Genomic DNA, 114,625 nt, shown 5'->3' with positions numbered 1-114,625 from the left:
CATGACAACGATTGGGGCCTGGTGGTGCCGGGGGTCGAGGTGCACGAGGTGCCGGGCGACCACGACAGCATGGTGCTGGAACCCAACGTGAGGGCGCTGGCCGGGCTGATGCGCGAGGCGATCGAAAGCGCCGAGGCCAAAAGCTTTGGCCACGGCGAAGTTGTGGCCTTTCCCGGCCACGCGGCGGAGTGAGCGGCATGGCGCGGATCCTGGTGGTATCGCTGAACTATCGTACGGCAGAGATGACCCTGCGGTCCGTCCGCGCGGCCCTGCAGGCGATGCAGGGGATGGATGCGGAACTGGTCATCGTGGACAATGATTCCGGTGACGGGTCGTTCGAGCGTATCGCGCAGGCGCTGGCGACAGAGGACTGGGCGCGCGGCGCGCCTGTCCGGCTGCTGCAATCGGGAAAGAACGGCGGTTTCGGTGCGGGCAACAACGTCGGCATCCGTGCCGGGATGAGCGATGGCGGCATACCGGATTACGTCTACCTGCTGAACTCCGATGCCTTTCCGGCGCGGGGCGCGATCCGGCGCCTGCACGACCACCTTGAGACGCATCCAATGGCCGGTTTCGCGGGCAGCTATATCCACGGCGAGGATGGCGAACCGCATGTGACCGCCTTCCGCTTTCCCTCGATCTGGTCGGAACTGGAAGGCGCGATGCGGTTCGGCCCGGTGTCACGAGCCTTGCGGCAGAAAGCCGTGCCCATCGGCGTGCCGAAGACAACGCAACGCGTGGATTGGCTGGCCGGGGCGTCGATCATGATGCGGCAGGGCGTGCTGGACGAAATCGGGCTCTTTGACGAGACGTTCTTTCTTTATTTCGAGGAAACCGACCTGTGCCTGCGCGCCGCGCGCGCGGGACATGAAACGCATTACGTCCGGGACAGCGAGGTGGCGCATATCGGCTCTGTCTCGACCGGCATGAAGACATGGCAGCGCATCCCGGGGTTCTGGCTGGACAGCCGTTGGCACTATTTTTCCAAGAACCACGGGCGCGGCTACGCGGCACTGGCGACGCTGATGCACGCGCTTGGCGGTGGAGTCTGGCGGCTGCGCATGTTGCTGCAACGCAAGCCGCCCGCTGATCCTGCGCATTTCCTGCGCGATCTGATCCTGCATGACACCAAGGCACTGGTCCGGCCCTTGCCGGAACGGCGCGAGGCTGCGCGCGCCACGGCCCGGGTTGCAGCCAAGGCACAGGCGGAGTGACCGAGATGGCGATGACCTGCGTGCTTTGGGGGAATGAGTCACTGCTGGTGCAATGTGGCGAGATGGCGCTCGACCGAGGCAACACCATCTCTGCGGTCGTGACCGATAACCTGGACGTGCGGCGCTGGGCAGATGGCCGTGGCCTGCGGGTGGAAACGCCGGGCAAGGATCTTGCGGCGCGTCTGGGGGACGGGTTTGACTGGCTTCTGTCCATCGCCAACCTCTCGATCATTCCCGAGGACGTGCTGGCCTTGCCCACCAGGGGCGCGGTCAATTTCCACGATGGACCCCTGCCGCGTCATGCCGGGCTGAACGCGCCGGTCTGGGCGCTGATCGAGGGCGAGACACGCCACGGCGTCACCTGGCACCTGATCGAGGGCGGGGTGGATGAGGGCGACATCCTCGTGCAGGCCGGGTTCGACATCCGGCCGGGGGATACGGCGCTGACCCTGAACACCAAGGCCTACGAAGCGGCGATGGAGTCTTTCCCGGCGCTGCTGGACCAGCTGGAAAGCGGCGCGTTGGTCCGTGTGGCGCAGGACCTGACCCAATGCAGTTATCACGCGCGGGCAGATCGGCCCGGGGGCTACGGCGTGCTGGATTTCACGCGGCCGGCGGTAGAGCTGGAACGGTTGGTGCGGGCGCTTGATCACGGGCCCTATTGGAACCCGCTTTGCGTGGCCAAGATCCGGGCGCGGGGGGCGCTCTTCGGGGTTGGTCATGCGCGCCTGACAGAGGGGTACGGGACACCGGGCACGGTGCTGGACGTCTCGGAAGACCGGCTGACCGTGGCCTGCCGGGAACACGCGCTGGTGCTGTCCGGGCTGACGCGCATCTGCGGCGCGCCAGTCGAAGCGGGCCAGATCGCATGCGTTGGCGAGATACTGGGCCCGGCGCCAGAGGTCGATATGGCGCCTGTCGCACGGGGCGACGGGCAGATGCGCCGGGTGCTGGCCGAGCGGCGGCCCGCTGCACTGGGCGGATTGACCGAAGGCGAATGCGCCTTGGAAACCCGTGCCCTGACGTTGCCTTCTGGCGAGGCCTTGGCGCGGGTCATGCGCTGGGCGCAGGCGCTCTGCCGGCGCGAGGCGGTAGACCTTGCCTGGGCCGACGGCGCGCTGGAGGCATTGGCGGAAAGCGGTCTGGTCGCGCCCTGGGCGCCGCTGCGTACCGGTTCGACGGCCAGGCCACAGCCCTGGGCCACGGACCTGCCTGCCCGCGCGCCAGAGCTGACCTGGCCCGAGGTGCCGCAGATTGGCGTTGCTGTCGATGGCGCGGGCCATGTGCCGGGAACGGTGATGACCGTGATCCTGGATGACGCGCCGGTGCTCTCCTACGATGCCGGGTGCCTGCCGCCTGCGCAGGCGGAACTGTTCGCCGCGCGTCTGGAATTCACCGGCACGGGCCTGCCCGAGGAAGAGCGCGACCTGGTCCTGAACCAGTGGAACGCCACCACGACCAGCCATGACCGCGGCCTGACGATGCACCGCGCCTTCGAGGCGCAGGTGGCCGCAACGCCCGAAGCGGTGGCGCTGATCTTCGAGGATCAGAAACTCACCTATGCGGATCTGAATGCCCGCGCCAATCGCGCCGCGCATCTGTTGCGCGAGATGGGCGTGGCGCCGGGAAAGGTGGTCGGCCTCTGCTGCCGGCGGTCGATCGACCTGATGGTTGGCGCGCTGGCGATCCTCAAGGCCGGGGGCGCTTACCTGCCAGTGGATCCGGCCTACCCATCGGACCGTCTGCAGCATTTTGTTCAGGACAGCGGCGCGCAGGTGATCGTCACGCAGGCCTCGGTGGAACCCGGCCTGCCGCGCCATGACGCGCAGTTGCTGGTGCTGGACGCCGAACCACGTCTTGCCGCGCAGCCCGTCGAAAACCTGCCCGACACCAGCGGACCAGCGGATCTTGCCTACCTGATCTATACCAGCGGATCGACGGGCAGACCCAAGGGCGTGATGGTCGAGCATCGCAATGTATGCAACTTTTATACAGGGATGGACGCGCACATCCCGCACGACGGTGGCACTTGGCTGGCCGTCACCTCGCTGTCCTTCGACATCTCGGTGCTGGAACTCTTCTGGACCACTGCGCGCGGACTGACCGTCGTTCTGACCGGGGACGAGGACCGGGCGCTGATCTCAAAGGGGCCGATGCCGCGCGGAGAGGGCATGGAGTTCTCGCTGTACTACTGGGGCAACGACGATGGGGCCGGGCGGGACAAGTACGCCCTGCTGCTGGAAGGGGCGAAATTCGCCGACCGGAACGGCTTTGTCGCCGTCTGGACGCCGGAACGTCATTTCCATGCCTTTGGTGGCCCCTATCCGAATCCCAGCGTGACCGGGGCCGCCGTTGCCGGTGCGACCAGGAACATCGGCGTGCGCGCCGGATCGGTCGTGGCGCCCCTGCACCATCCCGCGCGGATCGCCGAGGAATGGGCGGTGATCGACAACCTGACAAACGGACGTGCGGGCATGGCGATTGCCTCTGGCTGGCAGCCGGACGATTTCGTGCTGCGCCCCGAGAACACCCCGCCCGAGAACAAGCCTGCCATGCTGCGCGACCTTGAGACCTTGCGAAAGCTGTGGCGTGGCGAGGCAGTAGGGTTCCCGCGCAAGGACGGTTCGATCCACGAGATCGTGACCCAGCCGCGCCCGGTGTCGAAGGATCTGCCGGTCTGGGTGACGACCGCCGGCAATCCCAAGACCTGGCAAGAGGCCGGGGCGGCGGGGTGCCATGTGCTGACGCATCTTCTGGGCCAGTCGGTCGAAGAGGTCGGCGACAAGATCAAGCTGTACCATGCGGCCCTGCGCGAGGCCGGGCACGATCCGGCGGACTTCAAGGTCACGCTGATGCTGCACACGTTCCTCAGCGACAGCCGCGACCACGCCCGCGAGATCGCGCGCGCGCCGATGAAGGACTACCTGCGCTCTGCCGCCGGGCTGATCAAGCAATACGCCTGGGCCTTTCCGGCGTTCAAGCGGCCTGAAGGGGTGTCCAACGCCTTTGACCTGCAGCTTGACGGGTTGGAGGCCGAGGAACTGGAGGCGATTCTGGACTTTGCCTTCGAGCGCTATTTCAACGAAAGCGGCTTGTTCGGCACGGTCGATGACGCGCTGAAGCGCACCGAGGAGGTGCAGGCTATCGGCGTCACGGAAATCGCCTGTCTCATCGACTATGGCATCGACCGCGAGACCGTGCTGGACGGGCTGAAACCTCTGGCCGAGGTTGTCGCCAGCGCGGGCGGAGAAACGGAGCTTGCACCGGACGATTTCTCGATCGCGGCGCAGATCGTGCGACATGGTGTGACGCATCTGCAATGCACGCCTTCGATGGCCCGGATGATCGTGATGAACGACGAGGCGCGCTTTGCCCTCAAGGGTGTACAACATGTATACCTTGGTGGAGAGCCCTTGCCCGGCGCGCTGGTCAAGGAGTTTGCCCAGATTACCCAGGCCACGGTCACCAACATGTACGGGCCCACGGAAACGACGATCTGGTCTTCCTGCACGCGCGCCGATCCGGATGAGCCGGTGGTCAATATCGGCCTGCCACTGGCCAATCAGCAGCTTTATGTCCTCGACGAGAACCGCGCCCCGGTGGGCGTGGGGCAGGAGGGCGAACTTTGGATCGGCGGCGAAGGTGTGACGCGCGGCTATTGGAACCGCCCCGACCTGACGGCGGAACGGTTCGTCGCCAACCCGTTTCACGCTGGGCGCATGTATCGTACCGGCGATCTGGTGCGGAGGCGCGCTGACGGTCGGATCGATTTTGTCGGTCGGGTGGATCACCAGGTGAAACTCCGCGGACACCGGATCGAACTGGGCGAGATCGAGGCCTGCCTGGAGGCAATCGCCGGGGTCACGCAGGCCGTCGTCATGGCGCGTGAGGATGTGCCTGGTGATGTGCGACTGGTGGGTTATTACACGGGTGCGGCCAAGGATGAGGCTGCGGTCAAGGCCGCAATGGCCCGTGATCTGCCCGGCATCATGGTGCCCGGACGCTTCGTGCACCTAGACTCCTTTCCGCTGACCCCCAACAAGAAGGTCGACCGCAAGGCGCTACCCGCACCGCAGGCAGTGGCAGCGAAATCGGCATCGCCGCCGATTGCCCCGGCGATTTCGGCCGCGGAAGGGGATGCCGCGCAGGTCGAGGCCGCGGTTGCCGCGATCTGGCAGCGTACGCTGGGCGTCGCGCCTTCCTCCCGGGACAATTTCTTTGACCTCGGCGGGCATTCCCTGCTGGCGGTTCAGGCGCATCGGGCGATCCGCGAGGAACTGGGCGCCGCGACCCTGTCGATCACCGACATCTTCCGTTTCCCGGTCCTTGCGGATCTTGCCGCGCGCGTGGCCGGATTGGCGGAGGGGCCGGTGCGCGCGCCCGCAGCGCCCGTTGCGCCGAAACCCGGGCCTATGCCCGTTGACGCGACATCGGACAGGGCGTGGTCTCGCAGCGAGGCGATGGCGCGACGGCGTGAAATGCGCGCCCGGCGCCGGGTCTGAACATCGTGTCGGCAGTCGAACTGGAACGCCTTGTTCGCCAGATCGGGCTCTCGCGCGGTGTGGGCTGGGGCCTGGCCGTCCCCGGTGAGGGAGACCTGTATCCGGAAGAGGAGGCGGCCATCGCCCGCGCCCGACCGGAGCGGCGCGCAGAGTTCGCCGCCGGTCGCCTAGCGGCCCGCCGCGCGATGGCGCAGCTGGATTTGGCGGATGCCGCAATCCCGATGGGCCCCGACCGCGCGCCCGTTTGGCCCAAGGGGCTGGTTGGCAGTATCAGCCATGCCGCGGGCATCTGCCTGGGCGTCGTAGCGCGGGTTGATAACTTTCGCAGCCTGGGCATCGACATCGAAAGTGATGCCCCCCTGGCTAAGGACCTGATCCCCGAGATCTGCCTGCCAGAAGAGTTGGCCCTTGTGCCCGCAGACCTTCGGGCGGCCCGGGCCAAGCGCCTGTTCTCGGCGAAGGAGGCCGCCTACAAGGCGCATTATCCATTGGCCGCACAGGCCTTTGGCTTTCACGGATTGCAGGTGGATCTTGCGCAGGGCCTTGCCCGGTTCACTGACCATCCCGAAGTTGCCTCAATTCCGCCCGAATCCCGGGCGGACCTGCCTCTGCGCCAGGTATTCGGGGCCGGGCTGATTCTGTCGCTGAGCGCCATCCCGGCGGACATCTCCCGACGCTAGGACACGGATTTGCCACAATTGGCCGGTGAAGCCCTGCAAACTGCCGGAAATGAGGCGAAAACATGGCGCCAGTTCGCAACCTGGACACGCTTTGTTTCCGGCTTTTCCTTGGTCAGGTCGTGGCGAAATTTGGGCGGCATTGCTAGATTGCGGCCTGAAGATGGCGCTTTCGGGGTAAAACACGTTCGCGCTGTCTCCGCACCGGGGGCGGTTTTGCGGGAGAGTTGAAATGAGTCAGTTCCAGTCGACCGGCGAAGTGTTCGCCGCCCTCAAGCGTCGTGCCCTGTTGATCCTGGTGGTCACGTTCCTGGGTTGTCTCGCCTCGCTCTACTACGCAATGGGGCAGGCCAAGGTTTTCGAGGCGACGGCGATTGTTCAGATCGAGGACGCGCAGGTGCCCGACCAACTGGCCGGGGCGCTGGCCGCGACCAATGACGCTGCCCGCCGGGTCCGCCTGATCGAGCAGCGCCTGACGGCCCGGGACAACCTTGTGCGGATCATGGAGAAACACGCGCTGTTCAGCGCCGACCCGACCATGACCATGAGCGAGCGCGTTGGACGTCTGCGGGATTCAGTGCGTATTCAACAGCTTGTTGGCCAAGAGCAGAGCTTTGCACCCGGCGGCAACGCGCCGTCCGGCCTGATGATCTCCGTGCAGTTGGACGATGCGCAAAAGGCAGCGGACGTCGCCAACGAGTTGATGCAATCGGTGATCGACCAGTCGCGCGACCGCAGCGCAAGCCGCGCCCGCGACACGCTGGAGTTCTTCGCCGCCGAAGAGACGCGCGTGGGCGCCGAAATCGACGCGCTCGAGGCTGAGATCGCGGAGTTCAAGCGCCTGAACGCAGAACAGCTTCCCACGGGCGTGGTTGACCTGCGGTCGCAACTGGGCAGCCTGCGGGACACCGACCTGGACCTGGATCAGCAGATCCTGACGTTGCAGACGTCCAGCGACCGGACCCGGGACGAGGTGCGCGAGCGCCAGATCGCCGCCCTGCGGGAACAAAAGGCCCTGATCGCGGCGCGGATCGCCCAGATCGAAACCCAGATCCAGGGGGCGCCCGAGGTCGAGCGCGAGCTGAACCGGCTGGACCGCGAGATGACCCGCCTGCAGGAGCAATACGGCGTGATCACCCGTCGCAAGGCCGAGGCCGAACTGGGGCAACTGCTGGAGGATCGCAAGGCCACCGACCGCTTCGAGGTCCTCGAGACCGCCTTGGTGCCTGAATTCCCGGTGTCGAGCAGCCGCAAGAAGCTGGCGGTGATGGGCGGCGTGGCAAGCCTGATGGCCGCGCTTGGCCTGGCCTTCCTGATCGAGACGATGAACCCGGTGATCCGCAGCGCGGCCCAGATGGAGCGGGCGCTGGGTGTGCAGCCGGTGGTCGCGATCCCGGTGGTGACGACCCGGCAGGACCGGCGCGGCGGCGGGCTGAGAATGCTGGGCAAATTGCTGGCAATCTTCGCGATCCTGGGCCTGGGGCTCAAGCTGCTCTGGGATCGTTCGCCGGTGCTGGCAGAATTCACCGAAAGGTTCCTGCCGCGGGCGATCCGGGGCTAGGCACGAGACATGTCAGAGGTACGGGTGCGCTGTCCTTGCAGCTGGAGAGCGCACTTGCGGGCCGGGCACGGGGGCGCCCGGCCTCAATAACTGTAGCGGTCGAGTTCGGTGCCCTCGGCCTTGTTCAGGATCATCCCCAGGATCGGGGTGCCATCACCCAGGCGCCGTTCAACCTCGGCAATTTCCTTTTCCGTCGTCAATCCGCCGCCTATCACCAGCAGAACGCCATCGAACAGCGGCCGCGCGGCGATCACGTCGTCGTAGGACAGGGCCGGGGGCAGGTCGATCAAAACGACGTCGGGATCGTATTCGTCCTCGATCCGGTGCAGGCAGGTCTCGGCGCGCGGGTCCTGCAGCAGTTCCGAGGCATAGGCCTCGGGCCGGTTGTTGAGGCCAAAGGCGATGTTGCGCCCGGCGTTGACCGGGTTGCGCCCCATCCGCAGCAGGTGATCGCCCGGCGCGGTCATGCCGCGAAGCATGTCTCCCAGCGATCCGGGATCGGAGACGCCCAGGATCTTGTGCAGGCTGGGCCGGCGCATGTCGAGGTCCAGCAGCAAGGTACGGCAGTTCTCCTGCCGCGACAGGCTGATGGCCAGATTGGCGGCGGTGAAGGTCTTGCCGCATTCCTTGCCGGGAGATGTGATTGCCACGCGGCGCCAGCCGTTTTCGTGCAGGGCCTGCAAGAGACGCGTTCGCAGCACGTCAAAGGCCGCATGGGCAGGATCATCGCGGCTGGCGGTGATGATGCGGTTCCGGTCGAGGTGGGCCTTGTCGACCGTCATTTCCGACAGCCCGGCCCAAGCGGAGGCAGCCGGGTCCGGCTGCTGTGGTGGCCGCGCCGAGGCCGGCGTGCCTGTCGGCCGGTCCGTCACCGGGACCATCTCCGTCAGCGCCAGCGGGGGCAAGTCCCGTGGTACTTTGGTGCGCTCCCGTGCAAGGCGCTCTTCCTCCGCGCGGCGCGCGGCCTCTGCGGCCTTGGCATCGGCCAAGCGTGCCTGTTCGGCTCGCTTTTCCTGTTCGGCACGGTGCGCGGCCTCGGCCCGCTCTGCCTCTGACTTCCGCCGCGCCTCTTCAGCGCGTTCCTCCGCCGCGCGTTGTTTGGCCTCTTTCTGGGCCTGCAATGCTGCCTCAGCCTCGGCGCGTTCAGCGGCTTGGCGGGCTTCTGCTTCGCGTCGGGCGCGCGCGGCCTCGACCCGTCGCAACGCCTCTGCCCTTGCCATCGCTTCGATTTCCGCGCGGCGGCGAGCCCTTTCCTGTGCCTTTTCGCGGGCCTTCGCCTTGTCTGCAACCGACCGGACTTGATCCGCGGCGGCGTCGTGTTTCCGGGCGACCTCTTGAGCAGTCTCGTCCAGTTGGGGCACGGAATCAGGTTGTTGGGCCACGGGGCGTGCGGACCCCGTGGCGGAAGTGCGTTTGCGCCGGAATTTTGGGCTGTCCATCATGTTCATGACCCTTGCTCCGCAGCTTTCCGGGCGGCGCGTGCCGATTGCGCACACCATGATTCCCTTGTGTCCCGCCAACGTGCGGGGTGCGATTCAGTTTTCCGTGTTCGGGGCCGCCAGAAGGAGACCCGGTCGATTGTCGTTAAAACAGCCAATTCTGGCCAGAATAAGGTGGAAACACAGGGATTGTTGACGGACCTCGCGGTGTCAAAAGCCAAAGAGGTTGGCCTTGGTGGTCGCCTCTTCGATGAAACGGTGCTTGTCGGTCTCGGGCTGCCAGCCCAGCACCTCCTTGGGCCGCATGTTCACGAAGGGTGAGAAATGCGCCCGGCTTTTCCAGTCGGCCAGCGAGGGACGAATGACGCCCTGCCGCCGCAGGGCATATTTCTTGAGCAGGTATTTCACCGCGTCCGAGGCGTAAAAGGCATTCAGATTTCCCGGAACAACGCGAATCCGTGCCCCCAGGGCCTGTTCGATGGCATTGAAATAGCCCCGGGCCGAAAACATCGGCTCGCCCACCAGGTTGAAGCTCTGGCCAATGGCGGGCGCGTCGATCATCCGCACCAGCCCGTCCGCCACGTCGTCTATCAGAACGAAAGGCAGGATGTTGCGGCCGTGCCCCCAGATGCGCACCGCCCCTGCACCATGCCAGCGCCCGATGCCCCAGTGTTGCAGCGGCCCGCCGTGACCAACGACGATTCCCGGGCGCGCAATGACCAGCGGCAGGCCCCGGTCCCGGTGCAGCTCCAGCAGCTTGCGTTCGCATTCCGCCTTGGACCGGGCGTAGAGGTTGCGATCTGTCATGTCCTCGGCAAAGCCCGTGTCCTCGGTGATCTGCACGTTTGGATCGGACATGTCGTAGCTGGCGATTGTGCCAGTGTAGATCAGCCGATTCACGCCCGCCTTCTCGCTTGCCATCGCGATCCGCAGCGCCACGCCGACATCGTTCTTCAGGCAGCCGGCCCAGGTGTCGTCCAGCGACTTGGCCAGGTTGAAGACCACCTCGATCCCCTGCATCGCCACCGTCAGCGCATCGAGATCATGCAGCGAGGCAGAGACCGTCTCGACGTTGTCTGTCAGATCGGGGAAGGGGCCAGTATTCCCGCGCGACAGCACCCGCACTTCGCGTCCATCGGCCACAAGCCGCCGGGTCAGGGCGCGCCCGATGAAGCCGGTGCCGCCGATGACCATGGCGGTCGGTTTTGGGTGTCGGGTCTGCACCGCAGGGGCGGCGGTCTTCAGGATCTCGGGGGGCAGTTTCGCGATCATCGCATCGACGGTGCGCATGACCTTGACCGCGCTTTCCCCGGAAAAGCGGGGATCCTGGGGTTTGCCTTCGGCCAGCGCGCCATAGATCGCGGCGGTCATGCCCCGGAAAGACAGGCCATAGGGATTTCGGGTGTTAAGCGAGCGGAGCTGTGTCCAGGCGTTCGCCAGACCCTCACGCCGATGCTGGCGGGACAGTTCCATCTGTTTCTTCAGCGGGTTGGCGACGAGGTCGGCGGCATTTTCCCGTTCGACCACCAGCACGTCCTGGGCAAAGTCCAGCCGCGCCCGGGCAGAGGAGCCGCGCAGGGTGACGGAACGGTCGTCGATGGTTTCCACCATTGCCAGTGTAAAGGTGATCTCGACCTGACCGGCGCGGGCCAGGATTCGGAACCCCTGCGGGCGCGGGTCCTTGCCCGGCAGCATCACGGGGTGCGTGGCATGGGCGTGCAGGATCTCGATGTCACCGAACAGGTCCTGCGCGAAGGCCACGAGGTGTGGCCCCAGTTCCAGCAGCAGGTTCTTCGGCTCACGCAAGAGCCAAAGGTTGAACGGACCCGACCGCAGTGGCGCCAGCGGCAGTGCCCAGGTGATCTCTGCCGAGAAGACGCGGCCATAGTCCCCGGCGGCCAGCGCCTCTTTCATGCGGACATAGGATGGCAGGCCAAGAAAGTTGTGCCCGGCGTGGAATTTGCGGTTTCCCGCAATCGCTGTCCTGTGGATGAATTCGGTCTCTTCACCGGATTCAGCCACAGGTTTTTCCACAAGCACGTGCAGCCCGCCGGTGAGGCACTGAGTCGCTATATCCTTATGTATATCTGGCGGTGTCAGGATGTGTACGGCATCGCAGGCCTTCGAATCGATCAACTCGGCGACAGTTGTGAACACCCTCGCGCCCAGCGGCTCTGCCAGGGCTTGGGCGGCGCTGTCGCGCTTGTCACAGACCGCCGTGACCTTGACGCCCGGGGTCGCGCGCAGGGCGTCAGCGTGCCAGTCTGCGATGTAGCCGGCCCCGATCAGGCCGACACGGATGGGGGTGGACATGGGTTGAACCCTCATTTGTATTCTATAATCCGCATGTTATCGCCAGCAAGCCGCCGGGCGTGGAACCGCGCCATGCCGATCAGGTTCGGGAATTTCGACAGGGTGAGCAGCAGGGCCAGCCGGTGCGCCTGTCCGGGCGGTAACCCGTCGGCGTGCAGCCCCCGGATCGAGCGGAAGTGGCTGTAGCCGTACATCAGCAGGACAAGTGCGCTGATCCAGGACGTGGTGAGGAACCCGGCCAGGAATAGCAGCGGCAGGACAAGGGCAAAGGTCAGGACACGGCGGCGTTCTGTCCGGAAATACTCGGGGTGCAGGTGGCCCACCTGTGCAAACCCGTGGCCGGTGCGCACCGCCCGACGCCACCATTGGCCAAAACGCAGCATGGCCGCGTCATGGCGCGTCATCTCCAGCGGCAGGCGTTCCAGCTGCCAGCCGGCCTTGCGCAGGCGGGTGCAGAACTCGTCATCCTCGGCGGCGATCACGCGGGGGTTCATGCCGCCCACGCCCCTCCAGGCCGCTGCCCGCACCATCATGTCGCCGCCGCAGGCCCGGATCGGCCCGGCGGGGCGATGCCATTCCCAGTCGCAGATCGCGTTGTAGACCGAGGCGTCCGGGTGGATTTCCGACCGCCAGCCGGTGACGAGGCCAAGGCGCGGATGCGCCTCGAGATGCGCGCGGGCGGCTTCGAGAAAGCCGGGCTGCAGGGTGCAGTCGCCATCAATGAACATGACGATGCGCGGCTGGGACAGCGCCTCGAATCCGGCGTTCCTGGCGCGGGCGGCGGTAAAGGGCGTGGACATGTCCAGTTCGACCACCTTGGCGCCAGCGGCGCGCGCCTCGGCCGGGCTGTTGTCGGTCGAGCCGGAGTCGACGTAGACGATCTCGCGCGCCTGCCCTTGGACAGAGGTCAGCGCGGCCACCAGCCGCGCGCCCTCGTTGCGGCCGATCAGGACCACATCGACGGGCGTCATGGGCGTTTCCCCTGCGGCGGCGACCCGGCGGCATAGCCACGGAACAGCGTCGAGAGCCAGCCCGCCTCGCGCGTGATGTTGAATTCGGCCTCGACCTTGGCGCGGCCTTCCAGGCCCATCCGCTGGCGCCGCCCGGGATCGTCGATCAGGGCCTTGATGGCGTCCCGCAGCCCCTCGGCGTCACCGGGTGCCACCAGCAGGCCCGAGGTGTCATGCGCCACCAGCTCCGGCACTCCGGCGATGCGGGTGGTGATGACCGGGACGTGAGAGGCCATCGCTTCCATCAGGACCACGGGCACGCCTTCGGCGAAACTGGGCAGAACAAAGAGATCCGCCGTCGCCAGGGCGTCCGCGACCTCGGATTGCGACCGGTAGCCGGTGAACGTGACGGGCAGGTCCTGTGCCTGCGCCTCCAGCGCGGCGCGGTCGGGGCCGTCGCCGATGATCGTCACGCGCAGGTTGGGCGTGTCCGGCGCGATCCGGCGCAGCGCCTCGATCAGGATCGGCACGCCCTTGACCCCGGCCAGCCGCCCGACGAACAGCAGGTGCGTGTCCGGGCCTGCGTGCGGGCTGGGGGAATAGCGGTCAGGATCGACGCCGCAATGCACGATGTGAAAACGGTCCCAGTGGGTTTGATCGGCAAAACACATCAGCTGCGACCGGCAATAGTCCGAGATGCAGGCAACGAATGTGGCGCGGGCCGCCTTTTCGTCGATGCGCCAGTGGTGCGGCTCAAAGAAGATGTCCGGGCCGTGGATGGTGAAACTGTAGGAAATGCCCGACATTTCCGAGGCCAGCATGGCCACCGTGCAGGAGGCTTTGGCGATATGGTTGTGCAGGTGGTCGATGCCCAGATCCGCGAGATGGGCGGCCAGCACCCCGGCTTCGAGAAAATAGTTCAGGTTGTAAAGTCGGCCTTTCACGCCCTTGGGCGCTGTCCGCCAGGCCAGTTTCAGCGCGGCCAGGTAGCGGCCCGGGCGGCGCATCCAACGCAGATGCGCACGCAGCAGGGTCAGCGGGTTCTTCGCCGCATCCAGCACCTTGTAGGTCCGGGCGTGTTCCTCGCGCTGCTCCGGCCCGACAAGATGTTCGGCCCCGGTTGTGCGGATCGAACAGGTTTCGACCTCGTGCCCGAGAGCGCGCAGGGCGGCAACCTCGCGCTGGATGAAGGTGTCGGAGGCGCGGGGGTATTCGCCCGTCAGATAGGCCAGTTTCGGCAAGCTCATGCGCGATCCTCTGCCGCGCGGGCCATCAATCCCTCGAAGGTATCGACGTCCTCGCCCGGAAAGGCGCTGCGCATCCGGGTGTTGGGGTAGCGCAGCGGCATGAGCCGTGCCCGCAGGATGCTCTCTCGGAAGAGGCCAGGCAGATGGCCGGAGACGGGTTTCAACAGGCGCGCCAGCGCCAGCCAGGCCCGGTAGGGCACCGTCACGTTCAGGCGCGGCCAGCCGAAACAGCGCCTGTGCGCGCGCAGGAAACGCGCGCGGGTGGGGCGGTCGTCGTCAAAGACATTGACGATGCCGGGACCGGAGGTGGGCGCGTGCGCGGCCTCGACGGCGATTTCGGCACAAAGGTCCACATGCGCCAGCGGCAGTTCGCCGTGCGACCCGATGGTGACAAAGAGCTTGGACGCCCAGAACCCCTGCATCCCGTGCCACGTCCGCCCCGGCCCCCAAAGCGCGCCTGGCCGCAGGATCCAGCCGTCTTCAAAGCCGGCGTCGCTGAGGAACAGCGCTTCTTGCAGCCGCTTTGACCCGGCATAGGCGTCGCGGGCCTGTTCCGGCGCATCGGGCAACGGGATCAGCGGGCTGGCTTCGCTCAGCGCCTCGCCCGGCGACAGCGCGTCGGTATCGTAGACGGCAAGCGACGAGATCAGCACAAGCCGAGCAGCGCTGTCCCGCCAGACCTCGCGCAGCGTTCGGGTCGCGCTCAATGTGTCGCGGGCGACTGCAGCCGGGTCGCCGCCCAGGTGGGCCGCGGCATGGATGATGGCACAGTCCCCGGGCAGGGCCGCGCGCAGGCGGTCTGCGGCATCGGGGGCGGTCAGGTCCAGTTGCAGCGGCGTGATCCCTGCGTCCCCGGCCCAATCCGCCGGCAGGGTGCTGCGATACAACGCAAGGACAGGCAGTTCCCGGCGTCGCGCCTCTGCCACGCAGGCGCGGCCGAGAAAGCCGCCCGCACCGGTGATGACAACCGTCAACTTGCCCACGGCATCGGTTCCATTGGTTCGCAGGTCGTGGTCATGGTCTGGGCGCCTGTCGTTTCACCGGCGTTCTGGATCGCCAGCGAGACTTCCGTCAAGTGCAGGGCAAAATCGTTCGAAATGCGGCAGGGGCGGCCCTCTTGCAGTGCGCCCAGCACCTCGGCGGGGCCCAGCATGAAGTTCATCGCGGCGGCTCCCCAGCGCGTGACCTTGGGGTGCGTGGGTTGCGGCAGGCGCAAGGTGCGGGGCAAGGGATGTTCGATCTGGCGCCGCCGCAGCGTCAGGCGGCGGGCAAATTTCACCTTGGCCGCGTTGTCCCATGCGGCATTGCAGAACAGCACGCCCTTGTCTCCGAAGACGCGGATACGGTGATCGTGCGGCGCGGTGATGGAACAGGTCAGCCGGGTGACCGGCCCGTTGTCAAAGAACAGCATTGCCACCGACAGGTCCGGCGCAAAGGGACCCGTCCCCTCCTTGTCGGGGATCGTCTCGGCAGAGGCGGCGACCACGGTGCGCACCGGTCCGAACCACGAGATTAGCCAGGTCAGGTAATAGCCCGCGTGTTCCATCGTGCACCCGACGCGGAATTCATCCTCGTAGGGCCAGGGGGCGCCGGAATCCGACAGCCACTTGTGATAGGCGGCCTGCGGGATGAACCCGTCGTCCAGTTCGGCGTAAATGGCTCGGGGCTTGCCGGCGACGCCGGTGCGCAGGGCGTGGCCCAGGGTCTGTGCCGCCTCGCCCAGTGCGGAACAGGGCGCCGAGGCGAGTGCCAGCCCCTTGTCCCGGGCCAGCTTGTGCAGCTCTTTGGCCTGCTCCAGCGTCATGGCCAGAGGCTTTTCGGAATAGACGTGACGGCCCGCCTGAAGGCAGGCGCGCGAGGTTTCGAAATGGGCGCGGGGATTGGTGAGGTTGAGCACCAGCGCGCCCGGCGCGCGGTCCAGAAGGTCCGCCAGGCTGTCGCGGACCGGCAATCCCCAGAAGTCGCAGAATACGCGCAACCGGTCGGGATCATGGTCCCAGACGCCGGCAACGCTGATCCACGGCATGGCGGCCAGCGAACGCATGTAGAGATCCGCGACAAAGCCACAGCCCAGCAACACGACCTGCCCGGCCTGCGCGCCTTGACCCGCGCCCGACTCCGACTTGCTCGAATTCACTGTGCCACCCTTGGCCCGCCTGTGTTTCCGCAAAGATAGAACACTTAAACATGGCCATATTTCGACGTGCACCGGGAAATTGCGGCAGCGCGGCACCAGTGATTTCAAAAAGGGCAAAACTATTGTGGAAAGGTCACTGCGAATGTCGCGGGAACAGGCTATTGCTGCGGGCGGGGGAACAGGGTGCCGTTATGGAATTCCGATTTGGCGATGACACGGTTGTCGTGAACGTGCCGACATGGGCCGTGCTGGAGGCACGGGTGCGCGAGCGGTTTGCCCGCCGTGCCGGTTTTTCGCTGGCCACGATCAACCTCGATCATATCGTCAAGCTGCGCGGTTCGGACAGTTTCCGTACGATCTATGCCGCACAGGACTTCGTTGTGGCCGATGGCTATCCGATCGTCTGGCTGTCGCGGCTGGCGGGGCGGCCCGTGTCACTGATCCCGGGATCCGAGGCGATCATGCCGTTGGCGCAGATCGCGGCGGCGCAGGGCGTGACCGTTGCGCTGTTCGGATCGTCCCGACCGGTGCTGGAGGCGGCGGCGGAATACCTCGAGCGCGAGGTGCGCGACCTGAAGGTGGTCTGCCAGATCGCGCCGCCGATGGGATTCGACCCGGTCGGGCCGCAGGCCGAAGAGATGTTGCAGCAGATCGCGGACTCTGGCGCGCGTCTGTGCTTTGTCGCGCTGGGGGCGCCCAAGCAGGAGAGTTTCTCCGCGGCGGGCCGTCGGGTCGCGCCCGAGGTGGGCTTTGCCTCAATCGGGGCGGGACTGGATTATTTTGCCGGGACCCAGCAGCGGGCGCCGAAATGGGTGCGCCGGATCGCGATGGAATGGGTGTGGCGGATGATGCTGGACCCGGGACGCCTGGCTGGACGCTATGCCAAATGCGCCCTCGCGTTGCCGGGGCTGGCGGTGCGGGCGATGCTGCTACGCTTCCGCGACCGCAAGACCTGAACGGGGTGACGGACACGGGTCAGCCTTCCCAAGGGATCAGAGCTTTCGGCGCCGCGGGCGCCGCAGCAGCAGGGTATCTTTCAGTTTGGTTTTCAGCCCGCGTGGCGGCAGAAGTTCCATGTTTCGCTCGAACGTGGCGCCGTTCAAGGTTTGATCCCGCATCAGGGCCAGTTTCACCCCCCATTGCGCGGCAGTCTCTGGCGGCAGCCCCTCGGAGACGCCCATGCCGGTGGCCAGCGCGCCGGGCAGCCAGTCGGTGATGACGATGCCGGGGAAACGGTCGTACAGATCGGCGATCAGGGCGCGGCTCAGCACCCTTTGCGCACCCTTCGACACGGAATAGGCGGCGGAGGCGGGCAGCGGGGCGATGTCGGCATAGCTGGAAACGTTCAGGATGCGCCCCGTGCCGCGCGGCGCCATGTCCTGCAATGCGGCCCAGGAACAGGCGTAAACCCCACCGAGGTTGACGGACATGCTCTGCCAGAACATCTCTGGTGTCTCGTCCAGGACATCGCGCTTGGGGTAGACGGCGGCGTTGTTGATCAGCAATGCCAGCGCGCCGTGACGGACAGTGGCCTGCGCAAAGCCCTGCCGGACCGCTGCGAAATCCGACACGTCCATCGGCAGTGCCTCGAACCTTCCTGCGCAGGTTGCGCCGGTTTCCTTCAGCGCTTCGGCCCGGCGCCCGGTGCCGACCACGGTAAACCCGGCGTCGCTCAACTGGCGGGCCAGCGCGCGGCCCAAACCGGAGCCGGCGCCGGTGACAATTGCAAACCCGTCTTCCGGCGTGATCCGGGTCATTGCCGGTCCTCCAGGATATGGCTAGCGACGCGCAGCGCGTGGGCGGTGATGGTCAGGCTGGGGTTCACGCCCATCGAAGTGGGCATGAAACTGGCATCCGCAACCCAGAGGTTTTCCAGATCATGGGCGCGGCCATCGGCGCGGGTGACCGAATGCATCGCGTCATGTCCGAACCGCAGCGTGCCGCAGGGATGCCCCCAGTTCAGTTCCGGCGCCATCGACAGGAACAGATGCCTGTGCCCCCGCAGCCCCTTGCGCAGCGCTTTGCGAAAGGCGCGACGGCGGAGGCGCAGCTCATCCGACAGGGTATATGTCACGGCCAGTTTTTCCGGGTTCGCGGGATCGTACAGCACCCGGTTATGGGCGTAAGGGAAATCCTCCATCAGCCCGACGAACAGTTGCGCATGGCCCAGAAGGACTTGTGCGGCTGCGGCCAGTGGGCGCGACAGGGCGCGCAGGCGCGGCTGGCCGCGCAGGTCGAACATGCGGTTCAAGAAATGCACCATTTCGCCATAGGAGGCGCGGATGCCCATTGCCTGCACCGTGCCCAGCCTCATGTCCTCGCGGTGATAGAAGTCGCGGAATGAAATCGCCTTGGTCGCGCCGCCCTCCGGTACGCCGCGTTTCGGCCACAGGGCAAAGCGTTCGTCGACATGCAGCATCAGGTTGCACCCGACAAGTCCCGAGGAATTGGCAAGGCCCTTCGGGGCGGCCTCACAGCCCGATGCCAGCAGCAAGCGGGGCGAATGCAGGGCGCCTGCGGCAAGGATATAGCGCTTGGCGTCGAGCCTGCGCGTTTCGCCATCGGCGCGGACCTCTGCGCCGGTGATTTTCGTCCCGTCGGTCAACAGGCGGGTGACCGCGAGCCCGGTAACAAGATGCGCATTGCCCGTGGCCAGCGCCGGTTCCACCCCGGCAGAGCGTCCATCCATCTTGCAGGCTCTGGGGCATTTCTTCCCCAGGCAGTTCTCACATCCCTCGACCCGGGCGATGCCGGTATGGGTGTGGTAGGGGTGCAGGCCTGCGGCGCGCAGGCTTTCGGTCAATGCGGCCTCTGCCGCCTGCAGGGGCGGCGGGGTGTCCAGCGGCATCGGCGCCTCGGGCGAGAGCGGGTCGGGCGTGCCATGCACCCGGAATTGCCGCGCGGCGCGGTCGTACCAAGGGGCCATTTCATCATAGCCAACGGGCCAGCCGCCTGTTGGATGGGGCTGTCCGGGCAGGTCGTCCAGGTCGTGCCGTTCGGGCCGTTCCAGTGTCGCCGCGTAAAAGACAGAACTGCCGCCCGGACCGCTGCCCAAGGGGGCAAAGAACCGCGTTTCCACGCCATCCAGCGAGACATGCAGCGGATCGGGCCAGAGGCCGCGCGCGGCGCGGGCCTCGGGGACAAAGACATCTGTCAGGCCATTTCTTTCGCTGCGCAGGCCCTTTGCGCCCTTCTCGACGAACAGCACCTTTTGCCCGGCCTCTGCCAGGGCGCGGCCCAGCGTGCCGCCACCCATGCCTGCGCCGATGACGATGGCATCCCAGTCCGTGTCGAACGGTGACGTCATCCGTCCGAGGCCCCTTGCATCGAAACTTCAGGGATCAGCGATTGAAAGACCGGCTGCAGGACCGTGCGAATGCGGATCGCGGCGGAATTGGTCAGGTGGTTGTTGTCGAAATACTGGCCCTGCCCGCCTTGCACGGCAGAACAGGTGCCCTCTGCGCAGAACTGTGGCCATGTGTCGAGCAAGGTGATCTCGCCCCGCTCGGCCAGCGGTAGCCAGGGCGCATCGGACAGGGTGGCCCGCAGCACGATGGCCGCCGCCGGAACGCTGGCCTCTGTCCGTGGGCGCGCGGCCAGGGGCAGGCCCGCATGGGCCGCCTCGCGCGCGGCAAGACGGCTGTTGTACAGCGGGATTTCCGGCGGCTGGCGCAGGACGTGTACGCGGGGCACATGGCGGCGTAGCTCTGCCACCGTGTCGCGCGCGGCCTCCGCCAGCAGTTGTGCCTGTGTCACCTTGGTGGACACGGGCCGGTCCGTGGGGTGCAGCGCGATCCTGTCATGGGCATTCAGCCCGACGCCCTGCCCGGTCGCATAATAGCTCCACCGCCCGATCAGAAGGATCGAGTCGAGGCTGTCGAGCGCGGGCAGGGCCTGGCGGATCTGGATGTTGGCCTGGGTGCAGGCCATGTCCTGCCCGGCGGTGGCGGCGCTTTCGACCTTGCGCAGCCTGAACAGCGGCGGGCACCCGGCGCGCCAGAGGATGATGCCGGGCACTTCGGCCTCATGCGCGGCGACCTCCAGCCCCTCTTTCATGGCGCGGACATGGCTGTCGCCCCAGACCAGCAGACGCGGCGCGCCCTCTGGCCCGATCGGGCAGACTTCCAACCCGTCAAGCGGGCCGTCATCGGGCGTATAGCAACGGCTCCAGTCCTGGAGGAAGTCGCCGGATGCGGCGATATGCACCCGCGCCTCGGGGCCGAAACGGGTTGGCACCCCGTCACCCTTGAACAGGACTCCGCCAATGGCCAGCGCGACAGTCGAGGCCAGCACCGCCCCTGAGAATACAGTGCGCCCGGTAAGCGTTTGGGCATGGCGCACGGGCTGCTCGACAAAGCGCCAGGACAGCCAGGCAAGCCCGAAGGAAAGCGCCATCCATGCCAGTGATTCCGGCAGGCCCATCTCGCCCCGCAGCGATGTGGCCAGTGTGTAGACCGGCCAGTGCCACAGGTAGAGCGAGTAGGAAATCAGACCGATCATCCGCATCCACGGATGCGTCAGCAGCCGGTTGACCGCACAGGCCCCGGTCCCCGATGACAAAAGCAGCACGGTGCCCAACACCGGCGGGATGGCCAGCAATCCGGGAAAGAGCGGCCCCGCGGGAATGAACCAGATCGAGGCCAGCACCATGACCAGCCCGACCGAGGACAGCGCCGGATGGCCCCGCCATGTGGCGCGGGTCTCATGCCCCCAGATCGCCAACAGAACGCCCGAAAGCAACTCCCACGCCCGGAAGGGGAAGAGGTAGAAGGTGGCCGTGTGTGACAGTGGCGTGATCAGCACGCAGGCGGCCAGCGACATGGCCCAGCAGGCCACCAGAACGCCGATCACCCCCCAGCGCCAGCGCGCCAGCAGGACAATCGCCAGCGGCAGGAAGATGTAGAACTGCTCCTCGACCGCCAGTGACCATGTGTGCAAAAGCGGCTTGTCCTCGGACGCGGTGTCGAAATAGCCCGCCTGCCTGAAGAACAGCACGTTCGAAAGGTAGACCGTGGAGGCGATCACGGCCTTGCCGTATTCGCGGAACTCGAACGGCAGCAGCAGAACCCAGCCGAGCGCCGTTGTCACCAGCAACATGGCGAAAAAGGCGGGGGCGAGGCGGCGAAAGCGGCGGATGTAGAAATTCGGCAGGCTGACGCGGCCCGTGGAATCATACTCGCGCCAGAGGATGCCGCCGATCAGAAAGCCCGAGATCACAAAGAAGATGTCGACGCCCGCGAAACCGCCAGAAAGCGGCAGGCCGAAGTGATAGAGTACGACGGCCAGCACGGCGACCGCGCGCAGCCCGTCGATATCCCCCCGGTAGGGGAGAGGCGTATGCGCAGGCGCGCTCATGCCTGCGGATGTCCTCGACCAAGGGGCGAGAGCGTCATTTTCTTCCTTCCGGAGGCTCCGGGTTGTGCGCACCCTGCGGTCAGAGTGTTGCCATACCCCTTAGGATACCGCATTTCAGGGCAGTAATATGGCGGATCGCGGGCGTTGGATACCGGAATGGCGGAAAATCTGATCTCGGCCAAAGTGCCGGACTGGTCGCGCGAGCGGATCGAGCGGTTCTGGGAACCGGGCAAGAAGATGATCCGCGCGGTCCGCCGGTATCAGGCCTGGCGCGGACGTGGTCCCCTGGGACGGATGGTGGCGCGATACTGGGTGCTCAATCACTGGTTCTGGTCGCTGATGTGCCAGAGCGAGCTGCATCTGACGACCGAGATCGGCGGCGGGCTGCGCCTGACCCATCCGACGGGGATCATCGTGCACCCGGAGGCGAGGATCGGCGTGAACTGCATGATCTTTCACCAGGTGACGCTGGCCGGGCCGGTGGTGCTGGGCGGTCACGTCGACGTGGGCGCGGGGGCCAAGCTGATCGGGCCGCTGACGGTGGGGGATCACGCGGTGATCGGCGCCAACGCGGTGGTGACGCGGGATGTGCCCGCCGGGGCCACCGTGGCGGGGGTTCCGGCGAAGTTGATCACCCGGTCAGATTGACCTGCCGGCGGTCACCGTGGCGGGCGGCGAAAGCGCAGGGTTTCGGGACTCCCCGCCCCAGGATCGGGGAGAAAGCCGGACTTTTCCAGCACGCGGGCGGAGGCGGGGTTGCTGCGGTCCACGCCGGCGCGGAGTGTCATGGGAGCGGTGGCGTCGAGATGCGCTGCGAGGCCCTGGACCAGTTCGGTGGCAAAGCCCTTGCCCCAGGCCTCTTCGGCGAAAAGGTAGCCGAGATGTGCAGAGTCCCGGTCGCCCTCGGGATCGGAGAAAAGCATGAGCAGGCCGATCAGGGCCTCGCCGGTCTCGACCAGCCAGACCTCGGATGCGGCGCGGCGCGCGGCGATCCAGTTGGCGATCTGCTCTGCTGTGCCGTCCAGTTGCACGGACGGCGGCAGCGGGCGCAGGACGGGCGGTGTGAGGATCCGGGCAAGGCGGTCTTCGATCGCCGCGCGGCTGGCCGGATCGTCGAGTGCCGTTCCCCAGGGGGTGACACGCAGCCGTTTGGTGGTGAAGCCGGTCAATAGCCCAGCCCTTCAAGCGGGCGGCCATCGAGCAAGGCGCGATAGACATCGATGGTCTTTTCGCCCTTTTTCGCCCAGGGGAAATAGCCGTCGGCATAGGATTTGGCGCGCTCTGCGGTCTCGGCCATATTGGCGGGGGCCTCGGCGCAGGCCTCCATTTCCAGGCGGAACCCGTCCACCATGCGGTCGAAGGTGCCCATTTCGACCCGCGCACCCCGACCCTGGTCGGCGAGGTCGCCCGGCGCGCCGTAATTCGCCACGATCACCTGGCAGCCACAGGCCATCGCCTCGATCACCACCCCCGCGCCCAGTTCGCGGATCGAGGGAAAGACAAAGGCGTCGGACTTGCGCATCAGCTCGGCCACCTCGTCCTGGCTCTTGCGACCATGCATCGTGATGCAGTCCTCCAACCCGTGTTCGGCAATCAGCGCCTCCATCCTCGTACGTTCAGGGCCATCGCCGACCACATGCAGGTGGTGGCGGCGTAGCGCTGCGGAGGCGGCAAAGGCGCGGATCGGCAGTTCGGGGAGCTTGTAGGGGACAAGGCGGCCCGCATAGAGGAAATCCAGCCGGCCGTTGCCACGGCGCCCCGCGGGCGCGGCGCCAATCGCGTGAAAGATGGCAGGGTCAAAGCCGATCTCGGGGAAGGAAACGATGCGCCCATCCTCGACCCGGGGCAGGTCGGCGCGCGTATGCGAAAAGGCGCAGAGCACGGCGGCGGCATCGTCATAGGTGCTGCGGGCAAAGGGCAGATACTTGTAGAAATTCCGCAACTTCCGCAGCCCTTCCTTTTCGCGCGCCTGTTCGGCGGCAAAGGCGCGCGGCCAGTCGAGGTTGCCGTTCAGCGGGCCGATCACGAAGGGCTGTTGTACCTTGTGCGCCAGCCAGCTGGGCAGGGTGGGCGACATGGGCGTGATGCGGTGCACGATGTCGAAACGCCCGGCCCGCAGGTCATCGCGGAAATGGCGCCAGACGCCGCGTTCGAAGGCAAGATAGGGCAGGTAGTTGAAGATCATCGAGGTCGACCAGCCGACCTCATCGCCGCCCCGGATCAGCCTGCCGAGCCGGTACATGGGTGAGGCGATCCACTCGTTGTCGATATAGACCACGGGCACGGATGGCCCGTCCTTCTCGATGTTCTCGCGGTTGCGCACATGGGTGGCCACGGTCACATCCGTCCGTTTGCCGATTTCCAGCGCGTACTTGTAGCCGACGATGGGCAGAGAGGGCCACTCCGGGTTGCATTCGTCGGCGACCAGGAGGACGCGGGGTCTTTGGGACATCAGGGACCTCTCTACATCGCCGTGCGCCGCCGCAGGTGGCCTGCAGCGGTGGCCTGCCGCCGTTTGGGTGCGGTTTCGCGCAGGCGCTCGGCGTAGCCGGTCAGCGCGCCGGCAATCAGCCAGGTCATCGGTGTCAGCGTTGCGTTGGGGATCATGTCCGCCACGTTGATCGCCAGCATCAGCGAGAGCGGCCCGACAAAGGGAGACACCGCATCGGGGGCCTGCATCGGCATGGCGCGCCAAATCAGCACCAGTGGCCATAGCAGCAGGCCGAACTGGGCCAGAAACCCGACCCAGCCATAGGTGCCAAGAGAGACGATCCAGAACCCGTCGGTCACGGTCAGGATCACCCCGCTGAACGGATCGAGGATGTGGTTTCGCCCCCAACTGCCCCAGCCGAAGACCGGTTTCATATAGGCCCGTTCCAGCAGCGTGTCCTCGTTCTGGAAACGGAAGCGCAAAGAGCCGGCGCGGTCCGGGTCGATCTTTTCGGCCTGCGCCAGCATCTGCTCCTGCGGCACCAGGTCGGCGCCTTTCAGGATCGGGTAGGCCAGGGCCACCGCGCCGATCAGCAGCGCGATGCGCAGTTGCGCACGGGGGGCAAGCAGGACCACCAGGGGCACCAGCAGAACCATGAAGATCAGCGCCGCCAGCGACTTGGCCAGGATCAGGACCAGGGTCAGGTAGCCCGCCACGGCCAGCGCCTTGATCCGGGTCTGGCCTTCGTGCCAGCGCCACAGTGCCCATGCCGAGACAACGGAGGTCATCAGGAAGAAGGCCACCCAGATGCCGTGGTAGAGGAACACGATGGGCCGGTAGCCGCCAAAACGGATGGTCTGGGCGAAGAAATGCTGGAAATAGCCGTAGACCCAGTTGTTGAGCTGGGGAGAGACGCGCATCTCCAGCAACATCAGCGGCGTGTAGATCAGACCGCCGAAGACCAGCGCGCGCAACAGTTCCCGCATCGCGCCGCCAGAGGCCAGGTGCTGGCGGGCCAGCAGGAAGGGCAGCACCATCAGGATCTGTTCCAGAACCAGCGCCGCCGCGTCCTTGATCCCCAGTGCAGGCAGGCCGACGATGCCGAAGAACACCGGCTCTCCGTTGTTGAGGACCGTCATCACGGGTGAGAACAGGAAAGTCAGCAAGAGCACCTTGCCAAGCCGCGATCGGGGCAGCAGCGGGCCGCTGGCTTCCTTGCGCCACAAGGTCAGGGCAAAGACCATCAGTGCCGGAATATTGTGCTTGTCCAGCGGCGGCATCATCGGAAAATCGAAGACCGCCGGCGGTTCCGGCAGGAACAGGTAGCACAGCATCAGCGACCAGATGATCGCACGATCAAGGCGCAGCCGTGACATCATCACGGCCACGAAAATCGGGCTTGCCGCCAGTGCAAGAAAGGCAATCTGGTTGGGCATGGTCGCTTTGCGTTTGGACGCGGGATGCGCCGGGTTCCAGTGTGACCTAGCAAGGGGGCGGGGCAAAGTCGCGGCTGTAATGAAGCAAAAGAGTGAAATCCGGCGCAATTCGGGCGTCGTGTCCTCATGGGCGCGAAACGGTCGTAAAAAGGCCAGTTTCTCTTATCATTGCAGGGATCAGACCCGCACCGGGAAGAGGCCCATGACCCCCGACACTCTCCGCATCGCCTATCTGTGCGATATGTCGCCGCTGGACCGGAACCTGTATTCCGGGGGAAATGCGCGGATATTCGATGCGTTGCGGAGCCACGCGGGCGAGGTCACGGTCTTGCCGCAGATCTGGGGCGCGGCAGACCCCCTGCGTCGCCTCATTCAAGCCATGCCGGAGCGGGTGAGCCTGCGCGCGCGCTGGCGTGCGCATTATGCCTTGCGCCGGGTGATCGCGCGTCCGATCGAGGCAGAGCTGCGGCGGGGCCGATACGATGTGCTTTTCGGGGCCTATGCTTTGCACGCGCTGGCGGGGGTGCGGGTGCCTTCGGATACGGTCGCGGCCTTCACCTCGGACGCGACGCAGACGGTCTACCGCGAATCCGAAATCGGGCAGGCGCATGAACGCATCTTCAAGCTGGGCCGGTTCCTTGACGATTGGGTCGAACGGCGGGAGCGCGCGGCGCTGGCGCGGGCGGATCTTCTGCTCTGGCCGTCGGAATGGCTGCGGACGGCCGTCGAAAGCCGTTATGGAATCGCACCGGACCGCAGCCGGCTGGTGCCCTGGGGCGCCAATATCCCCGCCCCGCCGCTGCCCGCCCCGCGCAGCTTGCGCCAGGGACAGCCCGTGCGCCTGCTGGTCGTCGGGCGTGACTGGGTGGCCAAGGGCGGGCCTGTGGCCTTCGACACGATGATGGCGTTGCGCGATGCGGAAGTGGATGCGCGGCTGACCGTGATCGGCTGCTTGCCGCCAGAGGATCATGTTAACCCGTTCGTCACCGTCTACCCGCAGTTGAACAAGGCCGTGCCCAAGGAGCAGGCCATCTTTGACACCGCCCTGGCCGAGTCGCATTTCATGGTCATGCCGTCCTTCGAATCCTACGGCTTCGCCTTTTGCGAGGCCGCCGCCCACGGCCTGCCGTCGCTCTGCCTGCGGGTGGGGGGCGTGCCGGTTCGTGACGGGATCACGGGCCATGCCTTGCCGCTGGGGGCGAAGGCCACTGATTTCGCGCGCATCATCCTGTCCTATCTCGATGCGCCCGACAGCTATGCCCGGCTCGGCCGCGCGGCGCGGGCCGAGTTCGAAGAGCGGCTCAACTGGGATGCCTGGGGGCGACGGACCGCGGCACTCCTGCACGAGGCGGTGGCGCGCAAACGCGATACGCGCCGGGTCCGGAGCGCCTGACACCGCAGGCCCCTGCTGGTGCTGCGGCGCGGCATGTGCTAGCGGTTGAGCCCGAGTCTTTCCTCAAAGCCCGAAGCGGCCGGAGCACATCATGTCCCCCCTCACAGATCACGGTTTGGCCGTGCAATCCCGCCTTTCGCAGGCCTATGGGCTGAGCCCCGACGCGGTCCTGTCGATGATGGATGCCGTCAGCCGTGGCGGCGGAATGCAAGCGCAGTTCAACGTCCCGGAACTGGGCGGCATGGGCCAATGGCAGTCCGGCGGCATGACGATGGTCGGCGACATGTTCAACATCGGCTTGCAGAACACGGTGAACAACCTCTGCGGCGAAATCGCAAATGCCTATTACCAGGGCGCCTTCTACCAGCCCGCGCCGCAGCCGCAGGGCAGCTGGCAGGGTCAGCAGCAGGGCGGCGCCTCGATGACCTTCTCGGGCGGCAGTTTTGGCTCCTGGTGGCCGTCGGAGCTGGGTCAGCCCTCGTCGCAGGGCTCGCAGAACAACCTCAGCTACGCGATCTTTCCGCAGTCGCGTCGGCTGGCGGTGAACTTGAACGGGCAGGTGACGGTCTATGACACCGGCGATCACCTGATCGGCGGCGTCGGGCAGCAGCAGTCGGGCGATGCCAGCTGGACCTTTACCAGCCAGTACGGAACGGTCTACCTGAACCAGCTTCCGGTGGTTTCGGGGGCGGGGTCTGCGCCCGAGCCATCCTTTGCCCAACCAGAGCCGGCGCCTATGCAGCCAGAGCCGGTCTACAAGCCCGAACCCAGCTTCCAGCCCGAGCCGGCCCCCGCGCCGGTTCAGCAGGGCGGCGATTCCGACCAGATCTTTGCCGCGCTGGAAAAACTGGGCAGCCTGCGCGACATGGGCATCCTCAGCGAGGACGAATTTGCCGCGAAGAAGGCGGAGTTGCTGTCGCGGTTGTAACCGTGGGTGCGGTCGCCGGGTTCGCCTGGACGGTTTTGCGGCGGTCTGTGATCGTGTTCCGTGCCGGGGCGCTTTGCCTCAAAACCCGCAAATCCGCCTTCGCCGGTACGCGCGCCCCGTGCAATGCTTCGCATCCTCTGTTCGGCGTGTTCTGGTCTTAACCCGCCCCTCCAACTGGCCCTATTCGGCACTCCATCCCGCCAGTAGATTGGCCCGCAAACGCCGGCACCTTCTGCCGGCGCCTTTGCCTTGGGAGCGCGGCCTATGAAAATGACCACCGAAGAAGCCTTCGTGAAGGTGCTTCAGCGTCACGGGATCGAACATGCCTTCGGGATCATCGGCTCGGCCTTCATGCCGATTTCCGATCTCTTCCCGCGCGCGGGCATCATGTTCTGGGACTGCGCGCACGAAGGCTCGGGCGGGATCATGGCAGACGGCTATACCCGTGCCTCCGGCAAGATGAGCATGATGATCGCCCAGAACGGCCCGGGCATCACCAATTTCGTCACCGCCGTGAAAACCGCCTACTGGAACCACACGCCGTTGTTGCTGGTCACGCCGCAGGCCGCGAACAAGACCATCGGGCAGGGCGGGTTCCAGGAAGTCGAGCAGATGAAGCTGTTCGAGGACATGGTGGCCTACCAGGAAGAGGTCCGCGACCCTTCCCGCATCGCAGAGGTGCTGACCCGCGTGATCGCCCAGGCCAAGCTCGCCAGTGCGCCCGCCCAGATCAACGTGCCGCGTGACTACTGGACCCAGGTCATCGACATCGACCTCCCCGAGCCGATCGAATTCGAGCGCTCTTCGGGGGGTGAAAATTCGGTCGCCGCCGCCGCCGCGCTGCTGTCGGAGGCGAAGAACCCGGTGATCCTGAACGGCGCCGGGGTGGTCCTGTCCGAGGGCGGGATCGCCGCCAGCATGGCGCTGGCCGAGCGGCTGGAGGCGCCGGTTTGCGTGGGCTACCAGCACAATGACGCTTTCCCGGGTAGCCACCCCCTGTTCGCGGGGCCCTTGGGCTACAACGGATCCAAGGCAGGGATGGAACTGATCAAGGAGGCGGACGTGGTGCTGGCGCTGGGCACGCGGCTGAACCCGTTCTCGACCCTGCCGGGGTATGGCATGGACTACTGGCCCAAGGACGCCAAGGTGATTCAGGTCGACATCAACCCCGACCGCATCGGCCTGACCAAGAAGGTCAGCGTGGGCATCATCGGGGACGCGGCCAAGGTGGCGCGCGGCATCCTCGACAAGCTGGCCGACACCGCGGGCGACGAGGGCCGCGAGGCGCGCCGCGCAAGGATTGCCGAAACCAAGAGCCGCTGGGCGCAGCAACTGACCGAGATGACCCACGAGGACGACGACCCAGGCACCAGCTGGAACCAGCGCGCCCGGGCCGACAAGCCCGACTGGATGAGCCCGCGCATGGCCTGGCGCGCCATCCAGAGCGCCCTGCCGCGCGAGGCGATCATCTCTTCGGACATCGGCAACAACTGCGCGATCGGGAACGCTTATCCTTCTTTCGACGAGGGGCGGAAATACCTGGCGCCCGGCCTCTTTGGCCCCTGCGGCTATGGCCTGCCTTCGATCATCGGGGCCAAGATCGGCTGCCCCGATGTGCCGGTCGTCGGCTTTGCCGGGGACGGTGCCTTTGGCATTTCGGTCACCGAACTGACCGCCATCGGACGCGGCGAGTGGCCCGCGATCACCCAGATCGTGTTCCGCAATTACCAATGGGGCGCGGAAAAGCGGAATTCGACCCTGTGGTACGATGACAATTTCGTCGGCACCGAACTGGACGAGGGCGTCAGCTATGCCGGGATCGCTTCGGCCTGCGGTCTCAAGGGCGTCATCGCCCGCACGATGGATGAGCTGACGGCGGCGTTGAACCAGGCGATTACCGACCAGATGCAAAACGGCGTGACCACGCTGATCGAGGCGATGATCAACCAGGAGCTTGGCGAACCCTTCCGCCGCGACGCGATGAAGAAACCGGTTGTGGTGGCGGGGATCGACCCCTCGGACATGTGCCCGCAGACACCGGCCAAAGCGGCGGAATGATGGCTGACCCGGCGGGAGGGGATGTTCTTGTCCTGAACGTCGGGTCCTCCTCGATCAAATGCGTGGTCTTCGACGCTGCGCTGCACGAGGTGCTGCGCGGCGGGGTCGACGGGATCGGCCAACAGGCGGTGCTGCGCATGGGCGTCCTGCGCCAGAAGGTGATGGCGCCGGATCACGGTGCCGCATTGTTGGTGGTGCTGGACGCCTTGGCGGCGCAGGGCGTTGCTCTGACCTCGTTGCGCGTGACCGGGCACCGCGTCGTGCATGGCGGGCCGAACCTAGCGGACCCCTTGCTGGTCACCCCCGAGGTGTGCGCCGAGATTGACCGTTGCGCACCGCTGGCGCCCTTGCACAACCCGCACAACCTGGCGGCGATGGAGGCGCTGGCCGCGCTGGCGCCCGACCTGCCGCAGGTGGCCTGTTTCGACACCGGCTTTCACGCCAGCTGCCCAGAGGTCGCGCAGCGCTATGCGCTGCCGCCCGACTGCGCCGAGGCCGGTATCCGGCGCTACGGCTTCCACGGGCTCAGCTATGCCGGGCTTGTTACGCGGCTGGAAGCTCTGGCCGGGGCCTTGCCGGAACGTGTCCTGGCCTTTCACCTGGGTAATGGCGCCTCGGCCTGTGCGATCCTGCGCGGGCGCAGCGTGGCGACGACGATGGGGTATTCCCCGACCGACGGGCTGACGATGGGCACACGGTCCGGCAGCATCGACCCGAACGCGGTTCTGCGATTGGCTGAAGAACGCGGGGTGGACGGCGCGCGCGACCTGCTGAACAACCGCTCCGGGCTGGCAGGCCTTTCGGGCGGGATCTCGGACATGCGCGCGCTGGAGGAAAGCGGCGCCGACGACGCGGCCTTTGCCATCGAGCATTTCACCTACTGGGCGCGGCGCCATGGAGGCAGCCTGATCGCGGCTATGCAGGGGCTGGACGCCGTCGTCTTTACCGGCGGCATCGGCGAGAACTCTGCCCGTGTCCGCGTGGCGATCCTTGACGGGTTGGCCTGGGCCGGGGCTGGGTACGACGCTGAAAAGAACGCGCGAAATGCCCCTCGGCTGCATGTCGAGGGGGCGGCCGTCACCGCCTGGGTGTTGCCCGCCGAAGAGGAACGGGTCATCGCCCGCGCCGCGCTGGACCTGGTGCAGGCATGACTGGTCAATCCAGCGCCAGCGTCACCGCCGTTGCCGCCACGATGTCATCAACCGTGGCGCCGCGCGACAGGTCGCAGACCGGCTTGCGGAACCCTTGCAGGATCGGCCCAAGCGCCTGCGCCCCGGCCAGTTCCTGCACCAGCTTGTACCCGATGTTGCCGGAATCGAGATCGGGAAAGACCAGCACGTTGGCATCCCCCGACCCCATACCCTTCTTCGCGGCGATCCCGGGGTTCAGCGCCGCATCCGCCTGCACCGGCCCCGCGAAACCCGTCATCTCTGCCGCCGCACGCACCTTGTCCACGCTGTCACCCGCGCCGCTTGCACCGGTGGAAAAGGACAAGAGCGCCACCCGCGCCTCTCCCAGAAGCGCCTGTGCGGTGCGTTCGGACGCCCGTGCGATGGCGGCCAGCCCTTCGGCATCCGGCGACAGGTTCACCGCGCAATCGGCAAAGATCAGGGTACGCCCGTCCGGCATCAGCATGGCAAAGAAGGAAGACGGCAGGCTGACGCCCTCGGCCAAACCGATGGCGATCGAGGCCGCCTCGATCACCCGCCGCGTCGGCGCATCGGCGCCTGCCACCATCGCCTCGGCCTCTCCGGCGGCGACCATCGCGGCGGCGCGGTACAGTGGGCGGTCCAGCATCCGGCGGGCCAGGCTTTCCTTCATGCCGCGCGCTTCGACCAGCGTGGCGATCATGGCGTCACTCGTCGGGATCAGGCCGATGGGGGTCGCCAGCCCCTCGGCGCGCAGCCTGTCACAGGCCGCTGCCACGCGCGGTTCCTCGATCTCGGGAAAGACGACACGCGCCCGCCGCGCCCGCGCCCGGTCAAAGGCCCGTTCCAGGAATGTCATGCCGGTTGTCCTCCGCCCGTTTGCCTTGATGAGTTTGGCGTGTGGCAAGGGCAAAGATCAACGCGTCTCGGAGGGAATGCAGGCCTTGCCAGGCGGCGGATTTCGGGAAAATCATCCGCTTGGGCGAGAAAAAATAGAACCCAGTTGCGCAGGCTTGCAGAGCGGCAGAATTGATATACGAATGATGCATCAACTTGCGCGCCCGTCAGACGGCGTCAGAGGGAGGGGACATGGCACAGCCTCGGGTTGAGACATCGCCCAGGGTCTCGGACGAAGTCCGCAAGACCACCTGCTACATGTGCGCCTGCCGCTGCGGCATCAACGTGCACATGAAGGACTGCAAGGTTGCCTATATCGAGGGCAACCGCGATCACCCGGTCAACAAGGGCGTGCTCTGTGCCAAGGGCAGCGCCGGGATCATGCAACACAACGCGCCTTCGCGCCTGCGCGCGCCGCTGAAGCGCGTCGGCCCGCGTGGCTCGGGCCGGTTCGAGGAAATCAGCTGGGACGAGGCGCTGGAAACCGCCGTCTCGTGGTTGAAACCCCTGCGTGAGACCGCACCCGAAAAGCTGGCCTTCTTCACCGGGCGTGACCAGAGCCAGAGCTTTACCGGCTGGTGGGCGCAGGCCTATGGCACGCCGAATTTCGCCGCTCATGGCGGGTTCTGTTCCGTCAACATGGCGACGGCAGGCATCTACACGATGGGCGGCGCCTTCTGGGAGTTCGGCGCGCCCGACTGGGAACACGCAAGGCTTTTCCTGCTGTTCGGCGTGGCCGAGGACCACGACAGCAACCCGATCAAGATGGGACTCGGGCGGTTGAAGGCGCGTGGCGCCAAGGTGATCGGGGTCAATCCGATCCGTTCCGGCTATAACGCGGTGGCGGACGACTGGATCGGGATCACGCCCGGCACCGATGGGCTCTTGATCCTCTCGCTGGTCCATTGCCTGCTCAAGGCGGGACGGATCGACCTCGATTACCTGGCGCGCTTCACCAATGCGCCGGTCCTGCTGGATTGCGACCCGAAATCACCTGACTATGGTCTTTTCCTGCGCGGCGAGGATGGCAAGCCGCAGGTGATCTGCCGCGAGTCCGGCAAGCCGACCGCCTTTGACGCGCCCGGCGTGCGGCCCGACCTGACTGGCCAGATTCGGCGCGCGGGTGTCACCCATACCTCTGTCATGCACCGCATCGCGGAACGCTACCTCGATCCGCAATATGCACCAGAGGCCGTGGCCGAGCGCTGTGGCCTGACGCCCGAACGGATCCGCGCTCTGGCTGCGGAACTGGCCCGCGCGGCCTTCGACGACCCGGTGATTCTGGATCAGCCCTGGACGGATTTCCGCGGCGAAAGGCATGACCGCATGGTGGGACGCCCGGTGGCGATCCATGCGATGCGCGGGATTTCCGCCCATGCCAACGGGTTTCAGACCTGCCGCGCCCTCCACATCCTGCAGATCCTTCTGGGCGCGGTGGAAACCCCCGGTGGCATGCGTTTCAAACCGCCCTATCCGAAACCGGCCGAGGCCCATCCGCGCCCCCATGCGCAGGCAGCGCCCGGCCAGCCGTTGAAGGGGCCGCACCTTGGCTACCCGCAAGGACCCGAGGACTTGGCACTGTCGGACAAGGGCCAGCCGTTGCGCATCGACAAGGCCTTTACCTGGGAAAACCCGCTGTCGGCGCATGGTCTGATGCACATGGTCATCTCCAACGCGCACGCGGGCGATCCCTACCGGATCGACACGCTGTTTCTCTACATGGCGAACATGGCGTGGAATTCCTCTATGAACACCAGCGGTGTCATGGAGATGCTGACCGACACCGACGAAAACGGCGACTACAAGATCCCGCGCATCATCTATTCGGATGCCTACTCATCCGAGATGGTCGCCTATGCCGACCTGATCCTGCCCGACACGACCTACCTGGAACGCCACGACTGCATCTCGCTGCTCGACCGCCCGATCTCCGAGCCGGACGCGGCGGCGGATGCCATCCGCTGGCCGGTGGTGGAGCCGGACCGGGACGTGCGGGGCTTCCAGTCGGTGCTCCTGGACCTCGGCGCGCGGCTTGGCCTGCCGGGCATGATCGACGAGGACGGAACGCCGACCTACGCCGACTACGCGGACTACATCCAGACCCACCAACGGCGCCCGGGCATCGGTCCTCTGGCCGGCTGGCGCATGTCGGATACCGGCCTGACACACGGGCGCGGCGCACCCAATGCCGCGCAGATCGACAGCTACATCGCCAACGGCGGCCACTTTGCAATGCACATCCCGGTAGAGGCGCAGTATTTCAAACCCTGGAACCGCGCTTACCAGGACTGGGCGGTCACGGCCGGGCTCTGCGATTCGGCCGCACCCTACCTCTTTCAGCTCTACGTCGAACCCTTGCGTCGCTTTCAGCGAGCGGCCGAAGGGCAGGGCGACCGCCAGCCGCCCGACCACCTGCGCGGACAAATCCGTGCAAAGCTCGACCCGATGCCGATCTGGTACGCGCCCGACGCCGGCGATCCCGGCACATACCCTGTCCACGCCCTGACACAGCGCCCGATGGCGATGTACCACAGTTGGGGCAGTCAGAACGCCTGGTTGCGGCAACTGCATGGTCACAACCCGATGTACCTGCCCACGCGCCTGATGCGGGACCACGGCCTCTCGGACGGCGATTGGGCACGCATCACCTCGCCTCACGGTGACATCACAGTGCCGGTGATGGAAATGGCCGCGCTCAACCCGCACACGATCTGGACCTGGAACGCCATCGGCAAGCGCAAGGGGGCCTGGGCGTTGAAACCGGGCGCCCCCGAGGCGACGCAAGGCTTCCTGCTCAACCACCTGATCCACGAACTGCTCCCCCCAAAGGGCGACGGACTCCGCTGGTCCAATTCCGACCCGGTCACGGGCCAGGCCGCCTGGTTCGACCTGCGTGTGCGCATCGAAAAGGTCACTCCACCCGCCGGAAGCCAGCCGTCTTTTGGTGAAATCACTTCGCCTGTCGGGCAGGGGCCGGCGCAACTGGCATGGAAGACCAAACCCTGATGTTTCTTTGGGCCAAAAATACCTCCGGGGGAGTCGACCAAAGGGAGACGGGGGCAGCGCCCCTTGAAGAAACCTGTGCCGCGTCAGCGGCGCCGCTGGATCACGGGGGCCGCACATGACGACCTTGCCGGAACAGACGACCCGCAGCCTCGGGCTTGTCATCGATCTCGACACCTGCGTCGGCTGTCATGCCTGCGTGATCTCCTGCAAGGGCTGGAACACCGAGAATTACGGTGCGCCGCTCTCGGACCAGGATCCCTACGGCGCCGATCCCTCGGGCACTTTCCTCAACCGCGTGCACAGCTACGAGGTTCAGCCCGACGACGCCCCGGCACAGCTGGTGCATTTCCCCAAGTCCTGCCTGCACTGTCAGGACGCGCCCTGCGTCACCGTCTGCCCCACCGGGGCCAGCTACAAGCGCACCGAGGACGGCATCGTGCTGGTCAACGAAACCGACTGTATCGGTTGCGGCCTCTGCGCCTGGGCCTGCCCCTATGGCGCGCGCGAACTGGACCTCGCCGAAGGTGTCATGAAGAAATGCACGCTTTGTGTCGATCGCATCTACAACGAGACCCTCCCCGAGGAGGACCGGACCCCTGCCTGCGTGCGCACCTGTCCGGCAGGCGCGCGGCATTTCGGCGATCTTTCTGACCCCGACAGCGACGTTTCCCGCCTGGTGGCGGACCGAGGTGGCATGGACCTGATGCCGGAACAGGGCACGAAGCCCGTCAACAAGTACCTGCCGCCGCGTCCGCGCGACAGCTGGCAGGGAGAGGTCGACGTCCTGGCCCCGTTCCTAGAGCCGGTGGCCGAAGAGCCGCGCGGTTTTCTTGCCTGGATCGACAAGACGCTGGAGAAACTCTGAATGCACCCGGCGCCTTCGATCATCGCCTTTACCACCTTCTCCGGCCTCGGTCTTGGCCTGCTGTTCTGGCTTGGCGTCGATCCGGATGCGCCGACCGGCTGGATTGCCTTCGCCTTTTTCCTGATCGGCTACGTTCTGGCCATCGGCGGTCTCATGGCCTCCACGCTGCACCTTGGCCGTCCCGAACGGGCGCTCAAGGCCTTTACGCAATGGCGGTCTAGCTGGCTCTCGCGCGAGGCATGGACGGCCTGTGCGGCGCTGGTCGTCATGGGGATCTACGCGGCTCTGCTGGTGTTCTTCGGTCTGCAGGTTCATGTGCTTGGCTGGTTGGGGGCGATCCTGTGCCTCGCCACCGTTTTCACCACCTCGATGATCTACACCCAGCTGAAAACCGTTCCGCGCTGGCACCATTGGTCGACGCCGGTGCTGTTCCAACTCTACGCGCTGGGCGGTGGGGCCCTGCTTTCGGGCCGCGTGACCACGGGGCTTGTCCTGATCGGGTTGGCCGCGCTGGCACAGGGGGGGTGGTGGCTGGCGGGGGACCGACGGCTGGCCGCCTCCGGCACCACGATCGAAAGCGCCACCGGTCTCGGCCAGATCGGCAGGGTCCGTGCCTTTGAACCGCCGCACACGGGCAGCAATTACCTGCTGCGCGAGATGGTCTTTGTGGTCGGGCGCAAACACGCGCACAAATTGCGGCTGATCGCGTTGGGACTGATGGTGGTCCTGCCCGCATTCCTGCTGTTGTTGCCTTTCGGGCATTGGCTGGCGGTCCTGGCGGTGCTTGCCCATGTGGCAGGCGTGCTGACCGCCCGCTGGCTATTCTTTGCCGAGGCCGAGCATGTGGTCGGTCTCTACTACGGCAAACGCTGAACCGGGGCCGGATGCGAGAGCGATCCGGGGAACGATGCGATAGGCTGGCTGTTCTCGGAGCGCCGTTGGCGGCAATCGGTGCGTCGCGTCGGCACCCGGGGGCAAGAGGCCCGGAACCTTCCCTGTCCCATTGATCAGAATCACGTTTTGAATACACTTTCTTCAGTCTCACGGTGTGGCGCAGCACTGCCCGGCCCGGGACATCATTTTACAGACGCTTTTTCAAGAAACGCATCGGGAGTGAATTCATTGCTTGAATACGTCCATTCATTGACACGCACGCAGCGTCGCAAAGGATCTGACGCCATCTGGGCGCCTCGGGTCTTGTCCATGATCCTTGGAGTCTTTGGCGCCACGTGTACGATGGCACAGGACATGAGCCTGCAGCCCTTTGATGAATCCGTTCCGCTGGAAGGGGCTTCCGACATCGTACGCGAGGTCATGGGGTTCGAACTCGTGCACGGCGCTGATGGGTTCGTGCTTGGCGGTTTCAATATTCTTGCCCCGCGTATTCCGCAGCGGTTTGACACGGGTTTGACTTTTTCCGGCTTCAGAATCCGGCCATTGGACGGGCAAGATATCAGGTGCTCTGACATGGCCTGCGTAGAGGCGGCCCTGCAGGGTGGTGTCCAATTCATTCAGCCCGGCGGCCGTCCGATCCCGCCCGAGTTGCGGGGCGGCGAAGAGTTCATGGTTGCGCTCGGCGGGAACACCTTCGAGGTGGCTAATGAACGGGCCCGCCAGGTGGTCTATGCAAAGACCGGCATCCTTTATGCGCCAAAGCTGAACTCGCGGACCATCGAGGCCGTGGACCCTTTGAGCCCGGCTCATTCGGCCGGCCTGCGCGCGGGCTATGAGATGTCTCGGGTCGGGGACTCCCGTGCTCTCGTTGGGCTTCTCGAACAAAAGGTTCTGGCGGGCGAACCGCTCCAGCTTTCCTGGCGAACCAGTCCTGACGACCGCTGGGATACCGAGGGTGGGCTTGTGCCTCGCGAAGGTCCGCTCACGGTCGTGGACGGGATCATCCGGATCGCCGGGACGGCACAGCCCGGCGACACGGTCCTGCCCGCGCCAATGGCCGCGCTGACCGACGAAAAAGGTTTGATGTCCCTGCTGCGGGACAAGCCGGAAATGGCGACGGAGCAGGAACGGCGCGTTGCGGCGCTGCGCGTGCTGGAAGGATGGAGCTACAATATAAATGCCCGCAAATGCCTGTCCGAGCCCATCGTGCGCATCGACATCCGCACAACAATCGAGATGGAGGAGCGCAATCTCTTGGGTCAGAGCAGGACCTCGTTTTCAGCTTCGAGGGTCGACCCTCTGTTCGTGGAGCGCCGTTTGGAGCGCTTCGTTCGCTCCATGAGCGCCTCTTGGTCGTCGCCGGAATCCATCGGCAAGATCGAGGCCGCCGCCGCGCGCCTCGTGCAGCTCGAAGGGTGTGATGGTCCGAACGTTCGCAGGCTGCAGAGCGCTATCGCAAGGCTGGCTGGAGTGTCAGGTCCGGATGAGCTGGCGGACGCAGCGCCGACGGGGTTTCAGCCGGATTGGCGGCAGTTCATGGCTCAGTGCTATCCGGCCTACATGCAATCGGCCCGAATCGAGGGAAGAAATGTGCCCGATCGTGGTGCCGTCGCCTTGTGCATTTGCATGGAATATGGAGCTGCCGATTACGGTGACCCGGCGATATATGCACGGCACCGGGCCTTTTCCTTCGACGGCATCCCGCAGGAGACCTTGAAGGAGGTCTGGAGCCGGACGCAGAACGGCGCCTGCAATCGCGGCGGCAACCCGGTGGATCCGGAACTGGTCAGGCGTTACGAGAGCTTTTTGAGCGACAACGGGCTGTGAAGGGCAGCCCGCCGGGGCAGGGCACTTCGGTCCTTACTTCGACCGACCGAAGAGACCGCGCACGCGATCGCCGCCCTCGTCCAGCTTGTCCCCTGCGGCGCCCAGAACCGGGTCCACCCGGTTTTCCCAGAACCGCAGCCAACGCACGCGAATCGCCCAGTAGAGCGCGGCCAGCGTCACCAGGATGATGATGTTCAGCCAGGGAATGATGGTGACGTCGGGACCTTCGACCTCGCGGATCGAGACGGCATTGGGAAAGATCGAGATGAACTCGTTGCGCCAGCCATAGTGGCGGATCACCACCCAGGTGGGGTTCTCGGCGGTCGAGCGCAGGTCCGCGGCTTCCGCCTGCAAGTTCGAGGTGTCGAACTTGAAATAGGGCGGCCAGCCCCAGCCGGTATCCTCGTTGCGGTAGACCATGATGTCGTTGTTGGCGCGCCGCGTCTGGATGAAGAACACGTCGCGCGGTCCGCCGGGCGCGCTGCCCGTGTTGGCCTGCGACCAGAACCAGGGGTTGTCGCTGGGGTTCTCGCGTTTTTCGTAGGTGTCGGTGATCCGCGCCACGTCATGCTGGGGCAGCGTGTAGTGAAGGAAACCCGCCACCAGCAGCCAGAACAGAATGATCAGGGTCCATTTCACATATTTCATGCGCGCGGCGCCTTTCAGTGGAAATTCGTCAGATACACGATCAGGGTCACGAGGCAAAGAGGCACGGCATAGACCAGAAGCACAAGGGTCCGATGGCGCCTGCGGTCGAATTCCTCCAGCGCCTTTTGCACATAGTCCTCTTGAGAGCGGGTCTCGGCCGGGTCGGCGGCCCAATCGGTTTCCAGCATCTCGCGGCGTCGGGCGCGCAGGTAGAACCACAGCGACCCGTAGACCACCGTGAGCACGACTGCCGCCATGATCAGGAACCGCGCCAGTGCGAACATACCCACCCTCCTGAAAATGAGGTGATACGGGTGGCGTGAAAAATCAACGGGGAATGCGGTGAAACGCGGTGTCACAATGGGAAAAGGCCGCGGGTGTCACCAGACCGCCGTCTTCCAGCGGCGGGGGGCGGTGCTGACGACCAGCAGCAGGACAGGTCCCCATATCAGCACCGCGCTGGCGCCCAACCGCAGGAAATACCCCAGAGAGGCGCTGGGGGCCTGTCCCAGCAGGTCCCATACCCGCGCGTCCTCGATCGTGTAGAGAAGCGCGAATCCGGCCGAGGTCAGCAGCCAGACCAGCAACCCCGAGATCACGGTTGTCGCGGCCAGGGCGCCCAGGCTTTCGGGCAGGACAGCCTCGACCGCACGTGTGACAAGCGCGGCGACAAGCATGAGGCCCAGCACGGGCAGGAGAAGCTGCAGGATCATGTGGACAAGGATGGGGGCGGAGCGCCGCGTATTCAACGGGCAGGATATTCCCGACCTTGCCTGCTCCGGCGCCCGGCGTCAGGGTGTGGCCAGGAATTGACAGGGAGAATTACCGTGACCCGGACCTTTGCCGTATTGATGCTGACCGCCTTTGCCCTGCCCGCGCAGGCCGACGATGTCTCTGACCTGATGGAATCGGCGCTGAAAGCCTACGAGGACGGCGATATTCAATACGCCCTCGACGAACTGGACATGGCGCGGGCCAAGCTGCTGGAAATGAAGACCGCCAGCCTTGGCGGCTTTCTGCCAGAGGCGCCCGATGGCTGGACGCGCGAGATCAACACCGAGATGAACAAGGGGCTGGCCATGATGGGTGGCGGCGTGGGCGCCGAGGCGACCTATACCGATCCCGATGGCGAGCGGATCAAGATCACGCTGATGGCCGACAACCCGATGGTCATGAGCATGTCGGGCATGATCGCCAATGCCGCGATGATGGGCATGAAGACAGAGCGCATCCAGCGTCAGAAATTTGCCATTCAGGATCGGCAGATGATGGCGCTGATCGCCAATCGCATCCTGGTCCAGACCGATGGCGACCCGGAAAAGACCCGCCCCCTGCTGGACATGATGGATTTCGCCGAGATGTCCCGGTTCGGGCTCTGACCGGTGCCAGAGGAAAGGATGGGTTGAATCAACCCATCCTGCCGGCGTTTCAGCCCACCACGTTGAATTCCGGGCCGTAGGGATAGCCGGTGATGTTCTCGGCGCCGTCCTCGGTGATGACAAGGATATCGTGTTCGCGATATCCGCCGGCGCCGGGCTGGCCTTCGGGGATCGTCAGCATCGGCTCCATCGAGATCACCATGCCCGGTTCCAGCACCGTGTCGATGTCCTCGCGCAGTTCCAGGCCGGCCTCGCGCCCGTAGTAGTGCGAGAGCACGCCGAAGGAGTGGCCGTAACCGAACGTCCGGTACTGCAAGAGGTCGCGTTCTGCAAAGAAGGCGTTGATCTTGTGAGTCACCTCGGCACAGGACACGCCCGGTTCGAGCAGGCCCATGCCGTATTCATGCGCGCCGACATTGGCCTCCCAGACCTTCAGGCTGGCGGCGTCGACCTCACCAACGAAAAGCGTGCGTTCCAGCGCCGTGTAATAGCCCGAGATCATCGGGAAGGTGTTGAGCGAAAGGATATCGCCGCGTTCCAGCACCCGCCCGGTGACCGGGTTGTGCGCGCCATCGGTGTTTATCCCGGACTGGAACCAGACCCAGGTATCGCGGTACTCGGCCTCGGGGAACCTCTTGGCGATTTCCAGTTCCATCGCGTCGCGACCGGCCATTGCCACGTCGATCTCTCTTGTGCCCGGCTTGATCGCGTCCCGGATGGCGTAGCCGCCGACATCGGCCACCTGGGCGCCGTGGCGGATCAGCGCGATTTCGGCAGGTGACTTGTGCATCCGCTGGCGCATCGTGGCGGGGGCGATGTCGCTGGTACGGGTCGGGGCCAGAAAGCCGTCCATCAGCGCCTTTTGCGCCAGGGTCATGTGATCGCCCTCATAACCCAGCCGTTTGCCGGTGCCGGTGACAGAGGCGATGGCACGCCAGTAGTTGTTCCGCTCCCAGTCGGTGTAGGTGATGTTGTCGCCGTGGCAGCGTCGCCAGGGCTGGGCGGCGTCGATCCCTGCGCTGATCGTCACGCTTTCGGTCGGGGTCACGACAAGGCCGTAGGGACGGCCGAAGCTGCAGTAGAGAAAGCCCGAGTAGTAGGCGATGTTGTGCATCGAGGTGAAGATGGCGGCATCAAGCCCGGCCTCCGCCAGCGCCCCACGCAGACCGGCAAGCCGGGCCTCGTATTCCTCGGGTGCGAACGGCAGGCACTTCTGGCCCTGGTGAAAACGATAATGTTGGGGACGTTCCATGAAACCCTCCTGAGACGCGGCGGAGCCTTCCTCTACCGCGCTGGCAAAGCAAGGTCCCGGCGTTCAGGACGGGTGAGGGGCTGAAAGTGGCGACGCCATCGCCTGCCCAGGTGCAGGATGCTGCGTTGCGGCGGCACTGGCAAGCCCCAATTTTCAGGAAAGCCCTCGGCCGGTTGGTTGCTTCAGAAACGCACGCCAGACGTTTGCACGTGATTCAAGCGCGGGAGGGTGCGAGGGGCCAGCCCCTCGCGCTCCCCGGAGTATTTTGGGAGAGAAGAAACGGGGGCCGCTTTGCGGCGCGTGGTCAGACCTCGCCCCAGATCTCCTCTGCGCAGCGTACCACCAGTTCCAGCTTGCGCCGTTGGTCGTCAGGCGTGATCGCGTTGCCATGTTCGGTGGAGGCAAAACCGCATTGCGGGGCAATTCCCAGCTGGTCGATGTCGGCGTATTGCGACACTTCGTCGATCTTCGATTTCACCCAGTCCACCGTTTCAAGTTCCGCCGATTTTGTCGTGATGAAACCCGGCATGACGCGCTGCTTGCCCTTGGGCAGCAGGCGCAGCGGCTCCAACCCGCCGGCGCGCTCGGTGTCGTATTCCATGAAGAAGGCGTCGACCCCGGTGGAAAAGATCGCCTCGGCGGCCAGGTCGTAGGCGCCCGCCGCGGCATGGGTCGACTGGAAGTTGCCCCGGCACATGTGCATCCCGATCACCATGTCCGTGGGCCGGTTGGCGATGGCGTTGCGCAACATCTCGGCGTATTTGCCGATAAGCCAGTCCGGGTCCAGACCGGCCCGTTCCTTCTCGGCCCGGTGTTTCGGATCGCAGAGATAGGCGAAAAAGATGTCATCCATCTGCAGGTAGCGGCAGCCCGCGGCGTGAAAGGCCATGACCGCCTTCCGGTAGGTGCGGGTGATGTCGGCAAAGAGCACCTCGAGATCTTCGTAGGGGGCGTGCCGCACGCGCGCCGGGTCCAGCCGGAAATGCAGGCAGGACGGCCCGGGGATCGAGATCTTGGGGCAGACAGCGCTGTGATCGGCGACAAAGCGGAAATGGTCCAGCATCGGGTGATCGTCGGGGAAATCCAGCGGGCCGGTGATGGCCGGGAAGACGCCGGGTGTCTTGACCCCCTGAAAGCTGAAGCCTTCGCCCGCGTCCTCTTCGATCTCGTAGTTGGTCAGCATTCCCATGAAATCATAGTGCCAGAAGGCGCGTCGCGCCTCGCCGTCCGTCACCGCCTTCAGGCCCAGGTCTTCCTGCATGGCGATCAGCTTGGGGATCTCGGCGTCCTCGACGGCCTTCAGGTCCGCGCCGGTGATTCCCTTGGCGCGCGCCTCGGTCACCGCCTGTGGGCGCAAGAGGCTGCCGACATGATCGGCGCGGAAGGGGGGTATCGGTCTGTCGCTCATGCTCTGTCCTCCCGGAATGTCCGGACAAAGAGTGCCCGGGATCTGCCATCTTTGAAACAGGGACGGCGGGGGTCAGCTCCCGGCGGGTTTCAGCCAAATCTTGTATTCCAGCACCGCACCGGCGCCGCGGGCCGTGCGCAGCTTGTCCCGCATCAGGGCATAGGCGCGCTGCGGGTCGCGGTGATCTTCCCAGTTCTCGCCGTTGGGATCGGCGCCGATGATTTCCCAGCCGACCTCGCGCACCGGTTCGCGGAACCGGGTTGCCACGGCCTCCATCATGTGAACGCCTTCGCCGAATTTGAGCGCGTAGCGCGCCAGCGCATCGGCACGGGCGGCGTCCAGCCAGGGCGTGCCCTTGCCCGATTGCGCGGCCCGGCGCCAGGCCTCGAGGTCTGCCTCCGAGGGGCCGCCGGACGGAGAGAGGAAATCGGGGGCAAAGGCCCGGGGATCACGCGGTCCGATCATTCGGGAAACAACTCGAAAAGGGTGGAATGCAACAGCTGTGGGCGGGCGCCGAGTCGCACCGCGGCGCTGTCCGTGGCAGGCAGGAGTTGGACCTCCTGCCTGCCAGTATCTTCGGGTTCGCGGAAAGCGTGGTATGCGCCGCGGGTCTCACACGCTCATGCAGATGTATTTCAGCTCAAGGAAATCCTCGATCCCGTGGTGGCTGCCCTCACGGCCAAGACCCGACTGCTTGACCCCGCCAAAGGGCGCGACCTCGGTCGAGATGATGCCCGTGTTGACGCCGACGATGCCGTATTCCAACGCCTCGGCCACCTTGTAGACCCGGCTGAGATCCTTCGCGTAGAAATAGGAGGCCAGGCCAAAGATCGTGTCGTTGGCCATCTCGATCACCTCCTCCTCGTCCTTGAACCGGAACAGCGGCGCCATCGGGCCGAACGTCTCCTCTTGCGCGACCTTCATGTCCTGGGTGACGCCGGTCAGGACCGCCGGAGTGATGAAGGTGCCGTCCTGCACCTCTCCGCCCTGCAAGAGGGTGCCGCCGTGGTTGGTGACATCCGCGATATGTTCGCGGACCTTGTCGACGGCGGCCTGGTTGATCAGTGGGCCAAGATCGGTTCCCTCTTCCAGCCCGTCTCCGACCGTCAGCTTCGCGACCGCCGCGGCCAGTTTATCGGCAAAGGCGTCATAGACACCGTCCTGGACATAGATCCGGTTGGCGCAGACACAGGTCTGGCCGTTGTTGCGGAACTTGCAGAGGATCGCGCCCTCGACCGCCGCGTCCAGGTCGGCGTCGTCGAAAACGATGAAGGGCGCGTTCCCGCCCAGTTCCATCGAGCATTTCAGCACCTGGTCCGCCGCCTGTTTCATCAGGATGCGCCCCACCTCGGTCGACCCGGTAAAGGTCAGCTTGCGCACCTTGGGGTTCTCGCAGAACTCCTTGCCCACGTCGGACGACCGCGAGGAAGTGACGATATTGAAGACCCCCGGTGGAATGCCCGCGCGCTCTGCAAGCACCGCCAGCGCGGTGGCCGAAAGCGGCGTTTCGGCCGCGGGCCGCCCGACAAAGGCACAGCCGGCGGCGAGCGCGGGCGCGGCCTTGCGGGTGATCATGGCGTTGGGGAAATTCCACGGCGTGATCGAGGCCGCGACGCCGACGGGTTGTTTCAAGACAGTGATGCGCTTGTCGCGCTGGTGGCCGGGAATGGTCTCGCCATAGATCCGCTTGGCCTCTTCGCCAAAGAATTCGATGAACGCCGCGCCATAGGCAACCTCGCCCTTGGCCTCGGCCAGCGGCTTGCCCTGTTCCGCGGTCATGATCAGGCCAAGGTCGTGCTGGTTTTCCATCAGCAGGTCGAACCACTTGCGCAGGACGGCGGCGCGTTCCTTGCCGGTCCATTTCGCCCATTCCTTCTGGGCGGCAAATGCGGCCTCGATGGCCTCACCCACCTGCGCACGGGTCAGGTCGGCGACCTCTGCGATTACATCGCCGCGCGCCGGGTTGGTGACGTCGAAAGTGGCATCTCCGTCGATCCAGCGGCCATTCACATAGGCGCGGGCCTCCAGAAGGCCGGGATCGGACAGAAGGCTCTTCAGATTGGTGGCATCGTCGCGCATTCTCAGTATCCTCCGTTCAGGTTTGGCATAGGCTGAACACCCTGTGCGCGGGAAGTATAGGGCCAAAATGGAGAAAGACATGGACCTCGACGACGCATACGCCAATGCCGCCCACATCGCAGGGGCCGAGTCCTACCCGCCGCGCTGGGCCGCCGAGGCCGAGTCCTATCGCAAGCGGCTGGCCGTCACCGGCAAGGCGCGGCTGGGGCTGATGTACGGGCATGGGCCACGCCAGGCGCTGGATCTCTTCCTGCCGGAGAGGCCCCCCGAAGGCCTGGTGGTCTTCGTTCACGGCGGTTACTGGCTGCGCTTCGACCGCTCCAGCTGGTCGCACTTCGCAGAAGGCGCGCGGGCGCGGGGCTGGGCGGTGGCCATGCCGTCCTACGATCTCTGTCCCAGGGTGCGGATTTCCGACATCACCCGCCAGGTGGCGCAGGCTGTCGCCGTCGCTGCGGCCGAGGTCCCGGGGCCGATCCGGCTGGCCGGGCATTCTGCCGGCGGGCACCTTGTGGCGCGCATGGGTGCGGTTCTGGCGCCCGACCTGCTGTCACGGGTGTCCCAAGTCATGCCGGTCTCGCCGCTCTCGGACCTGCGTCCGCTGATGCAGACCTCGATGAATGCGGATCTGCGCATCGACGCGGGCGAGGCGCGTGCCGAAAGCCCGATCTACGCCCCGCCGCCACCCATGCCGGTGACGGTCTGGGTCGGCGGCGACGAACGGCCCGCCTTCCTCGACCAGGCAAAAAAACTGTCGCAGGTCTGGGATTGCGGCCTGGTGGTGGACGAGGGCAAACATCATTTTGACGTCATTGACGGGTTGGCGGATCCCGAAAGCCGAATGGTGGCGCGCCTGCTCGACATTTAGCGTGGCCAAGGTGTCGGCACGGGGTATTTCAGCAGAGAGCAAGCCGAAAGCGCGCGCCTGTGGCTTCTTCTCTGCGAAAATACTCCCGGGGGTGAGGCCAAAGGCCGAGGGGGCGGAGCCCCCTGTCAGCATCCTCTCCGCGGCGCGACGGAAAAATTCATGAAAAAACGGGTAAGGTATCCAAGGATTGCGTCTCGCCCTGCGTCTCACTCATGTGATGCGCATGAATGTCAGCGATGAATCCCTTGCCCGTGCGGCGGCAGACGGTGACCGGCAGGCCTTTGCGCTGCTGGTCGAACGGGTCTACGACCGGGTCTACGGCTACGGCGTGAAACTGACCGGCAGCCGGACCGAGGCCGAGGACCTGGCGCAGGATCTCTGCGCCGCGCTGCCCGCAAAGCTGCAGAGCTTTCGGGGCGAGGCCAAGCTGACGACCTGGCTGTATCGCATCACGGTGAATGCCGCCCGGGACCGGTTCCGGCGCGCGGCCACCCGCGCCCGGGCCGCCGATGGCTGGGGCGACTGGGAACTGGCGCGCCAGGCCGAAATGGCCGAGACGGCAGAGCGCGTGGATTGGTTGATGCAGGCGATGACCTGCCTCACCGTCGATCTGCGCGAAACCCTTGCGCTGGTCCTGGACGGGGTAACCCACAAGGAGGCGGCGCAGATCCTCGAGGTCTCCGAGGGTACCGTCAGCTGGCGGATCTCGGAGGCAAAGAAGAAACTGAAGGCGATGCAGGAGGCCGAGGCATGAGCGACGATCTGGACGATCTGAAACGCGCATTCGACGCGGGCCTGCCCAAGGCCGACCCCGACAAGCGCGCCGAGGCGATCGCCTTGGCGATGAAAAACTTCGACCGCGTCCAAGAAAGCGAAACGCTGGCGCGTCAGACCTCTGAACCCACCCGAGAGGGGGGCTTTTTCAGAGGAGCCAGACAGATGCTTGCCAATATTTCGAACCGTGGATTTCTGACCGCCACCACCGCCATTGCCGCCGTTGCGATGGTGGCCCTGATCCCTGTCCTCCGTGACAGTCAGCCGCCCGAACCGGCATTGTTCATACCGGGCGAAGATGCGCGGACCGTGCTCGAGACCGGCCCCGTGGCCGATCCGGCCCCGGTGGTCGAAGAGATCCCGGACACCGCGGATGTCCTGACCCGCGATGCGCCGGTCGTCTCGACCAACCGAAAGTTCGACCCCTCGGTGCGCCAGTCCGGGCCGGTCACGAAAGGCCGCCCGATGGCGGAACCCTCGCCGCAACCCCCGGCGCCGGCCGCAGGCGCCGCGCGAAACCGGACCATCGCCCCGGCATCGCCCGGGGCGGGTGGCGGGATCAGCCTGGAAACCGGGGTTCTCAACTTCAAGCGCAGCGCTCCGGCGCGGCTGCCGGACCCGGTGATCGTACAGCCCGCCCCGAATACCGAAACCTTCCCCGAGGCCGATGACAACCCGATCAAGGTCACCGCGGAAACACCTGTCTCGACCTTCTCGATCGACGTCGACACGGCCTCTTGGGCCTTCATCCGCAATGCGCTGAACCGGGGGCAGTTGCCGCCAAAGGACGCGGTGCGGATCGAGGAGATGGTCAACTATTTCTCCTACGATTACCCGGCCCCCGAGGGGGATGCGCCCTTTGCGACCCATGTCGGTGTCAGCGACAGCCCCTGGGTTGAGGGTACACAAATTGTACACATCGGGTTGCAAGGGGTCCTGCCAGAGGCGCGGCCGCCGATGAACCTGGTGTTCCTGGTGGACACGTCCGGTTCGATGAACAGCGCCGACAAGCTGCCGCTGCTCAAGCAGAGTTTCCGCCTCATGCTGGGCCAGCTGGGAGAGAATGACACCATCGCCATCGTCACCTACGCGGGCAGCGCGGGCCTTGCGCTGGAACCCACCAAGGCGACGGAGCGCGAGACGATCCTTGCCGCGCTGGACCGGATGCACGCGGGCGGCAGCACCGCCGGGCAGGCGGGCCTGCAACAGGCCTATGCCACTGCCGCGCAGATGGCCAAGGACGGGGCCGAGGATGCGGTCAGCCGGGTGATCCTGGCCACGGATGGCGATTTCAACGTGGGCATCAGCGATCCCGACGCCCTCAAGGACTTCATCGCCGACAAGCGCGACGCGGGCACCTACCTGTCGGTGCTGGGCTTTGGCCGCGGCAACCTTGACGATGCGACGATGCAGGCCCTGGCGCAGACCGGCAACGGCATCGCCTCCTACATCGATACGCTGGCCGAGGCGCAGAAGGTGCTGGTGGACCAGTTGACCGGCGCGCTGGTGCCCATCGCCGATGACGTCAAGATCCAGGTCGAGTGGAACCCTGCTCTGGTCGCCGAATACCGCCTGATCGGCTACGAGACCCGCGCGCTGAAGCGCGAGGATTTCAACAATGACAAGGTGGACGCGGGTGAGATCGGTGCCGGGCATCAGGTGACGGCGCTCTACGCGATCACCCCCGTCGGCTCGCCCGCCCGAATGACCGATCCGCTGCGGTACGCGGCGGGGGACGCGGCGCCGGTGGTGGATGACACGGGCGAACTGGGCTTTCTGCGGTTGCGCCACAAGGCGCCGGGTGAGGACACCAGCAAGCTGATCGAGACGCCGATCATGGCCGATGCAGCCCCGCTGGCCGAGGCGGACTGGGCGCTGGCCATCGCCGGCTTTGGCCAGGTCCTGCGCGGGTCGGACCTGATCGGAGACTGGAGCATGGGTGATGCCATCGCGCTGGCGCAGGGCGCCCGTGGCGAGGATCCCTTTGGCTACCGGCAGGAGGCGATCACCTTGATGCGTCTGGCCGATAGCCTGAACCGCTGAGGCCGCGCAGGCCGAACAATGCCCGCCGGCCAATTCTGGTCGGCGGGTTTCAATTGATCGCCCTGCCTTGCGGTCCTCATTCGGCGGTGCGGATTCCCCAGGTCTGATAGGCTGCCAGGGCCTCGTCGCAGGGTTCCAGCGACAGGACCTTGATCTGATTGGCATCGCTGCGACCGGACCGTGTGGCCTCGGCGACGGTGAAACACATGTCCGGTGCCGACTGCGGCGTGATCGTGCCCTCTCCGGAAAACACGAAGTTCTGCTTTGCGACGTCGTCGCAGGCGGTCAGTTCCAACGCGCTGCCGGCGGTGACCGAAGGCGCCACCACACAGACGTCAAAGGTCGGCATATGCAATTTGCCGTCCGCGAACCGATCGCTTTCAAAGGTTTGATCATAGCCCAAGGCTCCGCCCGGACTGTAGCAGGTGTGCCCCTGCAAACCATCATCGGGATTCGCATCGCGCTCGCGGCCCTTGGCGATATCCAGGCAATAGCCGTTCTGTTTGTTGTCCAGCTTGTCGATAAGATAGATTTCGACAGGCTCGGCCCATGCCGATGTCGTTGCGGCAATCGCAAGGCTGAAGCCGGTCAGTAGCGCGGTTTTCATCATCGTCTTTCCTCATAAAAACGGCGGAAGCGTGAACGATTTCTGCGTTCACGCTTCATGGACGACTTAAACGTAACAGCCGGTCGGTTCCGTCGAAAAAAATTAAAAAGATTTCGCGGCACCGGAAATGCGGGTTTGGACAGGAAATCGGTTTCATGGCTTTGTCAAAGAACCGTCACGCCCTTGTTACCTGTCGACGCCTATCCCCCCGAGTACCTATCAACAGGGGGACACCATGCATTTCCGCGCCCTCTGCCTGACGAGCGTTCTGGCCCTTACCGCCAGCGCCGCCACGGCAGACATGAATTTCAATCGCATCGCCTCGTTCGGCACCTACCTGAACATGGCCGATGGCGAAGACCTTTCCCGCACAACCTCGGCAGAGATCATTGCCGCCACCGCGGACGGCATGACGCTGGTCTACACCGACAGCCCGCTGGGTGTGATCGGCCGCATCGACATCACCGATCCCGCCAACCCGGCGCCGCTGGGCAACGTGGCGCTGGACGGTGAACCGACCGCCGTGGGCATCGTGGGCAGCACCGCCTTTGTTGGCGTGAACACCTCGGCCAGCTTCACCGACCCTTCGGGCCACCTGGCCGTCATCGACGTGATGTCTGGTGACATCACGGCCACTTGCGACCTCGGCGGTCAGCCGGATTCGGTTGCCGTTTCCAAGGACGGCACCCGCATCTCCGTGGCGATCGAGAATGAGCGGGACGAGGACCTGGGCGAAGGCCGCGTCGGCCAACTGCCCGCCGGTTTCCTGGTCATCGGTGAGATCAAGGACGGTGCGCTGGCCTGCGACGACCTGATGAAGGTCGAACTGACTGGCCTTGCCGATGTCGCCCCCGAAGACCCGGAGCCCGAATTCGTCGATATCAACGACCTTGGCGAGACCATCGTCACGCTGCAGGAAAACAACTATCTGGTCGTGGTAGGCGCCGACGGTTCCATCATCAGCCATTTCTCTGCCGGTGCCGTCGATCTGGACATGATTGATACGCTGGACGAACGTGGCTCTCTGAACTTCGACAAGTCGCAGAAAGGCCGCAAGCGGGAACCCGATGCCGTCAAGTGGATCGACAGCGATCATTTCGCCATCGCCAACGAAGGCGATATGGATGGCGGCTCGCGCGGCTGGACCATCTTCTCGAAAACCGGCGAAGTCATCTATGAATCCGGCGTGTCCTTCGAACACGCGCTGATCCAGATCGGTCACTACCCGGACAAGCGGTCCGACGCCAAGGGCGTCGAGCCCGAGTCGATCGAAACCGCTGTCTTCGACGGCACGCCGATGGTCTTCGTCGGATCCGAGCGCGGCTCTGCCGTGGGCGTTTACGACGTGACCGACCCGGCCAACCCGGTTCTGAAACAGATCCTGCCTTCGGGCATCGGGCCGGAGGGCTATGTCGCCATCCCCGAGCGCAATCTTCTGATCTCGGCCAACGAGGAAGACCTGATCGAGGACGGCGGCGTGCGCGCGCATGTCATGATCTTCGAATACCAGGACGCCGACGCGATGTACCCGACGCTGACCTCCGAAGGTGCAGAGCAGCTGATCGGCTGGGGCGCGATCTCGGGCATGGTGGCAGATGCGGACGGCATCGTCTGGGCCGTGAACGACAGTTTCTACGGCTTCCAGCCCTCGATCTTCAAGATCGACACCACGCAGACCCCGGCGCGCATCGTGGACGTGATCCGCATCCACCGCGCCAACGGCGACGCCGCGCAAAAGCTGGACCTCGAAGGCATCACGCTGGACGGCAATGGCGGTTTCTGGGTCGCCTCCGAAGGCCGGACCGAACGCGGCATCCCACACGCGATCTACCATGTCACCGCCGATGGGCTGATCAAGACCAACTCGGCCGAGATCATGATCCCCGCGGAACTGACCGCCGTCGAGAAACGCTTTGGTTTCGAGGGGATCACCCGCGTCGGTGACACTCTGTGGATGGCCGTGCAGCGTGAATGGGCCGACGATCCCAAGAACCACGTCAAGCTGGTCTCGTACAACATCGAGAGCGGTGAATGGGGCGCGGTTCTCTATCCCAAGGCCGAGCCGGACACCGGTTGGGTCGGCCTGTCCGAGATCGTGGCGCATGGCGACTTCATGTATGTGGTCGAGCGTGACAACCAGATCGGCGCCAACGCCGTCACGAAAAAGGTCTACCGCATCCCGATGGGTGACATGGAACCCGCCGCGCTGGGCGGAGAACTGCCGGTCGTGTCCAAGGAAGAAGTCCGCGACCTGATCCCCGACCTTGCCAGCTACGGCGGCTATATCGTGGACAAGGTCGAGGGCCTGGCGATCTTCCCCGATGGCACGGCCTGGCTCTCCACCGACAATGACGGCGTGGATGACAGCTCGGGCGAGACCTTCTTCTGGATGTTCAAGCTCTGAGAGCAGGCTCCGTCCTGACTAGGAACGCCCTGCAGGAGACTGCGGGGCGTTTTCGCATGGATAGGGCGGGGTGCTCCTCCCTTTCATCGCGCCTTTGCGCATATTGATTGAGAGGTTCCGTGTCTTTCCGCTACGCGTCAGTAGGTCTGGCGCTTTCGGGTGGAGAAGACATTTTCCGCGAAACCCTCACGACACTCGTCGCGGGTGATGTTCTGAATGCACGCGACCTCGCGCCCGTCCGTGGCAGGATCGGTACCGAAAGGATCATGGTGGTCGAGGGAGGGGTTATCTCAAGGCACCCACGATAAGGGTCGGCGACCGCGCCGCCGACATCCTGCTGGGCGCGCATCCGGCACAATGCGCCGCGCCCCCGGTTTCTTATTGGCAAAAAATCTGGGGCAGAGAACCGAAGCTTACCCCGGATGGGACAGCAATTCCGGCAGGGCTTCTGCCAGCAGGTCCCAGACGATGCGCACCCGAGGGCTGGTCCGCAGCTCGCGATGTGCAACCAGCCAGATCGGAAAGCGAAAGGTCACGTCCGGGAGAACGCGCCGCATCTCGGGCGCGGCGTCGCCCAGCCCACATGGCACCGTGCCCAGCCCGACGCCCCTGCGCGCCATTTCCCAATGGACCGTGTGCGAAGAGGTCAGGACGGGGAACTGCGCCGGTGTCACCGGGATCCCCCGCTTTTGCAGGGCTTCCATGAACTGGGTGTTGTCGGCAAAACCGATGAACTCCGCGCGGGCGAGGTCGGTGGGATCGTGAATTGGCCCCACCCGTTCCAGGTAGTCGACGGAGCCGTAGAACGTGCCCTCGTCATCGCCCACGCGCTTGGCGATCAGGTCCGGTTCCTCGGGGCGGGCGTTGCGGATGGCGATATCGGCCTCGCGCCGGCGCAGGTCGCGGATCTCGTTCGAGGCGACAACCTCCAGCGTGATCCCCGGGGCCAGGTCACGCAACCGGCGCGCAATGCGGGGCATCAACCAACTGGAATAGACTTCTGACGCGGTGACGGCCACATGCCCGGAGGCCGCCTGCGCCTGGCCCGACGCGGCCAGGGACACGCCCACTGCCGCCTCACCCATGGCGCGTACATGGCCCATCAATTGCGTGCCGGCCTGGGTCAACACCAGCCCCCGCCCGACTCGTTCGAACAGCACCAGCCCCAGCTCTTCTTCCAGCGCCGTGACCTGCCGTCCCAGCGTCGGCTGGGTCATGCCCAGCGCCCGCGCAGCAGCAGAGAGCGACCCCTCCTCGGCGGTGACGAGAAAGGCCCGCGCGCGGTTCCAGTCAAAGGTGACAGAGCGCCAATCCATGCAGGATTGCATGGCGATGGTGGCCGGATTGTCAATAGCCAGCCCGTCGGGGACCAAAAAACGCCCCGGACACATGCCCGGGGCGCACTACTCACACGAGGGTCTTGGGATCAGTTGACGGCTTCTGCGTCAACGACATCCTTCTCTACCATTTGGGCCTCCGGCTTGGCGATTGCAATGCGCCGGGGCTTCAGCGCTTCGGGGATCTCGCGCTTCAGGTCGATGTGCAGCATGCCGTTTTCATGCGTCGCCCCCTGGACCCGGACGTGGTCGGCCAGGTGGAAGCGGCGTTCAAAAGCGCGGGTCGCGATGCCACGATGCAGGAAGGACTTGCCTTCGTCGTTGTCGGCCTTGCGGGCCGAGACCACCAGCGCCTGCTCCTTCACCTCGACCGACAGGTCCTCGTCGGCGAAACCGGCCACGGCAATCGAGATGCGGTAGGCATCATCGGCAGTCTTTTCGATGTTGTAGGGGGGATAGCCCGGCTGCGCGTTGTCGCTGGCCAGAACGCGGTCCATCAGGTCGGCAATCTGGTCGAAACCGACAGTGGCACGGTAGAGCGGGGCAAAATCGAAATGTCGCATGGAATCCTCCGTTTGAGCGATACCTGTCTGTGGTGCGCCTTCCCTCCTGGGACAGGCGTCGTAAGCACCGGAACCCTGTCATAGGCGTCCCGGTGCAACTGAAATTGGGAAGCGATCGGAGCGGTTTCAAGACCCTCAGGGCCGGATGAAACGCGCCCCTGTCTCGCGACGGTCGCCTGCGGCCAGTCGGTCGACACCCGCGCCGGGATTGCGGTCCGCGGCCAGCGCGGTCTTCAGCGCGTCCAGCGGCGCGCCCAGGCCGCTGGCCAGGGCAACGGGCCTGCCATTGGCCTGCGCCTTGGACGAGACCACGGAAACGATCTGCGTTACCCCGTCCTGCAAGCGAAAGACCGGAGAGCCGGAGGCGCCGAAATCCACCACGCAGGACAGCACCAGCATCCCGTCCTGTCGTGCCAGAACCTCGCAGGTTTCCTGCAAAGACGGGGCTTCTGACCTGTCGCGGGCATAGGACACCACGCCCACCTCTTCGCCTCTGGATGGACCGGGGCCGACGCTGAACGGGGAAATGGTGGTGTTGCGGATCGGGTGTTGCAGCTCGATCAGCGCCAGGTCGTGACGGACACGATCCGTGCTGGCCTGCGCGCCATAAACGAAATCCGGATGCGGCACCGCCTTGCGCACCAACCGGTAGGCCGCCGCGCGCCCGTTGCGCCACCCGGCGAGGAACTGCATGTCCTCGACCGAGACGCGGTTGCCGGTATCGGGATCATAAAGGCAATGCGCCGCCGTCAACACCAGGTGGGGCGCGATCAGCGCACCGGTGCAAAAGGCACTGCCGGCGATTTCGATTCGGCCGACCGCCTCCCATCCGCGGCCGTCCTCGGCCGACTCCATGCTGAACAGGCCCTGCGCGCTTGCCGCGTTGCCCAAGACCCAAAGAAAGAAAACCAGAAAAAGCCGCACTGCACCGTTATCCTATACCTTTGGTTATAGATTCGCATCGGATCTGGGCAAAATTGAGGCAAGGTCGACCTGAATTCAGACTGTTCTTGTCAGGTCAGCGACCGCGGCTTCGGTCCCCCGGTGGCCCAGTCCAACAGCTCGACGGTGTGCACGACGGGCAGGTCGGTGCCGCTGCCGATCTGCATCATGCAGCCGATGTTCCCGGCGGCGATGACCTCCGGTTTCCTGGCTTCCAGCGTGCGCACCTTGCGGGCTTTGAGCTTGGTCGAAATCTCGGGCTGCATCAGGTTGTAGGTGCCCGCGCTGCCGCAGCAAAGGTGGCTGTCCGCCGGTTCCACAACCTCAAATCCCGCGCGTTTCAGCAGGTCCTTGGGCGCCGTCTTGACCTTTTGCCCGTGCTGCAGGGAACAGGCGGCATGGTAGGCGACACGCAGCCCCTTGGCCGCGCCTTCGGGGATGTCCAGCCGGGTCAGCAGCTCGCTGATGTCCATCGCGATCCCGGCGACCCGCGCCGCGTCATCGGCCAGGTCGTCCTGGGCGAACATATGGCCGTAGTCCTTGACCGTGGTACCGCAACCCGAGGTGTTGATGACAATGGCGTCCAGCCCCTCGCCATTCATCTCGGCCGTCCAGGCGCGGATATTCCTTGCGGCGGTTGCGTGGCTCTCGCCGGTCTTGCCCATGTGATGGGTCAGCGCCCCGCAACAGCCCGCGCCTTTCGCAACCACCACTTCGCAACCCAGCCGGGTGAGCAGGCGGATCGTGGCATCGTTGATGTCGGTGTTCAGCGCCTTTTGCGCACACCCGGTCATCAGCGCCACGCGCATCTTCCTTTCGACCTTGGGCGCGAAACTCTGCGGATCGTCATTGCGGCTGACCGGCGGGATCTTGTCGGGCGCCATGTCCAGCATCGCCCGCAGCCGTGCGTCCGGGATCAGCCCGCGGAATGGCTTGCCCATCTTGGCGGCCAGCAGTGCCATTCGGAATCGTCCGGGATAGGGCAGGATCCGCGCCAGCAGCCAGCGCAGGGCCTTGTCGTGCCAGGGGCGGTCATAGTGCTTCTCGATATAGTCGCGGGCATGATCGACAAGATGCATGTAATGCACCCCCGAGGGGCAGGTCGTCATGCAGGCCAGACAGGACAGGCAGCGATCGATATGCTTGACGGTCTTCTCGTCCGGCACACGCTCATTTTCCAGCATGTCCTTGATCAGGTAGATGCGACCACGGGGGGAATCCAGCTCGTCGCCCAGCAATTGGTAGGTAGGGCAGGTCGCGGTGCAAAACCCGCAATGCACGCAGCTGCGCAGGATCTGGTTTGCGCGCGCCGTGCCCGCGTCCTTCAGTTGCTCTTCGGTGAAATTCGTCTGCATGTCAGTCCATCACTTGGGCCAGGGCGAGGCCAAACCAGGGGAGCGCGCAGGCCAGCAGCGCGCCGCGTTTCGTCCATCGGCTGTTCGTCGCACCGGCCAACTGTCGCCGCAGGGCCTGCGCCACCATGACCACCGCCAGCACCCAACCGGTCCAAAGCGCGGCAAGCGAGGCCAGCGCCGATCTCTCTTGCAGGTACAGCGCCAGTCCAGAGGCCAGGAAGACCGCCAGCGCAAGCCCGATCAGCGCGCCCGGAGTGTCGGGCAGTTGCAGCAGCACCGCACCCAGCAAGGGCGCCGCGACAAAGCCCATGACAAATAGGATCAGGGCCGGATTGGCCATCAGGTCATGATCCCGGGGTTCAGCATGCCGCGCGGATCGAACCGGGCGCGGATGCCCGCGCTGAGCGTTGCCAGCGCAGGCGGTTCCGGCTGGAACACCGGCAGGTTCAGCCGCGTCTGTTCCGAGGCCCGGATCAGCGTCGCGTGCCCTTTCAACTCTTTGGGACGCAGATCGGTGCCCGGTGCGCATTCCACCCAGATCAACCCGCCCCCCCAGTCGTAGAGCACCCGTTCGACCGGATGCGCCGCGCGCAACCGGGCCAACAGCCCCGGCGCCTCGCTGGGCCTGACGGAGAACTTCCAGACATCGCCGCCGGTGCCCTGCATGATCTCCACGTCCCGCACCCAGCGCCAGAGCGCGCCAACCCGGTCCGGGTCCGTCTCCACCCGTATGGAAAGGTCGGAAAACATGTCCTGCAAGCGCCCGGTGCGGTAGGCGACGGACCCGGCAAATCCTTCGAGCCGCAAAAGCGTCAGCGGCTGCTCACCCGGTCCACCCGGCGCATGGGCCGCACCCGTCACCTCAAAGGGCGAAGTCAGCGCCCGGCTCATCACCTCTTGCGCGCCCGCCTCGTCCAGCCCGTCGATCAACAGGGTGGCGGCGGTTTCCGGCACCGGCAACACCTTAAGGCTGACTTCCGTCAAGACACCCAGGGTGCCCCAGCTGCCGCACATCAGTTTGACCAGATCGTAGCCGGTGACATTCTTCATCACGCGCCCGCCGTTCTTGATCACCTGCCCCGCGCCATCGACGAACTGCACGCCCAGCAGGAAATCCCGCGCCGCCCCGGCCTGCACCCGGCGCGGTCCGCTGACATTGCCGGCCACCACGCCACCGATGGTCGGTTCGCCGAGGGTCCCCAGCAACCCGCGATGATCCATCGGCTCAAAGGCCAGACGCTGCCCCTCCGCCGCCAGCGTCGCCTCGATCTCGGCCAGCGGGGTGCCCGCCTGCGCCACCAGCGTCAGTGCACCCGGTTCATAAAGCGAGATACCCGACAGGCCGCCCGTCTCCAGAACCTCCGCCGCGGTGGTCACGCCGATGGCCCGCGTCCCGCCGCCACGGATGTGAAAAGGCGCGCTGGCGCCGGTGATCACCTCGGCCAGTTCCGCTTCGCTCTCAGGTCTCATGCGCCACGCTCCTGGCTTCTTCTCTGCAAAAATACTCCGGGGTGTGGGGCTGGCCCCACTCCCTCACTCCGCCGCCAGCGCGAGGCTCCGGCGTCCTTCCGACGCGGCCAAGGGGAAAACCTTGGCCGGGTTCAAGAGCCACGCCGGGTCAAAGACGTCCTTGACCGCCATCTGCGCCTCCAGGTCGACCGGATCGTACTGGTCCACCATCAGGTCCCGTTTCTCGATGCCCACGCCATGTTCACCGGTCAGGCAGCCGCCCACCTCGACACAGAGCTTCAGGATCTCGGCGCCGAAGGCCTCGCAGGTTTCCAATTGTCCCGGCTCGTTGGCATTGAACAGGATCAGCGGGTGCATGTTGCCGTCGCCGGCGTGGAACACGTTGGCCACGTCCAGTCCGAATTCCCTGGACATCTCGCCGATGCGGCGCAGGACGTAGGGCAGCGCGCTGACCGGGATCGTCCCGTCCAGGCACATGTAGTCGTTGATGTTGCCCATCGCGCCAAAGGCCGATTTCCGGCCCAGCCAGATCCGCGCCGCCTCGTCGGCACTCTGTGCCTCGCGCAGCTCCACCGGGTCGTGGCGCCGGGCGATCTCAAGGATCAGGCCCAGCTGTTCGTCGATTTCCGCCGGGCTGCCCTCGACCTCGACGATCAGCAGTGCCTCGCAGTCCGGGTATCCCGCCTTGGCGAAATCCTCGGTCGCGCGAATGCAGGGCCGGTCCATGAACTCGATCGCCACCGGCAGAACGCCCGCCTTGATGATGTCAGAGACGCATTCCCCCGCGACCTCGTTCGAATCAAAGCCCATCAGCACCGGCCGCGCGCCCTCCGGCTTGCGCAGGATGCGCAGGGTTGCCTCTGTCACGACGCCCAACTGCCCCTCGGAGCCGCAGATCAGCCCCAGCAGATCCAGTCCGCCCGCATCCAGATGTGCGCCGCCGATCTCGACCACGGTGCCGTCCATCTGCACCATCGTCACGCCCAGCAGGTTGTTCGTCGTCACGCCGTATTTCAGGCAATGCGCCCCGCCCGAGTTCATCGCGATGTTGCCGGCAATCGCGCAGGCCAGTTGCGACGAGGGGTCGGGGGCGTAAAAGAAATCCTCTTCCTCGACGGCGCCGGTCACGCTCAGGTTGGTGCGCCCGGTCTGCACGCGGATGACGCGGTCGGCGTAATCCACCTCCAGCACCTCGTTCATGCGCGCTACGCCCAGGATCACCGAATCCGCCGTCGGCAAAGCGCCCCCTGCCAACGAGGTGCCCGAGCCGCGTGGCACCACCGGTACGCCCTCTTCGTGGCAGACCTTCAGCACCGCGGCGACCTCTTCGGTCGAGGAGGGCAGCACGGCCGCCAGCGGCGGGCAGCGATAGGCGGTCAGGGCGTCGCATTCATAGGCGCGCGTCTCCATCTCGTCCTCGATCACCGCGTCGGCGGGCAGGACGCTGCGCAATCGCTCGACGATCCGCGCCTTGCGGGCCAGGATGGCGGGGTTCGGGTCGGGCATCTGCATTTCAGGTCTCCTCGGCCACCGCGGCATCGGGGCAATTGGTAAGAAGATATAACCAAAATCGCCATTGCGCTACAGTGAATCGCGCTGCGGTGGCGCGGCATCTTGCCATTTATCCGGCTACAGGGTCAGGTGCGCGCATGAGTTGGGTCAAGATCATTCATCTTTTGTGCGTCATGGGCTGGATGACCTCCATCTTTGCCGTGCCGCGCGCGATAATCTACTGGAAGCGTGAGCACGCACGCCTCGGCGAAAACGGACCGTTGGGCGATCTGACGTTCCGGCTCTACCGGTTTTCCTTCGGGCTTGGCGTGATCGCCATCATCACCGGCGTCTGGTACGGGCTCTGGCTGGGCTGGCCCGCCTGGTTGCACCTCAAGGCCACGCTGGTCGTGTTGCTGGCGGCGCATTACCTCTGGACCGGGCGGCTGGTGCGGCGGGCACAGCGCGGCGTCTTCACCGAAAGCGACATGTACCTGCGCATCTTCAACGAGATCAGCGTGATCGGCACCATCGCGATCCTCTGGGTCGTCGTGGCCCAACCCTTCTGATGACCTGGGAGACGCTGCGCGCCGGGTTTACCCTGTGGGATGTCGCCGCGCTGACGCTGCTGGCGCTTGCGTGGCAAGGCGCGGGCTGGATCATCGAACACCCGCCCCGGCGCCGGCCCTCGACCTCGGTGATCATGGCGGACTATCGGCGCGCCTGGATGGAGGTCTTTGTCACCCGCGATCCGCGCATCTTCGATTCGCAGATCGTGAGCAATCTGCGGCAAGGCACGGCGTTTTTCGCCTCGGCCAGCATGATCGCGATCGGTGGCGGCTTTGCCCTGATCGGCAATGCCGATCGGCTGCGCGGCGTGGCGCAGGACCTGGCGCCCTCGGTCGATCCGGTGGTGGTGCTGGAAATCAAGGTCATGGCGATGATGCTCTTCGCTGCAAACGCCTTTCTGAAATTCGTCTGGTCACACCGGCTGTTCGGCTATGCCTCCGTGCTGATGGCGGCGGTGCCGAACGAACCGGATCACCCGGCGGCCTACCCCCGCGCCCGCAAGGCGGCCGAGATCAACGTGACCGCTGCGCGCAGCTACAACCGCGGCCTTCGGTCGGTCTATTTCGGGATCGCGGCTTCGGCCTGGCTGGTGGGGGCCGGGCCGCTGATCGGGGCGACGCTCATTGCCCTGGCGGTGATCCTGCGGCGAGAGTTCACCTCGGCGTCGCGCGAGGTCCTGCTTGAAGACACCGACAAGATGGAATGACCACTCCCTCCGCGCTTCGTGATCCACAGCGCGGCGCAAGGCTGCTAGGCTGATCGCATGAAACACGTTGCAGCCTTTCTCCTTTTCACCACCCCCGCTCTGGCCGATCCGCCCCGGATCGAGGCCGTCGAGGCCAGCCAGGGCAATGGCACCTGGCGTTTTTCCGTCACGCTTTCCCACCCGGACACGGGGTGGGACCATTATGCCGATGGCTGGCGTGTGGAACTGCCCGACGGCACCGTTCTAGGCACGCGGGAGTTGTTGCACCCGCATGTGAACGAACAGCCCTTTACCCGATCGCAGTCCGGCATCGTGATCCCCGAGGGCACGTCCCAGGTCATGATCCGGGCAAAATGCTCGGTCGATGGCTGGTCCGCCGAGCCATTTCCCTATTCGCTGCCGTAGGGCGGGGCTCGCCCCGCCCGTCACTTCGGCAAGGTCTCAGCTGCGGCCCTCGCGCATCCAGGCCCCGACGATCAGCCCGGCGGCCAGCAGCAGCACCAGCCACTCCGGCGCCAGCGGAGTCTGTCGCACGTCCAGCGTCTCGTAGGCCTCGCGCGGGGTCAGCCCGATCCAGCCGCGCCCGGCGGCGGGCCGCCCGGCGCGGACCTCGCGGATCGATGGCAGCCCCTCTTCCAGGCGCATGACACCGCCGCGCATCTCGTCGATGACCGGCGCCAAGGCCGCGCCGGATGCGATGGTCTGGACAAACTCGCGCGGGGCCGAGGGACCAAGGCCCACCACCGCCGACAGCGCGTTTTCCTCCAGCCGGTAGAGGCCGATCTGGGGACCGTCGTAGATCGCCTCGTAGCGACCCGGGCTGACCTCTTCCAGCGGCACCTGAACCTCGTCGCCATCGGGCGTGGTCACGATCACATCGCCGACAAATTCGTTCAGGGTGCGGCGCACGATCCGCATCGTCTGTCCGGCAGGTTCCGCCCAGAGTGCCTCTTCCTCCAGCTCGGGTTCCTTCATCATCCAGTGCGCCAGCCGCCGCAGCAGGTCCAGTTGCGGCCCGCCACCCTCGTAGCCCCGGCTCCACAGCCAGGCCTGGTCCGAGGCCAGCAGCGCCACGCGCCCCTCTCCTACGCGGTCCAGCACCAGCAAGGGACGGTCGTCGATGCCGGACATGACCACGTCGCCCTTGATCGGCTGCACCTCGATCTGGCGCAGCCAGCGGCCCCAGTCATCCGCGCCCGACAGGCCCGATGTCACCGGGTGGCGCTGGCCCAGGTCGGTCACGGCTGGCTTGTACCCTTGGTCGACCACCCGCGCCGTCGGTTCCGCAGGCAGGATGTCCGCCAGCGGCGAGCGATAGATCGAATCCGCCGAGGCGAAATCCGGCCCGGCGGCGACCAGCACCGCGCCGCCCTTCTCGACATAGTTGCGCACGTTGTCGAGGTAGATCGCCGGCAGGATGCCGCGCCGCTTGTAGCGGTCGAAGATGATCAGATCGAAATCGTCGATCTTGTCGAGGAACAACTCGCGCGTCGGAAAGGCGATCAGCGACAATTCGTTGACCGGCACGCCATCCTGCTTTTCCGGCGGGCGCAGGATGGTGAAATGCACCAGGTCGACCGAGGAATCCGATTTCAGCAGGTTGCGCCAGGTGCGTCCGCCCGCGTGCGGCTCTCCCGAGACCAACAGCACGCGCAGCCGGTCGCGCACGCCGTTGATCTGGATCAGTGCCTTGTTGTTGCGATCCGTCAGCTCTCCATCCGCCTCGGGCACTGTGAACTCGATCACGTTCAGCCCGCCGTGGGGCAGGGTGATCGGCAGGGTCAGGTCCTCGCCGATGGGGACGGTGAAACGCTCGGCCTCGTCGCCATCGACAGAGATCAGGATATCGGTCCGGGTATCGCCGGGGGCGGCGCCGTTGTCCTCGATCCGCAGGGTCAGTTCGACCTCCTCGCCGAGGATGGCAAAGGACGGGGCGTTGCGCACGATCAGGCGGCGGTCCCAGTCATCTTCCTTGCCGGTCATCAGCAGGTGCATCGGCGCGGGAAGGTCCGGCGCGCGTTCGAGGTCATGCAATCGCCCGTCCGACAGCAGAAGGATACCGGCGATGCGCCCGCGCGGTTCCTCGGCCAGGGCATTGGACAGGGCCGTCATCAACAGCGTGCCGGCGTCGCCTTCTCCGTCCGGGACGGGAATGCGGCGCACCTCGGTGTTGGGACGCGCGTCAAGCTGTGCCTCCAGCCGTGCGGCGGCCTCGGTGGTGATGTCGGCGCGTTCCGCCAGTTGCTGCGAGGCGGTCTCGTCCACCAGCATCAGCACGATGTCCGAGAGCGGTGCGCGGTCCTCGACCTGGTACGACGGCTGCGCCAGCGCGCCCACCAGCACCACGCCCGCCAGAAAGCGCAGGGCCCAGCCCGACAGCCCACGCCACAGCGCCAGGCCCGTGCCCAGCAGCGCCAGCGCCGCCAGTACGGCAATTGCCGCCCAGGGCAGCAGCGGGTCGAATACGATCTGTCCGTTCATGTCTGCTCTCGCTTATTGGCCCAGGCGGTCCAGCAGGGCGGGGACATGGACCTGGTCGGATTTGTAGTTGCCCGTCAGGACGTGCATCACGAGGTTCACGCCGAACCGATAGGCGATCTCGCGCTGGCGTTCCCCGGCAAAGCCGCTGCCGATGGGCACCAGGGGATTGCCGTTGCCGTCCATCGCCCAGGCGGCGGCCCAGTCGTTGCCGCCGATGACCACCGGTGTCACGTTGTCGTTGAGATCGCGAAAGGGCATGCCCTCGATCAGTTCCGCATCCGGCGGTGCGGCCTCGACCCAGACCTCGCGGCCCGCATGACGACCGGGAAAGGCGTTCAGCAGGTAGAAAGTGCGGGTCAGGACGTGGTCCTCGGGGACGGGCTCCAGCGGAGGAATGTCCAGCGGTGCGGCCAGTTGTTGCAGCTTGCGGCCCTCCGGCGTCGCGCTGCCAAAACCCGAGATATCGGCATCCCGCGTGTCGAAGACGATCATGCCGCCGGTGCGCAGGTAGGTGTTCAGCTTGGCATAGGCCTCACGCGATGGCGTCGGCTGGCCGGCGGTTATCGGCCAGTACAGCATCGGGTAAAAGGCCAGTTCGTCGGATTCCAGATCGACGCCGACCGGCGGGTTCGGTTCGACCGAGGTGCGAAAGAACAACGTGTCGGACAGGCCCTGCAGCCCGGCCTTTGACAGGTCGTCCACCGTGCTGTCGCCGGTGATCACATAGGCCAGCACCACCTCACTTGCGGCGGCGATGGCGGCGCGATCTTCCGGCGTCTGGGCCTGCCCGTGCTGCGGTGCCAGCATCAGTGCGCCCAGAACCACCCCGGCGGACACCGCGCCGCGCAGCCGCCCCGAAAGCGCCAGGGAAGCGATCACATCCGCCAGCAACAGCGCGATGGCCGCGGCCAGCAGCCAGCCTGCCAGCGGTTTTTCCTGCGGCTGAACGATGCCCTCGACCGGGATGCGTTCGGGCCAGACCATCGGGGTCAGGTCCATGTCGGTGGTGACGACGTTGCGCGCCAGGCTGCGGTCCTCGCCCTGGTAGACGCCGGGACGCAGCTCCGGCCCCAGCGGCGCGGCGACAAGATCGGGGCCGTCGACACCGGGCAGGGTGCTGGCCTCGCGCGGGCGGCCAAAGGCATCCAGAACGCGGATCGGTTGCCAGACGGTGCCCTCCATGTCCTCGATCTCTGGCTGGGCGGCGGCAGAGGAGACCGCCAGCCGTTCCAGCATCTGAACGAACAGACCTGACAGCGGCAGGCTGGACCATTCCGCATTGGCGGTGACATGGAACAGCACAACCTGCCCCTGGCCCACGGATTTGCGCGTCACCAACGGCGTGCCGTCCGACAGTTGCGCGACCACGCGCGCCGCCAGCGTCGGGTCGGGCTGGGCCATGACCTGGCTGTTCACGGTCACGTCGTCGGGGATGTCCAACCCGAAGAACGGGCTTTCGTCCGGGAAGGGGGCCAGCGCCTTGGGCTCGCCCCAGCTCATGGCGCCGCCCACTGTCCGGCCCCCGGCGCGAAGGCGCACGGGCATCAGGGGATCCTCGAGGTCGCGGCTGATGTCCGAGGCCGCCAGCTTTGGCCCGGCAAAGCGCAGCAGCATCCCGCCCTTGTCCAGCCACTCCAGCACGGCCTCTTCCTCGGCGGGTGACAGGGTGGCGACGTCGGCCAGTATGATGACGTCCGGGTTGGCGGGCAGGATGTCCAGCAGGGCGCCATCCAGCAGGTCGGCGGTCGGCTCCAACGCCTTTTCCAGGTAGTGCAGCGGCGACAGCAGCTCCAGCCCTTCGCGGTCGGTCGCGCCGGCGATCAGGGCGACCTCGCGGCGGCGCAGGCTGTCGTCCGGCAGGGTGACGGCCCCGGCACTGCGCGCGCCCTCGATTTCGAACCGTTCAATGCGGGCGCGCAACTCGGCGGGCAGGGCGATCTCGGTGATCGATTCCAACATCCCGGCCTCGAAGGTGAGCGTGTTGCGGGTCAGCACGGCGGGATTGCCCGCCGGGTCCTTGCCATGCCCGGCCAAGGTCACCTCGGCCTCCGGGCCTTCGCGCAGGCGGCGGGCGGTGATCAGCAGGTTGCCCTCGGACACCTGCGCGGGCTCCAGCGCATAGAGTGTGCGCGGCGCTTCGAAGACGGTCACGCGGCCCCGGGATTCCAGCGCCGTCAGCAGGTCCTCGCGCCCCTCGCGGGCGAGGGCATCCGACATCCAGTAGGTGTCGAACCCGTCCTCGGGCAGCAGTTCGATGGCGCGGGCGATGTTGTCAGCGCTGGGTTGCCAGGGTTCCGGCAGGATGCCCGACAGCCGCGTGCGCAGCACGTCGGCGCTGAGGAACTGGACCTGTTCGGGATCGGTCAGCCGCATCACGGCCACGGGCCGCGTATTGCGCCCGGCCTCGGCCAGCAAGCCATCCAGCGCGATCATCCGCCCGCGCCAGTCGGCGGCAGAGGCCCAGCTGGCATCCATCACCACCAGCAGCGGCCCGTCGCCCGCTGCCTCGGTGTCGTTGTCGGGGTTGAGCACCGGCCCGGAGAGGCCCACGATCACCGCGGCCACCGCCAGCATCCGCAGCAGCAAGAGCCACCAGGGCGTGCGGTCGGTCACCTGTTCCTCGTCCTTGAGGCCCAGCAGCAGGACAACGCCCGGGAACATCCGCCGGATCGGTGCCGGCGGCACCGCCCGCAGGATGATCCAGAGGATGGGCAGGGCAAGCAGCCCCAGCAAGAGCCAGGGTGTCGTGAAACCGATCAGGCCGAAAAGCGTCATCCGTGGCTCCCGTCCAGCGCGCGGTATACCCATAGCAGGGCGGATTGCGCGGTCTGGTCCGTGTGATGGGTCAAGTGCTGCCAGCCCGTCAGCCGACAGATCGCGTCCAGCCGCGCCTTGCGCTCGGCCAGCCGCTGCAAATAGGTCTCGCGCAGGTCACCGGCCTTGAGCGTTTCATGCCGCATGGTCTGGTTCACGCTTTCGAAGATCGTCCGCCCGTCAAAGGGAAAGGCCTCCTCGGACGGGTCCAGAACCTGCAAAAGCACGCCCCGAACGCCGCGGTCGGCGGCCTTGGTCAGGGCCGCTTCGACCGGTTCGACGTCGCTCAGGAAATCCGACACGAACAGCGCCTTGGCGTTCGGCAGCATGCCGCGTGCCTCGGGTTCGGCGTAGTCGTCCTCGCCGTCCTCGGAAAACATCTCGGCCAGTCGCAGGGTCTGCATGTCGCCCCGGCGCGGCGGCAGGCGCCAGCCGGTCAGGCCGACACGTTCGCCGCCGCGGATCAGCAGGATCGAGGTGGCCAGTGCCACCAGCCGCGCGCGGTCGGCCTTGGTCGGCAGGTTCTTGTGGCTGGAAAAGCGCATCGAGGCGCCGGGATCGACCCAGACCTGCACGCTTTGCGCGATCTGCCATTCGCGTTCGCGCACGAATTGCTCGTCCCCGCGCGCCGACCGGCGCCAGTCGATGGAACGATAGCTGTCGCCGGGCTGCAGCGTGCGGTATTGCCAGAAATCATCGCCAAGCCCGGCGCGCCGCCTGCCGTGGTCGCCCAGAAGGACGGTGCCGGCAAGATGTTCGGCGCGGGCCAGCAGGGCCGGGAAACGCCCGGCCTCTTCCTGGGCGCGGGTGCGCAGATGGGCAACGGTGGCTGTCACGCCGCGGCCTCGGTCCGGCGCAGCCCCTCGGCGACCTCGTCGATCAGTGCGCCCAGATCCTCACCCCGTGCGCGGGCAGAGAAGCTCAGCGCCATTCGGTGCACCAGAACCGGCTTGGCCATGTCCAGGACATCCTCGGGCGACGGTGCAAGGCGGCCCTGCAACAAGGCGCGGGCCCGAACGGTCAGCATCAGCGCCTGAGCGGCGCGCGGGCCGGGGCCCCAGGCGACGATGTCCTTGACGCGCTCCGGCGAAGACGGATCAGAGGGACGGAACGCCCGCACGAGGTCGAGGATCATCTCGACCACCGCATCGCCCACCGGCATCCGGCGCAGAAGTGTCTGCGCGGCGATCAGTTCCGCAGCGGTGAACACCTGGTGCGACTGCGCCTCTTCGGTGCCGGTGGTGGCCAGCAGGATGTCCTTTTCCGTGCCGCGATCCGGGTAGGCCACGTCGATCTGGACAAGGAAACGGTCAAGCTGCGCCTCGGGCAGCGGATAGGTGCCTTCCTGTTCGATCGGGTTCTGCGTGGCGAGAACGTGGAACGGCGCCTCCAGCGCGCGGGTCTGTCCGGCCACCGTGACCTGCTTTTCCTGCATCGCCTGCAACAGGGCCGACTGAGTCCGGGGGGAGGCGCGGTTGATCTCGTCCGCCATCAGCAACTGGCAGAAGATCGGGCCTTCGATGAACTTGAACGTGCGCTCGCCATTCGCGCCGGTTTCCAGCACCTCGGAGCCGAGGATGTCGGCGGGCATCAGGTCCGGCGTGAACTGCACCCGGTTGCCGTTCAGACCCATGACCGTCGACAGGGTTTCCACCAGCCGCGTCTTGCCAAGGCCCGGCAGGCCGATCAGCAGCGCGTGCCCCCCGCACAGGAGCGACGACAGCGTCAGGTCCACGACCCGTTCCTGTCCGATGAAGCGCGCGGTGATCGACTTCTTGGCCTCGGCCAGCTTGTCCTCGAGCGCCTCGATCTCGGCGACCAGATCCTCGGCCGCGCCTGCGTGATCGGACATGTCATCTCTCCATTGCATACTATCTCTTTGGGTAAGTATGTATCGACTGGGAAGGGAATGGCAAAAACTATGAGCGGACAAAATCTCGTGACCCCGTCTGCCGACGGCCTTGCCGCCTCGGCCAGAGAGGCCCGCAAAGGCAAGGGCCTGCCGCCCGTGCACAAGTGGAATCCGCCCTTCTGCGGCGATCTCGACATGCGTATAGCGCGTGACGGGACCTGGTTCTACCTCGGCACACCCATCGGCAGATTCGAGCTGGTGCGCCTGTTTTCCTCGATTCTGCGCAAGGACGGGGATGATTATTTTCTGGTCACTCCGGTCGAGAAAGTGGGGATCACCGTCGATGACGCGCCTTTCGTGGCCGTCGATTTCGAGGCGGAGGGCGAGGGCGAGTCGCAGGTGCTGACCTTCGAGACCCATGTGGGCGATTTCGCCTCGGCGGGTCCTGATCACCCGATCCGGGTGGAACGCGATCCTGAGACGGGCGAGCCGTCGCCCTACGTCCTGATCCGGGCCAACCTCGAGGCGCTGATCGACCGCAAGAGCTTTTACCGGCTGGTGGATCACGGCGCGCATCACGATGGCTGGTTCGGGGTCTGGTCGTCCGGGCAGTTCTTCCAGATCATTCCCTCGGGCGAACTGGGCTGACACCGCGCCCCTGCGGCGTCTTTCGGCAGGACAGCAGGCAGGCAGCGTGGTAGAGGCTGCCGCGAACCCCTGGATATCCCCCGGAAACGGAACACAGACGCCATGACCGACAGCAAACGCATCGTGCTTTCCAGCGACCACGCCGCCATCGACCTGCGCCAGGCCATCGCCCGGCACATCGAGGCGAAGGGCTGGGAGGCGGTGGACATCGGCCCGACATCGCCCGAAAGCACCCATTACCCCGAACATGGTGCCGCCGCCGCGCGCAAGGTGGCTTCGGGCGATTGCGCGCTCGGCATCATCCTCTGCGGGACCGGGCAGGGCATCATGATGGCGGCAAACAAGGTGTCGGGCATCCGCTGCGGGGTCTGCGCCGATCCGTTTTCCGCGCGCATGATCCGTGCGCACAACGACGCGCAGATCCTGTCGCTGGGCGCCCGCGTCGTGGGCGAGGGGCTGGCGCTGGAAATCGTGGATGCCTTCCTGGAAACCGAATTCGAAGGCGGCCGCCACGGAACCCGGGTCGACATGATCAAGGCATTGGAAGCCTGAGCCCAAGCGCCGGGCCGGGCGGTCAGTCGCCCAGCTTGGCGTGCACCTCGTCCAGGTCGATTTCACCCACGGGCAGCTTGTTGCCCGGGTTGTCGAAATCGTATTTGAACAGGTCGAAATCCCGGCCATAGATTTCCTTGACCAGGTGCATCGACAGATCGTCGAAGTAATCCTCGACCGGATGCGCGCGTTTCGGCCCGTGGCCCTCGGATTCGTTGAACCGGGGAATGGCGGTCAGGTCGATCGGGTGGGGCGTCTGGATGTGGTCCAGCACGTCCCGCATCCCCTCGTTGAACTTTTCCGTCCAGATGATGCGGTCATAGCGCCCGCCGTTCACGATGAAGGTGCCGACATGGCCTGAGATGGCCGACCAGTGGATGTCCGGCTCCATCGGGCGGCGCCAGCGGATCGTGTCGCGCGCGAACAGCAGGAAACGTCGGAAACTGCGCACCTGGTCGAATTGGAACCCGTTTTCCGGATCGCCCACCTCGACCCCGTATTTCTGCATGAGCAGCGGGACCATGTTGCCGCGATAGCGTTTGCCATTGCGCTGGATGCCGCAGATCTTGTCGAAAAAGCTGGACAGGACGCGGCTATAGGGGTTCCGCACGCAGGTGAAGGCGTAGGCGTTGCGCGTTTTCACGTTGGCGCTGATGATCGGCTGACTGTGGTCCTGCGCCCATTTGTGCAGGCCCTGCCTGGCGTCGTGGATGTCACCGTCGAAAAAAGCGCCGTGGTCCGAATAGTAGAGGATCTGCCCGATCGTCGAGCAGGCGCATTTGGGCACGACGCGATACAAGACGCTTTCGCTCTCGGTCATCCATGTGCCGGGAAACCCCATCCGTCTTGTCTCCTTGCCGCCTGCCGTGGCGCATCCCGGCGGAAAATCCGCGCAAAGCAGGTTTATTCAACAGAAATTCACCTCTATCAACATAAACAATCGGGCGAAATTGGGGCGATTGGTTCTCTGGATGGCGAAAATTGCCTTCATCCTTTTGTGTCACAAGGATCCTGACGCCATCGTCAAGCAGGCGCAGAGCCTGACCGCCGTCGGCGATTACATTTCGATCCATTTCGACGCCCGCGCCGGGGCGCAGGACTTTGCCCGTATCAAGACCGCGCTCAAGGACAATCCTAACGTGGTCTTCGCCCGGCGGATCAAATGCGGCTGGGGGGAATGGAGCCTAGTGCGCGCCACGCTGAACGCGGTCGAGGCGGCCGTGGACGCCTTTCCGCGTGCGACGCATTTCTACATGGTCTCGGGCGATTGCATGGCGATCAAGTCCGCCGAATATGCCCATGCCTTTCTGGACCGGCGCGAATGCGACTACATCGAGAGCTTTGATTACTTTCAGTCGGACTGGATCAAGACCGGCTGGAAGGAAGAACGCCTGATCTACCGCCACTGGTTCAACGAACGCACCCAGAAGCGCCTGTTCTACGCGATGTTCGAGGCGCAGAAACGGCTGCGCCTGACGCGAAAGATCCCGGACGACATCGAGGTGATGATCGGCAGCCAGTGGTGGTGCCTGCGCCGTCGCACGATCGAATGGATCCTGGATTTCGTGAAGACGCGCCGCGACGTGGTGCGCTTTTTCGCAAGTACATGGATCCCGGATGAGACCTTTTTCCAGACCCTCGTCCGCCATCTCGTGCCCGAGCACGAGATCGAAAGCCGCACACTGACCTTCCTGCTGTTCACCGACTACGGGATGCCGGTGAATTTCTACAACGATCACTATGACCTGTTGCTGAGCCAGGATTACCTGTTCGCCCGCAAGATCAGCCCCGAGGCAACCGAGTTGCGCCGCCGCCTCGGCGTGCTCTATGCCGCCGAAACGGCGCGGTTCCAGATCTCGAACGAGGGTTCGTCGCTGTACCGTTTCCTGACCGAACGCGGTCGGACGGGGCGCCGCTTCGCGCCACGCTTCTGGGAGACCGAAAGCAGCCTGGGGCGCGAACGCGAATTGCTGATCGTGATCTGCAAGAAATGGCATGTTGCCAAGCGTTTGACCGCCCGCATCCGCCAGATGACAAACATTCCCTGCATCGAGTATCTGTTCAACGAGGACGCCTGTCCCCTGCCGGACCTTGGCGGTATCCAGTCCACCATGTCCAAGCGCCACCGCCACCGCCGGGCGCTGATGCGGATGCTGTATGACTACTACGAGAGCGACCGACTGGTGATCTGCATGGATCCGGCCAACCTCGATCTGCTGGAGGATTTCGGCCGCGACCGGGCGCAGACGCGGATGCTGGAGATCGAGTGTCACTTCTCGGACGCCGACCTGGCCGGTCATGCCATGCGTTCGGGGCTTGCCGGTGAGCGGACCCCGCCGGAAGCATTGGCGCGTTTGCTGCCCACCGTCCGCAATGATCTGCTGCACGAAAGCGACCGCATCCGGGACGCCAAGTTCGACAACCACCTGCGCCTGCGCGAAACAGATCCGCGCGAGGCCCATGCCCGGGCGGTGGCCGGCTTTCTTTCGGTGCCGGCAAGTGTCGCGCAGGAGATCGTGGCACTGGATCGGTTTTTAGCGGATTGAGCTACCGCGGTCCAAGAAAGCGGTGGCGTTCTGCGCTGCAGGAGCTATGCCAAGAGCAAGATCCGTCCCGGCGGCCGGGGCAGGGCTTCCACCCGACACAACAGCAGCAGGACGCGCGGCATGGCCTATACCTACGACCCGAAAAACATCTTCGCCAAGATCCTGACCGGCGAGATCCCAAACAAGACGGTGCTGGAGACAGAGCACACGCTGGCCTTTCGCGACATCTATCCGCAGGCGCCGGTGCATGTGTTGGTGATCCCCAAGGGCGCCTACGTCTGCTACGACCATTTCGTGCAAGAGGCGACGGATGCCGAGATCCTGGATTTCAACCGGGTGATCGGCGAGGTTTGCCGGATGGAAGGTCTGGAGGCCGGAGGCTACCGGCTGATTTCCAACGCGGGCAGAGACGGCGTGCAGGAAGTGCCGCATCTGCACGTTCATATCCTGGCGGGGCGTCCGCTGGGCCGGATGCTGGCCAAGGCTTGATCCAGAAGCGCGCCCTGGGGGCGCACAGGACGTCTCGCCCGTCGGCCTCCGGCCTTTGGCCTGCGGGCTCGGGGTGTGTGGGGAGCCGCCGCCTCTGGCAAATGGCTGGCAGGCGGATGACGCATGCCAGGAGTATTTTCCGGAGAGAAGAAGCAGCGGGGTTTCTTCTCTCTGAAAATACTCAAAAATGATCCGGCGCGTTCAGGCCGCCGTGCTGCTGGTGAGGGCGAGGAAGACATCCTCGAGGTCCGGCTCCTCGGTCCTCAGCTCGCGGATGCGGATCCCGGCGGATTGGACCGCGGCCAGCACCTCTTCGGCGCGGGTCTGGGTCGACCGATAGGTGAGGGCGAGACTGCCGTCGGAGCGGGTCTCGGCTTCGATGCCTTCGGCCTGCGGCAGTTTCTCCGGCGTTTCTTCGGGTTGGATCACCATGGTGCGGGCGTCAAGCCGCCCCAGCAGGTTCGAGGTGCTGTCCTGCGCCACCAGCTGTCCGTGGTTGATGATGGCGATCTCGTCGCACATCTCCTCGGCCTCTTCGAGGTAGTGGGTTGTCAGGATGATGGTCATGCCGCGTTCGCGGTTGAGCTTGCGGACATTGGTCCAGAGCATCTGGCGCAGCTCGATGTCGACGCCGGCCGTGGGTTCGTCCAGCACCAGCACCTGCGGTGAATGCACCAGCGCCTTGGCCAGCAGGAGGCGGCGCCGCATGCCGCCCGACAAGGTGCGGGCATAGGCCTCTGCCTTGTCGCTGAGACCGACCATCTCCAGGATCTCATCGGTCCGGCGCTGCGATTTCGGCACGCCGTAGAGTCCGGCCTGCACCTCCAGCGCGCCGCGCGGGCTAAAGAACGGGTCGAGGTTGAGTTCCTGCGGCATGACGCCGATGGCGGCGCGGCTTTGTCGCGGGTTGCGGTCCTGGTCCCAGCCCCAGATCTGCACCTGGCCGGCGGTCTTGATGACCAGCCCGGCGAGAATGTTGATCAGCGTCGATTTTCCCGCGCCATTCGGCCCCAGCAGGCCGAAAACCGAGCCCGCGGGCACGTTCAGGTCGACGCCCTTCAGCGCCTGTTTGCCGCCTGCATAGGTCTTGGTCAGGCCCTCGATGCGGATTGCGGCGTCATTCTGCCCCTTGTCCAACGGCTTGCTCCCCTTCTCCGCTTTGGTCATAAGGCAAATAGGCCAGAGCATCGCGAAAGGGAACCAGATGACGACCCAAGCGCCCGAGACCAAGATTGTCGAGAGCTATCGCATCGCCTGTGACGGCGGTGAAGGGGCCCTGGGCCATCCCCGGGTATGGTTGCAGATCCCGCTTGAGACCGGTTTTGTCGAGTGTCCCTACTGCGACGCGAAATACGTCCACAAGGATTTCGAGGGCAAGGCCTGAGCGCCAGTGTGACGCGCGTCACAGGATCTGTGCGCGGGTGGTGATTGGGGCGGTGCGCCGCGCGCCTTATGTAGTGGCAAACCGATGAGGAGTTTGCCATGACTTTCCGACCTGTCACCTCTCAATCCGCCGCGCAGCCCACGATGGAGGGCGCCGGCGTGCATCTGCACCGCGTCTTCGGCTTTGGCGATACAAGCGAAAGCGATCCCTTCCTGTTGCTCGACGACTTCCGCAACGAGGATCCGGCGCATTACCTGAAAGGCTTTCCCTGGCACCCGCACCGGGGGATCGAGACCATCACCTATGTGCTGGAGGGCGAGGTGACGCACGGCGATTCCCTGGGCAACGAGGGGGTGCTGGGCGCGGGTTCCGTGCAATGGATGACCGCAGGGTCGGGCATCCTGCACCAGGAAATGCCGCGCGGGAACGCCAAGGGGCAGATGCACGGCTTTCAGCTATGGGCGAATCTGCCCTCCTCGCTGAAGATGACGGCGCCGCGCTACCAGGACATCCAGGGCGCGGATATCCCCGAGATCATCGACGATGACGGCACCCGGGTGAAGGTTGTCACGGGCTCTTTCTGGGGCAAGCGCGGGCCGGTCGACGGAATCGCCGCCGATCCGCTGTACCTCGATGTATCGGTGCCGCCGAACGTGACCAAGGTGCTGCCCATCGACACGCGGGCGAATGCCTTTGCCTATGTCTTTGCCGGGGCCGGACGTTTTGCCGAGGCCGCGGATCCGATCGGCGTGCGCGTCGAGAAGGAGTTCGGCGGGCAAGAGGTCAACATCCGCGACATGTCGGGCAACCGCACGCTGGTGCGCTTTGGCAACGGCGACGAGGTCAAGGTGAGCGCGGGACCGGAGGGGGTGCGCTTTCTGCTGGTCGCGGGCAAGCCTATTCAGGAGCCGGTGGCCTGGCACGGGCCCATCGTGATGAACACCCAAGGCGAGTTGCGCAAGGCCATGCAGGACCTGCACAACGGCACCTTCATCAAGCCCGCGCATTGATCCGGGGCGAGGGGCGTGTATCGCGCCCCTCACCGTCGGTCACGAAGCGCTTACCCTTTCGTGCCAAGGTATTTGCATTCGATCGTGGTGCGGATACCCTAACCTCATGATGGCGAAACGGGACATTTCCAACGCCCTGCCTGACCGGGTAGAGCGGGACTACAGCCCGGCGGAGCGGGCCAGTGACATGGCCGTGCACATGGTTGCGCTGGTGCTTGCGCTGGCGGCGGTGCCGGTTCTGATCACGCTGACCGCGGTCTGGCGCGGGGACGCGGCGGGGATCGTCGGTGTTTCGATCTACGGCGGCACGCTGATCGTGATGCTGACCGCCTCTCTGCTGTACAACCATGTCGGGCGCCCGCACCTGACGGATCTGTTCCGGCGGCTCGACATGTCGGCCATCCACCTGAAAATCGCTGGCACCTACACGCCTTTCGCGCTGTTGTCGGGCACCGGGTCCGGCCTGCTCGCCGCGGTCTGGAGCGCGGCGGCCGGGGCAGCGGCCGTGACGTTGTTCAAACGGCGCTTGCCCGCCGGGTTGGCGGTGCTGATGTGCCTCGGCACTGGCTGGGCGGTGGTGATCGGCGGCTGGGACCTGCTGGCGGCGCTGCCGCTGTCGGTCTGCGTACTGATGGTGGTGGGCGGCGTGCTCTATTCCATAGGGACGCCTTTCTTGATGGCCTCGCGCCTGCGGTTTCACAACACGATCTGGCACGGCATGGTGGTCGCGGCCTCCATCGTCTTTTTCGTGGCCGTCTTCCTGGCCGCCGCCGTGCCGCATCCTGTGGTGGCGGTGCGCTAGGGCTGAAATCCGCTGCTGGCACCCCGCCGCGGTTCGTGGCACATCATGCGTGACATGACCTGAGCGGGAGACGACACATGGCCAGCACTTTCGGCAAGGGATGCCACCTGCATCTGATCGACGGTTCGGCCTATATCTTTCGGGCCTTCCACGCCCTGCCGCCACTGACCCGCAAAAGCGACGGCCTGCCGATCGGTGCGGTCAGCGGGTTCTGCAACATGCTGCACCGCTATGTCGAGGGGAATACGGGCCCCGATGCGCCGACCCATGTTGCGGTGGTGTTCGACAAGGGCAGCCACACCTTCCGCAACGACCTGTACGATCAGTACAAGGCAAACCGCGACGAGATGCCAGAGGATCTGCGCCCGCAGATTCCGCTGACCCGCCGGGCCACCGAGGCTTTCAACATCGCCTGCAAGGAGATCGAGGGATTCGAGGCCGACGACATCATGGCCACGCTGGCCTGCCGCGCCCGGGAGGCCGGCGGGCGGGTCACGATCCTGTCGTCGGACAAGGACCTGATGCAGCTTGTCGGCGACGGCGTCGAAATGCTGGACCCGATGAAGAACAAGCTCATCGACCGCGAAGGCGTGATGGAAAAATTCGGAGTCCCGCCGGAACGGGTGGTCGACGTGCAGGCGCTGGCGGGCGATTCCGTCGACAATGTGCCTGGGGCGCCGGGCATCGGGATCAAGACGGCGGCCCTGCTGATCAACGAATATGGCAGCCTAGAAGACCTGCTCGACCGGGCCGAGGAGATCAAGCAGCCAAAGCGCCGCCAGACCCTGATCGAGAAACGCGACCAGATCGAGCTGTCCAAGAAACTGGTTCAGCTGGACGAGGGCATGGACCTGCCGTTCACGCTGGACGATCTCGAGGTGCGCGACCCGGAACCCGAGGTGCTGCTGGGCTTTCTCAAGGAGATGGAGTTCCGCACCCTGACCAAGCGTATTGCCGACGGTCTGGGGGTCGAGGCGCCGGTGATCCCGGACGCCACGCCAGAGGGGGCCAACCCCAGGGACGAAGACCCCGACTGGCCTGCCATCGACCCCGAACGGTATGAAACCGTGGCGGATATGGAGGCGCTGCAAAAATGGATCGACCGCGCGAACGAGCGCGGCACCGTGGCCTTCGACACGGAAACCACGGGCCTGAACGAGATGACCTGCGACCTTGTCGGCATCTCGCTTTGCGTCGACCCCGGCCATGCCTGTTACATCCCGCTGACCCATCGCGGCGAAAGCGGCGAGGGTCTGTTCGAGTCGAAGGACCTGACAGAGGGGCAGATCCCGCTGGAGCAGGCCCTTGAGGCGCTGAAGCCGCTGCTGGAGGACCCGGCGGTGATGAAGATCGGCCAGAACATGAAATACGACGCCAAGGTCATGGCGCGCTACGGTGTGCAGATCGCACCGATCGACGACACCATGCTGATGTCCTACGCGATGAACGCGGGGCTGCACGGGCACGGGATGGATGCGCTGGCGGAACGCTATCTGTCGCACACGCCGATCCCGATCAAGGAGATCATCGGCAGCGGCAAGAGCCAGATCACCTTCGACCAAGTGCCGATCGACAAGGCCACGCGCTATGCCGCCGAGGACGCGGACATCACCCTGCGGCTGGCAAAGGTCTTCAAGCCGCAGTTGCACCGCGCCAGGGTCACGCGCGTCTACGAGGGGCTGGAACGCCCGATGGTGCCTGTGCTGGCCCAGATGGAGATGACCGGTATCAAGGTCGACCGCGAGGTGCTGCGCAACATGTCCAGCGCCTTTGCCCAGAAGATGGCGCAGCTGGAAGAGGAAATTCACGAGCTGGCCGGCGAGAAGTTCAACGTCGGCAGCCCTGCGCAACTTGGTGAGATCCTCTTCGACAAGATGGGGCTCGAGGGCGGCAAGCGCGGCAAGACCGGCAAGTATTCCACCGGGGCCGACATCCTCGAAGACCTTGCGACGGAACACGAATTGCCCCGCCGCGTGCTGGACTGGCGGCAGGTCAGCAAGCTGAAATCGACCTACACCGACGCCCTGCAGGAACACATCAACGCCGATACGGGGCGGGTGCACACGTCCTATTCCATCGCGGGCGCGAACACCGGGCGGCTGGCATCGAACGATCCCAACCTGCAGAACATCCCGGTGAGGTCCGAGGAGGGGCGCCGCATCCGCACCGCGTTCATCGCGCCCGAAGGGCAGGTTCTGGTCAGCCTCGACTATTCCCAGATCGAACTGCGCATCCTTGCCCACATGGCCGGGATCGACGCGTTGAAACAGGCGTTCCGCGAAGGGCAGGACATCCACGCCATGACGGCGTCGGAAATGTTCAACGTGCCGCTGGACGAGATGACGCCGGACATTCGCCGTCAGGCCAAGGCGATCAACTTTGGCGTGATCTACGGGATTTCCGGCTTTGGTCTCGCGCGGAACCTGCGCATCCCACGGGGGGAGGCGCAAGGGTTCATAGACCGCTATTTCGAACGCTTCCCCGGCATCCGCAAGTACATGGACGCGACGGTGGAATTCGCCAAGGAACACAAACGGGTGGAAACCCTGTTCGGCCGCCAGATCCACACGCCAGAGATCGCCGCCAAGGGGCCGCGTGCGGGCTTTGCCAAGCGCGCGGCGATCAACGCACCGATCCAGGGCACGGCGGCGGATATCATCCGGCGCGCGATGATCCGGATGCCGGATGCCATCAAGGGTCTGCCCGCCAAGATGCTGCTGCAGGTGCACGACGAACTGCTGTTCGAGGTCGAAAAAGACGCGGTCGATGACCTGATCGGTGTGGCCAAGGAGGTCATGGAGGGTGCCTGCGACCCGGTTGTGAAGCTGGACGTGCCGCTGGTGGTGGATGCCGGGCAGGGCGACAACTGGGCCGACGCGCACTGAGGCCGGCGCGTTACCTCTGCGCGATCCAGCGCCCCTCTACGGCACGCACGATACCCTGCGCATCCACTGTCAGGTTGGAGGTCGCGCCGCTCGCTTGATCGACCGTCGCGTACCTGTCCTTCGCGACCCGCCGGAGGGCGAGACTCAGAGGTGTCAGACGGGCCAGTTCCAGGTCCAGACTGGCGAGATCGACAGCGGTCTCTTCCCCGATGCCCAGCGCGAGACGGCGGATCGGCAGGGTCAGCGCAGCGGGGGTAAAGCCAAGGTGGATATCCTTGGCGCCGGCGACCTCCGGGGCATGTGCCCCGTTCAGCAGCCAGTCATCCGCTGCATTGCGCTGGATGAAGATGCGGGAGCGGGCGCCGATACGGACACGGTGCGTCGTCCCGTCGCTGCGGGCGCGGATGCGATAGCGCAACGCGGTCCAGTCCGCATCCGTTGACGACCCGTCGATCAAAAAGCCGCCTTCGGCCTCTGCGAAACGGCATGCGTCGTTTCCCGGTCCGTCCTGGCGGACCCACAAGACGGCGAACGCTCCTGCGATCATGGCTGTGCCTCCCCTTGGGAGCGGAGTCTAGCACGTTACGCTTGCCATGGCGCCAATCAGTCCAGCGATCCCTCGGGGGCCTGGATCAACCCCCTGCCGCAATCGATGTAAGAGGCTGCCGGGCACATCGGCTCGAAGGTGGCAGAGCGGACCAGGCGGGTGGCCAGCGTCCGTGCCGTCACGGCCTCGTTCTCGGCACGCATCTTTTCGACCCAGAGCGCGGCGATCCCCACCGCATGGGCCAACGCCATCGAGGTGCCGTTGAGCGGGCGCAGGCCTTCGGCCGGACCGGCCGAGATGATGCCCACGCCCGGTGCCACCACGGCCGCGCCCGCGTTGGTAAAGGGCGCGGGGCAAAACCCCGATTCGCCCGGCCCGCAGGCGCCAATGGCCAGCACGCCCGAAGCCGCTGCCGGGGCAACCGGGCCGGTCTCGAAATCGGTTGCGATGGTGCGGAGAGAGTCGTTGCCGACGGCGCCCAGCATCAGCGGAACCTGTCCGCCGCCGATCATCTGCAACAGCATTTCACAAATGCGCAGGTTGCCGCGATAGGCATGGATTGCCGCCGCAGTGGCCAGCGGTACCGGATAGCCCTCCTCGACAAGGGTCTCGATCTGGGCAGCAGTATCGAAGGCCAGTGCAAAGCCGACGATCTCCGCCTTTTTCTGCAAGGCCCAGAGCAGCGCGTTCAGGAAATCCTCGGACCGGCCGCGCCCGCTGTCTGTTAGCACCTTGCCGATCAGCAATTCGCTGATCCCGCGCGCCACGCCGATGCGCGTGCCGCCTAGGTCGCGGCCCAGCACCGTCCCCGCCATATGGGTGCCGTGGCCGTTGGCATCCGCGATGCCGGTGCCGGCGAAATCGCGTGCCGTCACCGCGACCCCGGCAAAGCAGGCGTGCCCGGCGTCAATCCCCGTGTCCAGCAGCGCCACCCGCGCCCCGGCGCCCGACATCGGGGTCCAGTCCGCCCGGGTGGCCCGCAGTCCCCAGCCCGGAACCATCTCGCAGGCGCGCAGCTCGTCCATCGGTTCGGGCGTCAGCAGGCGGGTTGGCATGGCGGGCTGGATGGTCAGAAGATCGCGGTCGCCGGCGGTCTCGCGCAGGTCGGAGGGCGTCAGTTCTTTCACCTCGATCTGCGGGTCGGCGGGGGCGTCGGGATCCTCCGGCGCGATACGGGAGCCAAGCGGCACGCGTGCTCTGCGCCAGTTCCGGGTCTTGTCTCGCAAAAGGATATATCGCGTCATGTACCGCGCCCCGGACAATCCAACCCTTGTGGATTAGGCTAGCGATACGGGATGCGTGGCGGAACGGCACTTGCGTGAATGCCGCGTGAAATCGCCATGAAATCAGACGGGCGCCGGCCAAAGTCGACCAGGCAGGCGCCCGAAACATCTTGACGGGGTCAGATCAGGCCATGCTGGCGGAAGAGGTCCAGCAGGCTGGTTTCCGGGCGCGGACCCATGTGGCTGATGACCTCGCGTGCGGCGACGCTGCCCATGCGGGCCGCCTTTTCCATGTCCGCCCCGGTGGCCAGTCCGAACAGGAACCCGGCGGCAAACTGGTCGCCTGCGCCGGTTGCGTCCACGGGCACGATCTTTTCCACGCTGACATCGGTGCGTGTGCCTTCGTGCAGGATCGAGACACCGTCACCGGAGCGGGTGCAGATCACCAGCGGGCAAATCTCGCCCACGGCGCGTAGGTCTGCGTCCAGGTCGTCGTTCTGATAGAGCGAGCGAATTTCGTCTTCGTTGCCGATGACAAAATCCATGTCGTGTTCGATCAGCTTCAGGAAGTCCGCGCGGTGACGTTCGACGCAGAAGGGATCGGAAATCGCGATCCCGGGTTTGCCGCCCGCCGCCTTGCAGGCACGCGCGGCCTTGAGAAAGGCCTCTTTCCCCTTGTCCTTGTCGAACAGGTAGCCTTCGAGGAACAGGATCTCGGCCTGGCCTGCCACGTCCTCGGATACGTCATCCGGGCCCAGTTCGGCGGAAATCCCGAGGTAGGTGTTCATCGAGCGTTCGCCATCGGGAGAAACGAAGATCATCGACCGCGACGAAGGCAGTTCGCCACCCGGAACCGGATCGTTTACAAAGTCGATGCCCTCGTTCTTCATCGCCGAGGCATAGAATGCGCCAAGGTCGTCATCCGCGACACGCCCGATAAAGGCGGTGCGCGCGTCCAGGTTCCCCAAGCCCGCGATCGTGTTGGCCACCGATCCGCCCGGTGTCTGCACGCGGTTGCCCATCGCCTCGTAAAGCGTTTCGGCGCGGTCGCGCTCGATCAGCTGCATGATGCCTTTCTCGATGCCCATGTCGGCCAGAAAGGCGTCCTCGGTGCGGGCGATCACGTCGACGACGGCGTTGCCGATGCCGACGACCTGGTATTTCTTCATGTCGTCTTTTCCTCGAATGGACAGAGGTCGTTGATGAGGCAGGCCTTGCACTTGGGCTTGCGCGCGACGCAGATGTACCGCCCGTGCAGGATCAGCCAGTGATGGGCGTGTTGCTGGAAATCGACCGGGATGTTGTCCTCGATCGCGCGTTCCACGGCGACCACGTCCTTGCCCGGGCAGATGCCGGTGCGGTTGCCGACGCGAAAGATATGCGTATCCACGGCCTGCGCCGGGTACTGCCACCACATGTTCAGCACCACGTTGGCGGTCTTGCGGCCGACACCCGGCAGGCTTTCCAGCGCGGCGCGGCTGTTGGGCACCTCGCCGCCGTAGTCCTCGACAAGGATCCTGGCCATCTTGATGACGTTCTTGGCCTTGTTGCGATACAGGCCGATGGTCTTGATATGCTCGGTCACGCCCTCTTCGCCCAGGGCCAGCATCTTTTCCGGCGTGTCGGCGATCTGGAACAGCTTTTCGGTGGCCTTGTTGACCCCCGCATCCGTCGCCTGTGCCGACAGCGCCACCGCCACGACCAGCGTGTAGGCATTGACGTGGTTCAGCTCGCCCTTTGGTTCCGGCTCGGACTCCTGAAAGCGGGAAAAGATCTGCCGGATCGTATGATAGTCAAGCTGCTTGGCCATGCGTTCCCCTATGCCCGCAATGCCCCCGTGCCGCAAGTCGCCCCGCTCACCAAGGTGTGAGGCATTTTTTCGCCCGCGTTATTGATAATGAATATTCATTATCATACTTGAGCGTCATCGAACCGGAAGGACTCGCCATGCCCCGCCTGACCAAGGACCAGACTCGTCGGAAACTGCGCAATGCCGTGGTGTATGAGGCGGTGGACAAGGGCTTTGCCGCCTTGTCCGTGGCGGACGTTGTGAAACGCGCGCAAGTCTCTGCCGGGACGATCTATGTGCATTTCGAGAACAAGACCGACATGCTGCAACAGGTCTACATGGAGCTGAAAGAGGAGTTCCACGAGACCATCACCCGACGGCGGGACACCACGCCGACCGCCGCGATGATCCGTGCGATGTGGTTCGACATGTTCGACTGGATCGCCGATCACCCGCGCGAGTTCCTGTTCCTCGACCTTGGCGCCGCGGCGCATCTGCTGACCGAAGACCAGCAGGCCAAAGCGGACAGCTATGCCGAGGATATCGCGGCGCTTCTTCGGCGCGGGGTGCTGGATGGCACCCTGGCCCCGCTGGACACCAAGCTGCTGTCCCTGTTGCTGACCGCGCCTGCCATGCAAATGGCGCGCGGGGCGGTGATGCGGGGCCAGCCCATACCGCGCGACAGCATCGAGCAGACCTTTGAGCGGGTCTGGCTTTCGATCGCGGCCTGAATTCCAAAGGACATGAAAATGAGCAAGATCATCCTCGTCACCGGCACCTCCACCGGGCTGGGCATTTCCATCGCCGTGCAGGCCGCGCAGGCGGGCCATACGGTCTATGCGACCATGCGCAACCTCGGAAAACGCGCGTCGCTGGATCAGGCGGCCGCAGAGGCGGGCGTCACGCTGAACGTGCTGCCGCTGGACGTGCAGGACATGGCCAGCATCGAGGCCGCGGTCTCGCAGATCATCGCGGATCACGGGCGCATCGACGTGCTGGTGAACAACGCCGGGCAGGGGTTCGTTCGTACCGTCGAACAGGCGTCAGAGGCGGACATCACCCGCGTGACCGACATCAACTATATGGGTGTCGTGCGCGCCACAAAGGCGGTGATCCCGCACATGCGGCAGGCGCGCGCCGGGCACATCGTGAATGTCACCTCTGTCGGCGGACTTGTCGGGCAGCCCTTCAACGAGATCTACTGCGCCGCGAAATTTGCGGTCGAAGGGCTGACAGAGGCGATGGCCGCCTATCTGACCCCGGCTTTCGGCATCCGGTTCAGCGCTGTCGAGCCCGGCGGTATCCAGTCCGAATTTGCCGCAACCGTGCTAAAGCAGGTCGAGGAGACCGGCGGCATGCTGGAGGATGAATACCTGCCGATCCTGCAAACCTATATCTCTGGCGCGCAGTCCCGCATGGGGGCAGACGCCTACCAGACACCGGACCAGGTGGCAGAGGTGATCATGGGCGTCATCGCGGCAGAGACACCGCCGATCCGCGTCCGCACCTCTGACTGGGCAGAGGACCTGACCCGGTTCAAGACCGCAGCCGATCCCGACGGTTTGAAACAGCAGGAGATGGTGGTCGGCCGCTTCCTTGCGGGCCTCTGACATCAAGACCCCCGGCGCTAGGTGGATCCAATGTCGGTGTCTTCACTGCCAGTGGCATCCTCGCCGCCGGGGAATGGTCCCTCGCTCCAAGGTTGGTTCATATGCACCGCCGCTCTTTCGCCTTTCCGCAATATTCGGATCGCTCGCCCGCGGCGACAGGGCTAATCTGCGGCGCAAGGAGAGACAGCCATGCCCAAGGACGACGATCAGAGCTATCACTACCAGGTCATGCGCCGCGCCATCGAGGCGGTTGACCTACTGGGTCCGCAGGCCACGCTGGACCAGATTGCAGGCGAGGTCGGCATGAGCCCGGCGCATTTCCAGCGCCTGTTCAGCCAATGGGCGGGGGTGTCTCCCAAACGCTACCAGCAATACCTGACGCTGGGCCATGCAAAGACCTTGCTGGCCAGTCGCTTCACCACGCTGGAAACCGCCCATGCCACGGGCCTGTCCGGCGGCGGGCGTCTGCACGACCTGTTCCTCCGGTGGGAGGCAATGAGCCCCGGCGACTATGCGCGCGCGGGCGCCGGCCTGACAATCTACTGGGGTTGGTTCGAAAGCCCCTTTGGTCCGGCCCTGGTCATGGGCACCGACAAGGGCATTTGCGGCATCGCCTTTTCCGCCGAGACGACAGAGGCAGAGGCGATGGAGGACATGCTGGCGCGCTGGCCCCGGGCGGATTTCGTCGAGGATCCTATGCGCCTGCGACCCTGGGCGCTGGCCGCCTTCGGCGTCAAGGCGGACGGGCCGGTGCCGCTCTACCTGATCGGGGCGCCTTTCCAGATCAAGGTCTGGGAGGCACTGCTGCAGATCCCCTCGGGCCATGTCACCACCTATTCCGAAATCGCCGAGGCCATCGAGCACCCCAAGGCGGTGCGCGCGGTCGGGACGGCCGTGGGGCGCAACCCGATCAGCTACCTGATCCCCTGCCATCGCGCCCTGCGCAAATCCGGCGGTCTGGGCGGCTATCACTGGGGGTTGCCGGTCAAGCGGGCCATCCTTGCCTGGGAAGCGGCAAGATTGGAGGCTTGAGGTCTTAACGTGCTGTAAAGAAAAGATGTTTCGCGCGCGAAACACGCGCGCGCCGGGGCCATGCGCGGAGCCTTGCCGATTTTCCCGGTGACAGGGCTGGGGTTTTGGCGGATGTTATTGCATATCGACAGTGAAAGACCCCATTCAAGTGGGGCAAACCTGAAAAGAGGCTACACATGATCCGGGCGAAATCCGCGATTCTCATCTCCGCCGTGGCGGTCATCGGCCTGTCGGCCTGCACCACGGGCAACCCGAACGATCCCAACCGCCAGACCAAACAGGGTGCCCTCGTGGGGGCCGGTGTGGGCGCGGTTGCAGGCCGCCTGCTGGGCGGTGGCGACAAGGGCGAGCGTAACCGGGCGACCGTCGCGGGTGCCCTGGTGGGTGCCGCCGCGGGGGCCGCCATCGGCAACCAGCTGGACAAGCAGGAAGCCGAACTGCGCCAGCAGATGGGCGACAACGTCAGCATTCGCAACACCGGCGACCGGCTGATCGTGACCATGCCGCAGGACATCCTGTTCCCGACCGACAGCGCAAACCTGCGCCCGACGCTGGTGTCGGATCTGCGCGACGTAGGCCAGTCGCTGCTCGCCTATCCGAACACCACCGCCCAGGTGATCGGCCACACCGACAGCGACGGTGACGCCGCCTACAACCTCGACCTGTCGCAGCGTCGCGCGCGCTCGGTCGCCAACGTGCTGATCTCCGAAGGCGTGCCCTCGTCGCGCATCTCGGTCATCGGCCGCGGTGAGGATCAACCGGTGGCATCGAACCTGACGCCCGAAGGCAAGGCCCAGAACCGCCGGGTCGAGATCGTGATCCTGCCCAACGCGTGATTGCACAGGGGCTGTGCCCCACCTGTGAGAGACAAAAGAGCGCCGCGGCTTGCCGCGGCGCTTTTGCGTGGTAGGTCAGGGTCAGACAGACAGGAGACCGATCATGCCCGAACCCACCCTTGTCGGCCTGTGTGGCGTGCTGCGCGCCGACAGCAGCAACCGCAAGCTGATGTTCGAGGCCGCCCGCCTCTTTGAACCTGCCAGTTTCACCGAGCTTGACCTGCGGTTCCCGCTGTTCGACGAGGACATTCAGAACGGTGAGGGCATTCCCCCCGCCGTGCAGGCCGCCGCCGATGCCATCGCGGGTGCGGACGCGGTTCTTGTGGTGACGCCGGAGTACAACAAGGGCCTGTCAGGGGTGCTCAAGAACGCGCTGGACTGGATCAGCCGGACCGAGGGCACGCCCTGGCGGGACAAGCCGGTCGCGCTGATGTCGGCGGCGGCGGGCCGTGCCGGGGGCGAGCGGGCCCAGAACATGGCCCGGCTCTGCCTCAATCCCTTTCGCCCGCGCCTGCTCACGGGACCGGAGCTCATGCTGGCGCAAAGTCGCAAGCAGTTCGACGAAGACGGACGGCTGACCGATGAACGCGCGCTGAAATTGCTGAACGACCAGATGCAGGAACTGCGCCGCGAGGTCGCGCGAATGCGGGGCTGAGGCCCTCAGCCCGGATCGGGGGCAGGGTTGGAAATCTCGATCAGGTTGCCATCCGGATCGCGGATGTAGATCGACCGGATCGGGCCGGTGGCGCCGGTGCGCGTCAGCGGTCCTTCCTCGATCGTCACGCCCCGGGCTGCAAGATGCGCCTGCCACTCCACCAGCGGCGTTTCGCTGAGAAAGCACAGGTCCGCGGTTCCGGGCCCTGGGGCGCGGGCCTTGGGATCGAATTCCTGCCCGGCGGTGTGCAGGTTGATCTTTTGCCGCCCGAATTTCAGCGCCCATCGGGTGCTGCCATCGGCGGGGGTGAACCGCTCTGCCTGCATCCCCAGGACGGCTTCGTAGAACCGACGGGTTGCGGCGGGATCGGCGACGGTCAGCACGAGGTGGTCGAGCGACTGGACGACAGGTGGCATGGCTGGAATAACCCCGGCAAAAATCAAGGAGCGTGACCCATGAAGACTGGCTCGGCGGCCGAGCGCCGTCAAACAGACGTGATGGATCCGGACCGCGCCCGCGCCCTGCAAGCGGCACTGGACCTGCCCGTGACCATCGACGCGGGCACCCCTCTGCCGGCCTTCTTTCACCAGATCTATTTCTGGGATGCGCAGCCGCCCGGCGTGCTGGGCCGCGACGGTCATCCGCGTGTCGGCACCGGCCTGATCCCCGACCTGGGTCTGCCGCGCCGGATGTGGGCCGGGGGAGCGTTGCAGTTCCATGCGACGTTGCGCGCCGGGCAGATGGCGGAAAAGGTCTCTCGGGTGGTGGATGTGACCCGCAAGGACGGGCGCAGCGGTCCGCTGGGCTTTGTCACGCTGGCGCATGAGATCTGGCAGGGCGGGCAGCTATGCGTGACGGAACGGCAGGACCTCGTCTACCGCGAGGATCCGGACCCGACAGCGCCACGCCCGGTGCCGCCGGAGGCCCCGACAGGAGAGGAGGCCAGCCGCGAGATGGGGTTTTCCGAGACGCTGCTGTTCCGGTACTCGGCGCTGACCTTCAACGGCCATCGCATCCACTACGACGTGGAATACGCGCGGGCGGTCGAGGGCTATGGCGGATTGGTGGTGCATGGCCCGCTGCTGGCGCAGGGGCTGTTGCTGTTCGCGCAGGACAAGGCGCCCGTGCGTGGCTTCAGCTTTCGGGCGACCGCGCCCCTGATGCACGACGAGCGCGCCACCCTGTGCCGCACCGGAGACGACCTGTGGGTGCGCGGCCCGGATGGACGGCAGTGCATGCGGGCGACGGTGGAACACTGATCGGCAAGGCCGGGGCGACGCCCTGGCCAGGGCGGCTTAGCAGCCGGTGCCGTGCAGGACGACGCGCATCGTCTTGACCAGAACGCGCAGGTCGTTGATCAGCGAAAGCTGGGCCAGGTAGGCGGTGTCGAAACCGGCGCGTTGGGCAAAGGAGCTTTCGTTGCGCACCGAGATCTGCCAGTAGCCGGTGATCCCCGGGCGCAGCGCGTAATAGGCCGTGCCGGGATAGATGTCCTGCTGGCAGGGCATCATCGGGCGCGGCCCGACCAGAGACATGTCCCCGCGCAGCACGTTGAACATCTGCGGCAGTTCGTCGATCGAGGTCTTGCGGATCAACCGCCCGATGGCGGTGATGCGCGGATCGTTGCGCAGTTTCTGCGTCCGGTCCCATTCCGCGCGGGCGGCGGGAGTCTTGTCCAGGTATGCGCTCAGCCGGGCTTCGGCGTCAGGCACCATGCTGCGCAGCTTCCAGATGTTGAACACCCGTCCGTTCCGGCCCAGGCGTTTCTGCGCGTAAAAGGGAGAGTGCCCGTCGCGTGCGATGAGCAGGGCAAATGCCCCGACGATCAAGAGGATAGGCAGGGCGCCCAGTATCACCAGCGTCACGTCGAGCGCCCGTTTGAAGACGTCGCGATAAAGTGCGGGGCCGTTTTCGGCGTGCAGCGCCTCATCGATCAGCTTTTCGAACCTGACCGTTGGTAGCGGCTGGCGCAGTTGTAGTGTCAAGATGACCTCCCGAGTCATGCATCGACGAGAGCACAGCGAATTGGTTCGCGTTCATCGCTGGTTCACGCATAGCTCCGCCATGACACGCCAAGGCGTGTTTCCCCGGGCAGAGGGGCTGATCGCCCCCGCTATGTCATTGAATGGCGATGCGCCGAAGGCGCAGCAAACCTATCGAGATACCCCCATTGCGGAAGCACCAACCCCCAAGTGCCGTTCATTTAAATTGCGACGAAAGTTTGTCCCAATCGTTCGACGAAGTTCTTATGACTTTACCCCGTTGTTCCGTCAATCTGCGCCAGAGAGCGCAACCAAGAGGTGAATGGGGTGTTTGCGGAGGTATCTGAAATGCGGGGAAAAAACCGGTCGAGAGCTCAAAAATGACCCAGGGCCCGGCGGTGTTTCCGGTGGAGGCGGGCAGGATTGTTTCCCTTTGGTGAAACACGCGCGGTGAAACAATCTCATGGCGTTTTTCCAGCCTGTGTTTCCGGGTCGCGAACAGTCTCGGAAAATAGCGGGATAGGGCCGGTGAAACCGCAAAATTGACGCTGCACAAATCCGGCAGAGGCGGACATGTTCATTCTGCTGGAAACAATATCGATAACTTGCCCTTACGGAAGGCGGCGGCCCGCGGTTTTTGATCCGGACTCCGCTGCTTCGGATATATTCGACAATTATAAGGTGAGTTGTGAAACTCACGGATTGTTACAAAAGTAGGGAAATCGAGAGGTCCGGGTCTTGACCTTGCCCGAATCACACCCCGGCGGTGCCACTGATTCGCCCGGATTGGTCACAAAGTTGCCGAATTTTGGCCCCGGGCCGGGGAAATGTGGCATGACAATCCAATCGTCGAGAGCCGCGGTGGAGAGGCCAGAGTTGAAAGCCCGTCAGGGCGCGGATATGTCGATCCGGCAAGCGGATCGGGACGAAAGGGCGCACTGTGACCAACCATCTCTACAATGGTGATCTGCCGGATGACCTGGACCTTGGCCCGGTCGTGGCCATCGACTGCGAGACGATGGGGCTGAACCCGCACCGTGACCGCTTGTGTGTCGTGCAGTTGTCGAGCGGCGACGGCAATGCCCACCTGGTGCAGATCGCCAAGGGGCAGACCGAGGCGCCCAACCTCGCGCGCCTGCTGACCGATCCGCAGGTCCTGAAACTGTTTCACTTTGGCCGTTTCGACATCGCCGCGATGTACAATGCATTCGGCGCGCTGGCCGCGCCCGTCTATTGCACCAAGATCGCCAGCCGCCTTGTGCGCACCTATACCGACCGTCACGGCCTCAAGGCGCTGACACAGGAACTGCTGTCCGTCGACATCTCGAAACAGCAGCAGTCCAGCGACTGGGGCGCGGCCGAGCTGACCGAGGCGCAAAAGGACTATGCCGCATCGGACGTGCTGCATCTTCACCGGCTGCGCGATGCGCTGGATGCGATGCTGGACCGCGAAGGGCGGACAAGGATCGCCCAGTCCTGTTTCGATTTCCTGCCGACCCGGGCGATCCTCGACCTGCAAGGATGGCCGGACACCGATATCTTTGCACATGCCTAAGAGGGGATGAACATGCGCCGGGGAGACGGGCTTTACTCGCGAGTGATCGCCTGGCTGAAGATCCTTCTTCCCCTGGTGGCGCTGGCCATGCTGTCGACACTCTTTTTTCTGTCGCGCTCGACCGAGACGTTGCAGGACGTGCCCTTTGTCGAGGCGCTGCAACATGATGTGGCGCGGGAGCAGGTGAGCGCACCGTATTTTGCGGGAACCACCCCCCAGGGTGACGTGTTGACCATGACCGCGCGCAGCGTACGGCCCGAAGGTGACGGCCAGATCATTGCCGACGAGCTGGAGGCGCTGATGCGCCTGACCGATGGCAGCGAGTTGCGTCTGGACGCCGTGGAGGCAATCCTGCGTGACAAAAGCCAGTCCGCGCACCTGCAAGGCGGTGTTCGCATCGAAAGCTCGCAGGGCTATATCCTGCGCACAGAGGGGCTGATGTCGCGGCTGGATGAGATCGAGGCGGAAAGCATCGGCCCGGTCGAAGGTGAGGGCCCGGTGGGTCGGTTCGAGGCCGGCCATCTGAGGATCGCGCCCAGCGGAGAAGAGGGATCGGTGCAAATGGTGTTTTCCGGCGGCGTGAAACTGGTATATCAACCGCCGAAAGAAGAAAGTGCTGCCGAATGATCCGTCACCTGCTTGCCGTCATGCTTTTCCTCGCGCCACTCGGCGCGGCTGCGCAGGGGGCCCAGGTGGCTTTTGGCGGAATGCAGCAGGACACCCGCGCCCCGGTCGAGGTGACCGCCGACACGCTACAGGTGAACCAGGCCGACGGAACCGCCCTGTATGCCGGCAACGTGGTGATCGCCCAGGGGCAGATGCGGCTGGCGGCCCCCCGGGTGCTGGTCGTCTACTCGAACGAGGCGGGGCGGATCCGGCGGATGGAGGCCACGCGCGGCGTGACCCTGGTCAGCGGCTCCGAGGCGGCCGAGGCGCAGCGCGCGGATTATGACATCGAGGCGGGGCAGGTCATCATGACCGGCAATGTCCTGCTGACCCAAGGGCCCAGCGCGTTGACCGCCGAACGCATGGTCGTCAACCTCAGCGATGGCACCGCACAGCTTTCCGGCCGGGTGCGCACCGTGTTGCAGCAGGCGCCCGACGGCGAAGGACAGCCCTGATATGACCCGCCCCGACCTGAGCGTGACCGAAGGCGACAGTGGCCTTCGCGTCGAACACATGCGCAAGAGCTATCGCAAGCGCGTCGTCATCCGCGACGTCAGCCTGCGCGTCGACCGGGGCGAGGTGGCGGCGCTGCTGGGGCCGAACGGTTCTGGCAAGACGACATCCTTCTATGCCATCGCCGGTCTGGTGAACCCCGAGGGCGGGCAGGTGCTGATCGACGGGCGTGATGCCACCTACCTGCCGATGTACCGTCGTGCGCGGCTGGGCATCGGTTATCTGCCGCAGGAAATGTCGATCTTTCGCGGCATGAGCGTCGAGGACAACATCGGCGCGGTTCTGGACATCGCCGAACGCAATGCCCACCGCCGCCGCGAGCGACTGGAGGAACTGCTGGGCGAGTTTTCGATCGAGCACCTGCGCCGGGCCCCTGCGCTGGCCCTGTCCGGGGGCGAACGGCGGCGGGTGGAAATCGCGCGCTGCCTGGCGGCGAACCCCAAGTACCTTCTGCTGGACGAACCCTTTGCCGGGGTCGACCCGATCAGCGTCGGCGACATCCGCCACCTTGTCGCGGATCTCAAGACGCGCGGCATCGGCGTGTTGATCACCGATCACAACGTGCGTGAGACGCTCGAGATCGTGGATCGGGCCTATATCCTGCATGATGGCAAGGTTCTGATGTCGGGCACGCCGCAGGAAGTGGTGCAGAATGAAAACGTCAGGCGTGTCTACCTGGGTGAAAACTTTCGCTTTGGTTGAAAAGGCGGTCATCTCCGCTTGACAGCCGCCGTGGACAGATTGTCGCTGCATCGGGCACGCTATGCCTCCGGTTTCCATTGACAGACCCGCCGGTTTCCTCGTCAAATATGGGAATGGTGCTATCGATCACGGCATTGCGTGTTGGCGGGCTCCTCGGTTCCGAGGCGGTCCGCGTGCATTCCGCGATCCGGTACTACCTTCCCTGAACCTTGTGACGCCGTGACGGGGGCTTGTCCTCCGTGTGGCGTACGGGTGCATAAGAAAAGGACAGATCATGCGCTATCAGATCACGGGAAAACACATCGATATCGGCGATGCGCTTCAGGTTCATGTCACGAATGAACTGGGCAGCGTGCTGGACAAGTACGGCCAGCGTCCGACCGACGCGACCGTTGTTTTCTCAAAGGCGGCCCATGAATATGTCTGCGAAGCGATCGTTCACCTGTCGAGCGGGCTGAACGCTGCCGCCAAGGGACATGCGACGGAAATCTATGCAGCTTTCGAGGCCTGCGCGGAAAAGATGGACAAGCAGCTTCGTCGCTACAAGCGCCGGTTGAAAGACCATCACAAGGACCGGGCCGAGCCTGTTGAAACTTTCGGGGCAGCCTCGTATATCCTCGCCACCGAAGCGGAATCGGGGGAAGACGAACCCGAAACGCTGCAGCCGATCATCGTGGCGGAGATGCAGACCAAGATCCCGTCGCTCTCGGTTGGAGAGGCCGTGATGCAGATGGAATTGGCCGGTGCGCCTGTTCTGGTGTTTCGCAACGAAAAGAAGGATGGCGTGAACGTCGTGTATCGCCGAGAGGATGGCAACATCGGCTGGATCGATCCGTAAAGATCAGCCAAACGCCGCCAGACCGGACCGTTCGGTGTTCGCACCTTAGCTACAGGCATTGCTCATGAAATTTGTCGATCTCATCTCGCCGTCTGCTGTCAAAGTCGTTTCTTCGACTTCCAGCAAAAAGCGATTGATGCATGACATTTCGGACCTCGCGGAGAGCGCCTATGGCGTCAATGCGCCTCGAATCCTCGAGGCGCTGATGGAGCGTGAGGCCCTGGGGCCGACGGGTGTCGGCCACGGGGTGGCGCTGCCCCATGCGCGGATTCCGGGCATCGACAAGGTCGCGGGCGCCTTTATCCTGCTGGACAAACCCGTCGATTTCGACGCGGTCGACCGGCAACCCGTGGACATCGTCTTTGCGATCTTCGCTCCCGAGGAAGCCGGGGTCGAACATCTCAAGGCGCTGGCGCTCGTCTCGCGCAGCCTTAGGGACCAGGGGCTGTGCGCCAAGCTGCGCGCAAACCCCGAGCCCTCCACGCTTTACACCATCCTGACAGAGGCCGAGGCCTCCAAGGCCGCCTGAGACAATTCCGCGACAGCCGCGTTAGGTCAGGAATTCCCCCGTTGGCGCCGATGCGCTGGCGGGGTAACTGATCCGTATCCATCACCCCGACAACACAGGAGGGCCGCACATGACCGGATCTATCGTCACCGCTTCCTCCCTGGATCGTTCGGGCCGCTGATTTCCTGCGCCTGCGGGCGCGTCCCCATCCCCTTTGGACGATCCGCCATTGCGGCCCCTTAGCGGGCCGCCTCTCATGATTTGAGAAAGACGGACCTATGGGCAATTCCCCCATCGCGGCACGCGCGCGTGTCTGCGAATTCTACTCTGACGGCGCCTGGATCGAAGGGCGCGCCGTCGATCAACTGAACCAAGTTGCCGGCTGGCCCGGCATGGCTGCCGTGGCCGGCTTCCCCGACCTGCATCCGGGCCGTTATGGTCCGGTCGGTGGCGCCTTTCTGGCCGACCGCATCTATCCGCAACTGATCGGCCCGGACATCGGTTGCGGCATGGCGCTGTACCGGCTCGACCTGCCGCGCCGCAAGCTGAAGCTGGACAAGGCGGCACGACGGCTGGAGGTGCTGGAAGATGGTGCCGAAGCCGACGAGGCCCGCGCCGCACTGGCCGGAACACCGGCCGAAACCCTGGGGCCGCAGGGGCTGGGCACGCTGGGCGGTGGCAACCATTTCTGCGAGTTGCAACTGGTGCAGGAGGTGCACGACACGACAGCGGGCCTTGCGCCGGGTGATCTCTGCCTGCTGGTGCATACCGGCTCTCGCGGGCATGGGGCCGGGGTCTTCACCGGGATCGAAGACAGCTGGAAAACCGGCTTTCTGCCCGGCAGTGCGGCGGCGGAAAGCTATGTTTCCCTGCATGATGCCGCGCAGGTCTGGGCGCGGATCAACCGGGCTTTGCTGGCGCAGGCGGCGGCAGAGGCGCTGCGCTGCTCGGCCGACCTGATCTGCGATGCGCCGCACAACCACCTCGAGGCGCGCGTTGACGGCTGGCTGCACCGCAAGGGCGCGGCGGCGCCAGATCGCGGTCTGGCCCCTCTGGCCGGGTCGCGCGAAAGCCTGAGCTACCTCATGGCGGTGCCCGAGGGGCCGGCAGAGGCGCTGGGTTCGGTCTCGCACGGGGCGGGGCGTCGCTATGACCGCGCCGCCATGCATGGCCGTATCCGTCGGGTGAAATCGGAACTGGAGGCAATGCGCCAGACCCGGTTCGGCGGGCGCGTGATCTGCGCCGACCGAGACCTGCTGATCGAAGAGGCGGGCACGGCCTACAAGGACGCGGCTGCGGTGCTCGGCGATCTTGAGGCTTTCGGCCTTGCGCTGGGGGCGGCGTCGCTGGCGCCGCTCATCACCTTCAAGACCTGCAAGGGAGGCCGCTGATGGTGACGCTGTTGATTTCCAGCGGCAACGGGCCGGGCGAATGCCAGCAGGCGGTGGGCCATGTCCTGACCCGCCTGGCGGACGAGGCAGAGGCGCATCGCGTGACGCTGGACGTGGCCGAACGCGCAGGGCGCCACGGCCCGGTCTCGGCCATTGCCGTGCTCACCGGCCCGAGGGCCGAGGCGCTGGCGGCGCGCTGGGAAGGTGTGCTGCTTTGGCGGTGCCCCAGCACCCTGCGTCCCCGTCACAAGCGCAAGAACTGGTTCGTGCAGGTGTTTCGCCTGCCGGGCGCGGCGCGCGGTGAGAACATCGACCCGCGCGACGTCGAGATGACCGCGATCCGTGCCGGTGGCCCCGGCGGCCAGCACCAGAACAAGACCTCCAGCGCCATCCGTGCGCGTTGGGGTGCATATGCGGTGGTGGTGCGTGATCAGCGCTCGCAGCACCAGAACCGGCGTCTGGCGCTGGAGCGGCTGCAGGCACTGGCAGATGCGGACGCCGCCGAGGCGCAGGCGGCGCGGGACGGCCAGGCGCATTGGCTGCATCACCAGTTGCAACGAGGCGACCCGGCGCGCGTCTTCGAGGGGCCGGGATTTCGCGAACGGTGAGGAAACGACCCCCGCATGATACCCCTCTTCGGTTGTCCAGATACCTCGGGGGGAGGCCGAAGGCCGGGCGGCAGCGCCCCCCTTCACGCCCAGTCGTCGAAGCCGAACATGGTATAGTCGCGCTGGTAGGCCTCGCGCCCCAGCGCCTCGATCCGGTCGTCGTAGATCTGGGCCAGGGAAAACGGTGCGCGGTTTGGCACCGGCTGCGGATCCGGAGGGGTGCCGTGACCCACCTGCAGCGCAAGCGCAGGCAGGTAGGCCTGCATCTCGTCCTCGCGCACGATCATGTCGGGGAGAGTGAATTCGGCCATGCCCTGCAGGCATTGTGCCTGCGTTGCCCAGTGGCCGTCCACCCGCACCGCCGTCTGGCCGTTGAGGTTCGCCTTGACCCATGCCAGCCAGGCGGTGAACGCTTCGCGATGGGCGTCTACATCGTAGTCCGGCCCGGGCTCCCCCTCGGGGATGGGAAGGTTGTGCGCCCGGCGCAGCACCTTGCGGATGCCCTGGAACCCGCCCTTTTCCGTGGTCAGGATCTTGGAGCAAAAGGCGTCATGTGCACGCGCTAGCGGATGCCGGATCACGGTAAAGCTGCGGTGGCCCGGTCGGTCGCGTTTCCAGGCGCGCAAGCTGCTCTGCGTGAACTTGTCCACCAGTTTGTCCGTGCCGACACCGTCCAGGGCCGCCAGCCAGTCCTTGATCGCGCGTTCGGGGCCGGAGCGGATCGGCATGTACAGCAGGGGTGTCTCGGCTGCGGCGATGTAACTGGGCACCACCGGCCCGCGGCGTGGTTCGAAATTGGGTGTCCGGGCCAGGTTGAAACGGTCCAGCCGGGCAAGGCTCTCGGCCATCTCCTGGTAGTTTTCGACCTTCTCGGCGGTGGGCTGCGGGTTCTGCCGTTTTAGCGCGGTATTGAGGCTTTCGAGCCGCGCCTCCACCCCCAGCCATTGTGCCAGCCCGTTCATGACGGCGACGTCCTGCAGATCCTCGTAGGCGACGTAAAACGCCGTCTGACCGGTGGTTTGCAGGGCGTTCAGCAGCCTGATCTGAAACTCCTGCAACTCGGCCAGATGGGCCTCGAACTCCTCGGCGTCAAATCGCGCCAGCCCATCCTTGCGTTTCTTGACGTTGGTCAGTTTCCATTGGCCGGTGGCCTGTGCGATCTTCTTGGAGACATAGCTGTCGGCGGGGTTGCGCGTCAGCACGATCTTGGCAACGCGCGGATCGGCCAGCAGCCTGTCCAGCACGCGGGGATCGTGATCGTGGAAAAAGCGAAAGCCCCCCAGGCCGTCGCTGCCGGTACGGATGCGGTCGAGCAGGCCATGAGGATCGCGGTCACGCTCCTGTTGCGTGATGTCCAGGATGTCCGAGGCGTTGGGATAGCCGATGAAATGTGGGTTGAACGCCTCACCGTGACAGGTCAGCCCGTCAAAGGCGTTCAGGTTCGCCTCCAGGAAATTCGACCCTGTCCGCATCTCGGCGAAGATCACGAAACAGTCGAAAGGCGGGGGCATAGGGCGTTATTTCCTGACAAGATAGGGCTTGCGGGTCTTGCCGCGATGCCGCCGGGGCAGGGGATCGACCGGGAAATCGCCCATGAGATAGGGGTGCATCCCCTCGTTCTTGAGGTCCTGAAGGAACTGGCCAAAGCCATTGAGCCCGACCAGGCGCGGGGCTGCGGCCAGGCCGCGGTTGTTCCTTTGCCCGATCTCGTCGATCAGCGTCTGCAGGGGTTCCATCGGGGCCTCGATGAAATCGGCCATCGTCCATGTGCGGATGCGGGCCTTGACGTCCGGCTGGCGCAGTTCGTCCAGCATCTTTGCCTCGATCTTTTGCAGGCGCGCGGCCTCGGTCCTCACTTCGGCGAAATCGCCGCCCGACTGGAACAGGGGCACCGCCCATGCGCCAGTAATCACGCTGATCTGGGCGTTGGGGTCACGCGCCATGTGCCACAGGATCTTGGGGTTGTCGCGCGGCCCGTACTGGAAACACTGGCGTTCGCCGCGCGTGTTCCACAGCAGGTTGGTCAGAAAGGCCTTTGGGTTGGCATCCCGCAGGTTCGCATTGTCCGACAGGGCCCCGGCGATGACGGTTTCGCCGCCGGCAAAGTCCGCCCGGTCCGGCGCAAAGAGATGCCCGTGCACCTGCGCGCCGGTGGCCTTGGCGAGCCAGCTCTCGAAGCCGTCGAAAAGCTCTGCAAACCCTTGGAAGACAGAGTATTTCCCGGAAGTCACGCCGTTTTCCCAACCCCGGTTGGGGAACCGGCTTTGCATGTAGAGGCCGGGGCGGCCACGGGTCCGGCGATCGACCGCCTTGGCAAAGATCCGATCGATCTTGCCCGGATTCGGCTCCTGCCGCTGGTGGTCGCGGTTCGGCTGGGTGAGAAAGGACTGGTACAGGCGGTCCGCATGGGGCCAGATCTTGCGCGCGACGAAACAGTCGGACCGGCGCAAAAGCTGCAGGTGGTCGTCGTAGAAGATGTGCGGCTTGCCTTGGAAATCGAACTTGGACAGGGTCAACGACCGGCTCTCGATCCGCGTGGAATACAGTCGCGCCAGCGTCTGGAAATAGCTTTCGTCCGGAATCCAGACGCGGCGGAAATACCGGTCATACCGGGGGCGCTGCGGGTCCTGAAGGATCGCTGTCAGGGTCTGCCGCGTCAGGCACCACCACTGGCTGCCCATGTGCGGCACCAGCCCCGCCGGGATTCGGCGGGCATATCCTGTCGCCCGTTGCAGTTCGACGAACTTGTCGAAGAGATAACGGCTGTTGCGCCAGGAAAACGGGAACAGCAGCGTGAAGCGTTCATGATCCAGCCCGCCGACCGTCCAGGGCACATCCGCCGTGGTGGCGCTTTCGATGAAATCAGTGCGCGGGCGGTCTGCCAGATAGGTGCGCAGGTCGGCCACGGGGCGCAGCGGCAGGCAGGAGCCGGACGAGAGGTAGACATGCTGGACCTCGGGAAAGCTGTCCAGCATAAGCTGGGCGGCGTCCTGGCTGGCGGCGACAAGGCCCCAAGTGCCCCATTCGCATCGGTGGCGCCTGGAAAAGCGCACGTCGGGTATATCGGCCAGCGCTTTCCGGAACGCCTCGAACGCGGGCTTGCCGACCTTGGCGTCGACATGGATTACCACCGGGCAGCCGCCCGCCGCCCAGTGCCGTGCCACCTGTTCCGCCCGGTCAAAGGCGGTGTGGACCAGCATGACGATACCGACGCTCATGCCCAGTTGCCCTTGGACATGAGGCCGAGGATCTCAAGCTGGCGCCAGTTGATGTAGCGTTCCGACCACTTGCACCAGAGCTCCGGATTTTCGCGCACGCCTTCGGCATAGGCGATGTATTCTCGGCTGGCGCCGTAGTGCTCGCCGCGTGTCAGCTCTTCTTCGGCCTTGTCGGCGAAGGTGGACAGGAATTTCGTGTGCAGCAGGATGCCGCTGGCCTTTTCCCCGCCCCATTCGTCGTAGACCTGGTTCAGACCGCGCGGCAAAAGGTTGTGGGTGGAAGAGACATAGGCATAGCGCCGGTCCCATTTCACCAGCGGAATCTTGTTCAGCGCCGGCGCCAGCGCGGGCTTGTCGGCAAAGAACATCCGCGCGCGTGGGCCGCCCTGGATCCAGAGATTGCCGAACTTCGGGTTCTTGCTGATCGTGTAGTTCCCGGCATCGAACCAGTTGGCGATTTCCAGCGGGTCCTGCCCGGCCTCGTAGGGATGCTGGTCGATCCGGCCTTTGGGGTACATGTCCAGCAGCATGGCCGAGAACGACTTGATAGAAGAGGCATCCAGCCAGTCGGTCAGCGCGCGCAGCGGGCGCGTGTCACAGAAGGGGTAGAGAAAGAATTCGTCCGGATCGACGGTCAGCGCCCAGTGGCCGTGCGCGTGCTTCAGCAGCAGCCAGTTGAGCCAGTCCATGCCGAAACGGGCCCGCTTGTAGCTGGCGCGCGTGGTCCAGACAGAGACATCCGGCTGTTCGGCGAGGTAGTCCGCAGAGCCGTCGGTCGAGTCGTTGTCGACAAAGAAGAAATGACCCACCCCCATCTCGCGGTAGTAGCGCAGGAACCAGGGCAGGCGGACAGCTTCGTTCCGCTGGGTCGAGAACAGCAGAATGTCCGAGGGCCGGATTTGATCGGTACGGTCGGACAGCGGGCGCAGTTCCCGCCGCTTGCGGAAGGCGCGGATACGCCAGCGTTTTCGCTGCAGCCGCAGCCGGTATGCCTGCAATGCGCCCAAATTCGTGCCTCTTCAACCGCGCCGATGGGGCGCCCTGGGATCGGCTGCTATCAGGTCAGGGTTAAGACCGTTTTGAAATGCGCCTCCCATGTCGGGGGCGCAAAGCGCGGCGCCTTTACGGCGCGGGTCCGTCCTGCCTGATGATCTGCTGCCATCCGGCTTATCTCGTTGAGCCATAGATAGTGATCGGCAACATCTGCGTAAACGGGAATGTCGCCCAGGACTTCCCAGTAGACCGGGAGGTTGTTCAGCAGCAACGGTACGCCAAGCGCCGCCGCCTCGACCGGGGGCAGGCCATAGCCTTCGGCCAGGCTGGGAAAGAGCAGGCCGGCGCTGCCTTGCAGCAGCGCGCCTACCTGCCCGTCATCCAGCCCGGGCAGTTCGTGTACACGGGGCGGATGCGCGTCAAGGCGCTGAAAAACCGCGTGGTTTTCCCAGCCCCGACTGCCGCAGATCAGCAGGTGAGCCCCGGGCATGTCTTTCCAGAGGTCCAGCAGCAGGGCGTGGTTCTTGCGCGGTTCGATGGTGCCGAGGGTGACGAAATAGGGCGAGGTCCAGGGGCCAACGGGCGCCTGTGTCGGCTCTGTCAGGTCGAGGCCCAGGGGGGCCGAGATCGTCTGCGGCAGGCGCTGTGCCGGCAGGTGCCGGGCCAGCTCTTCCTCTGTCCGGCGCGAATTGCAGACCAACAGATCGGCCCGCGCGGCGCGGTTCAGGAACAGGCGGAACCGGTGAGCCGTCCCGGGGCGCTGGTACTGCGGCACGTCCAGCGGGATCGTGTCGTGGATGAACACGGTCACCCGGGCGTCGATACCCTGCAGCGCCGACAGGACGCGATCCGTCAGGTTCGTATGGCCGGTGTTCACATAGGTGATCCCGCGCGGCAGGTGGCGGCGCAGCATGGCCGACAGGCGCAGCGGCAGGCAGCGCGCCACGCAAAGGCGTCGCAGGTCGGATTCTGCCCGCGCGCGCATCGGGTCCAGCCCGCGTTTGATCCGTGACAGCCGGTCGGTCTCACCCCAGTTGCCTGTCGCGATCCGGTCGCGCAGGGCGGCACAGCCCTGCGCATCCAGCAGCGCATAGCCCAGAGATGTGCGTATCAGTCCCCAGAGAGGGCCATGCCGCAAGAGATGGGTGAGATAGGCAAATTCAACGCGGTCGACGCCGGTCATGGGGCGACCCGCCCGGCTGATCAGACGGGTCAGGTCCAGCAGGCGGTCAGTTTCTGTAGTGGCCATGTTTGTGCCAGTACCACGCGTCGGCGATCATCTGCGGCATGGTCGAGCGGTACGGTTCCCATCCCAGGTCCTCGCTGGCGCGGGTCGAGCCGGAGACGAGCTTGGTCGCATCCCCCGCACGGCGCGGCCCGTCGGTGCAGGGGACGGGCATGTTCGTCACCTGTCCCGCCGCCTCGATCACTTCGCGCACGGAAAAGCCGCGCCCGGTGCCCAGGTTGAAGGCCCGGCTGCCCTTTCCGTCGCGCAGCCAGCGCAGGCCCAGCACATGCGCCTCGACCAGGTCCATGACGTGAACATAATCGCGGATGCAGGTGCCGTCCGGGGTATCATAGTCCGTGCCATGCACGGTCAGGCCGGGGCGCTTGCCATCCACCGCCTCCAGCATGACCGGGATCAGGTGCGTCTCTGGGCGGTGATGCTCGCCGACCTCGCCCTCGGGGTCGGCGCCGGCCACGTTGAAATAGCGAAAGATCACCGATTTCAGGCCGTGCGAGGTCTCGAAATCGCGCAGGATGTTTTCCACCGCCCGTTTCGACGCGCCATAGGCGTTCAGCGGGTCCTGCGGGGTGTTTTCGTCCAGAACGACGTTGTCATGTTCGCCGTAGGTCGCGCAGGTCGAGGAAAAGACGAAATCCAGGCATCCGGCTGCGCAGGCGGCCTCGATCAGGGTCAGCGAGCCTTCGACGTTGTTGCGCCAGTACAGGCCCGGCTTGGCCATCGCCTCGCCGACCTGTGACAGGGCGGCGAAATGCATGACGGCGATGGGCTGCCACTTGGCGAAAACCTCGTCCAGGCGGGCACGGTCCGACAGGTCGCCCTTTTCGAAGGGCCCGAACTTGACCGCGTCCTTCCAGCCGGTGACGAGGTTGTCGTAGGTGACGGGCGTGTAGCCCGCCGCTCGCAATGCCTTGCAGGCGTGGCTGCCGACATAGCCTGCCCCGCCTGTCACCAGTACCTGCGTCACGAAGTTATTCCGCCGCCTTGCGGGTTACCGCCAGTTCGTCGAGATAGGCGCCCAGGTCATCCTTCAGGTCGTCGCGGGCCAGGCCAAAGGCGACGGTCGCCTGCAGGAAGCCGGCCTTCGAGCCGCAATCGAACCGCTGGCCGTTGAAGCGGTAGCCGTAGACACCGCCGCCGTTGATTTCCTTGGCGATGGCATCGGTCAACTGGATCTCGCCCCCGGCGCCGGTTTTCGGGTTTTCCAGATGCTTGAACACTTCCGGAGACAGGATGTAGCGCCCGATCACGGCCAGATTCGACGGAGCCTCGTCGGCCTTGGGTTTCTCGACCATGCCTTGCACCTTGACGATGTGGCCCATGTCCTCGGAACAATCGAGCACGCCGTAGGCGTTGACCTTGTCGCGCGGCACTTCCATCGCGGCGACCATGTTGCCGCCGGTCTCGGCATAGGCTTCGACCATCTGCTGCAGGCAGGGCTTTTCCGCGGCGATCACGTCATCGGGCAGCATCACGGCAAAGGGCTGGTTGCCGATGAGCCGACGGGCGCACCAGATCGCGTGACCGAGGCCCAGTGCCTTGTGCTGTCGGATATAGGCGATCTCGCCAGAGTCCATGTTGGTCGACAGCAGGATATCCAGCAGCTTGTCCTTGCCCTTTTGGCGCAATTGCTCTTCGAGCTGGGGCGCCACGTCAAAATAATCCTCCAGCGCGCCTTTGCCGCGCGAGGTGACAAAGATGAATTCCTCGATTCCGGCGGCGCGGGCCTCGTCGATGGCGTATTGCACCAGGGGTCGGTCCACCAGGGTCATGATTTCCTTGGGAACGGATTTGGTGGCCGGGAGGAAACGGGTGCCAAGCCCCGCCACGGGAAAGATCGCCTTGGTGACTTTCGTGTTCATTACAGTCTCCATATGTCCTTGCCTTCGGGCCGATCAGGGCCTGGCCTTGCGGCTTTCATACCTTAGGGCAGGGCAAAAACCTTGGTAAAGTTGTGTTCGCAATATGTCATTGAGGGCCTTTCGGACCTACGATGGCGCATTAGCCTCGTGTTTTCTGAATTCGCACAATCTCCGACGAGACGCGAGAAGAAAAGAACCACGGTCGAATGGCGCGGCCCTCGCGCACGCTTTGACCGAAGGTGCCGCCCGATTGCAGCCATATCCCCTCGGGGGTGAAAGTTACCCGGTGGCGCCGCGCCGTGGGCGAAAACACGAACAGGCTGACGATCGTGCCGCCTTCCACGGCTTTCGCCGCCTCGGCACGCAGACGGGCGGCCTGCCAGGGGCGGCCCGAAAGGTGCAGCCGCGGTGCATCGGGGTGACCGGGATAGGATAGGAAAGGACGTGCCGGCGGAGGCATGGGCGGGGTGCTGCCGAAGAGGCGGGTCGCGCCCTCTTTTCCGCCCCGCCGCAGCCCCCGCATCAGCCGTATCACGTCTCCCGGATCCAGCGGCCCGCGCTGCATGAAACGCAACAGCCGTTGGCGCTGGGCGCGGACAAAGGCCCTCCAGGTGGGTTTGCGCGCCTTCTCGGGGCAATGCTTGCGCAAAAAGATCATCTGCGACGCGCTGATCTGGGTCAGGTCGCGCGGGCTGCGGTCCCTGGCGCGGCGCGGGCTTTCGGCAAAGCCGTGATGCACCTGTGCCAGCGGTACCAGTGCGGTCAGATGTCCCCGGGCGGCAAGACGCAGGTTCAGGTCCGTCTCGTCCAGGTAGAACCGAAAGGCCGGGTCGAAGCCACCCATCTCTGCCAGCACGGACCGGCGCACCGCCATGTTGGTGCCTTCGGTCTTGATGGCCTGGCCTTCGGGCGGGGTGGGGACAACGGCGTCGTCGCCGGTCAGGTCCAGGTCATGGGCGGTGCCGGTCACGTCGACCGTCCGCGCCCGCCACTGGTACGAGATGCCGTTGCGCCCGATCACATAGCCGCCGGCGCAGGCCACGCGGGGGTCCGCAAAGGGCGCCACGAGGTGCCGGAGCCAGAGCGGTTCCGGTACTGCGTCATCGTCGACAAAGGCGACAATTTCACCGCTCGCCGCACCGATGCCCAGATTTCGGGCGCTGGAGATATTGGCCTCGTCGTATGGAACCAGCTTGATCCGGGGGGCATCCGGGCGGCTGGTCACCGCCGCCACCCCGGCGGGGCAGGCGACCACGACCACCTCGAACGGGGCATAGTCCAGTTGCGCCACGCCGGTCAGGCACCGCATCAGCGCCGCCGGTCGGTCCCGGCTGACGATGACGATGCTGACCGGCGGGGTCACTTTGGCTCAGGCCTCTTTCAAATCCACCCCCGGAGCGTAGGCGATGAAGAAGGGGTTGGCGAACCCTTCCTTGCCGTAGGCCAGCGGGGTGTGGTCGTCGAACCGGACCACCCGGCCTCCCGCGCCATGCAGGACGGCATGACCGGCGGCGGTGTCCCATTCCATCGTGCGGCCCAGGCGCGGGTAGAGATCGGCCTCGCCGGTGGCGACAAGGCAGAACTTCAGAGAGGAACCGGCGCTGGTCATGTCCTTGACGTCATACTTGGCGATGTAGTCGTCGGTGGCCTGGTCGCGGTGCGATTTCGACGCCACCACCATCAGCTTGGAGTTGTCGGGGTCGGTGACGCTGATCGGCGTGGTCTCACCGGTTGTTTCCAGGTCGAAGGGGCCGGTTTCCTCGACCGACTTGCCGACGCTGTCGGTGAAGAACATGCGGCCCTTGGCCGGGGCATAGACGACACCCCGCGTCGGCACGCCATCCTCGACCAGGGCGATGTTCACGGTAAAGTCGCCGCGGCGTTTGATGAATTCCTTGGTGCCGTCCAGCGGGTCGACGATCAGGAAGGTCATCGCTGAGACATCGTGGCTGTCGGCCTGTTCCTCGGTCACCAGCGCCACGTCCGGGAAGGCCGCGCGCAGGCCTTCGGAGATCAGCGCGTCGGCGGCCTCGTCCGCGACGGTGACGGGGCTGTTGTCCGACTTCACCATGACCTCGAAGTCGTCGGAGTTGTAGATCTCCATGATCTTTTCGCCCGCCTGCAGGGCCAGTCGGCGCATCACGGTGGTCAGTTCGGAATAGTTCATGACAAGGCTCCAGACCGCGCGGGCCTCGCGCGGGTTTATTGATTTGAAAGCTTGCGGGTCTTATGCTGCCCACAACCAAGAACGACAAGTGTGCGCTCGATTGCAAGGACGCACCCGGAGCAGGCAAGATGTTTCAAGCTTCAAGACCGCGCTCCCGGTTGGGATCATTCATCTACATCTTTGAACTGATCTACCACAATTCCGTGCGCGCGGTGCGCAAGACGCATGGAAATGCCTTCATCGCGATCTTCATGAACATGCTGCAGACGATCATCTTCGTTCTGGCGTTCTATTTCATGTTCCAGATCCTCGGGATGCGCAGCGCGGCCCTGCGCGGCGATTTCCTCGTCTACATCATGACCGGCGTCTTTCTCTTCATGACGCACACCAAGACGCTGGGCGCCGTCGCCGGCTCCGAAGGGCCCGCCAGCCCGATGATGCAGCATGCGCCGATGAACACGGCCATCGCCATCGCCTCGGCGATGATCTCGACGCTCTACATCCAGATCCTGTCGCTGATGGTGATTCTCTTCGTCTACGACGTGGCCTTCAACCCAGGCGTCATGCAGGAGATCCACGATCCCATCGGCTGCATGGCGATGATCCTGCTGTCGTGGTTCTCGGGCGGGGCGATCGGGCTGGTTTTCCTGGCGGCCAAGCCCTGGTTCCCGACCCCGGTCAGCATCATCTCGACCGTGTACCAGCGCGCCAACATGATCGCGAGCGGCAAGATGTTCGTGGCCAATACCCTGCCCAGCTACATGCTGGTGATGTTCGACTGGAATCCCCTTTTCCACACCATCGACCAGTCGCGGGGGTACGCTTTCGTGGATTACAACCCCCGGAATTCCGACTCGGAATATGCTTTGTACCTGAGTATCATCCTCGTAATGATTGGTCTCATGGGTGAGTTCTACACCCGCAAACACGCTTCGGCCTCGTGGAGCGCGCGCCGCTGACGCACTCTCTCCTCCGGGCCGGGGCGCGGATATAAGGACGAGAGTAATGAATAGATTTGCAGCCATTTTCATTTGCCTTGCAGGGGCAGCTTCGGCGCAGGATTTCCCGGCGCTCTACAATGTCACGGGGGTCGATGACGGCGATGTGCTGAACATGCGCACCCGCCCCACCGAGAACGGTACCGTGATCGGCGCGCTGGATCATGATGCCCGGCTGGTCGAGGTGATCGAGGAAGACGACGGCTGGGGCCGGGTCAACGTCGCTGGCCTGTCCGGCTGGGTGCCGCTGGAGTCGATGGAGCGCCAGGAGGGCACCGAACTGCCCGCCGGTTACCAGTTCAAGTGTTTCGGCACCGAACCGTTCTGGAGCGCGACCGTGGTTCAGGACGACAAGCTGACCTTCACCCGGCCGGATGACGACGACAAGGTGTTCAGCGCGTCGAACCTGACCACCGCCACCAGCCGCGATCACCCCTTTGCCCTGCTGGGCGCCAAGATGGGCGAACATGTGACCTTGGTCATGACGCATGAAATCTGCACCGACGGCATGTCCGACTACAAGTTCGGCTATTCCGGCGCGGTGGTGATCGGCGGCTATGAAACGCAGGTCTACACCGGCTGCTGTTCGCTGGACGTGAACTGAGGCGGGGGCGGCGATGCTGCGGGGTCTGCTTGCACTGCTGGTCCTTGGCACCGCCGCCGCGGCCCAGGACAGCTATCCGCGCCTGCATGACGTCGTGGGCGTGGCCTCTGACGACGTGCTGAACCTGCGAGCCGGGCCGGGTGCGAGTCACGACAAGGTCGGCGAACTGGCCTTTGACGCCCGCGCGGTCGAGGTGGTCCGGGCCGAGGGCAACTGGGGCCTCGTGAATACCGGAGAACAGCCCGGCTGGGCCTCGCTGCGCTATCTTTCTCCGCGTGCGGACGGCGATCTGCCCAATGTCCGCCGCGTGACCTGCGGCGGTACCGAACCCTTCTGGGATGTCGAGGTGTTCGCGGGAAAGGATGCCCTGGTCCGGACACCGATGAACTACGAATCCGGCGACAGGTTTTCCGTCGGCCTGTTCCAGAGGGCCTACAACCCGTTGGAAAAGTACGTCCTGCAGGGCACGGATGGCAGCCGCGACCTGGCGCTTGTCGTGGCCGGGGCCTATTGCGACGATGGCATGTCCGACAATGAATTCGCGCTGGATGCGACATTGATCGTCACTGGCGCGGATGGATACGTCTATTCCGGCTGCTGCGCGCTGTCAGACTAGGGCCGCGGCCCGGATGCTCAGGTCACCACCCGCAGCGTCAGGTTGATGCGCCCGCCGTTCGGCAACAGCGTGGACGAGCCGAAGCGGATCCGGTCCAGCCCGTGAAACGCCAGCCGGGCCTCACCCCCCATCACCACCACGTCCCCGGATTTCAGCCAGATCGACGAGGTCTTGCCGCCGCGGTCCACGTTGCCCATGCGAAACAGCCCCTCGTCCCCCAGCGAGACAGAGACCACCGGGCAGGAGAAATCTGCCTCGTCCTCGTCGCGGTGCAATCCCATGCGGGCGCCCTCGCTGTACCAGTTGATCAGGCAGCACTCCGGCAGCCGCGCACAGCCCGAGACACCGCGCCAGATTGTCAGCACCTCTTCGGGGATCGGCGGCCAGTCCATGCCGTCCGGGTGGCGCCTTTCATAGCGATAGCCCTTGCTGTCGCTGTACCAGCCAAATGTGCCCGCGGCGCTCATCCGCACCGACATCGGCCCGCGCCGCGTGCGTGGCGTGAACAGCGGCGCCCGTGCCAGAACCTCGCGCAGGCGGTCCACGAGGGCCTCCTGCGCCGGACGGTCGAGAAAGCCGGGATGGATGACAAAGCCATTTTGCGTGATCGCATCGGTCATGAGGCGGTTGTCAAGGAAAGCGGGCCGGATGCCAACCGATGTTAACGAGAAAGCCGTCAAATGCAGTCATCAGGACGCTTGCAGGCCCTCATGGCCCTCCTTATATGTCCTCCGAACGCCGGGCACGCCCCTTGCAGCGTGCCCGGCGACCACCATACGGGGCTGGATGCCGTAGCGGGTCCGTCGCCTCGTGACATCGCCTTGAGAATGAAAGGGATCGAAACATGGGTAAAGTGATCGGTATCGACCTCGGCACCACCAACTCCTGCGTGGCCATCATGGATGGTTCCCAGGCCCGCGTGATCGAGAACGCCGAAGGTGCACGCACCACCCCCTCCATTGTCGCCTTCACCGAAGATGAGCGACTGGTCGGCCAGCCCGCCAAGCGGCAGGCCGTGACCAACCCGGAAAACACCGTCTTCGCGGTCAAGCGCCTGATCGGCCGCCGCGTCGGTGACCCCGAGGTCACCAAGGACAAGGACATTGTCCCCTACAAGATCATCGACGGCGGCAACGGCGACGCCTGGGTGGAAACCCGTGGCGAGAAATACTCGCCCTCGCAGGTTTCGGCCTTCACGCTGCAGAAGATGAAGGAAACCGCCGAGAGCTATCTTGGCGAGGAAGTGACCCAGGCGGTCATCACCGTCCCGGCCTACTTCAACGACGCCCAGCGTCAGGCCACCAAGGACGCCGGCAAGATCGCCGGGCTCGAAGTGCTGCGCATCATCAACGAGCCGACGGCCGCCGCGCTGGCCTATGGTCTCGACAAGAAGGATTCGAAAACCATCGCGGTCTACGACCTTGGCGGCGGTACCTTCGACGTGACCATCCTGGAAATCGACGACGGCCTGTTCGAGGTGAAGTCGACCAACGGTGACACCTTCCTGGGTGGTGAAGACTTCGACATGCGGATCGTCAACTACCTGGCGGACGAATTCAAGAAAGAGCACCAAGTCGACCTGACCAAGGACAAGATGGCCCTGCAGCGCCTGAAAGAGGCGGCGGAAAAGGCCAAGATCGAACTGTCCTCGGCCACCCAGACCGAGATCAACCAGCCGTTCATCTCGATGGGCTCCAACGGCCAGCCGCTGCACATGGTGATGAAGCTGACCCGCGCCAAGCTGGAAAGCCTCGTCGGCGACCTGATCAAGAACTCGATCAAGCCCTGCCAGGCCGCGCTCAAGGATGCCGGCATCTCCAAGGACGAGATCGACGAGATCGTTCTGGTCGGCGGTCAGACCCGTATGCCCAAGGTCATCGAGGAAGTGACCAAGTTCTTCGGCAAGGAGCCCCACAAGGGCGTGAACCCGGACGAGGTCGTCGCGATGGGCGCCGCCATCCAGGCCGGCGTGCTGCAGGGTGACGTCAAGGACGTGGTTCTGCTGGACGTGACCCCGCTGAGCCTCGGCATCGAGACGCTGGGCGGTGTCTTTACCCGCCTGATCGACCGAAACACCACAATCCCGACCAAGAAGTCGCAGATCTTCTCCACCGCCGAGGACAACCAGTCGGCCGTGACGATCCGCGTCTTCCAGGGTGAGCGCGAGATGGCTGCGGACAACAAGATGCTGGGCCAGTTCAACCTCGAGGAAATCCCGCCGGCGCCGCGTGGCATGCCGCAGATCGAGGTGACTTTCGACATCGATGCCAACGGCATCGTCTCTGTCGGTGCCAAGGACAAGGGCACCAACAAGGAGCAGAAGATCACCATCCAGGCCTCGGGCGGTCTGTCGGATGACGACATCGAGCGGATGGTCAAGGAAGCGGAAGAGAACGCCGACGCCGACAAGGCCCGCAAGGAGCTGGTCGAGGCGCGCAACCAGGCCGAAAGCCTCATCCACTCGACCGAGAAGTCGATCGAGGAGCATGGCGACAAGGTCGATCCCTCGACCGTCGAGGCGATCGAACTGGCCGTGGCCGCGCTCAAGGACGATCTCGAAAAGGACGACGTCACTGCCGAGAAGCTCAAGGGCGGGATCCAGAACGTGACCGAAGCGGCCATGAAGCTGGGCGAAGCGATCTACAAGGCCCAGGCCGAGGAAGGCGCCGACGCCCCCGAGGCCGCCGATGACGCTGCAGGTCCGGGCGACGACGACATCGTCGACGCCGATTTCGAGGATCTCGACGACAACAAGCGGGCCTGAGGCCAGCGCCCTCGGAACCAATCTGGGGCCGGTCCGGACACCGGGCCGGCCCCATGACGTTCCGCAACGAGGAGGACGACCATGTCCAAACGAGACTATTACGACGTACTCGGCCTCGCGCGCGGTGCATCGGCAGACGAGATCAAGAAAGCCTACCGCAAGAAGGCCAAGGAACTGCACCCGGACCGCAACGCCGACAACCCGGAGGCCGAGTCGCAGTTCAAGGAGGCCAACGAGGCCTATGACGTTCTGAAGGATGCCGACAAGAAGGCGGCCTACGACCGCTTCGGCCACGCGGCCTTCGAAGGCGGCATGGGCGGAGGCCCGCGTCCCGGCGGCGGCATGGGTGGCGGCAACGCCGATTTCGCCAGCGCCTTTTCGGACGTCTTCGACGATCTCTTCGGCGATTTCATGGGGGGCCGCCAGGGGGGGCGCCAGCGTGCGGCCCGCGGGGCTGACCTGCGCTACAACCTGCGGGTGACGCTGGAAGAGGCTTACAACGGTCTGCAAAAGACGATCAAGGTGCCGACCTCGATCCAGTGTGATGAATGCAATGGCTCGGGTGCCGAAGGCGGGGCAGAACCGACCACCTGTCCGACCTGTTCGGGCCTGGGCAAGGTCCGCGCGACGCAAGGGTTCTTTACCGTGGAACGGACCTGTCCGACCTGTTCGGGCCTGGGCCAGATCATCAAGAACCCCTGCAACAACTGCGGCGGTGCGGGCCGGGTGCAGAAGGAACGCGCCTTGTCGGTGAACATCCCCGCGGGTGTGGAAACGGGCACCCGCATTCGCCTTGCGGGCGAAGGTGAGGCCGGGATGCGGGGTGGTCCTCCGGGCGATCTTTACATCTTCATCGAGGTCGAGCCGCACAAGATCTTTGAACGTGACGGCGCCGAATTGCACTGCCGCGTGCCGGTTTCGATGACCGTGGCCGCACTGGGCGGCGACATCGAGGTGCCGACGATCGACGGCGGCCGCTCGCGCGTCAAGATCCCCTCGGGTAGCCAGTCCGGCCGCCAGATGCGCCTGCGTGGCAAGGGCATGCCGGCGCTGCGCGGCGGGGCCGCTGGTGACATGTTCATCGAGCTTGCGGTGGAAACCCCGGTCAACCTGACGTTGAAACAGAAGGAACTCCTGCGTGAGTTCGAATCCCTGGCCGAAGACAACAACCCGGAATCGCACAGTTTCTTCACCTCGGTGAAGAATTTCTGGGACTCCATGAAGGGATGATCTGACGCACCGCGCTCCGCGCGGCGAAGCCTCCAGTGGAGGGTTCGGTCAGATCACGGGGCGCTCCCGACGTGACAGGCGCCATGCACGGGCCGTGCGTGGCGCCTTTGCGTTCGCAGATTGTTCAGGTCCGTTAACCAACTGTTCACTTCGGTGCGCCACCATCGCGGGCATGACCCGAGGACCGCATTTCTCCGACTCACAGGCTGCCCTCTTCGATCATGACGAGGCACCCGCCCGGCCCGGACCGGGCGCGCAGAAACTGCCGTCCTACATCCGGGACCACCGTGCGCGCCTGCGCGAGAGGTTCCTGATCGGCGGCGCCGAGGCCCTGCCGGACTACGAATTGATGGAACTGGTTCTGTTCCGGGCCATCCCGCGGCGGGACGTCAAGCCACTGGCGCGCCTGCTGCTGGATACCTTCGGGGATTTCAACGGCGTCGTCTCGGCGCCCCTGCATCGCCTGAAAGAGGTCAATGGAGTCGGAGAGGCCGTCGTGACGGAGCTCAAGATCGTCGAGGCGGCCGCGCACCGTCTGGCGCGGTCGCGGGTCCTGCGCAAACAGGTGGTCAGCAGCTGGGACGCGCTGATCGACTATTGCCAGACCACCATGTCCCACCGCGACACCGAACAGTTCCGGATCCTGTTTCTCGACCGCAAGAACGTGCTGATCGCCGACGAGCCGCAGGCGCGCGGCACGGTCGATCATGTGCCCGTCTACCCGCGTGAGGTGGTGAAACGGGCGCTGGAGCTCAACGCCTCGGCGCTCATCCTGGTGCATAACCACCCGTCCGGCGATCCGACGCCCAGCCAGGCAGATATCGACATGACGGCACAGATCCAGGTGGCGGCCGATGCCTTGGGCATCACGCTACACGATCACCTGGTGATCGGGAAATCACGAGAGCTGAGTTTCCGCAGCGAGGGGCTTCTCTGACGGCCCCCTAGCGGACCCAGACCTCCACCCGCCGGTTTACCTGGCGCCCCCAGGCGCTGTCGTCGCAGGCCATCGGCAGGGCCTCGCCAAAGGCTCGGGCGCTGATCTGCACCCGGTCCAGGTCAGCCGTTTCGGCCGCGTCCTCGACCGCTGTGCGCACGGCCTCGGCCCGTCGCCGCGCGATGTCCAGATTGGCCGCCGCCGGTCCCACCCCGTCCGAGAAGCCGACAAAGACAAGCTCACGTCCGTCATGGTTCCCGGCCTCCAGCGCGCGGGCCAGGGCCAGGACGTTAGAGCGGGACTGCGCGTCCAGCTTCGTCGATCCGGTTTCGAACCGGAAGGTGGTCGTCAGGCGTTGCATCGGCCCAAGCGTAGCCACCATGTCCTGCAGGGCCGCCAGCCCTTCTTCGCCCTCTGCGACGGCGATGGCATTGGCCAGGCGGTTGCCCTGCAGATCCAACGCAACTTCCTCGGGGGCCTGGTCGATGAAACCGGCCTTGCGGATCGTGATCTGGGCCGACGACCCGTGCGAATAGGCCAGGAAATCGCGCGCCAGCTTGGGCAGGCGCCGCGCGGGGATATACAGGAACATCGGCGCCGTCAGCGGATAGTCCTCGGTCTTGATGCTGCGCCGCGCCGCCCGCAGGGTAAAGCCGCAGGCCCCGGCCAGCACCAGCGGCCGGGTCACGCCCGTCTCGGCATAGCTGGCCAATCCCAACCCGAAGGGATCGACCGCCACCGCGCGGACAAGCGCGGTGTTGCTGTCGTGGCGTCGTGCGCCGTCAACCAGTTCCAGGCGTGCGGGGCGCAACAGGCGGTCCTGCAAGCCCTGCACCATGCCAGAGCCTTCGCCCCGCAGGTGCAGCGTGATCGGCGCATCCGGGCCGCCCAGATCGGACCAGTTGGTGATCCGACCCGATAGCACATCGACCAGTTGCGCGATCGACAACCGGTCAACCGGATTGCGCGGCGACACGATCGGCACCGCCGCATCCAGCGCCAGCACGCGAGAGCGGTTGGGCGCCGTCAGGTCCCCCAGTCCCGCCGCGCGGGCGCGGGCCGCTTCCTCGGGGCGGATTTCGCGCAGGGCCATGACGATATCGGCCTCGTCCGCCAGCAGGTCGGCAAAGCCGTTGTCGGTGTTGGTGACGCGAAAGGTGAACCGGCCAAGGACACGCCCGCCCGGTTTGCGCAGGGCATAGACGGTCCCGCTGGACGTTCCGATACGCTCTGCCTGCAACCCGCTGCGGGCGGCAAAACCCTCGACCAGGGCAGGCATCAGCCCGTGGCCGACACTGGCAGAGCCGGAAATCGTCACTTCCGCGACATAGTCGGTCAGGGAAGGGCAGCCGACGCCGGTGCAGGTCACGCCCGAGCCGTCGACGGTCAACTCGCCAAAACGCGTTTCGATCCGGTAGAACTCGCCGTCGAACCCCAGCAGGTTGCCGGACAAGGCGATGCTGCCATCCCGCGATTTCAGCGTGATGTCCTGTGCCAGGGCGCAACCGGCCTGAATGAAAAGGAAAAGTGCGGCGAATACCGCCGCACGACTGATCGACATGAAGTCCCCGTTACCCGCCTGTCATCTGGCGGCGATAGTCATGTCTTCGACAAGGTTTTTCAACACCAGAAGGTCGCCCAGGACCTCGCAAGAGGGCATCTGCAGCGTCAGGTCGCGGGCGCGAAGATCGCCGCCTTGGCGGATGTCCAGCGTCTGGGCCTCGACCTGGGTTTCGCAATTGCCTGCGGTCACTTCGGCCTCGACCGACAGCAGGATCTCACCGCCGCGCCTGGCGGTGCCGGCGGGGAATGAATAGACCTCGGCAAACAGGGCTTCGGGTATGTCAGCGCTCCCCAAGCGGGACAGGAAACCGCCTTCTCCCTTGGCGGCGGCGGTCAGGTTGCCGGCATGGGCGGCCCAGATGTGGCCATCGGTGAAATAGCCGGCATCGAATTCTCTCGCATGCAATTGCAGCCCGGCGTCGCCTTTCCATTGGACGACGACGCGATCATAGAACGGCAGAGAGCTCACGTCGGTTGTGGCCAGCGCGGCCTCGCCGTTGGCAAAGCTGGCGATAAAGACGGCTTGCTCGGCCAGGGCGGGCACAGACACGGAGAGCGATCCGTCTGGCTGTATCACGTCGGTGAACATCATGCCCTGATGGTGGATCGTCACCCGTTCGCTGGCGCGACAAGGAGCGATCAGCTCGACGTCGACAAGCGCGCCCGCGATGGGGGTCGCGCTCATCGTGATGTCGCAGGAAAACCCGGCCGCCACTGACGCCTCGGGGAGGTCAGCCTCGGGCAGGTCCCCCTCTGCGGCGGCCTTGATCACCACCGGGGCCTCGGGCAGGTGCGCCTCGGGCGGCCTGTCGGCGGGGATCATGGGCAGGGCAAGGGCCGCTGACGTCTGCTTGATCTCCGAGATTTCCAGCCTGGTATCAGCCGCCTTGCCGCCCTGTTGTGGCAGGGAAAAGCCGTATTGCATCACGTAGCCGGTCCCAAGCGCGCAAACCAGGGTTACGCCGCCGAGGAGATAGCTGGAAAGCCGGACCATGATGAAGACTCCTGTCCCTTGTTCTCAGTCTTTAACATGAGGGGCAAACATGGCGCGCATTGGGCACGCAGGCGGAGTCATTGAGGCGTAAATCGGGCGGGCGGCCCGCCGGGGGCCGCCGCGCGGGGTCAGCTGAACCGACCGTGGCAGTGCTTGAACTTCTTTCCCGACCCGCAGGGGCAGGGATCGTTGCGACCGGGGTTCCCCCAGGTTTCGGGGTTGTTCTCGTCAAAGCCCTCGGCCACGGCCTCGGGGGCCGGCGCATCGCCTGCCGGCACGGCGGCAGAGGGCGCCGGGGCCGCGCTTGCGGCGGCGCGGTCCATCTGGCGCTGCATCTCTTCCTGCTGGCGGCGCATTTCGGCGATCATCGCCTGCTGTTCCTCTTCGGACATCGGGCGCACCTTGCTGAGCTGCTCGGTCACCGTCTCGCGCAGGCCGTCCAGCATGTTCTGGAACAGCTGGAAGGATTCGTTCTTGTACTCGTTCAGCGGGTCACGTTGCGCATACCCGCGGAAGCCCACGACCGACCGCAGGTGTTCCAGCGTCAGCAGGTGTTCGCGCCACTTGCCGTCGATGGTCTGCAGCAGCACCTGCTTTTCGATTTGGCGCATGGTGTCCGGGCCAAAGGCCTCGGTCTTCTCCGCCATCATCTCGTCGCTGGCTTCTTCCAGACGCTCGCGGATCACCTCCTGGTCGACGCCGTCTTCCTCGGCCCAGCCGATGATGGGCAGGTCCATGCCCAGCTTTTCCAGCACGGCGGCGTAAAGCCCCTGCGTGTTCCACTGGTCGGCATAGGCCTTGGGCGGGGCATAGGCATCCACCAGTTCCTCGATCACCTCGTGACGCATGTCCGAGGTGATCTCGCTGACGTCCTGCGATTCCATGATCTCGCGCCGCTGGCTGAAGATGACCTTCCGCTGGTCGTTCATCACGTCGTCGAACTTCAACAGCTGCTTGCGGATGTCGAAGTTGCGCCCCTCGACCTTGGCCTGCGCGCGCTCCAACGACTTGTTCACCCAGGGGTGAACGATGGCCTCGCCTTCCTTCATGCCCAGGCCCGACAGCACCTTTTCCAGCCGTTCCGAGCCGAAGATGCGCATCAGGTCATCTTCGAGGCTGAGGAAGAAGGAGGAGCGCCCCGGGTCGCCCTGACGGCCCGAACGGCCGCGCAGCTGGTTGTCGATGCGGCGCGATTCGTGGCGTTCGGTGGCCAGAACGAACAGGCCGCCCGCCTCCTTGACCGCCTGTTCGTCGGCCTCGTGCTGGGCCGCGATCTCGGCGCGGATCTCGTCGGGGTGGCGGTCGGGATTGGCGGCGATGGCTTCCATGATCTGGAATTCCACG

At 65.3% G+C, this 114,625-nt stretch carries 103 protein-coding genes (2 of these 103 cut by a window edge); 51 read left to right on the top strand and 52 right to left on the bottom strand.

Annotation, left to right across the window (positions count from 1 at the left end; all coding sequences use genetic code 11):
- The 5 genes from RBB42_RS02215 to RBB42_RS02195 form a co-directional block, all read left to right on the top strand.
- Positions 1-192: the final stretch of a type I polyketide synthase gene (locus tag RBB42_RS02215; RefSeq protein WP_305970132.1), read on the top strand. 6,273 nt of this gene lie to the left of the window's left edge; only the last 192 of its 6,465 coding nucleotides appear in the window; its start codon lies off the left edge, out of view; it ends in the stop codon at positions 190-192.
- A 5-nt stretch (positions 193-197) separates the two neighbouring features.
- Positions 198-1,214, top strand: a complete 1,017-nt coding sequence (locus tag RBB42_RS02210; RefSeq protein WP_305970133.1) for a glycosyltransferase family 2 protein — start codon at positions 198-200, stop codon at positions 1,212-1,214.
- Positions 1,215-1,219: 5 nt separating this feature from the next.
- Positions 1,220-5,716 (top strand): MupA/Atu3671 family FMN-dependent luciferase-like monooxygenase, encoded by a 4,497-nt coding sequence (locus RBB42_RS02205; protein WP_305970134.1) that lies wholly within the window; start codon positions 1,220-1,222, stop codon positions 5,714-5,716.
- 5 nt (positions 5,717-5,721) lie between these two features.
- Positions 5,722-6,396 (top strand): 4'-phosphopantetheinyl transferase family protein, encoded by a 675-nt coding sequence (locus tag RBB42_RS02200; protein WP_305970135.1) that lies wholly within the window; start codon positions 5,722-5,724, stop codon positions 6,394-6,396.
- Between the two features lie 229 nt (positions 6,397-6,625).
- Positions 6,626-7,954 (top strand): GumC family protein, encoded by a 1,329-nt coding sequence (locus tag RBB42_RS02195; protein WP_305970136.1) that lies wholly within the window; start codon positions 6,626-6,628, stop codon positions 7,952-7,954.
- A gap of 83 nt (positions 7,955-8,037) precedes the next feature.
- Here the strand turns inward: RBB42_RS02195 and RBB42_RS02190 are convergent, their stop codons facing one another.
- From RBB42_RS02190 to RBB42_RS02165, 6 genes are all read right to left on the bottom strand, one after another.
- Positions 8,038-9,315 (bottom strand): CpsD/CapB family tyrosine-protein kinase, encoded by a 1,278-nt coding sequence (locus RBB42_RS02190; protein ID WP_305970137.1) that lies wholly within the window; start codon positions 9,313-9,315, stop codon positions 8,038-8,040.
- 288 nt (positions 9,316-9,603) lie between these two features.
- The gene (locus RBB42_RS02185; RefSeq protein ID WP_305970138.1) at positions 9,604-11,706 is read right to left on the bottom strand and encodes an NAD-dependent epimerase/dehydratase family protein; all 2,103 of its coding nucleotides are present in this window, start codon (positions 11,704-11,706) and stop codon (positions 9,604-9,606) included.
- Between the two features lie 11 nt (positions 11,707-11,717).
- Positions 11,718-12,677, bottom strand: coding sequence for a glycosyltransferase family 2 protein (locus RBB42_RS02180; RefSeq protein WP_305970139.1), 960 nt, complete (start codon positions 12,675-12,677; stop codon positions 11,718-11,720).
- Positions 12,674-13,903: a glycosyltransferase family 4 protein gene (locus tag RBB42_RS02175; RefSeq protein ID WP_305970140.1), complete on the bottom strand. Its 1,230-nt coding sequence runs from the start codon at positions 13,901-13,903 to the stop codon at positions 12,674-12,676. The genes RBB42_RS02180 and RBB42_RS02175 overlap by 4 nt, the downstream gene beginning before the upstream one ends.
- Positions 13,900-14,886, bottom strand: coding sequence for an NAD-dependent epimerase/dehydratase family protein (locus tag RBB42_RS02170; protein WP_305970141.1), 987 nt, complete (start codon positions 14,884-14,886; stop codon positions 13,900-13,902). The genes RBB42_RS02175 and RBB42_RS02170 overlap by 4 nt, the downstream gene beginning before the upstream one ends.
- Positions 14,874-16,040: a Gfo/Idh/MocA family protein gene (locus tag RBB42_RS02165; RefSeq protein WP_305970142.1), complete on the bottom strand. Its 1,167-nt coding sequence runs from the start codon at positions 16,038-16,040 to the stop codon at positions 14,874-14,876. The genes RBB42_RS02170 and RBB42_RS02165 overlap by 13 nt, the downstream gene beginning before the upstream one ends.
- A gap of 191 nt (positions 16,041-16,231) precedes the next feature.
- Between RBB42_RS02165 and RBB42_RS02160 the strand changes: the two genes are divergently transcribed.
- Complete coding sequence (locus RBB42_RS02160) at positions 16,232-16,996, top strand: WecB/TagA/CpsF family glycosyltransferase (RefSeq protein WP_305970143.1); 765 nt, start codon at positions 16,232-16,234, stop codon at positions 16,994-16,996.
- A gap of 36 nt (positions 16,997-17,032) precedes the next feature.
- Here RBB42_RS02160 and RBB42_RS02155 read toward each other — a convergent pair whose 3' ends face one another.
- The 3 genes from RBB42_RS02155 to RBB42_RS02145 are packed head-to-tail and all read right to left on the bottom strand — an operon-like array spanning position 17,033 to position 21,395.
- Positions 17,033-17,797, bottom strand: a complete 765-nt coding sequence (locus RBB42_RS02155) for an SDR family oxidoreductase (RefSeq protein ID WP_305970144.1) — start codon at positions 17,795-17,797, stop codon at positions 17,033-17,035.
- Entirely contained in the window at positions 17,794-19,347 is a 1,554-nt protein-coding gene (locus tag RBB42_RS02150) for a GMC family oxidoreductase N-terminal domain-containing protein (RefSeq protein ID WP_305970145.1), read from the bottom strand. Before RBB42_RS02150 ends, RBB42_RS02155 begins: the two co-directional genes overlap by 4 nt.
- Positions 19,344-21,395: an acyltransferase family protein gene (locus tag RBB42_RS02145; protein ID WP_305970146.1), complete on the bottom strand. Its 2,052-nt coding sequence runs from the start codon at positions 21,393-21,395 to the stop codon at positions 19,344-19,346. Before RBB42_RS02145 ends, RBB42_RS02150 begins: the two co-directional genes overlap by 4 nt.
- Before the next feature lie 156 nt (positions 21,396-21,551).
- Between RBB42_RS02145 and RBB42_RS02140 the strand changes: the two genes are divergently transcribed.
- Positions 21,552-22,043, top strand: coding sequence for a serine acetyltransferase (locus tag RBB42_RS02140; protein ID WP_305970147.1), 492 nt, complete (start codon positions 21,552-21,554; stop codon positions 22,041-22,043).
- Positions 22,044-22,054: 11 nt separating this feature from the next.
- Here RBB42_RS02140 and RBB42_RS02135 read toward each other — a convergent pair whose 3' ends face one another.
- From RBB42_RS02135 to RBB42_RS02125, 3 genes are read right to left on the bottom strand one after another with little or no spacing between them, the layout of a single operon-like run.
- Positions 22,055-22,564, bottom strand: a complete 510-nt coding sequence (locus tag RBB42_RS02135; RefSeq protein ID WP_305970148.1) for a GNAT family N-acetyltransferase — start codon at positions 22,562-22,564, stop codon at positions 22,055-22,057.
- On the bottom strand, positions 22,561-23,847 hold the full coding sequence (locus tag RBB42_RS02130) for a glycosyltransferase (protein WP_305970149.1): 1,287 nt from the start codon (positions 23,845-23,847) through the stop codon (positions 22,561-22,563). Before RBB42_RS02130 ends, RBB42_RS02135 begins: the two co-directional genes overlap by 4 nt.
- A gap of 11 nt (positions 23,848-23,858) precedes the next feature.
- Entirely contained in the window at positions 23,859-25,262 is a 1,404-nt protein-coding gene (locus RBB42_RS02125; protein WP_305970150.1) for a hypothetical protein, read from the bottom strand.
- Between the two features lie 202 nt (positions 25,263-25,464).
- On the opposite strand from RBB42_RS02125, the gene RBB42_RS02120 reads away from it, so the two are divergent.
- From RBB42_RS02120 to RBB42_RS02105, 4 genes are all read left to right on the top strand, one after another.
- Complete coding sequence (locus RBB42_RS02120; RefSeq protein ID WP_306043360.1) at positions 25,465-26,655, top strand: glycosyltransferase family 4 protein; 1,191 nt, start codon at positions 25,465-25,467, stop codon at positions 26,653-26,655.
- Between the two features lie 91 nt (positions 26,656-26,746).
- Positions 26,747-27,583 carry an SHOCT domain-containing protein gene (locus RBB42_RS02115; protein ID WP_305967837.1) on the top strand — a complete coding sequence of 279 codons (837 nt, stop codon included), beginning with the start codon at positions 26,747-26,749 and terminating at the stop codon, positions 27,581-27,583.
- Between the two features lie 264 nt (positions 27,584-27,847).
- Positions 27,848-29,641, top strand: coding sequence for a sulfoacetaldehyde acetyltransferase (xsc, locus tag RBB42_RS02110; RefSeq protein WP_305967838.1), 1,794 nt, complete (start codon positions 27,848-27,850; stop codon positions 29,639-29,641).
- The gene (locus RBB42_RS02105; protein WP_305968085.1) at positions 29,641-30,792 is read left to right on the top strand and encodes an acetate/propionate family kinase; all 1,152 of its coding nucleotides are present in this window, start codon (positions 29,641-29,643) and stop codon (positions 30,790-30,792) included. The genes xsc and RBB42_RS02105 overlap by 1 nt, the downstream gene beginning before the upstream one ends.
- 4 nt (positions 30,793-30,796) lie before the next feature.
- Here the strand turns inward: RBB42_RS02105 and RBB42_RS02100 are convergent, their stop codons facing one another.
- Positions 30,797-31,648, bottom strand: a complete 852-nt coding sequence (locus tag RBB42_RS02100; RefSeq protein WP_305967839.1) for a phosphate acyltransferase — start codon at positions 31,646-31,648, stop codon at positions 30,797-30,799.
- A 230-nt stretch (positions 31,649-31,878) separates the two neighbouring features.
- Here RBB42_RS02100 and RBB42_RS02095 point away from each other — a divergent pair, with 230 nt between their 5' ends.
- From RBB42_RS02095 to RBB42_RS02080, 4 genes are all read left to right on the top strand, one after another.
- A complete protein-coding gene (locus RBB42_RS02095; RefSeq protein ID WP_305967840.1) occupies positions 31,879-34,692 on the top strand; it encodes a molybdopterin oxidoreductase family protein in 2,814 nt (937 codons plus the stop codon).
- 115 nt (positions 34,693-34,807) lie between these two features.
- Entirely contained in the window at positions 34,808-35,557 is a 750-nt protein-coding gene (locus RBB42_RS02090) for a 4Fe-4S dicluster domain-containing protein (RefSeq protein ID WP_305967841.1), read from the top strand.
- Positions 35,558-36,430 carry a dimethyl sulfoxide reductase anchor subunit family protein gene (locus RBB42_RS02085; RefSeq protein WP_305967842.1) on the top strand — a complete coding sequence of 291 codons (873 nt, stop codon included), beginning with the start codon at positions 35,558-35,560 and terminating at the stop codon, positions 36,428-36,430. It abuts the gene before it with no gap.
- Positions 36,431-36,805: 375 nt separating this feature from the next.
- On the top strand, positions 36,806-38,278 hold the full coding sequence (locus tag RBB42_RS02080; RefSeq protein WP_305967843.1) for a hypothetical protein: 1,473 nt from the start codon (positions 36,806-36,808) through the stop codon (positions 38,276-38,278).
- Between the two features lie 33 nt (positions 38,279-38,311).
- Here the strand turns inward: RBB42_RS02080 and RBB42_RS02075 are convergent, their stop codons facing one another.
- From RBB42_RS02075 to RBB42_RS02065, 3 genes are all read right to left on the bottom strand, one after another.
- Entirely contained in the window at positions 38,312-38,926 is a 615-nt protein-coding gene (locus tag RBB42_RS02075; protein ID WP_305967844.1) for a DUF1523 family protein, read from the bottom strand.
- Between the two features lie 14 nt (positions 38,927-38,940).
- Positions 38,941-39,210, bottom strand: a complete 270-nt coding sequence (locus tag RBB42_RS02070) for a hypothetical protein (protein WP_305967845.1) — start codon at positions 39,208-39,210, stop codon at positions 38,941-38,943.
- Positions 39,211-39,306: 96 nt separating this feature from the next.
- On the bottom strand, positions 39,307-39,639 hold the full coding sequence (locus RBB42_RS02065) for a hypothetical protein (RefSeq protein ID WP_305967846.1): 333 nt from the start codon (positions 39,637-39,639) through the stop codon (positions 39,307-39,309).
- Positions 39,640-39,753: 114 nt separating this feature from the next.
- Between RBB42_RS02065 and RBB42_RS02060 the strand changes: the two genes are divergently transcribed.
- Complete coding sequence (locus tag RBB42_RS02060; RefSeq protein WP_305967847.1) at positions 39,754-40,305, top strand: hypothetical protein; 552 nt, start codon at positions 39,754-39,756, stop codon at positions 40,303-40,305.
- Positions 40,306-40,354: 49 nt separating this feature from the next.
- On the opposite strand, the gene RBB42_RS02055 is transcribed toward RBB42_RS02060, so the two are convergent.
- From RBB42_RS02055 to RBB42_RS02040, 4 genes are all read right to left on the bottom strand, one after another.
- On the bottom strand, positions 40,355-41,557 hold the full coding sequence (locus RBB42_RS02055) for an aminopeptidase P family protein (protein WP_305967848.1): 1,203 nt from the start codon (positions 41,555-41,557) through the stop codon (positions 40,355-40,357).
- A gap of 304 nt (positions 41,558-41,861) precedes the next feature.
- Entirely contained in the window at positions 41,862-42,965 is a 1,104-nt protein-coding gene (locus RBB42_RS02050) for a 5-methyltetrahydropteroyltriglutamate--homocysteine S-methyltransferase (RefSeq protein ID WP_305967849.1), read from the bottom strand.
- A gap of 72 nt (positions 42,966-43,037) precedes the next feature.
- Positions 43,038-43,430: a hypothetical protein gene (locus RBB42_RS02045; protein ID WP_306043591.1), complete on the bottom strand. Its 393-nt coding sequence runs from the start codon at positions 43,428-43,430 to the stop codon at positions 43,038-43,040.
- 147 nt (positions 43,431-43,577) lie between these two features.
- Positions 43,578-45,044 (bottom strand): NAD-dependent succinate-semialdehyde dehydrogenase, encoded by a 1,467-nt coding sequence (locus RBB42_RS02040; RefSeq protein ID WP_305967851.1) that lies wholly within the window; start codon positions 45,042-45,044, stop codon positions 43,578-43,580.
- A gap of 79 nt (positions 45,045-45,123) precedes the next feature.
- On the opposite strand from RBB42_RS02040, the gene RBB42_RS02035 reads away from it, so the two are divergent.
- From RBB42_RS02035 to RBB42_RS02025, 3 genes are all read left to right on the top strand, one after another.
- The gene (locus RBB42_RS02035) at positions 45,124-45,909 is read left to right on the top strand and encodes a hormone-sensitive lipase (protein ID WP_305967852.1); all 786 of its coding nucleotides are present in this window, start codon (positions 45,124-45,126) and stop codon (positions 45,907-45,909) included.
- Positions 45,910-46,132: 223 nt separating this feature from the next.
- Complete coding sequence (locus RBB42_RS02030) at positions 46,133-46,663, top strand: RNA polymerase sigma factor (protein WP_305967853.1); 531 nt, start codon at positions 46,133-46,135, stop codon at positions 46,661-46,663.
- Positions 46,660-48,726 (top strand): vWA domain-containing protein, encoded by a 2,067-nt coding sequence (locus RBB42_RS02025; protein ID WP_305967854.1) that lies wholly within the window; start codon positions 46,660-46,662, stop codon positions 48,724-48,726. The genes RBB42_RS02030 and RBB42_RS02025 overlap by 4 nt, the downstream gene beginning before the upstream one ends.
- 76 nt (positions 48,727-48,802) lie before the next feature.
- Here the strand turns inward: RBB42_RS02025 and RBB42_RS02020 are convergent, their stop codons facing one another.
- Complete coding sequence (locus RBB42_RS02020; RefSeq protein WP_305967855.1) at positions 48,803-49,333, bottom strand: DNA-directed RNA polymerase subunit beta family protein; 531 nt, start codon at positions 49,331-49,333, stop codon at positions 48,803-48,805.
- 235 nt (positions 49,334-49,568) lie between these two features.
- Between RBB42_RS02020 and RBB42_RS02015 the strand changes: the two genes are divergently transcribed.
- Positions 49,569-51,737, top strand: coding sequence for an esterase-like activity of phytase family protein (locus tag RBB42_RS02015; protein ID WP_305967856.1), 2,169 nt, complete (start codon positions 49,569-49,571; stop codon positions 51,735-51,737).
- Positions 51,738-52,150: 413 nt separating this feature from the next.
- Here the strand turns inward: RBB42_RS02015 and RBB42_RS02010 are convergent, their stop codons facing one another.
- The 7 genes from RBB42_RS02010 to RBB42_RS01980 form a co-directional block, all read right to left on the bottom strand.
- On the bottom strand, positions 52,151-53,053 hold the full coding sequence (locus RBB42_RS02010) for a LysR family transcriptional regulator (protein ID WP_305967857.1): 903 nt from the start codon (positions 53,051-53,053) through the stop codon (positions 52,151-52,153).
- Positions 53,054-53,163: 110 nt separating this feature from the next.
- A complete protein-coding gene (locus RBB42_RS02005) occupies positions 53,164-53,637 on the bottom strand; it encodes an Hsp20 family protein (protein ID WP_305967858.1) in 474 nt (157 codons plus the stop codon).
- A gap of 135 nt (positions 53,638-53,772) precedes the next feature.
- On the bottom strand, positions 53,773-54,561 hold the full coding sequence (locus RBB42_RS02000) for a trypsin-like serine peptidase (protein WP_371931720.1): 789 nt from the start codon (positions 54,559-54,561) through the stop codon (positions 53,773-53,775).
- A gap of 89 nt (positions 54,562-54,650) precedes the next feature.
- Positions 54,651-55,934, bottom strand: a complete 1,284-nt coding sequence (gene glcF / locus RBB42_RS01995) for a glycolate oxidase subunit GlcF (protein ID WP_305967859.1) — start codon at positions 55,932-55,934, stop codon at positions 54,651-54,653.
- 1 nt (position 55,935) lies between these two features.
- Entirely contained in the window at positions 55,936-56,274 is a 339-nt protein-coding gene (locus RBB42_RS01990; RefSeq protein WP_305967860.1) for a hypothetical protein, read from the bottom strand.
- Positions 56,274-57,404 (bottom strand): FAD-binding protein, encoded by a 1,131-nt coding sequence (locus tag RBB42_RS01985; RefSeq protein ID WP_305967861.1) that lies wholly within the window; start codon positions 57,402-57,404, stop codon positions 56,274-56,276. The genes RBB42_RS01990 and RBB42_RS01985 overlap by 1 nt, the downstream gene beginning before the upstream one ends.
- Before the next feature lie 63 nt (positions 57,405-57,467).
- Positions 57,468-58,916 (bottom strand): FAD-linked oxidase C-terminal domain-containing protein, encoded by a 1,449-nt coding sequence (locus RBB42_RS01980; RefSeq protein ID WP_305967862.1) that lies wholly within the window; start codon positions 58,914-58,916, stop codon positions 57,468-57,470.
- 137 nt (positions 58,917-59,053) lie between these two features.
- On the opposite strand from RBB42_RS01980, the gene RBB42_RS01975 reads away from it, so the two are divergent.
- The 3 genes from RBB42_RS01975 to RBB42_RS01965 are packed head-to-tail and all read left to right on the top strand — an operon-like array spanning position 59,054 to position 60,576.
- Positions 59,054-59,464 carry a CopD family protein gene (locus tag RBB42_RS01975; RefSeq protein ID WP_305967863.1) on the top strand — a complete coding sequence of 137 codons (411 nt, stop codon included), beginning with the start codon at positions 59,054-59,056 and terminating at the stop codon, positions 59,462-59,464.
- Positions 59,464-60,171, top strand: coding sequence for a DUF599 domain-containing protein (locus RBB42_RS01970; protein ID WP_305967864.1), 708 nt, complete (start codon positions 59,464-59,466; stop codon positions 60,169-60,171). Before RBB42_RS01975 ends, RBB42_RS01970 begins: the two co-directional genes overlap by 1 nt.
- Before the next feature lie 57 nt (positions 60,172-60,228).
- Positions 60,229-60,576, top strand: a complete 348-nt coding sequence (locus tag RBB42_RS01965; RefSeq protein ID WP_305967865.1) for a hypothetical protein — start codon at positions 60,229-60,231, stop codon at positions 60,574-60,576.
- Positions 60,577-60,612: 36 nt separating this feature from the next.
- Here the strand turns inward: RBB42_RS01965 and RBB42_RS01960 are convergent, their stop codons facing one another.
- From RBB42_RS01960 to RBB42_RS01945, 4 genes are read right to left on the bottom strand one after another with little or no spacing between them, the layout of a single operon-like run.
- Entirely contained in the window at positions 60,613-62,652 is a 2,040-nt protein-coding gene (locus RBB42_RS01960; RefSeq protein ID WP_305967866.1) for a glutamine amidotransferase, read from the bottom strand.
- Between the two features lie 12 nt (positions 62,653-62,664).
- Entirely contained in the window at positions 62,665-65,427 is a 2,763-nt protein-coding gene (locus RBB42_RS01955; protein ID WP_305967867.1) for a DUF4159 domain-containing protein, read from the bottom strand.
- The gene (locus tag RBB42_RS01950) at positions 65,424-66,302 is read right to left on the bottom strand and encodes a DUF58 domain-containing protein (RefSeq protein ID WP_305967868.1); all 879 of its coding nucleotides are present in this window, start codon (positions 66,300-66,302) and stop codon (positions 65,424-65,426) included. The genes RBB42_RS01955 and RBB42_RS01950 overlap by 4 nt, the downstream gene beginning before the upstream one ends.
- Positions 66,299-67,318 carry an AAA family ATPase gene (locus RBB42_RS01945; protein ID WP_305967869.1) on the bottom strand — a complete coding sequence of 340 codons (1,020 nt, stop codon included), beginning with the start codon at positions 67,316-67,318 and terminating at the stop codon, positions 66,299-66,301. Before RBB42_RS01945 ends, RBB42_RS01950 begins: the two co-directional genes overlap by 4 nt.
- Positions 67,319-67,387: 69 nt before the next feature.
- On the opposite strand from RBB42_RS01945, the gene RBB42_RS01940 reads away from it, so the two are divergent.
- Together RBB42_RS01940 and rpiB are read left to right on the top strand one after the other, a co-directional pair.
- Complete coding sequence (locus tag RBB42_RS01940) at positions 67,388-67,966, top strand: DUF1285 domain-containing protein (RefSeq protein WP_305967870.1); 579 nt, start codon at positions 67,388-67,390, stop codon at positions 67,964-67,966.
- Between the two features lie 102 nt (positions 67,967-68,068).
- A complete protein-coding gene (gene rpiB, locus RBB42_RS01935) occupies positions 68,069-68,518 on the top strand; it encodes a ribose 5-phosphate isomerase B (protein ID WP_305967871.1) in 450 nt (149 codons plus the stop codon).
- A 22-nt stretch (positions 68,519-68,540) separates the two neighbouring features.
- On the opposite strand, the gene RBB42_RS01930 is transcribed toward rpiB, so the two are convergent.
- A complete protein-coding gene (locus RBB42_RS01930) occupies positions 68,541-69,359 on the bottom strand; it encodes a sulfotransferase family protein (RefSeq protein ID WP_305967872.1) in 819 nt (272 codons plus the stop codon).
- A gap of 130 nt (positions 69,360-69,489) precedes the next feature.
- Between RBB42_RS01930 and RBB42_RS01925 the strand changes: the two genes are divergently transcribed.
- Together RBB42_RS01925 and RBB42_RS01920 are read left to right on the top strand one after the other, a co-directional pair.
- Complete coding sequence (locus tag RBB42_RS01925) at positions 69,490-71,064, top strand: DUF5928 domain-containing protein (protein ID WP_305967873.1); 1,575 nt, start codon at positions 69,490-69,492, stop codon at positions 71,062-71,064.
- 120 nt (positions 71,065-71,184) lie between these two features.
- Positions 71,185-71,553: a histidine triad nucleotide-binding protein gene (locus RBB42_RS01920; protein WP_305967874.1), complete on the top strand. Its 369-nt coding sequence runs from the start codon at positions 71,185-71,187 to the stop codon at positions 71,551-71,553.
- 201 nt (positions 71,554-71,754) lie between these two features.
- Here RBB42_RS01920 and RBB42_RS01915 read toward each other — a convergent pair whose 3' ends face one another.
- A complete protein-coding gene (locus RBB42_RS01915; RefSeq protein WP_305967875.1) occupies positions 71,755-72,720 on the bottom strand; it encodes an ABC transporter ATP-binding protein in 966 nt (321 codons plus the stop codon).
- Positions 72,721-72,757: 37 nt separating this feature from the next.
- Between RBB42_RS01915 and RBB42_RS01910 the strand changes: the two genes are divergently transcribed.
- From RBB42_RS01910 to polA, 4 genes are all read left to right on the top strand, one after another.
- Positions 72,758-72,937, top strand: coding sequence for a zinc-finger domain-containing protein (locus tag RBB42_RS01910; protein ID WP_219510978.1), 180 nt, complete (start codon positions 72,758-72,760; stop codon positions 72,935-72,937).
- Positions 72,938-73,035: 98 nt separating this feature from the next.
- On the top strand, positions 73,036-73,947 hold the full coding sequence (locus tag RBB42_RS01905; protein WP_305967876.1) for a pirin family protein: 912 nt from the start codon (positions 73,036-73,038) through the stop codon (positions 73,945-73,947).
- A 106-nt stretch (positions 73,948-74,053) separates the two neighbouring features.
- Positions 74,054-74,749 carry a PAQR family membrane homeostasis protein TrhA gene (trhA, locus tag RBB42_RS01900; RefSeq protein WP_305967877.1) on the top strand — a complete coding sequence of 232 codons (696 nt, stop codon included), beginning with the start codon at positions 74,054-74,056 and terminating at the stop codon, positions 74,747-74,749.
- 77 nt (positions 74,750-74,826) lie between these two features.
- Positions 74,827-77,634: a DNA polymerase I gene (gene polA / locus RBB42_RS01895; RefSeq protein WP_305967878.1), complete on the top strand. Its 2,808-nt coding sequence runs from the start codon at positions 74,827-74,829 to the stop codon at positions 77,632-77,634.
- Between the two features lie 10 nt (positions 77,635-77,644).
- Here the strand turns inward: polA and RBB42_RS01890 are convergent, their stop codons facing one another.
- From RBB42_RS01890 to nth, 4 genes are all read right to left on the bottom strand, one after another.
- Positions 77,645-78,181, bottom strand: a complete 537-nt coding sequence (locus tag RBB42_RS01890) for a putative glycolipid-binding domain-containing protein (RefSeq protein WP_305967879.1) — start codon at positions 78,179-78,181, stop codon at positions 77,645-77,647.
- Between the two features lie 56 nt (positions 78,182-78,237).
- On the bottom strand, positions 78,238-79,425 hold the full coding sequence (locus RBB42_RS01885; RefSeq protein ID WP_305967880.1) for a S8 family serine peptidase: 1,188 nt from the start codon (positions 79,423-79,425) through the stop codon (positions 78,238-78,240).
- Between the two features lie 158 nt (positions 79,426-79,583).
- A complete protein-coding gene (locus tag RBB42_RS01880) occupies positions 79,584-80,573 on the bottom strand; it encodes an adenosine kinase (RefSeq protein WP_305967881.1) in 990 nt (329 codons plus the stop codon).
- Positions 80,570-81,214 carry an endonuclease III gene (gene nth / locus RBB42_RS01875; RefSeq protein WP_305967882.1) on the bottom strand — a complete coding sequence of 215 codons (645 nt, stop codon included), beginning with the start codon at positions 81,212-81,214 and terminating at the stop codon, positions 80,570-80,572. The genes RBB42_RS01880 and nth overlap by 4 nt, the downstream gene beginning before the upstream one ends.
- A 107-nt stretch (positions 81,215-81,321) precedes the next feature.
- Here nth and RBB42_RS01870 point away from each other — a divergent pair, with 107 nt between their 5' ends.
- The 5 genes from RBB42_RS01870 to RBB42_RS01850 all read left to right on the top strand — a co-directional run bounded on the left by RBB42_RS01870 (position 81,322) and on the right by RBB42_RS01850 (position 85,326).
- On the top strand, positions 81,322-81,924 hold the full coding sequence (locus tag RBB42_RS01870; RefSeq protein ID WP_305967883.1) for a TetR/AcrR family transcriptional regulator: 603 nt from the start codon (positions 81,322-81,324) through the stop codon (positions 81,922-81,924).
- 18 nt (positions 81,925-81,942) lie between these two features.
- Positions 81,943-82,803, top strand: coding sequence for an SDR family oxidoreductase (locus RBB42_RS01865; protein ID WP_305967884.1), 861 nt, complete (start codon positions 81,943-81,945; stop codon positions 82,801-82,803).
- A gap of 189 nt (positions 82,804-82,992) precedes the next feature.
- The gene (locus RBB42_RS01860; protein WP_305967885.1) at positions 82,993-83,835 is read left to right on the top strand and encodes a methylated-DNA--[protein]-cysteine S-methyltransferase; all 843 of its coding nucleotides are present in this window, start codon (positions 82,993-82,995) and stop codon (positions 83,833-83,835) included.
- Between the two features lie 176 nt (positions 83,836-84,011).
- Positions 84,012-84,671: a YiaD family glycine zipper/OmpA-like lipoprotein gene (locus RBB42_RS01855; protein ID WP_305967886.1), complete on the top strand. Its 660-nt coding sequence runs from the start codon at positions 84,012-84,014 to the stop codon at positions 84,669-84,671.
- Positions 84,672-84,774: 103 nt separating this feature from the next.
- Positions 84,775-85,326, top strand: a complete 552-nt coding sequence (locus RBB42_RS01850; RefSeq protein ID WP_305967887.1) for an NADPH-dependent FMN reductase — start codon at positions 84,775-84,777, stop codon at positions 85,324-85,326.
- Positions 85,327-85,331: 5 nt separating this feature from the next.
- Here the strand turns inward: RBB42_RS01850 and RBB42_RS01845 are convergent, their stop codons facing one another.
- Positions 85,332-85,742 (bottom strand): VOC family protein, encoded by a 411-nt coding sequence (locus RBB42_RS01845; protein WP_305967888.1) that lies wholly within the window; start codon positions 85,740-85,742, stop codon positions 85,332-85,334.
- 39 nt (positions 85,743-85,781) lie between these two features.
- Between RBB42_RS01845 and RBB42_RS01840 the strand changes: the two genes are divergently transcribed.
- Positions 85,782-86,585: an HTD2 family dehydratase gene (locus RBB42_RS01840; RefSeq protein WP_305967889.1), complete on the top strand. Its 804-nt coding sequence runs from the start codon at positions 85,782-85,784 to the stop codon at positions 86,583-86,585.
- 36 nt (positions 86,586-86,621) lie between these two features.
- On the opposite strand, the gene RBB42_RS01835 is transcribed toward RBB42_RS01840, so the two are convergent.
- A complete protein-coding gene (locus RBB42_RS01835; RefSeq protein WP_305967890.1) occupies positions 86,622-87,311 on the bottom strand; it encodes a sugar transferase in 690 nt (229 codons plus the stop codon).
- 937 nt (positions 87,312-88,248) lie between these two features.
- Between RBB42_RS01835 and RBB42_RS01830 the strand changes: the two genes are divergently transcribed.
- The 8 genes from RBB42_RS01830 (at position 88,249) to prfH (ending at position 94,089) form a co-directional block, all read left to right on the top strand.
- On the top strand, positions 88,249-88,863 hold the full coding sequence (locus tag RBB42_RS01830; protein WP_305967891.1) for a ribonuclease D: 615 nt from the start codon (positions 88,249-88,251) through the stop codon (positions 88,861-88,863).
- A gap of 12 nt (positions 88,864-88,875) precedes the next feature.
- Positions 88,876-89,490: a hypothetical protein gene (locus tag RBB42_RS01825; RefSeq protein WP_305967892.1), complete on the top strand. Its 615-nt coding sequence runs from the start codon at positions 88,876-88,878 to the stop codon at positions 89,488-89,490.
- Positions 89,487-89,984: an LptA/OstA family protein gene (locus tag RBB42_RS01820; RefSeq protein WP_305967893.1), complete on the top strand. Its 498-nt coding sequence runs from the start codon at positions 89,487-89,489 to the stop codon at positions 89,982-89,984. The genes RBB42_RS01825 and RBB42_RS01820 overlap by 4 nt, the downstream gene beginning before the upstream one ends.
- Position 89,985: 1 nt before the next feature.
- Positions 89,986-90,744, top strand: a complete 759-nt coding sequence (gene lptB / locus RBB42_RS01815; protein ID WP_305967894.1) for an LPS export ABC transporter ATP-binding protein — start codon at positions 89,986-89,988, stop codon at positions 90,742-90,744.
- A 274-nt stretch (positions 90,745-91,018) separates the two neighbouring features.
- Entirely contained in the window at positions 91,019-91,582 is a 564-nt protein-coding gene (hpf, locus tag RBB42_RS01810; RefSeq protein WP_305967895.1) for a ribosome hibernation-promoting factor, HPF/YfiA family, read from the top strand.
- 64 nt (positions 91,583-91,646) lie between these two features.
- Positions 91,647-92,111 (top strand): PTS sugar transporter subunit IIA, encoded by a 465-nt coding sequence (locus tag RBB42_RS01805; protein ID WP_305967896.1) that lies wholly within the window; start codon positions 91,647-91,649, stop codon positions 92,109-92,111.
- Between the two features lie 257 nt (positions 92,112-92,368).
- Positions 92,369-93,481 carry an RNA ligase RtcB family protein gene (locus tag RBB42_RS01800; RefSeq protein ID WP_305967897.1) on the top strand — a complete coding sequence of 371 codons (1,113 nt, stop codon included), beginning with the start codon at positions 92,369-92,371 and terminating at the stop codon, positions 93,479-93,481.
- Positions 93,481-94,089, top strand: coding sequence for a peptide chain release factor H (gene prfH / locus RBB42_RS01795; RefSeq protein ID WP_305967898.1), 609 nt, complete (start codon positions 93,481-93,483; stop codon positions 94,087-94,089). The genes RBB42_RS01800 and prfH overlap by 1 nt, the downstream gene beginning before the upstream one ends.
- An 83-nt stretch (positions 94,090-94,172) precedes the next feature.
- Here the strand turns inward: prfH and RBB42_RS01790 are convergent, their stop codons facing one another.
- The 8 genes from RBB42_RS01790 to cysQ form a co-directional block, all read right to left on the bottom strand.
- On the bottom strand, positions 94,173-95,600 hold the full coding sequence (locus RBB42_RS01790) for a sulfotransferase family 2 domain-containing protein (RefSeq protein WP_305967899.1): 1,428 nt from the start codon (positions 95,598-95,600) through the stop codon (positions 94,173-94,175).
- Positions 95,601-95,606: 6 nt separating this feature from the next.
- On the bottom strand, positions 95,607-97,307 hold the full coding sequence (locus RBB42_RS01785) for a DUF5927 domain-containing protein (RefSeq protein ID WP_305967900.1): 1,701 nt from the start codon (positions 97,305-97,307) through the stop codon (positions 95,607-95,609).
- A complete protein-coding gene (locus tag RBB42_RS01780; RefSeq protein WP_305967901.1) occupies positions 97,304-98,314 on the bottom strand; it encodes a glycosyltransferase family 2 protein in 1,011 nt (336 codons plus the stop codon). The genes RBB42_RS01785 and RBB42_RS01780 overlap by 4 nt, the downstream gene beginning before the upstream one ends.
- Positions 98,315-98,364: 50 nt before the next feature.
- The gene (locus RBB42_RS01775) at positions 98,365-99,549 is read right to left on the bottom strand and encodes a glycosyltransferase family 4 protein (protein ID WP_305967902.1); all 1,185 of its coding nucleotides are present in this window, start codon (positions 99,547-99,549) and stop codon (positions 98,365-98,367) included.
- Positions 99,530-100,513 carry a UDP-glucose 4-epimerase GalE gene (gene galE / locus RBB42_RS01770; RefSeq protein WP_305967903.1) on the bottom strand — a complete coding sequence of 328 codons (984 nt, stop codon included), beginning with the start codon at positions 100,511-100,513 and terminating at the stop codon, positions 99,530-99,532. The genes RBB42_RS01775 and galE overlap by 20 nt, the downstream gene beginning before the upstream one ends.
- A 4-nt stretch (positions 100,514-100,517) precedes the next feature.
- A complete protein-coding gene (galU, locus tag RBB42_RS01765; RefSeq protein ID WP_305967904.1) occupies positions 100,518-101,408 on the bottom strand; it encodes a UTP--glucose-1-phosphate uridylyltransferase GalU in 891 nt (296 codons plus the stop codon).
- Positions 101,409-101,547: 139 nt separating this feature from the next.
- The gene (locus tag RBB42_RS01760) at positions 101,548-102,771 is read right to left on the bottom strand and encodes a glycosyltransferase family 2 protein (protein ID WP_305967905.1); all 1,224 of its coding nucleotides are present in this window, start codon (positions 102,769-102,771) and stop codon (positions 101,548-101,550) included.
- A gap of 6 nt (positions 102,772-102,777) precedes the next feature.
- The gene (gene cysQ / locus RBB42_RS01755; RefSeq protein ID WP_305967906.1) at positions 102,778-103,575 is read right to left on the bottom strand and encodes a 3'(2'),5'-bisphosphate nucleotidase CysQ; all 798 of its coding nucleotides are present in this window, start codon (positions 103,573-103,575) and stop codon (positions 102,778-102,780) included.
- Positions 103,576-103,703: 128 nt separating this feature from the next.
- Here cysQ and RBB42_RS01750 point away from each other — a divergent pair, with 128 nt between their 5' ends.
- Genes RBB42_RS01750 through RBB42_RS01740 form a run of 3 tightly spaced genes read left to right on the top strand, consistent with a single transcriptional unit; the run spans position 103,704 to position 105,793 of the window.
- On the top strand, positions 103,704-104,534 hold the full coding sequence (locus tag RBB42_RS01750) for an ABC transporter permease (RefSeq protein ID WP_305967907.1): 831 nt from the start codon (positions 103,704-103,706) through the stop codon (positions 104,532-104,534).
- Positions 104,535-104,580: 46 nt separating this feature from the next.
- Entirely contained in the window at positions 104,581-105,177 is a 597-nt protein-coding gene (locus tag RBB42_RS01745; RefSeq protein ID WP_305967908.1) for a COG3650 family protein, read from the top strand.
- Positions 105,178-105,190: 13 nt separating this feature from the next.
- On the top strand, positions 105,191-105,793 hold the full coding sequence (locus RBB42_RS01740) for an SH3 domain-containing protein (protein WP_305967909.1): 603 nt from the start codon (positions 105,191-105,193) through the stop codon (positions 105,791-105,793).
- A 17-nt stretch (positions 105,794-105,810) separates the two neighbouring features.
- Here the strand turns inward: RBB42_RS01740 and RBB42_RS01735 are convergent, their stop codons facing one another.
- The gene (locus RBB42_RS01735; protein ID WP_305967910.1) at positions 105,811-106,413 is read right to left on the bottom strand and encodes an alpha-ketoglutarate-dependent dioxygenase AlkB family protein; all 603 of its coding nucleotides are present in this window, start codon (positions 106,411-106,413) and stop codon (positions 105,811-105,813) included.
- Between the two features lie 224 nt (positions 106,414-106,637).
- Between RBB42_RS01735 and dnaK the strand changes: the two genes are divergently transcribed.
- From dnaK to radC, 3 genes are all read left to right on the top strand, one after another.
- On the top strand, positions 106,638-108,557 hold the full coding sequence (gene dnaK / locus RBB42_RS01730) for a molecular chaperone DnaK (protein ID WP_305967911.1): 1,920 nt from the start codon (positions 106,638-106,640) through the stop codon (positions 108,555-108,557).
- A gap of 81 nt (positions 108,558-108,638) precedes the next feature.
- A complete protein-coding gene (gene dnaJ / locus RBB42_RS01725) occupies positions 108,639-109,787 on the top strand; it encodes a molecular chaperone DnaJ (RefSeq protein WP_305967912.1) in 1,149 nt (382 codons plus the stop codon).
- A gap of 172 nt (positions 109,788-109,959) precedes the next feature.
- Positions 109,960-110,724 carry a RadC family protein gene (radC, locus tag RBB42_RS01720; protein ID WP_305967913.1) on the top strand — a complete coding sequence of 255 codons (765 nt, stop codon included), beginning with the start codon at positions 109,960-109,962 and terminating at the stop codon, positions 110,722-110,724.
- Positions 110,725-110,731: 7 nt separating this feature from the next.
- On the opposite strand, the gene RBB42_RS01715 is transcribed toward radC, so the two are convergent.
- The 3 genes from RBB42_RS01715 to secA form a co-directional block, all read right to left on the bottom strand.
- On the bottom strand, positions 110,732-112,285 hold the full coding sequence (locus tag RBB42_RS01715) for a substrate-binding domain-containing protein (protein ID WP_305967914.1): 1,554 nt from the start codon (positions 112,283-112,285) through the stop codon (positions 110,732-110,734).
- 21 nt (positions 112,286-112,306) lie between these two features.
- Positions 112,307-113,281, bottom strand: coding sequence for a translocase (locus RBB42_RS01710; protein ID WP_305967915.1), 975 nt, complete (start codon positions 113,279-113,281; stop codon positions 112,307-112,309).
- Positions 113,282-113,409: 128 nt separating this feature from the next.
- Positions 113,410-114,625: the 3' portion of a preprotein translocase subunit SecA gene (gene secA, locus RBB42_RS01705; RefSeq protein WP_305967916.1), read on the bottom strand. 1,517 nt of this gene lie beyond the right edge of the window; 1,216 of the gene's 2,733 nt are visible here — the last part of the coding sequence; the start codon falls outside the window, past its right edge — the gene reads right to left on this strand; it ends in the stop codon at positions 113,410-113,412.

The sequence above is a fragment of the Mameliella sp. MMSF_3455 genome (assembly GCF_030733205.1).
In the GTDB taxonomy this organism is placed as follows: domain Bacteria; phylum Pseudomonadota; class Alphaproteobacteria; order Rhodobacterales; family Rhodobacteraceae; genus Antarctobacter.
This window is presented reverse-complemented; position numbering and strand designations above follow the sequence as displayed.

Bases quoted from the DNA above. Each gene is read 5' to 3' on its own strand.
- galU (WP_305967904.1), bottom strand. From the start codon at position 101,408: ATGAACACGAAAGTCACCAAGGCGATCTTTCCCGTGGCGGGGCTTGGC.
- polA (WP_305967878.1), top strand. From the start codon at position 74,827: ATGGCCAGCACTTTCGGCAAGGGATGCCACCTGCATCTGATCGACGGT.
- RBB42_RS01785 (WP_305967900.1), bottom strand. From the start codon at position 97,307: ATGAGCGTCGGTATCGTCATGCTGGTCCACACCGCCTTTGACCGGGCG.
- RBB42_RS02010 (WP_305967857.1), bottom strand. From the start codon at position 53,053: ATGGATTGGCGCTCTGTCACCTTTGACTGGAACCGCGCGCGGGCCTTT.
- nth (WP_305967882.1), bottom strand. From the start codon at position 81,214: ATGGCCAAGCAGCTTGACTATCATACGATCCGGCAGATCTTTTCCCGC.
- RBB42_RS01710 (WP_305967915.1), bottom strand. From the start codon at position 113,281: ATGGTCCGGCTTTCCAGCTATCTCCTCGGCGGCGTAACCCTGGTTTGC.
- RBB42_RS01825 (WP_305967892.1), top strand. From the start codon at position 88,876: ATGCGCCGGGGAGACGGGCTTTACTCGCGAGTGATCGCCTGGCTGAAG.
- rpiB (WP_305967871.1), top strand. From the start codon at position 68,069: ATGACCGACAGCAAACGCATCGTGCTTTCCAGCGACCACGCCGCCATC.
- RBB42_RS02095 (WP_305967840.1), top strand. From the start codon at position 31,879: ATGGCACAGCCTCGGGTTGAGACATCGCCCAGGGTCTCGGACGAAGTC.
- RBB42_RS02055 (WP_305967848.1), bottom strand. From the start codon at position 41,557: ATGGAACGTCCCCAACATTATCGTTTTCACCAGGGCCAGAAGTGCCTG.
- RBB42_RS01940 (WP_305967870.1), top strand. From the start codon at position 67,388: ATGAGCGGACAAAATCTCGTGACCCCGTCTGCCGACGGCCTTGCCGCC.
- RBB42_RS02015 (WP_305967856.1), top strand. From the start codon at position 49,569: ATGCATTTCCGCGCCCTCTGCCTGACGAGCGTTCTGGCCCTTACCGCC.
- RBB42_RS01945 (WP_305967869.1), bottom strand. From the start codon at position 67,318: ATGTCCGATCACGCAGGCGCGGCCGAGGATCTGGTCGCCGAGATCGAG.
- RBB42_RS02155 (WP_305970144.1), bottom strand. From the start codon at position 17,797: ATGACCCGGATCACGCCGGAAGACGGGTTTGCAATTGTCACCGGCGCC.
- RBB42_RS01990 (WP_305967860.1), bottom strand. From the start codon at position 56,274: ATGGCCAATCCGGCCCTGATCCTATTTGTCATGGGCTTTGTCGCGGCG.
- RBB42_RS02210 (WP_305970133.1), top strand. From the start codon at position 198: ATGGCGCGGATCCTGGTGGTATCGCTGAACTATCGTACGGCAGAGATG.
- RBB42_RS02080 (WP_305967843.1), top strand. From the start codon at position 36,806: ATGAGCCTGCAGCCCTTTGATGAATCCGTTCCGCTGGAAGGGGCTTCC.
- RBB42_RS01865 (WP_305967884.1), top strand. From the start codon at position 81,943: ATGAGCAAGATCATCCTCGTCACCGGCACCTCCACCGGGCTGGGCATT.
- RBB42_RS01800 (WP_305967897.1), top strand. From the start codon at position 92,369: ATGGGCAATTCCCCCATCGCGGCACGCGCGCGTGTCTGCGAATTCTAC.
- RBB42_RS02150 (WP_305970145.1), bottom strand. From the start codon at position 19,347: ATGACGTCACCGTTCGACACGGACTGGGATGCCATCGTCATCGGCGCA.
- RBB42_RS01925 (WP_305967873.1), top strand. From the start codon at position 69,490: ATGGCGAAAATTGCCTTCATCCTTTTGTGTCACAAGGATCCTGACGCC.
- RBB42_RS01740 (WP_305967909.1), top strand. From the start codon at position 105,191: ATGCTGCGGGGTCTGCTTGCACTGCTGGTCCTTGGCACCGCCGCCGCG.
- RBB42_RS02115 (WP_305967837.1), top strand. From the start codon at position 26,747: ATGTCCCCCCTCACAGATCACGGTTTGGCCGTGCAATCCCGCCTTTCG.
- RBB42_RS01910 (WP_219510978.1), top strand. From the start codon at position 72,758: ATGACGACCCAAGCGCCCGAGACCAAGATTGTCGAGAGCTATCGCATC.
- xsc (WP_305967838.1), top strand. From the start codon at position 27,848: ATGAAAATGACCACCGAAGAAGCCTTCGTGAAGGTGCTTCAGCGTCAC.
- RBB42_RS02035 (WP_305967852.1), top strand. From the start codon at position 45,124: ATGGACCTCGACGACGCATACGCCAATGCCGCCCACATCGCAGGGGCC.
- RBB42_RS02145 (WP_305970146.1), bottom strand. From the start codon at position 21,395: ATGAGCGCGCCTGCGCATACGCCTCTCCCCTACCGGGGGGATATCGAC.
- RBB42_RS01715 (WP_305967914.1), bottom strand. From the start codon at position 112,285: ATGTCGATCAGTCGTGCGGCGGTATTCGCCGCACTTTTCCTTTTCATT.
- RBB42_RS02050 (WP_305967849.1), bottom strand. From the start codon at position 42,965: ATGAGCGACAGACCGATACCCCCCTTCCGCGCCGATCATGTCGGCAGC.
- cysQ (WP_305967906.1), bottom strand. From the start codon at position 103,575: ATGAACTATTCCGAACTGACCACCGTGATGCGCCGACTGGCCCTGCAG.
- RBB42_RS01955 (WP_305967867.1), bottom strand. From the start codon at position 65,427: ATGACGCTTTTCGGCCTGATCGGTTTCACGACACCCTGGCTCTTGCTG.
- RBB42_RS01915 (WP_305967875.1), bottom strand. From the start codon at position 72,720: ATGACCAAAGCGGAGAAGGGGAGCAAGCCGTTGGACAAGGGGCAGAAT.
- dnaK (WP_305967911.1), top strand. From the start codon at position 106,638: ATGGGTAAAGTGATCGGTATCGACCTCGGCACCACCAACTCCTGCGTG.
- lptB (WP_305967894.1), top strand. From the start codon at position 89,986: ATGACCCGCCCCGACCTGAGCGTGACCGAAGGCGACAGTGGCCTTCGC.
- RBB42_RS01845 (WP_305967888.1), bottom strand. From the start codon at position 85,742: ATGCCACCTGTCGTCCAGTCGCTCGACCACCTCGTGCTGACCGTCGCC.
- RBB42_RS02130 (WP_305970149.1), bottom strand. From the start codon at position 23,847: ATGTCCCAAAGACCCCGCGTCCTCCTGGTCGCCGACGAATGCAACCCG.
- RBB42_RS01820 (WP_305967893.1), top strand. From the start codon at position 89,487: ATGATCCGTCACCTGCTTGCCGTCATGCTTTTCCTCGCGCCACTCGGC.
- RBB42_RS01805 (WP_305967896.1), top strand. From the start codon at position 91,647: ATGAAATTTGTCGATCTCATCTCGCCGTCTGCTGTCAAAGTCGTTTCT.
- RBB42_RS02205 (WP_305970134.1), top strand. From the start codon at position 1,220: ATGGCGATGACCTGCGTGCTTTGGGGGAATGAGTCACTGCTGGTGCAA.
- RBB42_RS02030 (WP_305967853.1), top strand. From the start codon at position 46,133: ATGAATGTCAGCGATGAATCCCTTGCCCGTGCGGCGGCAGACGGTGAC.
- RBB42_RS02070 (WP_305967845.1), bottom strand. From the start codon at position 39,210: ATGTTCGCACTGGCGCGGTTCCTGATCATGGCGGCAGTCGTGCTCACG.
- RBB42_RS02020 (WP_305967855.1), bottom strand. From the start codon at position 49,333: ATGAAAACCGCGCTACTGACCGGCTTCAGCCTTGCGATTGCCGCAACG.
- RBB42_RS01840 (WP_305967889.1), top strand. From the start codon at position 85,782: ATGAAGACTGGCTCGGCGGCCGAGCGCCGTCAAACAGACGTGATGGAT.
- RBB42_RS01970 (WP_305967864.1), top strand. From the start codon at position 59,464: ATGACCTGGGAGACGCTGCGCGCCGGGTTTACCCTGTGGGATGTCGCC.
- RBB42_RS02040 (WP_305967851.1), bottom strand. From the start codon at position 45,044: ATGCGCGACGATGCCACCAATCTGAAGAGCCTTCTGTCCGATCCCGGC.
- RBB42_RS02120 (WP_306043360.1), top strand. From the start codon at position 25,465: ATGACCCCCGACACTCTCCGCATCGCCTATCTGTGCGATATGTCGCCG.
- RBB42_RS01885 (WP_305967880.1), bottom strand. From the start codon at position 79,425: ATGACGCGATATATCCTTTTGCGAGACAAGACCCGGAACTGGCGCAGA.
- RBB42_RS01960 (WP_305967866.1), bottom strand. From the start codon at position 62,652: ATGAACGGACAGATCGTATTCGACCCGCTGCTGCCCTGGGCGGCAATT.
- RBB42_RS01975 (WP_305967863.1), top strand. From the start codon at position 59,054: ATGAGTTGGGTCAAGATCATTCATCTTTTGTGCGTCATGGGCTGGATG.
- RBB42_RS02045 (WP_306043591.1), bottom strand. From the start codon at position 43,430: ATGATCGGACCGCGTGATCCCCGGGCCTTTGCCCCCGATTTCCTCTCT.
- RBB42_RS02180 (WP_305970139.1), bottom strand. From the start codon at position 12,677: ATGACGCCCGTCGATGTGGTCCTGATCGGCCGCAACGAGGGCGCGCGG.
- RBB42_RS01860 (WP_305967885.1), top strand. From the start codon at position 82,993: ATGCCCAAGGACGACGATCAGAGCTATCACTACCAGGTCATGCGCCGC.
- RBB42_RS02105 (WP_305968085.1), top strand. From the start codon at position 29,641: ATGGCTGACCCGGCGGGAGGGGATGTTCTTGTCCTGAACGTCGGGTCC.
- RBB42_RS01855 (WP_305967886.1), top strand. From the start codon at position 84,012: ATGATCCGGGCGAAATCCGCGATTCTCATCTCCGCCGTGGCGGTCATC.
- prfH (WP_305967898.1), top strand. From the start codon at position 93,481: ATGGTGACGCTGTTGATTTCCAGCGGCAACGGGCCGGGCGAATGCCAG.
- RBB42_RS02175 (WP_305970140.1), bottom strand. From the start codon at position 13,903: ATGAGCTTGCCGAAACTGGCCTATCTGACGGGCGAATACCCCCGCGCC.
- hpf (WP_305967895.1), top strand. From the start codon at position 91,019: ATGCGCTATCAGATCACGGGAAAACACATCGATATCGGCGATGCGCTT.
- RBB42_RS02025 (WP_305967854.1), top strand. From the start codon at position 46,660: ATGAGCGACGATCTGGACGATCTGAAACGCGCATTCGACGCGGGCCTG.
- RBB42_RS01735 (WP_305967910.1), bottom strand. From the start codon at position 106,413: ATGACCGATGCGATCACGCAAAATGGCTTTGTCATCCATCCCGGCTTT.
- RBB42_RS02075 (WP_305967844.1), bottom strand. From the start codon at position 38,926: ATGAAATATGTGAAATGGACCCTGATCATTCTGTTCTGGCTGCTGGTG.
- RBB42_RS02085 (WP_305967842.1), top strand. From the start codon at position 35,558: ATGCACCCGGCGCCTTCGATCATCGCCTTTACCACCTTCTCCGGCCTC.
- RBB42_RS02090 (WP_305967841.1), top strand. From the start codon at position 34,808: ATGACGACCTTGCCGGAACAGACGACCCGCAGCCTCGGGCTTGTCATC.
- RBB42_RS02185 (WP_305970138.1), bottom strand. From the start codon at position 11,706: ATGTCCACCCCCATCCGTGTCGGCCTGATCGGGGCCGGCTACATCGCA.
- RBB42_RS01905 (WP_305967876.1), top strand. From the start codon at position 73,036: ATGACTTTCCGACCTGTCACCTCTCAATCCGCCGCGCAGCCCACGATG.
- RBB42_RS02195 (WP_305970136.1), top strand. From the start codon at position 6,626: ATGAGTCAGTTCCAGTCGACCGGCGAAGTGTTCGCCGCCCTCAAGCGT.
- RBB42_RS02125 (WP_305970150.1), bottom strand. From the start codon at position 25,262: ATGCCCAACCAGATTGCCTTTCTTGCACTGGCGGCAAGCCCGATTTTC.
- trhA (WP_305967877.1), top strand. From the start codon at position 74,054: ATGATGGCGAAACGGGACATTTCCAACGCCCTGCCTGACCGGGTAGAG.
- RBB42_RS01745 (WP_305967908.1), top strand. From the start codon at position 104,581: ATGAATAGATTTGCAGCCATTTTCATTTGCCTTGCAGGGGCAGCTTCG.
- RBB42_RS02005 (WP_305967858.1), bottom strand. From the start codon at position 53,637: ATGCGACATTTCGATTTTGCCCCGCTCTACCGTGCCACTGTCGGTTTC.
- RBB42_RS02160 (WP_305970143.1), top strand. From the start codon at position 16,232: ATGGAATTCCGATTTGGCGATGACACGGTTGTCGTGAACGTGCCGACA.
- RBB42_RS01980 (WP_305967862.1), bottom strand. From the start codon at position 58,916: ATGCAGATGCCCGACCCGAACCCCGCCATCCTGGCCCGCAAGGCGCGG.
- RBB42_RS01890 (WP_305967879.1), bottom strand. From the start codon at position 78,181: ATGATCGCAGGAGCGTTCGCCGTCTTGTGGGTCCGCCAGGACGGACCG.
- RBB42_RS02065 (WP_305967846.1), bottom strand. From the start codon at position 39,639: ATGATCCTGCAGCTTCTCCTGCCCGTGCTGGGCCTCATGCTTGTCGCC.
- RBB42_RS02100 (WP_305967839.1), bottom strand. From the start codon at position 31,648: ATGACATTCCTGGAACGGGCCTTTGACCGGGCGCGGGCGCGGCGGGCG.
- RBB42_RS01880 (WP_305967881.1), bottom strand. From the start codon at position 80,573: ATGAAGAAATACCAGGTCGTCGGCATCGGCAACGCCGTCGTCGACGTG.
- RBB42_RS02140 (WP_305970147.1), top strand. From the start codon at position 21,552: ATGGCGGAAAATCTGATCTCGGCCAAAGTGCCGGACTGGTCGCGCGAG.
- radC (WP_305967913.1), top strand. From the start codon at position 109,960: ATGACCCGAGGACCGCATTTCTCCGACTCACAGGCTGCCCTCTTCGAT.
- RBB42_RS01965 (WP_305967865.1), top strand. From the start codon at position 60,229: ATGAAACACGTTGCAGCCTTTCTCCTTTTCACCACCCCCGCTCTGGCC.
- glcF (WP_305967859.1), bottom strand. From the start codon at position 55,934: ATGCAGACGAATTTCACCGAAGAGCAACTGAAGGACGCGGGCACGGCG.
- RBB42_RS01930 (WP_305967872.1), bottom strand. From the start codon at position 69,359: ATGGGGTTTCCCGGCACATGGATGACCGAGAGCGAAAGCGTCTTGTAT.
- dnaJ (WP_305967912.1), top strand. From the start codon at position 108,639: ATGTCCAAACGAGACTATTACGACGTACTCGGCCTCGCGCGCGGTGCA.
- RBB42_RS01775 (WP_305967902.1), bottom strand. From the start codon at position 99,549: ATGGCCACTACAGAAACTGACCGCCTGCTGGACCTGACCCGTCTGATC.
- RBB42_RS01920 (WP_305967874.1), top strand. From the start codon at position 71,185: ATGGCCTATACCTACGACCCGAAAAACATCTTCGCCAAGATCCTGACC.
- RBB42_RS01985 (WP_305967861.1), bottom strand. From the start codon at position 57,404: ATGAGACCTGAGAGCGAAGCGGAACTGGCCGAGGTGATCACCGGCGCC.
- RBB42_RS01750 (WP_305967907.1), top strand. From the start codon at position 103,704: ATGTTTCAAGCTTCAAGACCGCGCTCCCGGTTGGGATCATTCATCTAC.
- RBB42_RS01850 (WP_305967887.1), top strand. From the start codon at position 84,775: ATGCCCGAACCCACCCTTGTCGGCCTGTGTGGCGTGCTGCGCGCCGAC.
- RBB42_RS01790 (WP_305967899.1), bottom strand. From the start codon at position 95,600: ATGCCCCCGCCTTTCGACTGTTTCGTGATCTTCGCCGAGATGCGGACA.